The sequence below is a fragment of the Comamonas terrae genome (genome assembly GCF_001544075.1).
Classification (GTDB): domain Bacteria; phylum Pseudomonadota; class Gammaproteobacteria; order Burkholderiales; family Burkholderiaceae_C; genus Comamonas; species Comamonas terrae.
On the sequence record NZ_BCNT01000017.1, the window covers coordinates 1 to 93,003 of the forward strand.

Annotated in this window: 109 protein-coding genes and 5 tRNA genes; 58 read left to right on the forward strand and 56 right to left on the reverse strand. The window is 64.1% G+C overall.

All coding sequences use genetic code 11. The annotated features are described in order from the left end of the window. Positions 1-106: 106 nt before the first annotated feature. Positions 107-182: transfer RNA gene (locus Cte04_RS18065), tRNA-Asn, on the forward strand. A gap of 61 nt (positions 183-243) precedes the next feature. On the opposite strand, the gene Cte04_RS18070 is transcribed toward Cte04_RS18065, so the two are convergent. Beyond that, entirely contained in the window at positions 244-564 is a 321-nt protein-coding gene (locus Cte04_RS18070; protein WP_066481819.1) for a hypothetical protein, read from the reverse strand. A 208-nt stretch (positions 565-772) separates the two neighbouring features. Between Cte04_RS18070 and aat the strand changes: the two genes are divergently transcribed. The 3 genes from aat (at position 773) to Cte04_RS18085 (ending at position 3,289) form a co-directional block, all read left to right on the forward strand. Further along, positions 773-1,507: a leucyl/phenylalanyl-tRNA--protein transferase gene (gene aat, locus Cte04_RS18075; protein WP_066482292.1), complete on the forward strand. Its 735-nt coding sequence runs from the start codon at positions 773-775 to the stop codon at positions 1,505-1,507. Between the two features lie 57 nt (positions 1,508-1,564). Continuing rightward, the gene (locus Cte04_RS18080) at positions 1,565-2,305 is read left to right on the forward strand and encodes an arginyltransferase (RefSeq protein WP_066481824.1); all 741 of its coding nucleotides are present in this window, start codon (positions 1,565-1,567) and stop codon (positions 2,303-2,305) included. Between the two features lie 150 nt (positions 2,306-2,455). Next, entirely contained in the window at positions 2,456-3,289 is an 834-nt protein-coding gene (locus Cte04_RS18085; RefSeq protein WP_066481834.1) for an IclR family transcriptional regulator, read from the forward strand. Positions 3,290-3,475: 186 nt separating this feature from the next. On the opposite strand, the gene Cte04_RS18090 is transcribed toward Cte04_RS18085, so the two are convergent. The 7 genes from Cte04_RS18090 to Cte04_RS18120 form a co-directional block, all read right to left on the reverse strand. Then, positions 3,476-4,651 carry a serine hydrolase gene (locus tag Cte04_RS18090; protein WP_066481845.1) on the reverse strand — a complete coding sequence of 392 codons (1,176 nt, stop codon included), beginning with the start codon at positions 4,649-4,651 and terminating at the stop codon, positions 3,476-3,478. A 112-nt stretch (positions 4,652-4,763) separates the two neighbouring features. Further along, the gene (locus Cte04_RS18095; RefSeq protein ID WP_066481849.1) at positions 4,764-6,302 is read right to left on the reverse strand and encodes a 2-isopropylmalate synthase; all 1,539 of its coding nucleotides are present in this window, start codon (positions 6,300-6,302) and stop codon (positions 4,764-4,766) included. A gap of 96 nt (positions 6,303-6,398) precedes the next feature. After that, a complete protein-coding gene (gene leuA, locus Cte04_RS18100; RefSeq protein WP_066481850.1) occupies positions 6,399-8,069 on the reverse strand; it encodes a 2-isopropylmalate synthase in 1,671 nt (556 codons plus the stop codon). A 241-nt stretch (positions 8,070-8,310) separates the two neighbouring features. Beyond that, positions 8,311-9,180: a CDP-diacylglycerol--serine O-phosphatidyltransferase gene (gene pssA / locus Cte04_RS18105; protein ID WP_066481851.1), complete on the reverse strand. Its 870-nt coding sequence runs from the start codon at positions 9,178-9,180 to the stop codon at positions 8,311-8,313. A 208-nt stretch (positions 9,181-9,388) separates the two neighbouring features. After that, positions 9,389-10,405 carry a ketol-acid reductoisomerase gene (gene ilvC / locus Cte04_RS18110; RefSeq protein WP_066481852.1) on the reverse strand — a complete coding sequence of 339 codons (1,017 nt, stop codon included), beginning with the start codon at positions 10,403-10,405 and terminating at the stop codon, positions 9,389-9,391. A gap of 58 nt (positions 10,406-10,463) precedes the next feature. After that, positions 10,464-10,955 (reverse strand): acetolactate synthase small subunit, encoded by a 492-nt coding sequence (gene ilvN, locus Cte04_RS18115; RefSeq protein ID WP_066481855.1) that lies wholly within the window; start codon positions 10,953-10,955, stop codon positions 10,464-10,466. Positions 10,956-11,124: 169 nt separating this feature from the next. Continuing rightward, positions 11,125-12,912, reverse strand: a complete 1,788-nt coding sequence (locus Cte04_RS18120; RefSeq protein ID WP_066482296.1) for an acetolactate synthase 3 catalytic subunit — start codon at positions 12,910-12,912, stop codon at positions 11,125-11,127. 274 nt (positions 12,913-13,186) lie between these two features. Here Cte04_RS18120 and Cte04_RS18125 point away from each other — a divergent pair, with 274 nt between their 5' ends. From Cte04_RS18125 to Cte04_RS18150, 6 genes are all read left to right on the forward strand, one after another. Further along, positions 13,187-13,753 (forward strand): RNA polymerase sigma factor, encoded by a 567-nt coding sequence (locus Cte04_RS18125; protein WP_066481875.1) that lies wholly within the window; start codon positions 13,187-13,189, stop codon positions 13,751-13,753. Beyond that, positions 13,750-14,223, forward strand: a complete 474-nt coding sequence (locus Cte04_RS18130; RefSeq protein ID WP_066481878.1) for a DUF3619 family protein — start codon at positions 13,750-13,752, stop codon at positions 14,221-14,223. The genes Cte04_RS18125 and Cte04_RS18130 overlap by 4 nt, the downstream gene beginning before the upstream one ends. Before the next feature lie 40 nt (positions 14,224-14,263). Beyond that, the gene (locus Cte04_RS18135) at positions 14,264-15,103 is read left to right on the forward strand and encodes a DUF3106 domain-containing protein (RefSeq protein ID WP_066481880.1); all 840 of its coding nucleotides are present in this window, start codon (positions 14,264-14,266) and stop codon (positions 15,101-15,103) included. 63 nt (positions 15,104-15,166) lie between these two features. Further along, entirely contained in the window at positions 15,167-15,661 is a 495-nt protein-coding gene (locus Cte04_RS18140; protein WP_245633436.1) for an RDD family protein, read from the forward strand. 32 nt (positions 15,662-15,693) lie between these two features. After that, positions 15,694-16,092: a diacylglycerol kinase gene (locus Cte04_RS18145; protein WP_066481891.1), complete on the forward strand. Its 399-nt coding sequence runs from the start codon at positions 15,694-15,696 to the stop codon at positions 16,090-16,092. Next, positions 16,089-16,682, forward strand: coding sequence for an LOG family protein (locus tag Cte04_RS18150; RefSeq protein WP_066481896.1), 594 nt, complete (start codon positions 16,089-16,091; stop codon positions 16,680-16,682). Before Cte04_RS18145 ends, Cte04_RS18150 begins: the two co-directional genes overlap by 4 nt. Before the next feature lie 77 nt (positions 16,683-16,759). Here Cte04_RS18150 and Cte04_RS18155 read toward each other — a convergent pair whose 3' ends face one another. Both Cte04_RS18155 and Cte04_RS18160 read right to left on the reverse strand, forming a co-directional pair. Beyond that, complete coding sequence (locus Cte04_RS18155) at positions 16,760-17,098, reverse strand: P-II family nitrogen regulator (protein ID WP_066481915.1); 339 nt, start codon at positions 17,096-17,098, stop codon at positions 16,760-16,762. Between the two features lie 49 nt (positions 17,099-17,147). Next, the gene (locus Cte04_RS18160; protein WP_066481922.1) at positions 17,148-18,794 is read right to left on the reverse strand and encodes an NAD+ synthase; all 1,647 of its coding nucleotides are present in this window, start codon (positions 18,792-18,794) and stop codon (positions 17,148-17,150) included. Between the two features lie 96 nt (positions 18,795-18,890). On the opposite strand from Cte04_RS18160, the gene Cte04_RS18165 reads away from it, so the two are divergent. Next, on the forward strand, positions 18,891-20,300 hold the full coding sequence (locus tag Cte04_RS18165; protein WP_066481925.1) for a GNAT family N-acetyltransferase: 1,410 nt from the start codon (positions 18,891-18,893) through the stop codon (positions 20,298-20,300). Here the strand turns inward: Cte04_RS18165 and Cte04_RS18170 are convergent. Continuing rightward, entirely contained in the window at positions 20,297-20,758 is a 462-nt protein-coding gene (locus tag Cte04_RS18170) for a Signal transduction histidine kinase (protein WP_066481928.1), read from the reverse strand. The two genes, Cte04_RS18165 and Cte04_RS18170, sit on opposite strands and share 4 nt — an antisense overlap. Positions 20,759-20,959: 201 nt before the next feature. Continuing rightward, positions 20,960-22,954 (reverse strand): acetate--CoA ligase, encoded by a 1,995-nt coding sequence (gene acs / locus Cte04_RS18175; RefSeq protein ID WP_066481931.1) that lies wholly within the window; start codon positions 22,952-22,954, stop codon positions 20,960-20,962. 382 nt (positions 22,955-23,336) lie between these two features. Here acs and Cte04_RS18180 point away from each other — a divergent pair, with 382 nt between their 5' ends. From Cte04_RS18180 to Cte04_RS18220, 9 genes are all read left to right on the forward strand, one after another. Further along, a complete protein-coding gene (locus Cte04_RS18180; RefSeq protein WP_066481933.1) occupies positions 23,337-23,948 on the forward strand; it encodes a YqhA family protein in 612 nt (203 codons plus the stop codon). Positions 23,949-24,673: 725 nt separating this feature from the next. Then, positions 24,674-25,948, forward strand: a complete 1,275-nt coding sequence (gene proV / locus Cte04_RS18185; protein WP_066481936.1) for a glycine betaine/L-proline ABC transporter ATP-binding protein ProV — start codon at positions 24,674-24,676, stop codon at positions 25,946-25,948. A 15-nt stretch (positions 25,949-25,963) separates the two neighbouring features. After that, positions 25,964-27,250 carry a glycine betaine/L-proline ABC transporter permease ProW gene (gene proW / locus Cte04_RS18190; RefSeq protein ID WP_066481945.1) on the forward strand — a complete coding sequence of 429 codons (1,287 nt, stop codon included), beginning with the start codon at positions 25,964-25,966 and terminating at the stop codon, positions 27,248-27,250. 50 nt (positions 27,251-27,300) lie between these two features. Next, the gene (proX, locus tag Cte04_RS18195) at positions 27,301-28,368 is read left to right on the forward strand and encodes a glycine betaine/L-proline ABC transporter substrate-binding protein ProX (RefSeq protein ID WP_083526734.1); all 1,068 of its coding nucleotides are present in this window, start codon (positions 27,301-27,303) and stop codon (positions 28,366-28,368) included. A 152-nt stretch (positions 28,369-28,520) separates the two neighbouring features. Further along, positions 28,521-29,597 (forward strand): glycine betaine/L-proline ABC transporter substrate-binding protein ProX, encoded by a 1,077-nt coding sequence (proX, locus tag Cte04_RS18200; protein ID WP_083526735.1) that lies wholly within the window; start codon positions 28,521-28,523, stop codon positions 29,595-29,597. A gap of 221 nt (positions 29,598-29,818) precedes the next feature. After that, positions 29,819-30,778 carry a glycine betaine/L-proline ABC transporter substrate-binding protein ProX gene (gene proX, locus Cte04_RS18205; protein ID WP_066482309.1) on the forward strand — a complete coding sequence of 320 codons (960 nt, stop codon included), beginning with the start codon at positions 29,819-29,821 and terminating at the stop codon, positions 30,776-30,778. Between the two features lie 254 nt (positions 30,779-31,032). Continuing rightward, on the forward strand, positions 31,033-31,725 hold the full coding sequence (locus Cte04_RS18210) for a DUF3334 family protein (protein ID WP_066481955.1): 693 nt from the start codon (positions 31,033-31,035) through the stop codon (positions 31,723-31,725). A 174-nt stretch (positions 31,726-31,899) separates the two neighbouring features. After that, on the forward strand, positions 31,900-32,385 hold the full coding sequence (locus Cte04_RS18215; protein ID WP_066481958.1) for a MarR family winged helix-turn-helix transcriptional regulator: 486 nt from the start codon (positions 31,900-31,902) through the stop codon (positions 32,383-32,385). A gap of 55 nt (positions 32,386-32,440) precedes the next feature. Then, positions 32,441-33,625, forward strand: a complete 1,185-nt coding sequence (locus Cte04_RS18220) for a multidrug effflux MFS transporter (protein WP_066481960.1) — start codon at positions 32,441-32,443, stop codon at positions 33,623-33,625. Here the strand turns inward: Cte04_RS18220 and Cte04_RS18225 are convergent. The 3 genes from Cte04_RS18225 to fumC all read right to left on the reverse strand — a co-directional run bounded on the left by Cte04_RS18225 (position 33,548) and on the right by fumC (position 37,425). After that, on the reverse strand, positions 33,548-35,302 hold the full coding sequence (locus Cte04_RS18225; RefSeq protein ID WP_083526737.1) for a SulP family inorganic anion transporter: 1,755 nt from the start codon (positions 35,300-35,302) through the stop codon (positions 33,548-33,550). The two genes, Cte04_RS18220 and Cte04_RS18225, sit on opposite strands and share 78 nt — an antisense overlap. 1 nt (position 35,303) lies before the next feature. Beyond that, positions 35,304-35,948: a ParB-like protein gene (locus Cte04_RS18230; RefSeq protein ID WP_083526738.1), complete on the reverse strand. Its 645-nt coding sequence runs from the start codon at positions 35,946-35,948 to the stop codon at positions 35,304-35,306. Positions 35,949-36,033: 85 nt separating this feature from the next. Beyond that, positions 36,034-37,425, reverse strand: a complete 1,392-nt coding sequence (gene fumC, locus Cte04_RS18235; protein ID WP_066481968.1) for a class II fumarate hydratase — start codon at positions 37,423-37,425, stop codon at positions 36,034-36,036. A gap of 366 nt (positions 37,426-37,791) precedes the next feature. Here fumC and Cte04_RS18240 point away from each other — a divergent pair, with 366 nt between their 5' ends. The 15 genes from Cte04_RS18240 (at position 37,792) to murI (ending at position 49,123) form a co-directional block, all read left to right on the forward strand. Beyond that, positions 37,792-39,345, forward strand: coding sequence for a fumarate hydratase (locus Cte04_RS18240; RefSeq protein ID WP_066481969.1), 1,554 nt, complete (start codon positions 37,792-37,794; stop codon positions 39,343-39,345). A 186-nt stretch (positions 39,346-39,531) separates the two neighbouring features. Further along, positions 39,532-40,032: an HNH endonuclease gene (locus Cte04_RS18245; protein WP_083526740.1), complete on the forward strand. Its 501-nt coding sequence runs from the start codon at positions 39,532-39,534 to the stop codon at positions 40,030-40,032. A 406-nt stretch (positions 40,033-40,438) separates the two neighbouring features. Then, the gene (locus Cte04_RS18250; RefSeq protein WP_066482313.1) at positions 40,439-40,837 is read left to right on the forward strand and encodes a GFA family protein; all 399 of its coding nucleotides are present in this window, start codon (positions 40,439-40,441) and stop codon (positions 40,835-40,837) included. Positions 40,838-40,957: 120 nt separating this feature from the next. Then, positions 40,958-41,332, forward strand: a complete 375-nt coding sequence (locus Cte04_RS18255) for a VOC family protein (RefSeq protein WP_066481970.1) — start codon at positions 40,958-40,960, stop codon at positions 41,330-41,332. A 32-nt stretch (positions 41,333-41,364) separates the two neighbouring features. Then, positions 41,365-42,222 (forward strand): class I SAM-dependent methyltransferase, encoded by an 858-nt coding sequence (locus Cte04_RS18260; protein WP_066481979.1) that lies wholly within the window; start codon positions 41,365-41,367, stop codon positions 42,220-42,222. A 23-nt stretch (positions 42,223-42,245) separates the two neighbouring features. Further along, entirely contained in the window at positions 42,246-42,539 is a 294-nt protein-coding gene (locus tag Cte04_RS18265; protein ID WP_157082126.1) for a hypothetical protein, read from the forward strand. Between the two features lie 11 nt (positions 42,540-42,550). After that, positions 42,551-43,102: an SMI1/KNR4 family protein gene (locus tag Cte04_RS18270; RefSeq protein ID WP_066481984.1), complete on the forward strand. Its 552-nt coding sequence runs from the start codon at positions 42,551-42,553 to the stop codon at positions 43,100-43,102. Between the two features lie 42 nt (positions 43,103-43,144). Then, a complete protein-coding gene (locus Cte04_RS18275) occupies positions 43,145-43,546 on the forward strand; it encodes a YybH family protein (protein ID WP_066481997.1) in 402 nt (133 codons plus the stop codon). 4 nt (positions 43,547-43,550) lie between these two features. Then, positions 43,551-44,189, forward strand: a complete 639-nt coding sequence (locus Cte04_RS18280; protein ID WP_066482007.1) for a DUF938 domain-containing protein — start codon at positions 43,551-43,553, stop codon at positions 44,187-44,189. A gap of 11 nt (positions 44,190-44,200) precedes the next feature. Then, positions 44,201-45,685 (forward strand): cardiolipin synthase, encoded by a 1,485-nt coding sequence (gene cls / locus Cte04_RS18285; protein ID WP_066482017.1) that lies wholly within the window; start codon positions 44,201-44,203, stop codon positions 45,683-45,685. Positions 45,686-45,743: 58 nt separating this feature from the next. Then, positions 45,744-46,343 (forward strand): SMI1/KNR4 family protein, encoded by a 600-nt coding sequence (locus Cte04_RS18290; RefSeq protein WP_066482020.1) that lies wholly within the window; start codon positions 45,744-45,746, stop codon positions 46,341-46,343. Between the two features lie 57 nt (positions 46,344-46,400). After that, positions 46,401-46,865 carry a DMP19 family protein gene (locus Cte04_RS18295; protein WP_066482024.1) on the forward strand — a complete coding sequence of 155 codons (465 nt, stop codon included), beginning with the start codon at positions 46,401-46,403 and terminating at the stop codon, positions 46,863-46,865. After that, on the forward strand, positions 46,862-47,482 hold the full coding sequence (locus tag Cte04_RS18300) for a hypothetical protein (RefSeq protein ID WP_066482026.1): 621 nt from the start codon (positions 46,862-46,864) through the stop codon (positions 47,480-47,482). Before Cte04_RS18295 ends, Cte04_RS18300 begins: the two co-directional genes overlap by 4 nt. A 132-nt stretch (positions 47,483-47,614) precedes the next feature. Further along, positions 47,615-48,136 carry a hypothetical protein gene (locus Cte04_RS18305; RefSeq protein WP_245633431.1) on the forward strand — a complete coding sequence of 174 codons (522 nt, stop codon included), beginning with the start codon at positions 47,615-47,617 and terminating at the stop codon, positions 48,134-48,136. A 114-nt stretch (positions 48,137-48,250) separates the two neighbouring features. Further along, positions 48,251-49,123: a glutamate racemase gene (gene murI, locus Cte04_RS18310; RefSeq protein WP_066482029.1), complete on the forward strand. Its 873-nt coding sequence runs from the start codon at positions 48,251-48,253 to the stop codon at positions 49,121-49,123. Positions 49,124-49,146: 23 nt separating this feature from the next. On the opposite strand, the gene Cte04_RS18315 is transcribed toward murI, so the two are convergent. Continuing rightward, positions 49,147-49,779, reverse strand: a complete 633-nt coding sequence (locus tag Cte04_RS18315) for a M48 metallopeptidase family protein (protein ID WP_066482036.1) — start codon at positions 49,777-49,779, stop codon at positions 49,147-49,149. Between the two features lie 170 nt (positions 49,780-49,949). Next, positions 49,950-50,576 (reverse strand): DUF6806 family protein, encoded by a 627-nt coding sequence (locus Cte04_RS18320; protein ID WP_066482040.1) that lies wholly within the window; start codon positions 50,574-50,576, stop codon positions 49,950-49,952. Positions 50,577-51,096: 520 nt separating this feature from the next. Here Cte04_RS18320 and Cte04_RS18325 point away from each other — a divergent pair. Further along, on the forward strand, positions 51,097-51,528 hold the full coding sequence (locus Cte04_RS18325) for a LexA family protein (RefSeq protein ID WP_066482044.1): 432 nt from the start codon (positions 51,097-51,099) through the stop codon (positions 51,526-51,528). Positions 51,529-51,535: 7 nt separating this feature from the next. After that, the gene (locus Cte04_RS18330; RefSeq protein ID WP_066482052.1) at positions 51,536-52,834 is read left to right on the forward strand and encodes a Y-family DNA polymerase; all 1,299 of its coding nucleotides are present in this window, start codon (positions 51,536-51,538) and stop codon (positions 52,832-52,834) included. A gap of 784 nt (positions 52,835-53,618) precedes the next feature. On the opposite strand, the gene Cte04_RS18335 is transcribed toward Cte04_RS18330, so the two are convergent. From Cte04_RS18335 to Cte04_RS18495, 33 genes are all read right to left on the reverse strand, one after another. Beyond that, entirely contained in the window at positions 53,619-53,855 is a 237-nt protein-coding gene (locus Cte04_RS18335) for a hypothetical protein (RefSeq protein WP_066482062.1), read from the reverse strand. Beyond that, positions 53,852-54,166: a hypothetical protein gene (locus tag Cte04_RS18340; RefSeq protein ID WP_066482064.1), complete on the reverse strand. Its 315-nt coding sequence runs from the start codon at positions 54,164-54,166 to the stop codon at positions 53,852-53,854. Before Cte04_RS18340 ends, Cte04_RS18335 begins: the two co-directional genes overlap by 4 nt. 106 nt (positions 54,167-54,272) lie before the next feature. After that, positions 54,273-54,557, reverse strand: a complete 285-nt coding sequence (locus Cte04_RS18345; RefSeq protein WP_066482066.1) for a hypothetical protein — start codon at positions 54,555-54,557, stop codon at positions 54,273-54,275. Positions 54,558-54,591: 34 nt separating this feature from the next. Further along, complete coding sequence (locus Cte04_RS18350; RefSeq protein ID WP_066482068.1) at positions 54,592-54,771, reverse strand: hypothetical protein; 180 nt, start codon at positions 54,769-54,771, stop codon at positions 54,592-54,594. Between the two features lie 119 nt (positions 54,772-54,890). Continuing rightward, the gene (locus tag Cte04_RS18355) at positions 54,891-55,409 is read right to left on the reverse strand and encodes a hypothetical protein (RefSeq protein WP_157082128.1); all 519 of its coding nucleotides are present in this window, start codon (positions 55,407-55,409) and stop codon (positions 54,891-54,893) included. Continuing rightward, the gene (locus Cte04_RS18360; protein WP_066482071.1) at positions 55,406-55,876 is read right to left on the reverse strand and encodes a lysozyme; all 471 of its coding nucleotides are present in this window, start codon (positions 55,874-55,876) and stop codon (positions 55,406-55,408) included. Before Cte04_RS18360 ends, Cte04_RS18355 begins: the two co-directional genes overlap by 4 nt. Next, on the reverse strand, positions 55,873-56,169 hold the full coding sequence (locus tag Cte04_RS18365; protein ID WP_066482320.1) for a hypothetical protein: 297 nt from the start codon (positions 56,167-56,169) through the stop codon (positions 55,873-55,875). Before Cte04_RS18365 ends, Cte04_RS18360 begins: the two co-directional genes overlap by 4 nt. Positions 56,170-56,224: 55 nt before the next feature. Further along, positions 56,225-56,524: a hypothetical protein gene (locus Cte04_RS18370; protein WP_066482073.1), complete on the reverse strand. Its 300-nt coding sequence runs from the start codon at positions 56,522-56,524 to the stop codon at positions 56,225-56,227. Continuing rightward, positions 56,521-56,886, reverse strand: coding sequence for a hypothetical protein (locus tag Cte04_RS18375; RefSeq protein ID WP_066482075.1), 366 nt, complete (start codon positions 56,884-56,886; stop codon positions 56,521-56,523). Before Cte04_RS18375 ends, Cte04_RS18370 begins: the two co-directional genes overlap by 4 nt. Positions 56,887-56,891: 5 nt before the next feature. After that, entirely contained in the window at positions 56,892-58,457 is a 1,566-nt protein-coding gene (locus Cte04_RS18380; protein WP_066482084.1) for a pyocin knob domain-containing protein, read from the reverse strand. 14 nt (positions 58,458-58,471) lie between these two features. Continuing rightward, the gene (locus Cte04_RS18385) at positions 58,472-59,239 is read right to left on the reverse strand and encodes a hypothetical protein (RefSeq protein WP_157082130.1); all 768 of its coding nucleotides are present in this window, start codon (positions 59,237-59,239) and stop codon (positions 58,472-58,474) included. Further along, positions 59,211-59,486: a hypothetical protein gene (locus Cte04_RS18390; protein WP_157082132.1), complete on the reverse strand. Its 276-nt coding sequence runs from the start codon at positions 59,484-59,486 to the stop codon at positions 59,211-59,213. The genes Cte04_RS18385 and Cte04_RS18390 overlap by 29 nt, the downstream gene beginning before the upstream one ends. Beyond that, a complete protein-coding gene (locus Cte04_RS18395) occupies positions 59,486-63,913 on the reverse strand; it encodes a phage tail tip fiber protein (protein ID WP_066482087.1) in 4,428 nt (1,475 codons plus the stop codon). Before Cte04_RS18395 ends, Cte04_RS18390 begins: the two co-directional genes overlap by 1 nt. Next, on the reverse strand, positions 63,904-64,308 hold the full coding sequence (locus Cte04_RS18400; protein WP_066482088.1) for a hypothetical protein: 405 nt from the start codon (positions 64,306-64,308) through the stop codon (positions 63,904-63,906). The genes Cte04_RS18395 and Cte04_RS18400 overlap by 10 nt, the downstream gene beginning before the upstream one ends. Beyond that, positions 64,308-64,769: a DUF1833 family protein gene (locus Cte04_RS18405; RefSeq protein ID WP_066482094.1), complete on the reverse strand. Its 462-nt coding sequence runs from the start codon at positions 64,767-64,769 to the stop codon at positions 64,308-64,310. The genes Cte04_RS18400 and Cte04_RS18405 overlap by 1 nt, the downstream gene beginning before the upstream one ends. Next, positions 64,766-65,122, reverse strand: a complete 357-nt coding sequence (locus Cte04_RS18410) for a hypothetical protein (RefSeq protein WP_066482096.1) — start codon at positions 65,120-65,122, stop codon at positions 64,766-64,768. The genes Cte04_RS18405 and Cte04_RS18410 overlap by 4 nt, the downstream gene beginning before the upstream one ends. Before the next feature lie 4 nt (positions 65,123-65,126). Next, complete coding sequence (locus tag Cte04_RS18415) at positions 65,127-67,892, reverse strand: phage tail tape measure protein (RefSeq protein ID WP_066482099.1); 2,766 nt, start codon at positions 67,890-67,892, stop codon at positions 65,127-65,129. Between the two features lie 6 nt (positions 67,893-67,898). Beyond that, positions 67,899-68,126 (reverse strand): hypothetical protein, encoded by a 228-nt coding sequence (locus Cte04_RS21780; RefSeq protein WP_245633432.1) that lies wholly within the window; start codon positions 68,124-68,126, stop codon positions 67,899-67,901. Positions 68,127-68,335: 209 nt separating this feature from the next. Next, positions 68,336-68,686 (reverse strand): hypothetical protein, encoded by a 351-nt coding sequence (locus tag Cte04_RS18425; protein ID WP_066482102.1) that lies wholly within the window; start codon positions 68,684-68,686, stop codon positions 68,336-68,338. 10 nt (positions 68,687-68,696) lie between these two features. Further along, positions 68,697-69,356, reverse strand: coding sequence for a phage tail tube protein (locus Cte04_RS18430; RefSeq protein ID WP_066482113.1), 660 nt, complete (start codon positions 69,354-69,356; stop codon positions 68,697-68,699). A gap of 11 nt (positions 69,357-69,367) precedes the next feature. Further along, a complete protein-coding gene (locus Cte04_RS18435; RefSeq protein ID WP_157082134.1) occupies positions 69,368-69,817 on the reverse strand; it encodes a hypothetical protein in 450 nt (149 codons plus the stop codon). A gap of 2 nt (positions 69,818-69,819) precedes the next feature. After that, positions 69,820-70,140, reverse strand: coding sequence for a hypothetical protein (locus Cte04_RS18440; RefSeq protein ID WP_066482116.1), 321 nt, complete (start codon positions 70,138-70,140; stop codon positions 69,820-69,822). Between the two features lie 3 nt (positions 70,141-70,143). Beyond that, the gene (locus Cte04_RS18445; RefSeq protein WP_066482134.1) at positions 70,144-70,503 is read right to left on the reverse strand and encodes a DUF2190 family protein; all 360 of its coding nucleotides are present in this window, start codon (positions 70,501-70,503) and stop codon (positions 70,144-70,146) included. 33 nt (positions 70,504-70,536) lie between these two features. Then, complete coding sequence (locus tag Cte04_RS18450) at positions 70,537-72,606, reverse strand: prohead protease/major capsid protein fusion protein (RefSeq protein ID WP_066482142.1); 2,070 nt, start codon at positions 72,604-72,606, stop codon at positions 70,537-70,539. Positions 72,607-72,660: 54 nt separating this feature from the next. After that, complete coding sequence (locus Cte04_RS18455) at positions 72,661-74,160, reverse strand: phage portal protein (protein ID WP_066482146.1); 1,500 nt, start codon at positions 74,158-74,160, stop codon at positions 72,661-72,663. A 2-nt stretch (positions 74,161-74,162) separates the two neighbouring features. Then, positions 74,163-74,393: a phage head-tail joining protein gene (locus tag Cte04_RS18460; RefSeq protein ID WP_066482148.1), complete on the reverse strand. Its 231-nt coding sequence runs from the start codon at positions 74,391-74,393 to the stop codon at positions 74,163-74,165. A gap of 53 nt (positions 74,394-74,446) precedes the next feature. Beyond that, positions 74,447-74,791 carry a Mor transcription activator family protein gene (locus Cte04_RS18465; RefSeq protein ID WP_066482150.1) on the reverse strand — a complete coding sequence of 115 codons (345 nt, stop codon included), beginning with the start codon at positions 74,789-74,791 and terminating at the stop codon, positions 74,447-74,449. A 5-nt stretch (positions 74,792-74,796) separates the two neighbouring features. Then, a complete protein-coding gene (locus Cte04_RS18470; RefSeq protein ID WP_066482159.1) occupies positions 74,797-76,998 on the reverse strand; it encodes a phage terminase large subunit family protein in 2,202 nt (733 codons plus the stop codon). Next, positions 76,983-77,564 carry a hypothetical protein gene (locus Cte04_RS18475; RefSeq protein ID WP_066482164.1) on the reverse strand — a complete coding sequence of 194 codons (582 nt, stop codon included), beginning with the start codon at positions 77,562-77,564 and terminating at the stop codon, positions 76,983-76,985. Before Cte04_RS18475 ends, Cte04_RS18470 begins: the two co-directional genes overlap by 16 nt. A gap of 118 nt (positions 77,565-77,682) precedes the next feature. Continuing rightward, positions 77,683-78,735 (reverse strand): YdaU family protein, encoded by a 1,053-nt coding sequence (locus Cte04_RS18480; protein ID WP_066482167.1) that lies wholly within the window; start codon positions 78,733-78,735, stop codon positions 77,683-77,685. 15 nt (positions 78,736-78,750) lie between these two features. Further along, on the reverse strand, positions 78,751-79,104 hold the full coding sequence (locus tag Cte04_RS18485; protein WP_066482171.1) for a hypothetical protein: 354 nt from the start codon (positions 79,102-79,104) through the stop codon (positions 78,751-78,753). Between the two features lie 59 nt (positions 79,105-79,163). Continuing rightward, positions 79,164-80,000: a hypothetical protein gene (locus tag Cte04_RS18490; protein WP_066482181.1), complete on the reverse strand. Its 837-nt coding sequence runs from the start codon at positions 79,998-80,000 to the stop codon at positions 79,164-79,166. Then, positions 79,990-80,520, reverse strand: a complete 531-nt coding sequence (locus Cte04_RS18495) for a phage regulatory CII family protein (RefSeq protein ID WP_083526742.1) — start codon at positions 80,518-80,520, stop codon at positions 79,990-79,992. Before Cte04_RS18495 ends, Cte04_RS18490 begins: the two co-directional genes overlap by 11 nt. A 134-nt stretch (positions 80,521-80,654) precedes the next feature. On the opposite strand from Cte04_RS18495, the gene Cte04_RS18500 reads away from it, so the two are divergent. Continuing rightward, complete coding sequence (locus Cte04_RS18500; protein ID WP_066482188.1) at positions 80,655-80,987, forward strand: hypothetical protein; 333 nt, start codon at positions 80,655-80,657, stop codon at positions 80,985-80,987. Positions 80,988-81,118: 131 nt separating this feature from the next. Here the strand turns inward: Cte04_RS18500 and Cte04_RS18505 are convergent, their stop codons facing one another. Next, a complete protein-coding gene (locus Cte04_RS18505) occupies positions 81,119-81,391 on the reverse strand; it encodes a transcriptional regulator (protein ID WP_245633438.1) in 273 nt (90 codons plus the stop codon). A gap of 75 nt (positions 81,392-81,466) precedes the next feature. Between Cte04_RS18505 and Cte04_RS18510 the strand changes: the two genes are divergently transcribed. The 20 genes from Cte04_RS18510 (at position 81,467) to Cte04_RS18595 (ending at position 91,377) form a co-directional block, all read left to right on the forward strand. Then, positions 81,467-82,165 (forward strand): S24 family peptidase, encoded by a 699-nt coding sequence (locus Cte04_RS18510; RefSeq protein WP_245633433.1) that lies wholly within the window; start codon positions 81,467-81,469, stop codon positions 82,163-82,165. A gap of 479 nt (positions 82,166-82,644) precedes the next feature. Beyond that, positions 82,645-83,091 (forward strand): superinfection immunity protein, encoded by a 447-nt coding sequence (locus Cte04_RS22060; protein ID WP_066482200.1) that lies wholly within the window; start codon positions 82,645-82,647, stop codon positions 83,089-83,091. Between the two features lie 30 nt (positions 83,092-83,121). Next, the gene (locus tag Cte04_RS18520; RefSeq protein WP_066482207.1) at positions 83,122-83,331 is read left to right on the forward strand and encodes a hypothetical protein; all 210 of its coding nucleotides are present in this window, start codon (positions 83,122-83,124) and stop codon (positions 83,329-83,331) included. An 80-nt stretch (positions 83,332-83,411) separates the two neighbouring features. Further along, positions 83,412-83,675, forward strand: coding sequence for a hypothetical protein (locus Cte04_RS18525; RefSeq protein ID WP_066482211.1), 264 nt, complete (start codon positions 83,412-83,414; stop codon positions 83,673-83,675). Positions 83,676-83,993: 318 nt separating this feature from the next. Beyond that, positions 83,994-84,686, forward strand: a complete 693-nt coding sequence (locus Cte04_RS18530; protein ID WP_157082136.1) for a hypothetical protein — start codon at positions 83,994-83,996, stop codon at positions 84,684-84,686. A 74-nt stretch (positions 84,687-84,760) separates the two neighbouring features. Continuing rightward, the gene (locus Cte04_RS18535; protein WP_066482222.1) at positions 84,761-84,967 is read left to right on the forward strand and encodes a hypothetical protein; all 207 of its coding nucleotides are present in this window, start codon (positions 84,761-84,763) and stop codon (positions 84,965-84,967) included. A gap of 8 nt (positions 84,968-84,975) precedes the next feature. After that, positions 84,976-85,110, forward strand: a complete 135-nt coding sequence (locus Cte04_RS22180) for a hypothetical protein (protein ID WP_281178788.1) — start codon at positions 84,976-84,978, stop codon at positions 85,108-85,110. Positions 85,111-85,254: 144 nt separating this feature from the next. Continuing rightward, positions 85,255-85,515, forward strand: a complete 261-nt coding sequence (locus Cte04_RS18540) for a hypothetical protein (RefSeq protein ID WP_157082138.1) — start codon at positions 85,255-85,257, stop codon at positions 85,513-85,515. Then, positions 85,508-85,720, forward strand: coding sequence for a hypothetical protein (locus tag Cte04_RS18545; RefSeq protein WP_066482231.1), 213 nt, complete (start codon positions 85,508-85,510; stop codon positions 85,718-85,720). Before Cte04_RS18540 ends, Cte04_RS18545 begins: the two co-directional genes overlap by 8 nt. Further along, a complete protein-coding gene (locus Cte04_RS18550) occupies positions 85,717-85,953 on the forward strand; it encodes a hypothetical protein (protein ID WP_083526745.1) in 237 nt (78 codons plus the stop codon). Before Cte04_RS18545 ends, Cte04_RS18550 begins: the two co-directional genes overlap by 4 nt. A gap of 29 nt (positions 85,954-85,982) precedes the next feature. Next, a complete protein-coding gene (locus Cte04_RS22065) occupies positions 85,983-86,591 on the forward strand; it encodes an Lcl C-terminal domain-containing protein (RefSeq protein ID WP_066482240.1) in 609 nt (202 codons plus the stop codon). Beyond that, positions 86,588-87,601 (forward strand): RNA-directed DNA polymerase, encoded by a 1,014-nt coding sequence (locus Cte04_RS18555; protein ID WP_245633434.1) that lies wholly within the window; start codon positions 86,588-86,590, stop codon positions 87,599-87,601. Before Cte04_RS22065 ends, Cte04_RS18555 begins: the two co-directional genes overlap by 4 nt. Next, positions 87,598-88,020, forward strand: a complete 423-nt coding sequence (locus Cte04_RS18560; RefSeq protein ID WP_066482243.1) for a helix-turn-helix domain-containing protein — start codon at positions 87,598-87,600, stop codon at positions 88,018-88,020. Before Cte04_RS18555 ends, Cte04_RS18560 begins: the two co-directional genes overlap by 4 nt. Before the next feature lie 53 nt (positions 88,021-88,073). Next, positions 88,074-88,925 carry a DNA adenine methylase gene (locus Cte04_RS18565; RefSeq protein WP_066482252.1) on the forward strand — a complete coding sequence of 284 codons (852 nt, stop codon included), beginning with the start codon at positions 88,074-88,076 and terminating at the stop codon, positions 88,923-88,925. Positions 88,926-88,950: 25 nt separating this feature from the next. Next, positions 88,951-89,817 (forward strand): hypothetical protein, encoded by an 867-nt coding sequence (locus Cte04_RS18570; protein ID WP_157082143.1) that lies wholly within the window; start codon positions 88,951-88,953, stop codon positions 89,815-89,817. Then, positions 89,810-90,019 carry a hypothetical protein gene (locus Cte04_RS18575; protein WP_157082145.1) on the forward strand — a complete coding sequence of 70 codons (210 nt, stop codon included), beginning with the start codon at positions 89,810-89,812 and terminating at the stop codon, positions 90,017-90,019. Before Cte04_RS18570 ends, Cte04_RS18575 begins: the two co-directional genes overlap by 8 nt. Further along, complete coding sequence (locus Cte04_RS18580) at positions 90,012-90,371, forward strand: hypothetical protein (RefSeq protein ID WP_157082147.1); 360 nt, start codon at positions 90,012-90,014, stop codon at positions 90,369-90,371. Before Cte04_RS18575 ends, Cte04_RS18580 begins: the two co-directional genes overlap by 8 nt. Beyond that, positions 90,368-90,844 (forward strand): hypothetical protein, encoded by a 477-nt coding sequence (locus Cte04_RS18585; protein WP_157082149.1) that lies wholly within the window; start codon positions 90,368-90,370, stop codon positions 90,842-90,844. Before Cte04_RS18580 ends, Cte04_RS18585 begins: the two co-directional genes overlap by 4 nt. After that, entirely contained in the window at positions 90,841-91,119 is a 279-nt protein-coding gene (locus Cte04_RS18590; protein ID WP_245633435.1) for a hypothetical protein, read from the forward strand. The genes Cte04_RS18585 and Cte04_RS18590 overlap by 4 nt, the downstream gene beginning before the upstream one ends. A gap of 6 nt (positions 91,120-91,125) precedes the next feature. Then, complete coding sequence (locus tag Cte04_RS18595; RefSeq protein ID WP_066482285.1) at positions 91,126-91,377, forward strand: helix-turn-helix transcriptional regulator; 252 nt, start codon at positions 91,126-91,128, stop codon at positions 91,375-91,377. Here the strand turns inward: Cte04_RS18595 and Cte04_RS18600 are convergent. The 5 genes from Cte04_RS18600 to Cte04_RS18620 all read right to left on the reverse strand — a co-directional run bounded on the left by Cte04_RS18600 (position 91,349) and on the right by Cte04_RS18620 (position 92,968). After that, positions 91,349-92,383 (reverse strand): tyrosine-type recombinase/integrase, encoded by a 1,035-nt coding sequence (locus tag Cte04_RS18600; protein ID WP_066482288.1) that lies wholly within the window; start codon positions 92,381-92,383, stop codon positions 91,349-91,351. The genes Cte04_RS18595 and Cte04_RS18600 overlap by 29 nt on opposite strands. Before the next feature lie 145 nt (positions 92,384-92,528). Further along, positions 92,529-92,620 (reverse strand) — tRNA-Leu (locus tag Cte04_RS18605). Positions 92,621-92,719: 99 nt separating this feature from the next. Continuing rightward, a tRNA-Gly gene (locus Cte04_RS18610) sits at positions 92,720-92,795 on the reverse strand. 8 nt (positions 92,796-92,803) lie between these two features. Continuing rightward, a tRNA-Cys gene (locus tag Cte04_RS18615) sits at positions 92,804-92,877 on the reverse strand. 15 nt (positions 92,878-92,892) lie between these two features. Next, positions 92,893-92,968: transfer RNA gene (locus tag Cte04_RS18620), tRNA-Gly, on the reverse strand. Positions 92,969-93,003 lie beyond the last annotated feature (35 nt).

Consider the following 93,003-nt stretch of genomic DNA (forward strand, 5'->3'; position numbering starts at 1 on the left):
CGGTAGAGCGCCGGACTGTTAATCCGTAGGTCCCTGGTTCGAGCCCAGGTTGAGGAGCCAAGATTCATCGCCCTGCAATCGTTCAGGGCACCGTCAGCCGACACATTCCTCAATAGCTCAGTCGGTAGAGCGCCGGACTGTTAATCCGTAGGTCCCTGGTTCGAGCCCAGGTTGAGGAGCCAAACTGAAAAGCCTGTATGTCCGCATACAGGCTTTTTCTTTTTTCACTGGGGTATAGGCGCTTCAGGCCGCCCGCACGACCCCCACGGTGGCAGTAGGCTGAACGGGCGCACCTTCCATCGCTACCGGCTTGGAGGAGGCATAGCTGTAGACCTGATGCCGGTGCGGCACCTCGGGCACACGCTGCTCGCCGCGCTCCCAGGCGCGCAGCTCCTCCTCGAGCCGCGCCGCGCGCTCTGCATACATCTCGGCCGAAGACTGGTAATACTCAGCCGCTATCGAGTGCTCCAGCATCGCCATGCGGGCCTCCTGCAGATAGGCACGCGTACGGCGGATATAGCGCGGCTCGGCAAGGCTTCCACCAAAAATCCTGCTGAAAAACATCGCTCATCCTCCTTGCCTGGCAGCGGAAGCATGGATTTGCTATCCCTTTCTCCAAGCCATGGTTTCAGCCTAATACAAAAACCGCCGTTCCATCTGTCCCCGGTGGCGACTTCAGTTCGTAGGAGCCAGCCCTACCAGGTCGGCCGAGCTGCCGCAAACCGCTGCAGCTGTGCAAGACTTGCGGCTGTTCGCATCGCTCCTGAACCGCATGTCCCATCCTCTGCCCTGGCTGCACCCCGAAGAAGAATTCCCCCCGGTCCACACCACCTGGGGAGAAAACGACCCCATTCCCGGCCTGCTGGCGGCCGGCGGCGCACTGGACGCCCGGCATTTGCGCGCCGCCTACCAGCAGGGCATATTTCCGTGGTTCAGCGAAGGGCAGCCCGTGCTCTGGTGGTCGCCCGATCCGCGGATGGTGCTGCAGACCTCGCAGTTTCGCCTGCACCGCAGCCTGCGCAAGACGCTGCAGCGCTTCACGGCGCAGGCGCATTGCGAAATCCGCATGGACAGCGCCTTCACCACCGTCATGCAGCACTGCGCCCGGACACCGCGCGCCGGGCAGAGCGGCACCTGGATCGTCGACGATATCGTGAAAGCCTACACCGAGCTGCACGAACAAGGCGCCGCCCACAGCGTGGAGACCTGGGTGGACGGCAAGCTGGTGGGTGGGCTGTACTGCGTCGCGCTCGGGCATGCGGTCTTTGGCGAATCCATGTTCGCCCATGCCAGCGATGCCTCCAAGATCGCACTGGCCGCCCTGGTGGCGTTCTGTCGGGCACATGGCGTACCGCAGATAGACTGCCAGCAGGCAACCTCGCATCTGGCCTTCATGGGAGCCCGGGAGATTCCGCGCACGCAATTCCTGCGCACGGTGGCCGAGCAGCGCCTGCATCCCGATATGCAGTGGAACTTCTCCCCCCTATACTGGAACCAATTGCTTTGAGGCACAGCCGGCCGCCCAAGCAGCGGCCCGCCCAGCCGCCGGCTGCAGCAAACTTCCATGACGCACCCGAACGATTTGCCACTGCATGCGCTGCAGTTCTATGCCACCGCCGCCTATCCCTGCAGCTATCTGCCGGGGCGCATGGCACGGTCGCAGGTCGCCACGCCCAGCCACCTGATACAGAACGCCGCCTATTCGGAACTGGTAGGGCTGGGCTTTCGCCGCAGCGGCATGTTCACCTACCGCCCCTACTGCGATGGCTGCCGCGCCTGCATTCCGCTGCGCATCCTGGCGCAGGAGTTCAAGCCCAACCGCAACCAGCGCCGTGCCGCGGCCCGACATGGCCATCTGCAGACTTCCATACAGCGCCTGCATTACGCGGACGAGCATTACCAGCTCTACCTGCGCTACCAGCAGCACCGCCACAGCGGCGGGGGCATGGACCACGACAGCGTGGACCAGTACACCCAGTTCCTGCTGCAAAGCCGCGTCAATTCGCGATTGGTCGAATTCCGCGAGCCTGCCGGCGGCAGTGGCCCGGGTACGCTGAAGATGGTGTCCATACTGGATGTGCTGGAAGACGGCCTGTCCGCCGTCTACACCTTCTACGAGCCCGAGGACCATGCCAGCTACGGCACTTTCAATGTGCTGTGGCAGATCGATCAGGCCCGCGCCATGAACCTGCCCTACGTCTACCTGGGCTACTGGATCGACGAAAGCCCCAAGATGAGCTACAAGGCCAAATTCCTGCCGCACGAGATCCGCCAGCAGGAACAGTGGAAACGCGTGGACCGCTGAAGCATCGGGCGCTGATGGCGGCTTTTTTGCCGCAAACCCCTGGAAACTGCGGCAAAAACTCCGTATTGGGCACCGATTCGACCGCAATGGCATGGTCCCGCCCACGATGCACCGCTAGAATGACCAGATCCCGAAACGCATCTCCACCGTATGAAAAAAGACGATATTGCGGCCTCCGCCAAGCCTAGCGTCCAGGTCCTGGAGCGCATGTTCACGTTGATCGACGTGTTGGCCTCGCGCGAGGAAGCGGTGTCTCTCAAGGAGATCAGCGAGCGCACCGGCCTGCACCCTTCAACCACCCACCGCATTCTCAACGACCTGGCCCTGGGCCGCTTCGTCGACCGCCCCGAATCGGGCAGCTATCGGCTGGGCATGCGTTTCCTGGAGCTGGGCAATCTGGTCAAGGCTCGGCTGAACGTGCGTGAAGCCGCCATCACGCCGATGCGCCAGCTGTACCGGCAGATCCAGCAACCCGTCAGCCTTTCGGTGCGCCAGGGCGACGAGATCGTCTACGTGGAGCGTGCCTACAGCGAGCGTTCGGGCATGCAGGTGGTGCGCGCCATCGGCGGCCATGCCCCCCTGCACCTCACATCCAACGGCAAGCTGTTTCTGGCGGCCGACGACGGACAGCAGGTGCGCGCCTATGCCACGCGCACCGGCCTTCCCGGCAAGACCCATTTCAGCATCACCCAGCTCGCGGACCTCGAGCATGAACTCGACAAGGTACGCCAGCACGGCATTGCGCGCGACAACGAAGAACTGGAGCTCGGCGTGCGCTGCATGGCCGCAGGCATTTACGACGACCAGAACAAGCTGATCGCCGGCCTGTCCATCTCGGCCCCGGCGGACCGGCTCGATGAGAGCTGGGTTGCGCGCCTGCAGGCCACGGCCCAGGAAATTTCGGCAGCGCTGGGCTTCAGCGGCAGCCGCCCCGCCGTGCCGCCGGCCCATCCCTATGCACGCAATCCCGGCACCCACAACTGAGGAACAAAAAAGAAGCGGTTCAGGCCGCTTCTTTTTTGTGAGCTGTCAGCGCTTGCCATCTGTGGAATCCATATAGATAATGATCTGCAGCCTATATCCAGCCAGCGCAGAGCACTATTGATTGCATAGCGATACAAAAAAGAAGGCGCTACCTCGGTAGCGCCTTCTTGGCCATGGCAGCCAGAATCAGCCGCGGATACGGTGAGAAACGCCGCTGCTGGCTGTCGGGCCCATGCCTTCCACCCAGTGGCGCACGCGTTCGGCATCGGCGATCCGGCTGAACTTGCCGGCGGAATCCAGGAACACCATGATCAGCTTGCGGCCCGCGACCTGGGCCTGCATGACCAGGCAACGGCCGGCTTCGGAGATATAGCCGGTCTTTTGCAGGCCGATATCCCAATGGTCGCTCTTGACCAGGCGGTTGGTGTTGTTGAACTGCAGCGTGCGGCGACCCACGGCCACCTCATAGCCCGGCGAGGTCGTGTATTCACGCATCAACGGATCGCTGTGCGCCACATTCACCAGCAGCGCCAGATCGCGTGCGCTGGACTGGTTGCTGCTCGACAGCCCCGTGGGTTCCACATAGCGCGTGTCGCGCATGCCCAGCTGCTGGGCCTTGGCATTCATCAGCTGGACGAAATGCGCCAGGCCGCCGGGATAGGTGCGGCCCAGCGCATGGGCCGCACGGTTTTCGCTGGACATCAACGCCAGATGCAGCATCTCGGCGCGCGACAGGGTGGTGCCCACCGCCAGGCGCGAGCGGCTGAACTTCTCGGTGTCCACGTCGTCCTGCGTGATGGTGATCATCTCGTCCATCGGCAGGCGCGCCTGGGAAATCAGCAGGCCGGTCATCAGCTTGGTCAGCGAGGCGATGGGCAGCACGGCCTGATCGTTCTTGCTGAGCAGCACTTCGTGCGTATCCTGGTCCATCACGAAGGCCACGCTGCTTTCCAGATCCAGCGGATCCGTGACCGAGTGCAGGCCCGCCATCTGGCCGTAGGACAGACGTTCGGCAATCACCGGCGCAGCCAGGGAGCGTGCCGGCACGGATACCTTGGTTGCCGCAATACGGCCGCCGCGGTGCACCGCCTTTGCCGCCGCCAGCCTTTCGGGCTTGCCGCGCACGGTGGCCGCCACCCTGGTCTTGCCCGCAGGCTTGGCCGCAACCACCTTGGCCGAAGCCTTGGCAGCCGGCTTTGCCGCCGCTTTATGGGCAGGCGCCGCAGCCGCCACGGGCTTTTTGGCCGCCTTCTTGGAGGCAGGAGCGGCATGCGCCACGGGAACCGCCAAAGCGCAGCCAAGCAGCGCCAAAGACACCGCATGAGAGACCAGACCGGGGCGGGATAAGCGAAGCAGCGGCATGCGATACTCCAGGCAGCAAAATGTGAGGAATTACTTCAGGCAAAAAAGTTGTTTAATGACAAACACTTAAACAACTTTTTAGATAATCTGAGTGAGATTATAAATCCTGTCCTCAACCTTGTGCAGCCACAATCTCGCTATTGCCTTGCAATTTGTTCAAGGCGCTGAGATAGGCCTTGGCCGAAGCGACCACGATATCCGGGTCCGCCCCCACGCCGTTGACCACCCGGCCGTTGCGCTGCAGGCGCACCGTCACCTCGCCCTGGCTTTCGGTGGAACCGCTGATGGCATTGACCGAATACAGCAGCATTTCGGCGCCGCTCCGGACTTCCGATTCGATGGCCTTGAACGAGGCATCGACCGGGCCGTTGCCGTCGGAGCTGGCCTTGACTTCCTTGCCATCGCTGCTGAAGACCACGGTCGCGTGTGGGCGCTCACCCGTCTCGCTCTGCTGCGCCAGCGAGATGAAGTGGAAGGTATCCACCTGATCGAGCGCGCCCTGGGCATTCACGAGCGCCAGGATGTCTTCGTCGAAGATCTCGCTCTTGCGGTCGGCCAGCTCCTTGAAGTTGGCGAAGGCGGCGTTGATGGCGGCCTCGCTGTCCAGCTCCACGCCCAGCTCCTGCAGACGCTGCTTGAAGGCATTGCGGCCCGAAAGCTTGCCCAGCACGATCTTGTTGGCAGTCCAGCCCACATCTTCGGCGCGCATGATCTCGTAGGTGTCGCGCGCCTTGAGCACGCCATCCTGGTGAATGCCCGAGGCATGGGCAAACGCATTCGCGCCGACCACGGCCTTGTTGGGCTGTACCACGAAGCCCGTGGTCTGGCTGACCATGCGGCTGGCCGCCACGATGTGCTGCGGGTCGATGTTCAGATCCAGGCCGAAATAGTCCTTGCGGGTCTTGACCGCCATGACGATTTCTTCAAGTGAGCAATTACCCGCGCGCTCGCCCAGACCGTTGATCGTGCACTCCACCTGGCGTGCGCCGCCGATCTTCACGCCGGCCAGGGAATTGGCCACGGCCATGCCCAGATCGTTGTGGCAATGCACGGACCAGATGGCCTTGTCGCTGTTGGGCACGCGCTCGCGCAGGTCCTTGATGAAGTTGCCGTACAGCTCGGGAATCGCGTAGCCCACGGTATCGGGCACATTGATGGTGGTGGCGCCTTCGTTGATCACCGCCTCGATCACGCGGCACAGGAAGTCGGGCTCGCTGCGGTAGCCGTCCTCGGCGCTGAACTCGATGTCGTCGATCAGATTGCGCCCGAAGCGCACGGCCAGCCTGGCCTGCTCCAGCACCTGCTCCGGGCTCATGCGCAGCTTCTTTTCCATGTGCAGCGGGCTGGTGGCGATGAAGGTGTGGATGCGCGCGCGGCTGGCACCCTTCAAGGCCTCAGCCGAACGCGCAATGTCGCGGTCGTTGGCGCGCGACAGCGAGCAGATGGTGGAGTCCTTGATGGCGCGCGCAATCGCCTGGATGGACTCGAAATCGCCATTGGAAGCTGCGGCAAAGCCGGCCTCGATCACATCGACCTTCAGGCGCTCGAGCTGGCGCGCGATGCGCAGCTTTTCATCGCGCGTCATGGAGGCGCCGGGGGACTGCTCCCCGTCGCGCAAGGTGGTGTCGAAAATGATGAGCTGGTCGGACATGGTGGGTCTCTCTTCTTGTTGATGACGGCGCCCGCGAAAGATCGAGGCTGCCGAAAAAAAGCCGGTGTGCTTGTGGCACACCGGCTGGCTCCTGGTTCAGGCGGCTACCGCCTCCTCAGCGGCCGGAACGCGCTGCAATCCCGAGATGATGGCGCGAAGCGAGGCCGACACGATATTGGCATCCACCCCAACGCCGTAGACCCCCTGGGAGTCGTCGACGCGCAGTTCCACATAGGCAACGGCCTTGGCATTGGCGCCTTCGCCGATGGCATGCTCGGCATAGTCGAGCACGCGCACGGAACGTCCGACCTTTTCCGACAGCGCCTGCACGAAGGCGTCGATGGGCCCCGTGCCTTCGCCCTGCAGCGAATGCTTTTCGCCATCCACCACCACCTCTGCCGACATGCTGACCACGCCCTCGTCTTCCTGCAGGCGGTACTGGGGCGCCTTGACCGACTGCAGGCCGTATTCACGCTGGAACAGCTGCCACAGGTCGGCAGCGGCCAGTTCCTTGCCGCTGGCATCCATCTCGCGCTGGACCACCTGGCTGAACTCGATCTGCAGGCGGCGCGGCAATTGCAGACCGTATTCGCTCTCGAGCAGATAGGCAATGCCCCCCTTGCCCGACTGGCTGTTGACGCGGATCACGGCCTCGTAGCTGCGGCCCAGATCCTTGGGATCGATGGGCAGATAGGGCATATCCCAGATGTCGCCTTCCTTGTGGGCGGCGAAGGCCTTCTTGATGGCATCCTGATGGGAGCCGGAGAAGGAGGTGTAGACCAGATCACCCACGTAAGGGTGACGGGGGTGCACGGGCAACTGGTTGCAGTGCTCAACCGTTGCGCGGATATCGTCGATGTTGGAAAAATCCAGGCCAGGATGCACGCCCTGGATATACATGTTGAGGGCCACGTTCACCACATCGAGGTTGCCGGTGCGCTCGCCATTGCCGAACAGGCAGCCTTCGAGGCGGTCGGCACCGGCCATCAGGGCCAGCTCGGCAGCAGCCGTGCCCGTGCCGCGATCGTTGTGGGGATGCACCGAGATCACCACGCTGTCGCGGCGCTCGATGTTGCAGTGCGTCCACTCCACCATGTCGGCGAAGATGTTGGGCGTGGAATGCTCCACCGTGGTGGGCAGGTTGATGATGCACTTGTTCTCGGGCGTGGGCTGCCACACGGCGGTCACGGCGTCGATCACGCGCTTGGAGAATTCCAGCTCGGTGTCCGAATACATTTCGGGCGAGTACTGGAAGGTCCACTTCGTCTGCGGATAGCTGGCGGCGATGTCCTTGAACATCTGGGCATTCGTGGTGGCCAGATCCACGATCTCGTCCTCGCTCATGTTGAGCACCACGCGGCGCATCACGGGAGCCGTGGCGTTGTAGAGATGGACGATGGCGCGGGGCACGCCTTCCAGCGCCTCGAAGGTACGGCGGATCAGGTGCTCGCGGGCCTGGGTCAGCACCTGGATCGTCACGTCATCGGGAATGCGCTTTTCCTCGATGAGCTTGCGCATGAAGTCGAACTCGGTCTGCGACGCCGAAGGGAAACCCACCTCGATTTCCTTGAAGCCGATCTTCACGAGCTGCTCGAACATGCGCATCTTGCGCTCGATGTCCATGGGCTCGATCAGGGCCTGGTTTCCGTCACGCAGGTCCACGCTGCACCAGACCGGGGGCTTCGTGATCACGGCATCGGGCCAGGTGCGGTCCGTGAGGCGTACGGGAGCGAACGGGCGGTATTTGGTCGAGGGGTTTTGCAACATGGTGAGTCTCTTTCGTTGAAATCTGGGGTTGTCGAGCCCATTTCCAGCGACGCCCAAAAGCAAAACGGCCCGTCGCTGATGCTACGGGCCGCCAAGTAGGGTGTTTGTACGAGGGTATGTTTGTACGCGCGCGCTACTTTCTCTGCCCGTTGGACATTAGTAGTAGAGCTAGCGACAGGTTTTGCATGCGAACGACTCTAACACAAGTCTTGTCGGTGTCGCCAGATTTTTTTCTGCGCCCTCAATCGTCGTGCAGGCCGCGCTCGTCGGGCTCGTCCGTGGAGGTGGCCACGATGCTCACCTGTTCGCCCTTGGCACGGCGCCACGCGTAGATGATGTAGCCCGAGATCGAGTAGCCGACGAACACCAGGAACAGCATGGTGGCGGGCTCGACGCTGACCACGGCCATCAGCAGCGCCACGACCACCAGGCTCACGAACGGCATGCTCTTGGCGCCGCCGATGTCCTTGAAGCTGTAGTAGGGGATGTTGGTCACCATGGTCAGGCCCGCGAACAGCGTGATGGCGAACATGATCCAGGACAGGTCCTCGCGGTCGGTCGGATAGCCTCCGAACCATGAGATGACCTCGCCGAAGATGGGCACGTCGCGGTGCGAGACCATGAGCGCGCTGGTCAGCCAGATGAAGCCGGCCACCAGGGCGGCGGCGGCAGGCGACGGCATGCCCTGGAAATAGCGCTTGTCCACCACGCCGGTGTTCACATTGAAGCGCGCCAGGCGCAGCGCCGCGCAGGCACAGTACACAAAGGCCGCGATCCAGCCCCAGCGCCCCAGGGGGCGCAACGCCCATTCGTAGGCGATCAGCGCGGGCGCAGCACCGAAGGACACCATGTCCGACAGCGAATCCATCTGTTCGCCGAAGGCGCTTTGCGTATGCGTCATGCGGGCCACGCGCCCGTCGAGGCTGTCGAGCACCATGGCGCAGAACACGCCCACGGCCGCCAGTTCGAACTTGCCGTTCATGGCCATGACGATGGCATAGAAACCGCCAAAAAGCGCTGCCAGGGTGAACAGATTGGGCAGCACATAAATGCCTTTGCGCAGCTTGCGCGGCATGCCGCCCATTTCCCCGGGCTCATTGCTGTTTTGCATTCAACAGACCTCCATTGCTTGCATGACCGGCGCATGCAGCTATTAAAACCATAGTATTTTAAGCAGGCCCGCAAGGACGCCGCCATTGGCACCAGTGTACCCGGGCGCATCGGGCCCATCGGCAGCATGAAAAAAGGCCGCCCATCGGGCGGCCTCTGGCAAGAGAGCAAGGCGGCCGGTAAACGCATCGGCCGCCTGGCAGCTCTGTTTAGTTGCGGCTCTGGTCCACCAGCTTGTTCTTGGCGATCCAGGGCATCATGGCGCGCAGCTGGCCGCCCACCTGCTCGATGGCGTGCTCGGCGTTCTGGCGGCGGCGGGCCGTCATGCTCGGGTAGTTGGTCTTGCCTTCCTGGATGAACATCTTGGCGTATTCGCCGTTCTGGATGCGCTTGAGGGCATTGCGCATGGCCTTGCGCGATTCCTCGTTGATGACCTCGGGGCCCGTCACGTACTCGCCATACTCGGCATTGTTCGAGATGGAGTAGTTCATGTTGGCGATGCCGCCTTCGTACATCAGGTCCACGATGAGCTTGAGCTCGTGCAGGCATTCGAAGTAGGCCATTTCGGGGGCGTAACCGGCTTCGGTCAGGGTTTCGAAGCCCATCTTCACCAGTTCCACGGCGCCGCCGCACAGCACGGCCTGTTCGCCGAACAGGTCGGTCTCGGTCTCTTCCTTGAAGTTGGTCTCGATGATGCCGCCCTTGCCGCCGCCGTTGGCCATGGCATAGGACAGGGCCACGTCACGGGCCTTGCCGGACTTGTCCTGGTACACGGCGATCAGCGAAGGCACGCCGCCGCCCTTGAGGTACTCGGAGCGCACGGTGTGGCCGGGGCCCTTGGGCGCGACCATGATCACGTCCAGATCGGCGCGGGGCACGACCTGGTTGTAGTGCACGTTGAAGCCATGGGCAAAGGCCAGGGTGGCACCCTGCTTGATGTGGGGCTCGACGTTGTTCTTGTACACCTCGGGGATGTTCTCGTCGGGCAGCAGGATCATGACCACGTCGGCGGCCTTCACGGCATCGTCGACTTCCATCACGGTCAGGCCGGCCTTGCCGACCTTGTCCCAGGAGGAGCCGCCCTTGCGCAGGCCGACCACGACCTTCACGCCGCTGTCGTTCAGGTTCTGGGCGTGAGCGTGGCCCTGGCTGCCGTAGCCGATGATGGCAACGGTCTTGCCCTTGATCAGGCTCAGGTCACAGTCCTTGTCGTAAAAAACTTTCATGTTGGCTCCAGGTCTCTTGTGTCTAGGGGGTTAAAAAAGTACGAAATATCAAACGGTATCAGACGCGCAGAATGCGTTCCCCGCGGCCGATGCCCGAGGCACCGGTGCGCACGGTCTCCAGGATCGCAGTGCGGTCCAGGGCCTGGAGGAAGGCGTCGTTCTTGGACTGGTCGCCGGTCAGTTCGACCGTATAGCTCTTTTCCGTCACGTCGATGATGCGGCCGCGGAAGATGTCCGCCATGCGCTTCATCTCCTCGCGCTCCTTGCCCACGGCACGCACCTTCACCATCATGAGCTCGCGCTCGGTGTAGGAGCCTTCCGTCAGGTCCACCACTTTAACCACTTCAATCAGGCGATTCAGGTGTTTTGTGATTTGCTCGATGACATCGTCAGAACCCGTGGTCTGGATGGTCATGCGCGACAGCGATGCATCCTCGGTGGGCGCCACGGTCAGCGATTCGATGTTGTAGCCGCGGGCGGAAAACAGGCCCACGACGCGAGACAGTGCTCCAGGCTCGTTCTCGAGCAGCACGGCGATGATGTGTTTCATTGGGAGATTCCTCTTTTCGCTGCCCTCCCCTGGTGCCGGTAAGCACCAGGCTTGGCAGACAATAGATTCGTCAGATTAGACGCTACGATGAATGTAGCTGCTTTCGCTGGCTGGTTCTGGGTTTGAGGCCGATTTCATATCCAAAGAAAATGAAGCCGGCCCCGGCGGATCACAGATCGTCCGCGCCCAGCAGCATTTCCGTGATGCCGCGGCCCGCCTGCACCATGGGGAACACGTTCTCGGTCGGGTCGGTCCGGAAGTCCAGGAACACCGTCTTGCTCTCTTCGCGGACAATGCGGCGCGCTTCGCGCAGCGCGCCCTCCACGTCGGCAGGCTTTTCGATCAGCATGCCGCGGTGGCCATAGGCCTCGGCCAGCTTCACGAAGTCGGGCAGCGAGTCCATGTAGCTACTGGAATAGCGGCCCGAATACTCGATCTCCTGCCACTGGCGCACCATGCCCAGATAGCGGTTGTTGAGCGCGCAGACCACCACCGGCGTGTTGTACTGGCGGCAGGTGGCCAGTTCCTGGATGTTCATCTGGATCGAGCCTTCGCCCGTGATGCAGAAGACTTCCGATTCAGGCTTGGCCAGCTTGATGCCCATGGCATAGGGCAGGCCCACGCCCATGGTGCCCAGGCCGCCGGAGTTGATCCAGCGGCGCGGCTCGTCGAAGCGGTAGTACTGCGCAGCCCACATCTGGTGCTGGCCCACGTCGGATGTGATGTAGGCATCGGCATCCTTGGTCATGTTCCAGAGCGTGTCCACCACGTACTGGGGCTTGATCACCTCGGTATTGGCCTTGTCGTAGCTCAGGCAGTCGCGGCTGCGCCAGCCTTCGATGGTCTCCCACCACTGCGCCAGGGCGCCGCCATCGGGCTTCTGGGCGGATTCGCGCAGCATGGCGATCAGCTCCCCCAGCACGTCCTTGACGTCGCCCACGATGGGCACGTCCACCTTGACGCGCTTGGAGATCGAGGACGGATCGATGTCCACATGGATGATCTTGCGCTCCACCGACATGAAATGCTTGGGATTGCCGATCACGCGGTCGTCGAAGCGCGCGCCCACGGCCAGCAGCACGTCGCAGTTCTGCATGGCGTTGTTGGCTTCGATCGTGCCGTGCATGCCCAGCATGCCCAGGAACTTGCGGTCGCTGGCCGGATAGGCGCCCAGGCCCATCAATGTATGGGTGACCGGATAGCCCAGCATGTCCACCAGGGTGCGCAGCTCGTTGCAGGCATTGCCCAGCAGCACGCCGCCACCGGTGTAGATATAGGGGCGCTTGGCGTTGAGCAGCAGCTGCAGCGCCTTGCGGATCTGGCCCGCATGGCCCTTCTTGACCGGGTTGTACGAGCGCATCTCCACTTTTTCGGGATAACCCGTGTAGAGCGCCTTCTTGAAGGACACATCCTTGGGGACGTCCACCACCACGGGACCCGGACGGCCGGTACGGGCAATGTGGAAGGCCTTCTTGATGGTCTCGGCCAGATCGCGCACATCCTTGACCAGGAAGTTGTGCTTGACGATGGGCCGGGTGATGCCGACGGTGTCGCATTCCTGGAAAGCGTCGGTACCGATGTAATTGGTCGATGTCTGGCCCGCGATCACCACCATGGGAATGGAGTCGGTATAGGCGGTTGCGATGCCGGTCACGGCATTGGTCAGTCCGGGGCCGGAAGTCACCAGCGCCACGCCCACCTCGCCCGTGGCGCGCGCAAAGCCGTCGGCCGCATGCACTGCCGCCTGCTCATGGCGGACCAGCACGTGCTGGATGGAATCCTGCTTGTAGAGCGCGTCGTAAATGTACAGAACCGCGCCGCCAGGGTAGCCCCACAGGTGCTTGACACCTTCGGCCTGCAGCGATTTGATGAGGATTTCGGAGCCCATCAGTTCCTGGGCGCCCGTCTGGGAGGATGCTGCGGCCGCGGAGACCATCTCAGCCTTGGAGATTTCCATGATCAACCTTTGTGAATTTCTCTAACGAAAAACCTTGGGTGCCTCTAGCCTGAAGCCCTTGTGAGGCCGGTGCGAGACTTAAGGCCACATGCCATGGGCGAAATGTTGAACGCCGGACCGTGACCCGTTTGCTTCTTTGAGTTGCTCGACGATTATCGCACTGCAACAAGACCTTTCATTGCAGTACGTTATAAATCATTTGCCGATGCCATAATTGCCCACTTTGCAAGTCCAGCTCCGCCCGTTCTCCTCTTCTGCATAGGGCCCGTCTCTCTTGGCCACCGAACAAGAACTTTCCGATTTCCTCAAAGGCGTAGAAAAGCGCGCATTCAAGCGCAGCGTATTCCACGTCCGCGACGAAGAGGCGGCACTGGACATCGTGCAGGACAGCATGCTCAAGCTGGCCCAGCACTACGGGGACAAGCCTGCGGACGAACTGCCCATGCTTTTCCAGCGCATTCTCTCGAACAGCACGCTGGACTGGTTCCGGCGGCAAAAGACCCAGAAAGCCGTTTTCACCCACATCAGCGACCTGGAGGCCTCGGACGAGGACGGCGAATTCGACTGGCTGGAAACCTACGCCAGCAACAGCAACCAGGAGACCGCGCACAGCGCCGAAGACCTGACAGAACGCAAGCAGGTATTGCAAAGCATAGAAAAAGAGATCCAGGAGCTTCCGGCACGTCAACGGGAGGCATTTCTCATGCGTTACTGGGAAGAGATGGATGTTGCTGAAACCGCTGCTGCCATGGGGTGTTCCGAAGGCAGTGTAAAAACACATTGTTTCCGGGCAATCCAGACACTGAGTAAGGCACTCAAGGCCAAAGGAATCGAATTATGAAATCCGCGCCCTCTTTGCAATGCGAAATGGCCGCTGACCGTATCGCCCGTCAGATCACTGCCCGGTTGAGTGAGGGCGAAGCCTTGCTGCCCTACGAAGTCACCGAACGGTTGCGGGCCGCGCGCGAGCGCGCCATCTCCGAGCGCCGCCGCGAGGTGCGCGTTCTCCATGCCAGGACTCAGGCTGCCTCCTCCGCTTCCATCCAGGGCGGCACCATGGTGCTGGGCGGCCCCGGCGACAGCGGCGACGAAGGCGGCAACTGGCTGCGCGCCCTGATTTCGGCGATTCCGGTCTTTGCCCTGGTTGCCGGCCTGGTCATCTACAACGTCAAGTCGGATGAAACCGTTCTGCACGAAGTGACCGAAGTGGATACGGCCCTGCTGACTGACGACCTGCCGCCGGCAGCCTATGCCGACCCCGGATTCATCCAGTACCTGAAGACCTCGGCAACCGCCACCGAACAGCACTGACCCTCTTCCCTGCAAGCCCCGCGCGCCACCGACCGCCTGAATGCCCACTGAAAAGCGCTCCCTGATCCGCCCCGACAATGCCGCCGCCGTCCTGGCGGCGGCATTGTTGATGACACTGGCCTGGACGGGCTGGTCCGTGGTGCAGCAGGTCAGGCTGGCCCCCAGCACGGTGCCGCCCGCCACCGTCGCATCGTCCAAGACCATGCATGGCGATCCGGCCACCAGGCAACGGGCCACCTCGCTGGCCACGGGCCCGCGCTGGGGCGAGCTCAATGCCACGCAGCGCCGGGTGCTGGAGCCGCTGGAAGAGCGCTGGCCCATGATCGGCGCGGTGCAAAAGCGCCGCTGGATGGCCCTGGCCGAAGGCTATGACAAGCTCAGCGAGAAGGAGCAGGAAAAACTGCGCAGCCGCATGCAGGCCTGGTCCAGCCTCAGCGCCCAGCAGCGCAGCCAGGCGCGGCTCAATTTCGCGCTGACCAACAAGATCGCGACCGACAAGCAGGCCCAGTGGGAGGCCTACCAGGCACTCAGCGACGAGGAAAAGCGCCTGCTCGCGGCCCGCGCGGCACCCAAGGTGACTTCGGCGGCCCCAGCCCTCAAGCCGCCACCGGCCAAGCGGCTGGCCCGCATTCCGGCCGCCACGGCGGCGCCCAGCACCGTGCCCAACCCGCCCAAGATTCCGCCGGCGACCATCCACCACCCGCCGCCTCCCGTACCGGCCACGCCGGCCATGGTGGAAACGCATCCGGTTCGGCCGTCCGGCGCCGTTGTGGAGACGGCGCCCGTGGACATTCCGAGCGCCACGCCCATGGCGCTGCCGCCACTGGACAGTGGCAGCAGCCGCCTGCATCCTTCGGGAGACGGCAGCGGCACCCCCTAAAATGCAGGGATGAGCTCCAACGCATCCGTCGGCAATCCCGGCCTTCCTTCCTCTGCCAGCCCGATGGCAGCGGTGCCCGGCCTGCGTCGCCGCATGGCCTGCTGGCTCTACGAAGGCATGCTGCTGTTCGGCGTGGTCTTCATTGCGGGATATCTGTTCAGCACGCTGTCCCAGACCCGCAATGCGCTGGACAACCGCCATGTGCTGCAGGCCTTCATGTTCGTGGTGCTCGGCATTTACTTCGTCTGGTTCTGGAGCAAGGGCCAGACCCTGGCCATGAAGACCTGGCATATCCGTGTCGTCGACCGCCAGGGCCGGCCGCTCACGCAGCCGCGCGCCCTGCTGCGCTATCTGCTGAGCTGGATGTGGTTTCTGCCGCCGCTGGTCGTGCTGGCTCCGCTGGGGCTGCCCGTGCTCGAAGCCATGGTGCTGCTGGCGGGCTGGATCCTGGTCTGGGCCCTGCTCAGCCGCTTCCATCCGCGCCGGCAGTTCTGGCATGACGCCTGGGCCGGCACCCAACTCATCCATCAGCCACCCGCGCCCAAGCGCGTTCGCTGAGTCGTTTTTTACCCAGGGCCTGCAGCCTCCCCATGACTCTTCCTCTTCCGGACCCCGTGAACCCGCAAAAGTCCCGCAAGGGCCTGTCGCGCGTCTTCCATGCCGGCGCCTATTCGATTGCCGGGCTGCGCGCCGCATGGTTCGAAAAGGCGTTCCAGCAGGAAGCCATTTGCGCGCTGTTCATGCTGCCGGCGGCCTTCTGGGTCGGCCGCAGCTGGGAGCAGACCGCGCTGCTGTGCGCCACGGTCATGCTGGTGCTGATCGTCGAGCTGCTCAACACGGGCATCGAGGCCGCCATCGACCGCATCGGCCCCGAATGGCACGAGCTGTCCAAGAAGGCCAAGGACATGGGCAGCGCCGCCGTCCTGCTGTCCCTGCTGCTGTGTGGCGGCGTCTGGGCCGCAGCCCTCTACCATCGTTTCATCGCATGACAAATCCTGCTTTTTCCGTCTGTGTCTATTGCGGCTCGCGTCCGGGCACCAATCCCCGGTTCACCGAAGCGGCCAAGTCCGTGGGCCAATGGATAGGCCAGCATGGCGGCCAGCTCGTCTATGGCGGTGGCCGCAGCGGCCTGATGGGCGTGGTGGCCGAGGCCACGCGCCTGGCCGGCGGCCGCGTGGTCGGCATCATTCCCCAGGCGCTGGTGGACAAGGAGCTGGCCAACCAGGCCTGCGACGAGCTGCATATCGTGCAGAACATGCACGAGCGCAAGGCCATGATGGCCGAGCGCAGCGACACCTTCGTCGCCCTGCCCGGCGGCATCGGCACGTTCGAAGAACTGTTCGAAGTCTGGACCTGGCGCCAGCTGGGCTACCACGACAAGCCCATCGGCCTCATCAATGTGGACGGCTACTACGACACCATGCTGCAGTTCCTGCAGTCCTGCGTGGGCAACGGCCTCATGAGCGAGTGGCAGATGGGCCTGATCGAAAGCGGCGCCGAGATCGACGCCCTGCTGCAGCAACTGGTGCAGTCCTCGGGCACCCGGCTCGAGACGCCTTCGCTGCGTTCGGTGATCTGAGCCTTGCGGCCCTGCGGGCAGCCGGATCAAAAAAGCCAGACACGGGGTCTGGCTTTTTTGTGGCTGCGCGGCATGGCTCAGATGGCCGTGTCGTCGAGTTCGCCGGTGCGGATACGCACCACGCGCTCGACCGGGGTGACGAAGATCTTGCCGTCGCCGATCTTGCCGGTGCGCGCCACGTTGACGATGGCGTCCACGCAGCGGTCCACGTCTTCCGTGCGGACCACGACCTCGACCTTCACCTTGGGCAGAAAGTCCACCACATATTCGGCGCCGCGGTACAGCTCGGTGTGGCCCTTCTGGCGTCCGAAGCCCTTGACCTCCGTCACCGTCAGACCGTTCACCCCGCACTCGGCCAGAGCTTCTCGCACTTCCTCGAGCTTGAACGGCTTGATAACGGCAGTAATCATCTTCATGGGGCAGACTCCTTGACAAATTGAATTCGAAAGCACGGGCGCATCGTCGTCAGGCGCGGAACTTGTTGGTGATGGGATAACGCCAGTCCTTGCCGAAGCTGCGCACCGTCACGCGCGGGCCGACCGGGGCCTGGCGGCGCTTGTACTCGTTGATCTGGATCAGGCGCGTGACGCGCTCCACGTCGGCCGCGGCAAAACCGCGGTCCACGATGGCGCTGATGCTTTCGTCATTTTCCATATAAAGAGAAACAATGGCGTCCAGCACCTCATAAGGGGGCAGGCTATCCTGGTCTTTCTGGTCCGGTCGCAGCTCGGCGCTGGGCGGGCGCGTGATGATGCGCTCGGGGATCGGGTCCAGGCCCGTGCCGAACGGGTCGTTGGCATTGCGCCAGCGTGCCAGCGCGAAAACCTCGGTCTTGAGCACGTCCTTGATCACCGCAAAGCCGCCCGCCATGTCGCCGTACAGCGTGCAGTACCCGGTGGACATCTCGCTCTTGTTGCCCGTGGTCAGCACCACGGAGCCGAACTTGTTGCTCATGGCCATGAGCAGCGTGCCGCGGATGCGGGCCTGCAGATTCTCTTCTGTCGTGTCCTCGGCCCGGCCTGCAAAAGTGCCGGCCAGCGCAGCCTTGAAGGCCTCGAACTGCGGGCCGATGGCGATTTCCTCGTGCTGCACGCCCACGCGCTCGGACATCTCGCGTGCATCCAGCCAGCTGATGTCGGCCGTGTAGGGCGAGGGCATCATCACCGTGCGTACCTTGTCCGCACCCAGCGCATCCACGGCAATCGACAGCACCAGCGCAGAATCCATGCCGCCCGACAGGCCGATCAGCGCGCCCGGAAAGCGGTTCTTGCCCACATAGTCGCGCACGGCCAGCACCAGGGCCGACCATAGCGCATGGTGGTGCCCCGGCAGCGGCTGCACCTCGCCCATCAGGCGCACGCGGCCTTCGGCCAGGTGGGCCACGATGGTCGGCAGGGCTTCCTCGAAGGCCGGCGCGCGTGCGGCGATCTGGCCGCTAGACTCCACGGCAAACGAGCAGCCGTCGAACACGACTTCGTCCTGGCCGCCCACCAGATGGGCATAGACCAGGGGCACGCCGCACTCGCGGGCACGCTCGGCCAGCACCTGTTCGCGCTCGGCCTGCTTGCCGCTGTGAAACGGCGAGGCATTGATCACCGCCAGCAGCTGGGCGCCGGCGGCCACCGCCGCCCGGGCGGGCGCGGGATGCCAGGCATCCTCGCAGATCAGCAGGCCCACCTGGATGCCGGCCACATCCACCACGCAGGGCTCGGAGCCCGCGGCAAAGTAGCGCTGCTCGTCGAACACGCCGTAGTTGGGCAGCAGCTGCTTGGCGTAGCGGGCCCTGACGCTGCCATCCTGCAGCACGCTGGCCACGTTGTAGAGCGCGCCGCTGGCTTCGTCGCGCTGCGGATGGCCGAGCACGATGGCCAGGCCCGGCCACCGGGCGCTCGCCTCGGTCAGTGCCGTCACCTGCTGCTCGCAGGCCGCGATGAAGGCCGGGCGCAGGTACAGGTCCTCTGCCGCATAGCCGCACAGCGACAATTCCGGGGTGAGCAGCAGGCGTGCGCCGCTGGCATGGGCGTGCTCGGCGGCAGCAATGATTTTCTGGGCATTGCCCGACAGATCGCCCACAACGAAATTGCGTTGGGCGCAGCAGATGGAAAGCGTCATGGAAAGCAAGCAAGGCAGTATGGCCTTGGCCCCAAGAGCGTGTTGACGTTCTCCCTGCGGCCTGCAGCATGCTCTGGCCGCCACGACAATCAGGACATGGCCGAAAACACGATTATCACTCGCATGTTCGATAGCGTGCAGCAGCTGCCCGCCGAGACCTGGAACGATCTGCTGTCACGGCAAAGCGAGCCCACGCCTTTCATGCGCCATGAATACCTGGCCGCGCTGGAAAGCAGCGGCAGCGCCACCGGGCGCACCGGCTGGATCGGCCGCGTCGCCACGCTGTGGCAGGCTTCAGGCAAAGAAGAGGTCCTGCTCGCGGCCTGCGTACTCTATGCCAAGGCCCACTCCTATGGCGAATATGTGTTCGACTGGGCCTGGGCCCGCGCTTACGAGCAGCACGGCCTGCCCTATTACCCCAAGGGCGTGCTGGCCGTTCCGTTCACGCCCGTGCCCGGCCCGCGCCTTCTGGTGCGCGCACCGCAATGGCGGCTGCCGCTGGTTCAGGCCGTGCGCGCCTTTGCCGAGCAAGCGCAGCTGTCGTCGCTGCACCTGCTGTTCGGCCAGGGCGCGGATCTGCAGGCCTGCGAGCAGGACGGCTGGATGACGCGCAGCACGGTGCAGTTCCACTGGAGGAACGAGGCCCCACGCCTCGGTACTGGCGTGTCTTCCCTGGCCACCGAAGATGCACGTTTCGCCTTGGGGCGGCCCGGCGGCGAAGACTCCGCCCCCACGCTCGGCGCTGGCGCGTCCTCGCTGCCCCCCGAGGGGGCGCGTTTCGCCTTGGGGCGGCCCGGCGGCGAAACCAGGCCTTTCAAGGATTTCGACGACTTTCTGGCCTCGCTGAACCAGGAAAAACGCAAGAAGATCCGCCAGGAACGGCGCAAGGTCGCCGAAGCCGGCGTGCGCTTTGAGGTGCGGCAAGGCCGCCAGATCACGGCCGAGGACTGGGCCTTCTTCTACCGTTGCTACGAGCGCACCTATCTGGAGCACGGCAACCCGCCCTATCTGACGCCCGGCTTTTTCGAAGCCATGGCACAGCACATGCCAGACCACTGGGTTCTGTTCATCGCGGAACGCCAGGGACGGCGCATCGCTAGCAGCTTGATAGCTGTCATTGCACCACCATCTTCAATTTCAGAATGTAATCATTCAGAAAACAAGGAGGGATTGGCGCATGAAGCTCCCGTATCCATAGCGCACGGTGCGATTGCCTATGGCCGCTACTGGGGAGCCCTGGAGCGTGTGGACTGCCTGCATTTCGAGGCCTGCTACTACCAGCCCATCGCATGGTGCATCGCGCACGGCTTTGCGCGCTTCGAAGGCGGCGCCCAGGGCGAGCACAAGATGGCGCGCGCCCTGCTGCCGGTGGTCACGCCCAGCGCGCACTGGATTGCGCATCCGGCCTTTGCCGAGGCCATCGGCCGCTTTCTCGACCGCGAGGGCGAAGGCATGGCGGGCTATGTCGAAGAACTGCAAGCGCACAGCCCGCTGCGCAAGGCTTAGCTGCGCGAGGCCAGCTGCCGTACCTGCTGCTCCAGCTGGCCCACGTAGGCCGCCGTGCTGTTGTCGGATTCCTGGGCGCGGCTGGCGAGGTGGGCCTCCAGCGCATCGATGCGGGCCAGCAGGTCCTGCCGGTTCTGCGCATGCAGGGTCTCCAGCACGCCGCGCAGCTCGGTGAAGCGCGAAGCCTCGGCCTTGTCGGCCAGGTCGCGCTGCGCCTGCATCTCCTTGGCATGGCGACGGGCCTCCATCAGCACCGAGCCCTGCATCCACAGCACATAGGCCAGGAAGAACACGGCCATCAGGCAGGTCAGCGCCAGCATGAGCACGCCCAGGGGCGCCTGGATCTCGGCCACGCCCAGCGAGACGGTGGACGGCGTGGCCAGCGTGTTCCAGTTCAGCGCCGCCAGCAATGCGATCAGGGCCACGATGATGAGCAGGGAGAAAGTGCGCAGATTCATAGTTGTTCCTCGAAGCCGGCCATTGTCGGCCTGCGCCCTGTTGTACCCGAAGTTGCGCAGGCGCTGCGTCAGCCCGGTTCAGCAATGAACGCGGCCCGGCATCGCCCGCCGGTCGCGCAGCCGCGCCTGCGGAGCAAGAAAAAAGCCGCTGCAGGCAGCGGCTTCAGGAAAGCGCGTGGCGTCTGCCGCGCAGGGGACGCGTCAGTGCGTGTCGGCCAGCTGCTCCAGGATGGCCGGGTTTTCCAGCGTGCTGGTGTCCTGGGTGATGGCCTCGCCCTTGGCCAGCGAGCGCAGCAGGCGGCGCATGATCTTGCCGCTGCGGGTCTTGGGCAGGTTCTCGCCGAAACGGATGTCCTTGGGCTTGGCGATGGGACCGATTTCCTTGGCCACCCAGTCGCGCAGCTCCTTGGCGATCTGCTTGGCCTCCTCGCCGTGCGGGCGGCCGCGCTTGAGCACCACGAAGGCGCAGATGGCCTCGCCGGTCAGGTCGTCGGGGCGCCCTACCACTGCGGCCTCGGCCACGAGGTCGGTCTTGGCCACCAGGGCCGATTCGATCTCCATGGTGCCCATGCGGTGGCCCGAGACGTTGAGCACGTCGTCGATGCGGCCCGTGATGCGGAAGTAGCCGCGGTCGGCACTGCGCACGGCACCGTCGCCAGCCAGGTAGTAGCCCTTGAGCTCCTCGGGGAAGTAGCTCTTCTTGAAGCGCTCGGGGTCGCCCCAGATGGTGCGGATCATGCTGGGCCAGGGCTTCTTGACCACCAGGATGCCGCCCGCGCCGTCGGGCATGTCGTTGCCCGCCTCGTCGACGATGGCCGCGGCGATGCCCGGCAGCGGCAGCGTGCACGAGCCCGGCACCAGCGGCGTGGCCCCCGGCAGCGGCGTGATCATGTGCCCGCCGTTCTCGGTCTGCCAGAAGGTGTCCACGATGGGGCAGCGTTCGCCGCCCACATGTTTGTGGTACCACATCCAGGCCTCGGGATTGATGGGCTCGCCCACGCTGCCCAGCAGGCGCAGGCTGGACAGGTTCCAGTTCTTCGGATGCACCTTTTCGTCGGAATCGGCCGCCTTGATCAGCGAGCGGATGGCCGTGGGCGCGGTATAGAAGATGGTGCAGCCATGGCGCTCGATCATCTGCCAGAAGCGGCCGGCGTTGGGATAGGTGGGCACGCCTTCGAACACGATCTGCGTGGCGCCGGCGGCCAGGGGGCCATAGGCCACATAGGTATGGCCGGTGATCCAGCCGATGTCGGCCGTGCACCAGAACACGTCGCTGTCCTTCAGGTCGAAGGTCCAGTTCACGGTCTGGCGCGCCCACAGCATGTAGCCGCCCGTGGCGTGCTGCACGCCCTTGGGCTTGCCCGTGGAGCCGCTGGTGTAGAGGATGAACAGCGGGTGCTCGGCCTCGACGGCCACCGGCGCGCACTCCGTGCTCTGGCCCTGCAGCACCTCGCCGAAGGTCTTGTCGCGGCCGGCCACCATGGCGCAGGCCGTGGGGGTGCGCTCGTACACGAACACATGGCGCACGCCTTCGCAGCCGCCCAGCGCCAGGGCCTCGTCCACGATGGCCTTGAGCGGCAGCTCCTTGCCGCCGCGCATCTGGTAGTTGGCCGTGACCACCACCGAGGCGCCCACGTCGACGATGCGCTCCTGCACGGCCTTGGCCGAGAAGCCCCCGAAGACCACGCTGTGCGTGGCGCCGATGCGCGCGCAGGCCTGCATGGCGACCACGCCCTCGATGGTCATGGGCATGTAGATCAGCACGCGGTCGCCCTTTTGCACGCCATGGGCCTTGAGCGCATTCGCGAACTGCGAGACGCGTTCCAGCAGCTCGCGGTACGTGACCTTGGTGACCTGGCCGTCATCGGCTTCGAAGATGATGGCGGTCTTGTGCTCCACGGGCGTGCCGATATGGCGGTCCAGGCAGTTGGCGCTGGCATTGAGCTCGCCGTCTGCAAACCAGCGGAAGAACGGAGCGTTGCTGTCGTCCAGCACCTGGGTGAAGGGCTTGGTCCAGACCACGTTCTCGCGTGCCAGGCGGGCCCAGTAGCCTTGGTAGTCCTTTTCGGCCTCGGTACACAGCGCCTGGTACTGATCCATGCCGGATACGGCAGCCTTGGCGCTGAAGCCGGCGGGCGGCGGGAAAACACGGTTTTCCACCAGAACCGATTCGATGGGGGATGTCGCGGTGCTCATCTTTGTCGTCTCCTAAAGCGAAGCAATGAAATTATTGTGGGCATACTGTCAAGGGTCGGTCTTACACCCCACTGACTGAAATCACATTCGGCATTGTCGCCCTGATGCGGGGCAGCGGCGTCCGTGGGCGGCCTTCGTGCCAGCAGGTGCTAGCAGGTGGCCAACCCGGCCTGCAGCCACCGTCCCGGCCGCGGTCCGGCGCCCTTAAAATCGCGCGCCGGCCGCGATGCCACCGGGCTTTCCTGCCCGGCAAGGCACGCGCGGCATGGCGCCAGCCCGCTATATCCGACACTACAGCCGCAGGCCTGGCACCTTGTTTCCTGCACGCCCGGGCAGCCGCCCTGCACCGGCGCGCACTTCCCCATTCCCGGAAATACCGCCCATGAGCCAACTGCCTTCCGACCATCCGTCCTCCGCCGGACTGCCTTCCGGCGCCCTGCGCCCCCTGCCCACGCTGATCTTCGCCAGCCGCTGGCTGCAGCTGCCGCTGTATCTGGGCCTGATCGCCGCCCAGGCCGTCTATGTCTGGCATTTCCTCGTCGAGCTGTGGCATCTGGTCGAGGCCGTCTTCGGCAACCAGGAAGCGCTGCAGGCCCTGGTCACCAATATCGGCTACAAGAGCGACGTGCCGCTGCACGCACTCAACGAGACCGTGATCATGCTGGTGGTCCTAGCGCTGATCGACGTGGTCATGATCTCCAACCTGCTGATCATGGTCATCGTCGGCGGCTACGAGACCTTTGTGAGCCGCCTGGGCCTGGAAAGCCATCCGGACCAGCCCGAATGGCTCAGCCATGTGAACGCCTCGGTGCTCAAGGTCAAGCTGGCACTGTCCATCATCGGCATCAGCTCCATCCATCTGCTCAAATCCTTCATCAACGCCGGCAGCTACGAGGTGCAGGTGCTGATGTGGCAGACCATCATCCATGTGGTGTTCCTGCTCAGCGCGCTGGCCATCGCGCTGACCGACCGGCTCACCAGCCACCATCATTGAACCCGGGGCGCCGCAGCAGGCGGCTCGCGCCAAGCCCAGGCCCCGCAATGCGGGGCTTTTTTCATGGTCCGGCGGGTGTTGGCGCGCAAAGCCTTTCCCTTTCCTGACGATGACTGCACAATGCAGGAAGATGCCATCCAAAGCCTTTCAAATCAGGCGTCTGAAGCTATCGTTTTTGCAATAAAGGCCGGCTCAGGCCGGTGTTTCACGGTGGATGAAGGGCCGTTTTGGAACATTTTTTGCCATTCATTCTTTGACAAAAAAGAATGGAATGCATATATTAAATAGTCGTTTACAACCTGCCGAGCAGGTAATCTGCGTGTGTCCGGACGCGCAGATCCACTTTCCCGGCGGATCGTTGTGTCAATTTCTTCATTGGCGCAGCCCCGTCAACCGGGCCGAAACATGGCCCTGATGTGAGGGGGTCTCCCCGGCCGACCGTGCCGGGGATGGCCTGTCCGAGAAGCCTTTGTGCAGCCCGCTTGCAGCGCGCCCGTCCGGTGCGACTGCCCGCTGCCGTCTTCTCGTCTGTTCCAGCCCTTGCGCACACACCGCTTGTGCCATCCGGGCTGTCGAGCCGGCGTTCATACGCTATTGCAATGCCCCCCGCCTTGCGCGGTCCGGGCTGCGGCATCAGGGCTTTCATTTTGGCTTGTGCGCCGGCACACGGCTCGTCCGTGCGCCGGACTGTGTTCCATCCCGAATAAACAAAGGAGAACGCCACAGTGGCCAAGCAAATCGTTATCGACCATGTCTTCAAGGTCTTCGGCGACGATCCGAAAACCGCGCTCGACCTGGTCCAGCAAGGCGTGAGCAAGCAGGACATTCTTGCCCGCACCGGGCAGTCCATCGGCGTGTTCGACGCCAACTTCACCATCGAAGCCGGCGAGATCTTCGTCGTCATGGGCCTGTCGGGCTCGGGCAAGTCCACGCTGGTGCGCATGCTCAACCGCCTGATCGACCCCACCAGCGGCCGCATCCTCGTGGACGGCCAGGACATCAACCGGCTCTCCGACAAGGACCTGCGCGCGCTGCGCCGCAAGGACATCTCCATGGTGTTCCAGTCCTTTGCGCTGATGCCGCACCTGACGGTGCTGGACAACACGGCCTTCGGCCTGGAGCTGGCCGGCGTGGACCGCGCCACGCGCCAGAAGCAGGCGCAGGAAGCTCTGGAGCAGGTGGGCCTGGGCGCCTGGGGCGCGAGCTATCCAGACGAACTGTCGGGCGGCATGCAGCAGCGCGTGGGCCTGGCCCGCGCGCTGGCGTCCGATCCTTCCATCCTGCTGATGGACGAAGCCTTTTCGGCGCTGGACCCCATCATCCGCACCGAGATGCAAAGCGAGCTGCTGCGCCTGCAGCAGATCAAGCGCCGCACCATCGTCTTCATCTCGCACGACCTGGACGAGGCCATGCGCATCGGCGACCACATCGCCATCATGAAGGACGGCCAGGTGGTGCAGGTGGGCACGCCCGACGAGATCCTGCGCAGCCCGGCCAACGACTATGTGCGCCACTTCGTCCGCGGCGTGGACACGGCGGCCGTGTTCAAGGCCGCCGACATCGCGCGCCAGGCGCTGACGGTGATCTCCGAGCACAGCGACCGCGGCTGCCGCGCCGCCCTGCGCCTGCTCGAGGACTCGGACCGCGACCATGCCTATGTGCTCAATGCGCGCAAGCGCTTCCTGGGCGTGGTGTCCTCCCAGTCGCTGCGCGATGCGCTGCGCGGACACCAGGGCCCGCTGGGCCTGCAGCATGCCTTCATTCCCGATGTGCAGTCCATTGCCAGCGACACGCCCGTGGCCGACCTGTTCGGCGCCGTGGCCTCGCCGCCCTGCCCGCTGCCCGTGGTGGATGCGGACGGCAAGTACCTGGGCGTGATCAGCCGCACCACCATGCTCAAGTTCCTGGACCGCGACACGCCGCCCGTGCCGCCGCCGCAAAAGGAAATTCCACCGGTCAAGCTCGATGCGCACTACCAGCCGCAAGCCGCCGCACAGTAAGAAGGAGGGACAGATTTGAACGAGAACACGCAGAACACCCCGGTCGCCGACAACACGCCTCCCGTGACCGACGATCCCTGGGCCGCAGCCTCCGTGCCCGCAGATACGGGCAACGCGCCTGACGCCGCGGCCACTGGCGCCGCCGATGCCGATCCCTGGGCGGCATCCTCCGCCAGCCCCGACGCCGGCACCGATGCCTGGAGCGGCGGCGACGCCGCCGGCGGGGCCGCCAACACCGACTGGCTCAACGCGCCGGCGTCCGCAGGCACGCCCGGCGACGACGGCGGCCTGGCCCATCTGTGGCACCAGATCACCACCGACGGCCTGCCCGTGCAGGGCTGGATCAACGACGGCCTGTCCTGGGTGGTCGACCACTTCCGGCCCTTCTTCCAGAGCGTGCGCGCGCCCATCGACGCCACGCTGACCGGCGTCACCGATGTGCTGCTGGCCGTGCCGTGGCCCGTGCTCACGCTCATCATCGCCCTGCTGGCCTGGCAGTTCGCCAGCCGCACGCTGGCCGTGGGCACGGTGCTGTCGCTGCTGGTCGTGGCGCTGCTGGGCATCTGGCCCGACGCCATGGTCACGCTGGCCCTGGTGCTGACCTCGCTGCTGTTCTGCGTGATCATCGGACTGCCCGCGGGCATTTTCCTGGCCTCGAGCGACCGCGCCCAGCGCTGGACGCGCCCCTTCCTCGACGCCATGCAGACCACGCCGGCCTTCGTCTATCTGGTGCCCGTGGTCATGCTGTTCGGCATCGGCAACGTGCCGGGCGTGATCGTGACCATCGTGTTCGCGCTGCCGCCGCTGATCCGCCTGACCAACCTGGGCATCCGCCAGGTGCGCCCCGATCTGATCGAGGCCAGCCGTGCCTATGGCGCCTCGCCTGCCCAGCTGCTGTGGAAGGTGCAGTTGCCGCTGGCCATGCCGTCCATCATGGCCGGCATCAACCAGGCGCTGATGCTGTCGCTGTCCATGGTGGTGATCGCCTCCATGATCGCCGTGGGCGGCCTGGGCCAGATGGTGCTGCGCGGCATCGGCCGCCTGGACATGGGCCTGGCCACCGTCGGCGGCCTGGGCATCGTGCTGCTGGCCATCGTGCTCGACCGCATCACCCAGGCCATGGGTGAGCCCCGGCGCGGCGGCGCCCATTGGTGGCATGGCGGCCCCGTGGGTCTGGTGATCCGCCTGCTGCGCGGCACGCCCAAGGCCGCCGCGCCACGCAGCGAGCCTGCGCCGGCAGCCACCGCCGCTGCCACGCAGCAAGCGCCCAAGCCCCTGGGCCCTGCGGCCTCGCAGGCGTGAAACCCGCCCCGACATCCGACACAGACAACCCGATACGAGAAGGAGCAAGCATGAAGCAAGACAAGCAAGCCACCCGGAACCTGCGCCACAGCCTGGGCCGCTGGTTCTTCACCAGCGCCACCGCCGCCACCATGGCCGTGGCCATGGTGGGCACCAGCGCCTTTGCGGCCGATGCGGCCGGCGATCTGCCGGGCAAGGGCGTGGCGGTACAGCCGCTCAAGAGCTCGATCGCCGAGGAGAGCTTCCAGACCCTGCTGGTCATGAAGGCCCTGGAAAAGCTCGGCTACGACGTCAAGCCCATGAAGGAAGTCGAATACCCGACGGCCCACATCGCCATCGCCAACGGCGACGCGACCTTCATGGCCAACCACTGGAATCCGCTGCACGCCGACTACTACAAGAACGCCGGCGGCGATGCCAAGCTTTACCGCAAGGGCATCTACTCGGCCAATGCGGCCCAGGGCTACCTGATCGACAAGAAGACCGCCGACGCGCACAAGATCACCAATCTGGGCCAGCTCAAGAACCCCGAGATCGCCAAGCTGTTCGACACCGACGGCGACGGCAAGGCCGACCTGACGGGCTGCACGCCCGGCTGGGGCTGCGAGGCCATGATCGAGCACCAGCTCACGGCCTACAAGCTGCGCGACACCGTCACGCACAAGCAGGGCACCTACTCGGCGCTGATGGCCGACACCATCACGCGCTACAAGGCCGGCAAGCCCATCCTCTACTACACCTGGACCCCGTACTGGGTGAGCAATGTGCTCAAGCCCGGCAAGGACGTGGTGTGGCTGGAAGTGCCGTTCTCCTCGCTGCCCGGCGAACAGGCCGGCACCGACACCAAGCTGCCCAACGGCAAGAACTACGGCTTCATCGCCAACAACCAGCAGATCGTGGCCAACAAGGCCTGGGCCGAGAAGAACCCCGCGGCCGCCAGGCTGTTTGAAATCATCCGGCTGCCCGTGGGCGACATCAACGCCCAGAACTACATGATGAGCCAGGGCCAGAACAAGATGTCGGACGTGGAACGCCACACCGATGCCTGGATCAAGGCCCACCAGAAAACCTTCGACGGCTGGATCGAACAGGCCAAGGCAGCAGCCCGCAAGTCCTGATCCCCGCAGCTCACGGCGCTTTCGGATGCATGTCCGGGCGCCGTTTTTCATTGCCGGGCGCACCAGGCCCCCATGCCGAAGGAACGCCTTTGCCGGAGTGCCGCCCGCTTTCCCCGGACCACTGCATCGACACACAAGGAGAAAACCCAAGGATGACAAAGACCGCGCACACCATGACTTCCCATCGCCCCGCCATGGCGGGCAGCCGCCGGCGCGAACTGCTGGCAGGCGGCGCGGCCGCCGCCATGCTGGGCCTGGCCGGCCTGCCGGCGCGGGCGGCCGAGGAGCTGCCCGGCCAGGGCGTCACGGTCAAGCCGCTCAAGAGCGCGCTGGTGGAGGAAAACTTCCAGACCTTGCTGGTGATGAAGGCCATGGAACGCCTGGGCTACACGGTCAGGCCGTGGGAGGAACTGGACTACCCGCTGATCCATGTGGCCGTGGCCAGCGGCGATGCCACCTTCATGGCCAACCACTGGAATCCCCATCATTCGGAGTTCTACAAGCAGGCAGGCGGCGACGCCAAGCTCTCGCGCAAGGGGGTGTACGCGGCGGGCGCGGCCCAGGGCTACATCATCGACAGGAGAACGGCCGAAAAGCATGGCATCACCCGCCTGGACCAGCTCAAGGACCCGGCGCTGGCCCGGCTCTTCGACGTCGACGGGCGCGGCAAGGCCAGCCTCATCGGTCCCAATGCGGGCTGGGGCGGCGAGGCCGTGGTCTACCACCAGATCGAGGCTTTCGGGCTCAAGGACACGGTGCACTACACCCAGGGAAACTACCCGGCGCTGATCTCGGACACGCTGGCCCGCTTCAAGGCCGGCAAGCCCGTGCTCTATTACGCCTGGACGCCCTACTGGCTCAGCAACGTGCTGCGCCCGGGCCAGGAAGTGGTCTGGCTGCAGGTGCCGTTCTCCTCCATGCCCGGCGTGCAGTCGGAGCTGGACACCCGGCTGCCCAACGGCCGCAACTACGGCTTTCCGCTCAACAACGAGCACATCGTGGCCAACAGGGCCTGGGTCGCGCAGCATCCCGCGGCCGGCAAGCTGTTCGAGACCATGCAGATTCCCATCGGCGACATCAGCCTGCAAAACCGCCTGGTGCATGACGGCGAGAACAAGCCCGCCGACATCAACCGCCATGCGGACAACTGGATCAAGGCCCATCAGAAGACCTTCGACGGCTGGATCGCCCAGGCCCGGGCCGCCCACCGCTCGGCCCGCCAGGCCTGATGCCCCGGCACGGCGCCTGCCCGGTGGCGGGCGCCGCTTCCGTTTTCACGCACCCGCTTTTTCCGTCCCGCCGATTCCGGGGTAGGCACCCATTGCAAAGGAGACACGCCATGCAGCCCGCAAAGTTTGCCATCCATGTTCGTCCACACCACCAGGCCGTGAAGGCACTCGGCAGCCTGCTGATCGCGGCCGGCGCGGCAGCCGCGCTGTACGCCCCGGGCATGGCCCGGGCCGAGGCCGCAAAGCCGGCCCTGCCCGGCAAGGGCATCACGGTGCAGCCCGTCAAGGGAACCGTGGACGAGGAGATTTTCCAGACCGAGCTGGTCTCGCGCGCGCTGGAAAAGCTGGGCTACAAGGTCCTGCCCGTCAAGAGCCTGGAAAACGGCACCCAGCACGTGGCCGTCGCCCAGGGCGACGCCACCTTCACCGCCACGCACTGGATGCCGCTGCACCGTTCCTTCTACGAGAGCAACGGCGGCGACAAGGCCTTCTACCGCGCGGGCGTCTATTCGCGCAACGCCGTGCAGGGCTATCTGATCGACAAGGCCACGGCCGACAAATACAGGATCACCAGCATCATGCAGCTCAAGGACCCCCAGCTGGCCGCGCTGTTCGATACCAACGGCGACGGCAAGGCGGACCTGACGGGCTGCAACCCCGGCTGGGGCTGCGAGCTGGCCATCAACAAGCATCTCAAGGCCCTGGGGCTGGAGGCCTCCATCACCCACAGCCAGGGCAATTACCAGGCACTGATTGCCGACACCATCACCCGCTTCAAGAACGGCAAGCCCATCCTCTACTACGTATGGACGCCGTTCTGGGTGAACACCGTGCTGCGCCCCGGCAAGGAAGTCAGCTGGCTAGAAGTGCCCAACATCCCGGGCGCGACCGGCGACGACGACACCCGGCTGCCCAATGGCAAGAATTACGGCTTCCAGCTCAACCAGCAGTACATCCTGGCCAACAAGGCCTGGGCCGCCCAGAACCCCGCGGCCGCCCGGCTGTTTGCCGTGATGCAGCTGCCCATCGAGGACATCAACGCCCAGAACATGCGCATGCGCCAGGGCGAGAGCAGCCCGGCCGACGTGAGCCGCCATGTGGACAGCTGGATCAAGGCCCACCAGCAGACCTTTGACGGCTGGATCGACGAAGCCCGGGCCGCGGCAACCGCTCCCAAATAAGAAGCGTTCAGCGCACTTCATGCATTGGTTTCAGGCCTCATTTTCCATGGAAACAATGCAGTACAAGCGCCAGCAGCTTCATTATTCATAGCACCCGGCCGCGCCTCCCGGCCCTGGGTGCTTTTTCGTGCCCGGGCAAGCGCCGGCCGCCCGGCTTCTGGGGCTGAAGAATCGGCCGGTTTGGCCGATAGAGGTAACAAAAAGTCTCGAAAATGCAATCCATGCCCATAATCGGGCAGATCCAAAGTCCGAACATGAGCCCACACAACGCCCCCATCATCCACCGCACGGAAGACGTGCTCGTCAGCCTGTGCAACTCCGTCTCGCGCGTGCTGCAGGTCGCCACCCAGTGCCCCATCCAGTACTCGGGCATGGTGCAGCGCATCACCAAGACCAGCCTCAAGCCCGACATCGGCTGCTTCGTGCTGATCGACGGCAGCTTCTCGGGCCTGATCATCATCAACTTCTCGGCCGATGCCGCCATGGAGCTGTACCGCAGCTACCTGCTGTCCATGGGCATGGCCGAGAGCGACCTGGCCAGCTCCTACACCTCGGACGAGGTCAGCAACGTCATGGGCGAACTCATGAACCAGGTGGTGGGCGACTTCACCAGCAAGGTGCAGCGCGAGATGCAGACCCATATCACGCAGAGCCAGCCCAAGATGATCCGCCTGAACAAGCAGGTCAACCTCAGCGTGGACGCCAACCTCGACGCCCCCGAGGCCCGCCGGGTGACCTTCTATACCGGCAACAACAACATCTTCTACCTGGAAATGGCCGTGGATCACACGGAGTTCATCAAGATCGTGGACTTCGAGCCCCAGGAAAAGCCCGATCCCGACGCGCTCATGGCCCAGGCCCAGCATGCTCCCGCCGCCGCGCCGGCGGCCGCCGTGGCCACACAGGCCGACGAAACCGACGACCTGCTCAAGTCCCTGGGCCTCTGAGCCCGCGCCTCTGAGCCCGGGCCCTTGCGCCCGCTCCCGGCCAAGCGACCTGCGGGTCGCTTTTTCTTTGCCTGTCCCCTTTTATGCGCCTGCCGGCATGACCCCATGGCCGACCGCGATATGCCGATTGCCAAATAATTTGAATACCAACTATTTGCATACCTTCGATTTTCCATGACCGCACCCACGCCTACGCCGGCCGCCACGCCGCTGGAGGAGCGCCAGCGCCAGCTCATGTTCGCCATGGCAAAGGTCAACAAGCAATGGCGCCGCACGCTGGACCGGCTGCTTGCCCCCATGGGTCTGACCCAGGCACTGTGGCTGCCGTTGCTGCACCTGGAACACGGCCACGGCCCGATGCGGCAAAAGGATCTGGCGCATTCGCTGGGCCTGGACAGCTCCTCCGTGGTGCGCCTGATCGACGGCCTGGCGGTCCAGGGCTGGGTGGAGCGCATTGACGACAGTGACCGCCGCGTCAAGCGCATCCAGCTGACCACCGCAGGCCAGGCCCAGGTGCGGGCCGTCAAGCAGGTGGTGGCCGCGGCGCGCTCCGAGGCGATGCGGGATATCGCCCCCGAAAGCGTGGACGCGGCGCTGGCGCTGCTGCAGACCCTGCTCGCGGCCATGGACGGCATGCAGCCCGAACCGCCCGGGCCGTGACGGCCCCAAGGTCCCGCTTCAGACATCCCCCGTTCGCGCCCCTCACCATCGCCCCATGCAAGACACCGCATCTCCTGTTCGCAAGGCTCCGCTCTGGCTGCTGGCCTGCATCACCATCGTCGGCACCCTGGCCATGCACATGTTCATTCCGGCGCTGCCCGATGCGGCGCGCGGCTTCGGCGTGGGCCCGGGCCAGATGCAGCAGACCATCACCGTCTACATCCTGGGCATGGCGCTGGGCCAGCTGATCTACGGCCCGCTGTCGGACAGCCTGGGCCGGCGCCCCATGCTGCTCGCGGGCCTGGCCCTCTACACGCTGGCCAGCACGGCGGCCTTTGTCGCGCCATCGGCGCCGTGGCTGATCGGCGCGCGCCTGTTCCAGGCGCTGGGCGGCTGCGCCGGCCTGGCCCTGGGCCGCGCGATCGCACGCGACACGGCTACGCCCGAAACGGCGGTCGGCACGCTGGCCCTGCTCAACCTCATCATGATGGCCGGCCCCGGCGTGGCGCCGACCATAGGCTCGCTGGTGGATGCGGCCTGGGGCTGGCGCGCCATCTTCGCGCTGCTGGCCATACTGGGCCTGCTCACGGCCGTGAGCGTGTGGCGCATGCTGCCCGAGACCGGCCGCCCCACGGGCCAGCTGCACTGGCGCACCGTGCTTGGCGACTACCGCCGGCTGCTGGGCACGCCGCAATTCCTGGGCTTTGCCATCGGCGGCGGCTGCGCCACCACGTCAATCTATGCTTTCCTCGCGGCCGCCCCCTTCATCTTCATCGAGCAGCTGCATGCGACCAAGCCGCAGGTCGGCCTCTACCTGGGCATTCTGATGGCCGGCATGGCCGTGGGCAATGCGCTGGCGCGCCAGCTCATCAAGCGCTGGCCGCTGGAAAAGCTGATGCTGGGCGGCAATCTGCTGAGCATCGCCTGTGCGGCCCTGCTACTGGCGCTGGCGCTGCTGGGCCAGTTGGGCGTTGCCGGCGTCGTGGGCCTCATGGTGCTGTTCAGCCTGGGCTCCGGCATGACCAGCCCCGCCGCACTGAGCAAGGCCCTGGGCGTGCACGCCGATCTGACCGGCTCCGCCGCCGGCGTCTACGGCTGCACGCAGATGGTGGTGGGCGGCCTGTGCACGCTGGGCGCCAGCCTGGGCGGCAACCCGGCCCTGTCAGCCTTTGCCGTGCTCTTCATCGCAGGCAGCATCGGCCAGATGGGTTTTCGCGCCGCCCTGCGCCTGGGCCGATGAGGCGCCGGATGCCGGCGCCTGCGCCCGCAGCCATGGCCTGACCGCATCGTCCACGCTCCAGGCCGCGTAGGCACTGGTTTGCAGCCCTGGCGGCTGCACGCGCGCCAGCAGTTCGCGCACGGCATCCTTGGTGCGCGCCAGCACCAGCGGCAGCCCCTGCCGCTGCATCTGCGCGGCAAACTCGGCCAGCGCCTCCAGGCTGGTGCCGTCGAGGTCGGGCGACTCCTCCAGGCTCAGCACCACGGCGCGCAGGCCTGCGCCGTCCTTTTCGTCCTTTTCATTCTTTTGTCCGCTCATCGCATCCACGCGCTCGCGGATGGCGGCAAAGATCGCATCGGCATTGCCGAAGAACAGCGGCGCCTCGGGCCGGGCGATCAGCAGGCCCGGCACCGCCACCGCCTCGGGATGGCGCGCGGTGTCCACATAGTCGCGCGACTGCGCCAGCTGCCCCAGCCAGCTCACGCGCGGCTCGGCAAAGCGCTTGAGCAGCATGGCGATGCTGACCGCGATGGCCAGCAGCAATCCGTCGAGCACGCCCAGCAGGATCACCGCCACGAAGGCCGCCAGCACGACGAAGCGGTCGCGCTTCCAGTCGAAGTACGGCCGCACCACCGCAGGGTTGAGCGTATGGGCCACGGCATGGATGACGATGGCCGCCAGCAGCGGCTCGGGAATGCGCTCCATCCACGGCAGCAGCTGCCACACCAGCAGGCCCACCACGGCGCAGGCGATTAGGCCCGCGGCCTTGCTGCGCGCGCCCGCCACCTCGTTGGCCGAGCTGGCCGAATACCCGGCCCCCACCGGCATGCCCTGGAACAGCGCCGACAGCGCATTGGCCGCGCCCAGCGCCAGCAGGTCGCGGTTGGGCGAGACCGCATCGCCATGGCGCAGCGCCAGGCTGCGGATGGAGCTGTACGACTCGGCATACAGGATCAGCGCCAGCGCCATGGCCAGCTGGCCCGCGCGCAGCCAGTCGGCCAGTGCCAGATCCGGCACTTCGGGCCGGCTGCCGCCCAGGGCCAGCGAGCCCACGGCCTTGATGCCCCATAGCCCGCAATAGCCCAGCGCATCGAGCGCAATGCCGGCCGCGATCACCAGCAATGCCCCCGGCACCGCCTTCCACCGCCCGAGCAGGCGCAGCACCAGCAGCGCCGCCAGCATCATCGCTAGGCCCTGCGGATTCCACTGCCGCCACTGGCCCAGCAGATCCCAGGCATAGCGCAGGAAATCGCTGTGCTGCGGATGCACGCCCACCGCCACCGGCAGCTGCTTGACCACGATGGTCAGCGCCAGCCCCAGCGCAAAGCCGCGCAGCACGGGCTTGGCGATGAACTGCGAGACCGCGCCCAGCCGCGCCAGCCCGGCCAGCGCGAAGATCACCCCGGCCATCAGCACCATGGCCACGCCCATCAGGTGGCGCTGCGCCTCGCTCACATGCAGCACCGAGGCCATGGCGGCCGCCAGCACCGCGGCCGCCGACGAAGTGGACGAGACGATGGCAAAGCGGCTGCTGCCCAGCAGCCCGTAGGCCAGCAGGCCGGCGAACAGCGCCATCACGCCGGCCTGCGGCGGCAGGCCGGCAATGCCCGCATAGGCCACGGCCTCGGGCAGCAGCAGACCGGCGATCGACAGCCCGGCCACCCAGTCCGCCCCGGCCGGCAAAGCAGGCGCGCGCATCTCAGGCCCCGGGAGCCACGGGAGCCTCCACGCCGGACCAGCCGGGCAGAAAGCGCGCCCTGGGGCTGCGCGCCAGGGCCACGGCGGACACGACCGCAGATTCGGGCAGGCCCTGGCCGCCCGCGCTGCGCAGCGCCGCCTTGTCGAAATGCGGCCGGAAGAAATCGGCCCACAGGAATTCGGCAAACGGCGCCGCATCCTTGGCGTAGCCGCCGGCCTTGCGCACCTCGCCGGCCAGGCTGCGGTAGGGATCGTCCTTGAGCTGCGACAGGCGCCTGGGGATGGACGCGAACTCGTGGCGCCGGCCTTTTTCGTCGTACGGATGCGCCCAGTGGTGGAACTCCATCAGCCGCCAGAACATGTCGGGCTCCACGTCGCTGAAGTCGGCCAGCTGCATTACCCAGACATTCGCCACCTGCTCCTGCGTCAGTGCCTGGCCCAGGTGGTGGTGGTCGACGATGAAAAAGCGCCCGCGCGGCCCGCGCACCGCGGGGAACCAGTGGCTTTGCAGCAGCTTGTCGCGCGCCTTGGGCTTGAGCTGCGCCCATTGCGCGCGCTTGACGGCCACCTCGGCCGCGCCCACCGTCATCTGCGTGGGCCGCAGATCGGCCAGGGCGGCCTGCTCCATATGCTGCTGTGCGGGCATGCGCATCTCCAGGAAACCAGCGATGCGCCATTGTGGGCCTGCCCGCCGCCGCCCGCAGCAGGCCTTGCGCGAATGCGCCTCTCGCCTACAGATTGCCCACCATGTGCTCGGGCACCACCCACTGGTCGAACTGCTCGGCCGTGACGTGGCCGCTGGCAATGGCCGCCTCGCGCAGGCTGGAGCCCTCCTTGTGCGCCTTCTTGGCGATGAAGGCGGCCTTGTCGTAGCCGATGTGGGTGTTGAGCGCCGTCACCAGCATCAGCGAGCGGCCGACCAGCTCCTCAATGCGCGCGCGGTTGGGCTCGATGCCCACGGCGCAGTGGTCGTTGAAGCTGACCATGCCGTCGGCCAGCAGGCGCACGCTCTGCAAAAAGTTGTGCGCCACCAGCGGGCGGAACACGTTCAGCTCGAAGTTGCCCGAAGCGCCGCCGAAGTTGATGGCCACGTCGTTGCCGAAGACCTGGGCGCACAGCATGGTCATGGCCTCGCACTGCGTGGGATTGACCTTGCCGGGCATGATGGACGAGCCGGGCTCGTTCTCGGGGATGGAGAGCTCGCCCAGGCCGCTGCGCGGGCCCGAGGCCAGCCAGCGCACGTCGTTGGCGATCTTCATCAGGCTGGCCGCCAGCGTCTTGAGCGCACCGTGCGCGGCCACCAGCGCGTCGCACGAGGCCAGCGATTCGAACTTGTTCGGCGAGGTGACGAAGGGGTAGCCGGTGATGGCCGCCAGCTCCCGGGCCACGCCTTCGGCATAGCCCTTGGGCGCATTCAGCCCCGTGCCCACGGCCGTGCCGCCCAGCGCCAGCTCGTACAGGTGGGGCAGCGCATGGCGCACATGCCGCTCGCCATGCGCCAGCTGCGCCACCCAGCCCGAGATTTCCTGGCCCAGCGTCAGCGGCGTGGCATCCTGCAGATGGGTGCGGCCGATCTTGACGATGTCGGCAAAGGCGCCGCTCTTGGCCTGCAGCGTCTTGCGCAGCTTGGCGATCGCCGGCAGCAGCCGGCTCTCGATGGCGGTGACGGCCGCCACGTGCATGGCCGTGGGATAGACGTCGTTGCTGGACTGGCTCTTGTTCACGTCGTCGTTGGGATGCACCAGGCGCGCTTCGCCGCGCTCGCCGCCCAGCAGCTCGCTGGCACGGTTGGCCAGCACCTCGTTGACATTCATGTTGGTCTGCGTGCCCGACCCCGTCTGCCACACCACCAGGGGGAATTCATCGGGGTGCCTGCCGGCGATGACTTCGTCCGCGGCCGCGACGATGGCGCGGGCCTTCTTCTCCTCCAGCAGGCCCAGGTGGTGGTTCACGGTGGCCGAGGCCTTCTTCACCTGCGCCAGCGCATGGATGATCTCGCGCGGCTGCCGCTCGCCGCTGATGTCGAAGTTCTGCAGCGAGCGCTGCGTCTGCGCGCCCCAGAGCTGGCGGGCGGGCACGTCGATGAAGCCGAACGTGTCTTTTTCCTGGCGGGTTGCTGTCATGGGAATTCACTCCTTGCAATACAACGCGGTGCAGCTGGCTGGAACAAGGGTCTGGCTGCCGTGGGCCGCAAACAAAAGGCGGCCGGCCCCTGGAGCGCATGGACGCCCGGGCCGGCACACCCGGAAACCGGACCATGCTAGCGCAGTGCGGCAATCTGCCTGCCGGCATGGGAAAGGGCCGGGCGCCATCCCCTGGGATGAGCGGAGAGCGCGCACCGCCTGCGCAGGCGCCATGCCGCAATCCGCGGCAACCCAGGTCATATATAAGACTAGTCGGTTTTAGCCTGCATGAACCGGCGCTTGAGCCGATAATGAACAGGTTTACCGCGCCCCCAGCGCAAAGTTTGCAACCCGAGAAGCTTCACGATGACCACCTCCATCCGCCAGCAGGACCTGATCGATTCGATCGCAGGCGCCCTCCAGTACATCAGCTACTACCACACGCCCGACTTCATCCAGCATCTGGCCCGCGCCTACGAGCGCGAGCAGAGCCCGGCGGCCAAGGATGCGATGGCCCAGATCCTGACCAACTCCAAGATGAGCGCCACCGGCCAGCGCCCCATCTGCCAGGACACCGGCATCGTCAACGTGTTCCTCAAGGTGGGCATGGACGTCAGGTGGGAAGGTTTCACCATGGGCCTGGAAGACGCCATCAACGAAGGCGTGCGCCGCGGCTACAACCACCCCGACAACACGCTGCGCGCCTCCGTCGTGGCGGACCCCCAGTTCGCCCGCAAGAACACCAAGGACAACACGCCTGCCGTCATCAACGTGCAGATCGTGCCCGGCGACAAGCTGGACGTGACCGTGGCGGCCAAGGGCGGCGGCTCGGAAAACAAGTCCAAGATGATCATGATGAATCCCAGCGACAACCTGGTCGACTGGGTGCTCAAGACCGTTCCCACCATGGGCGCAGGCTGGTGCCCCCCGGGCATGCTGGGCATCGGCATCGGCGGCACCGCCGAGAAGGCCGTGCTGCTGGCCAAGGAAAGCCTGATGGAAGACCTCAACATGTACGAGCTGCAGCAGAAGGCCGCCCGCGGCGAGAAGCTGGACCAGGTCGAGGAACTGCGCCTGGAACTGTACGAGAAGGTCAATGCCCTGGGCATCGGCGCGCAGGGCCTGGGCGGCCTGACCACGGTGCTGGACGTCAAGATCAACATGTACCCCACGCACGCGGCCTCCAAGCCCGTGGCCATGATCCCCAACTGCGCCGCCACGCGCCATGCCCATTTCGTGATGGACGGCTCCGGCCCCGTGTACCTGGAAGCGCCCTCGCTGGACCTGTGGCCCAGGATCGACTGGGCGCCCGACTACAACAAGTCCAAGAAGGTCGACCTCAACACCCTGACCAAGGAAGAAGTGGCCAGCTGGAAGCCCGGCGACACGCTGCTGCTCAACGGCAAGATGCTCACCGGCCGCGACGCCGCGCACAAGCGCATCCAGGACATGCTGGCCAAGGGCGAGAAGCTGCCCGTGGACTTCACCAACCGCGTGATCTACTACGTGGGCCCCGTGGACCCCGTGCGCGACGAGGTCGTCGGCCCCGCCGGCCCGACCACCGCCACCCGCATGGACAAGTTCACCGACATGATGCTGTCGCAGACGGGCCTGATCGCCATGATCGGCAAGTCCGAGCGCGGCCCGGTCGCCATCGAGGCCATCAAGAACCACAAGAGCGCCTACCTGATGGCCGTGGGCGGCGCCGCCTACCTGGTCTCCAAGGCCATCAAGGCGGCCAAGGTCGTGGGCTTCGAGGACCTGGGCATGGAAGCCATCTACGAGTTCGACGTGGTCGACATGCCCGTGACCGTGGCCGTGGATGCCGGCGGCACCAGCGCCCACATCACCGGCCCCGCGATCTGGAAGGACAAGATCGCGACCGGCGAATTCAAGGGCATCGAAGTGGCATCGGCCTGAAGCCTTCGCTGACTGGCAGGAGAAACCGCCTTCGGGCGGTTTTTCTTTGGCGGCGGCACAAGGCTCCAGCTGTTTTTTTACAACCTGATCCAATAGCTGAGATGCTCTATCTCACAAAAATAGGGTTAAAAATTCATTCGTGCTGGACCTGTTCATGTTCGACTTAATTTGATTCGGAGGCTCTCTATGGATATCACCATAGAAGAAATTGTGGCGTACTGGACCAACCGTAGATCAGAGGTCGGAATGGCAGTCGACTGGACCGAAGCTCATCTCCTTTGCTGGCGTTGCGCTCACAAGCGCAATCTTCAACGCTGCCACATAGTGCCTCGCTCGTTGGGCGGCTCGGATCAACCAGAGAATTTAGTGCTTCTTTGCAAGCAGTGCCATACAGAGGCTCCGAATGTCGCCGACTCGGAGTTCATGTGGACATGGCTGAAAGCTCATGCAGTGCCTTACTACGGATCTTATTGGCAGCTCCGTGGTCTTCAAGAGTATGAATTTGTCTTCGGCACAAAACCGTTCAAGGATTTGGACTCCTTACCCGATTTTGAGGATCAGCTGAAAGCGATGGCCAAGGAGCTTTCAGGAACGACGAGCACGCACTGGGGACAAGGAAAACTAAATCCTTCGACGGTTGCATGGCTCATTCACCAAGTTGAGCAGCGCCTTGCAAAAGCGAAATAGCTTTCAAATAGAAAAATGACAAGGAACACAAGTCCGTCAAGAGTACTGGCCTCAGCTTTCGTCACGAAAATCTGAACACTTAACTAGGGCAGTCCACCGATAAACCGGACGAGGCGCATTTTCTGCACCTGAACCTGCATGGCCACCTGTAGTTCCTGACCTATGCAGACCCGCAGCATCCGTTGCTGGCGGCCCATTCATACCTGCTGGTGGTCAGTAAGACCCGCTTTCAGTGGCTCAAGCTCCTGCGGTTCCTTGCCACCACGCGAAGTCCGCAGCCCCGTGAAACCATGCCAAGGAAGGCATTCCCATCGGCGCCGACAGACATTGGCGACCTCAAGGCCTTCAGGCGTTAGGATTTTCGGATCTGCACGCAGTGCAGCCTACCCGTTTCGAGGAGATGAGCATGAAAGGCAAATGCCTGTGCGGCGCCATCGAAGTCACGGCCCCCGACCACCACGAAGCCGGCCTGTGCCACTGCACCATGTGCCGGCGCTGGACGGGCGGGCCCATGTTCGCGGTCCATTGCGGCGCCGACGTGCAGTTCAACGGCGCGGCGCCGGCCGTCTATCGTTCGTCCGACTGGGCCGAACGGGGCTTTTGCCCGCAGTGCGGCACGCATCTGTTCTATCACCTGCTGCCGGCCAACGAATATGTGCTGTCGGCCGGGCTCTTCCAGGACCAGCCGTTCGAGCTGCGCAACGAGATCTTCATCGACGAAAAGCCCTCGTACTACGCATTCAGCAACGAGACCCGCAAGATGACAGGGCAGCAGGTCTTCGAACAGTACGCTCCCGGCGACTGAAAGCATCTACAAACCATTTCTGCCTTCAGCCCTTTACCGCACTGCGATGGCAGCTCCTCTTTTCATAGTCCGTTTCCACGAAGCCGGATAATGGCCGGTCTTGCACCTCGGGAGCTTTCCGTGATCGATCTTCAGGCCGGCGATCTGCGCACCTTTGTCCCTTCCCGGGACTTTGCGCTTTCCCAGGCGTTCTACACGGCGCTGGGCTGCGAGCTGGAATGGTCGGACGAGGGCCTGGCCCTGTTCCGGCTGGGGGCTTCGCGCTTTTACCTGCAGGCCCATTACGTGAAGGATTGGGCCGAGAACACCATGCTGCATATCGGCGTGCAGGACGCCGCCCGGTGCCATGCGGACATTAAACGGCTGCTCGCGTCGGATCGCTTTGCGCCGGCGCGTGTCGCGGCGCCCAGGCGCGAACCCTATGGCGCGCTGGTCTCCTATGTCTGGGACCCCGCGGGCGTGCTGCTGCACCTGGCCCAATGGGATCGCCCCTGAACCCACAAGCCTTTTTTGCGAGGAGGACGCACATGGCTGGCACATCGCCACCGCAACCCGACAACACGGCCGTGCGCACCGCGCTGTGGCGCGCCTTGCATGTGCTGGCGGATGCGCCGCCCCATGTGTTCGACGACCGCCTGGGCCTGGCCCTGGCCGCCCCCGGGCCCGGCTGGACCGCGCGCGGCGACATGGGCGAGTTCACGCGGCCGTTTCGCGCCTCCATTCTTGCGCGGGCCCGCTTTGTCGAGGACCTGCTGGCCGAGCAGGCTGCCGCCGGCATCGCGCAGTATGTGATCCTGGGCGCCGGCCTGGACACCTTTGCGCAGCGCAAGCCGCAGCTGGCTGCGCGGCTGCAGGTGTTCGAGATCGACCAGCCGCAGCCCCAGCAATGGAAACGCCAGCGCCTGCTTGATCTGGGCCTGGGCATTCCGGACTTCCTGCACCTCGTGCCCGTGAATTTCGAGGCCGGAGAGGACTGGCTCGCGCAGCTGGTGGCAGCCGGCTTCGATGCGCAAAAGCCCGCCGTGGTGGCCTCCGCGGGCGTGAGCATGTACCTGAGCCGCGAGGCCATCATGGCCACGCTGCGCCAAGTGGCAGCGCTGGCGCCGGGCTCCACGCTGGTCATGAGCTTCACGCTGCCCGTGGAATGCGCGGATCCCGCGATACGCGCCGGCATGGAAAAAGCCATGGAAGGCGCGCGCGCCAGCGGCACGCCGTTCCTGAGCCTGCTCACTCCCGCCGAAATGCTGGCCATGGCGCGCGAAGCGGGATTTCGGCAGGTCGCGCACATCCCCGCCACCGAGCTGGCCCGGCGCTATTTCGCCGACCGCACCGACGGACTGCGGCCGCCCGCCCACTCGGAAGAGCTGCTGGTGGCGGGCATCTGACCGGCAGTTCCTTTGCAACCACCATGACGACCTATCAATGCCCCTTGTGCGCCACGGCCCTGCAGCCGTCCGACCGCTATCCGCGCCATGTGTGCCCGGACTGCGCTCAGCGCGCGCAGTCGCCGGACGGCAGGCGCCTGGAATTCTTCAATCTCGGCCTGTCGGGCGGCTATGGCGCACGCTATGCGGACACGGGCCAGCCCTACGACAGCCATGACTGTTTCATCGACGGCCGGCTCTGCCACGCCGGCGAGGCCCGCTTCGGCGGCATCGTCATCGAGCTGGCCGACGACGCGCGGGCCTCACCCGCCCGCTAGGAGGCCTGGCCATGGATTTTTCCCGCTATCTGTCCAGGCTGGCACCGCTTTATACGCAAGGCGGCGAGCCGCTGCAGCTGCGTGGCGGCGCGCCGGAGCAGGAGCTGCGCGCCGCGGAGCGCAAACTCGGCTTTGCGCTGGACCCGCAGCTGCGCCGGGCCTGGCAGCAGGCCGATGGCGGCCGGCGCTGGCAGGCCGTGTTTGCGCGGCCCGGCTTTTATACCGGCTATGAGTTCCTGCCGCTGTCCGAGGCGCTGCGGCAAAGGCGCGCCATGGCCGAGCGCGCGCCCCGGTACGGGGGTTATGTCCAGCCGCACGAACGCGACGCGAGAATCCGGCCCGGCTGGTACCAGGAAGGCTGGCTGCCGTTTGCCTCGTTTGGCGGAGCCAGCCTGCTGCTCATCCTCGACCATGCGCCCGCGGCGCAGGGCCGCCGCGGCCAGGTCATCGCCTTCACGCACGATCCCGATACCATCGACCATGTCAGCGAGGATTTTGCGGGCCTGCTGCAGGCCTCGCTGCAGCAGATCGAAGCCGACCCCGAAGAGTTCATCATGGAATGAGCGGCCCGCGGGCCGCCGCCTTGCCCCCCAGAAGGAGTGCCCATGCGCAACGACGAGCAGCAGATACGTGAACTGCCGGCCACCTGGATCCGCGCCAGCAAGGCCGGCGACACCGCCACGGTGCTGAGCCTGATGACGGACGATGCGCTGTTTCTCGTGCCCGGCCAGGCGCCGTTCGGCAGGCAGATGTTTGCCGCGGCCGCCGAGGGGCAGCAGCAGGCCCGCATGGAAATCGACGGCGACAGCGAGGTGCTGGAAATCCAGGTCGCGGGCGACTGGGCCTATATGCTGACGCGGCTGACCGTCACGGTGCGCCAGGGCCCTGCGGCGCCCGTGGTGCGCAGCGGACACACGATGACGGTGCTGGCCAGGCGCGGGGGCCGCTGGCTGCTGCACCGCGACGCAAACCTGCTGGTGACCGTGCCCCCGCAGACTGCCGCCTGAACCGATGACAGAGTCCTCCGCCCTGCCCCCATCCCTGCCCTTCTCGCAAGCCTGCGAGAACAACCGCGCCCCCATCCTGGCCGTGCTGCAGGCGGCTTTTGCCGATTGCCGCCATGTGCTGGAGATCGGCTCGGGCACGGGCCAGCACAGCGTCTATTTCGCGCCGCGCCTGCCGCACCTGGTCTGGCAGACCAGCGATCTGCCCGGCAACCATGCGGGCATCGCGGCCTGGCATGCGGCCCGGCCCTCGCCCAATCTGCGGCTGCCGCTGCGCTTTGACCTGCAGGCCGATGCCTGGCCGCACACCGCGGACGGCCCATTCGATGCGGTGTTCTCCAGCAATACGGCCCATATCGTGGCCTGGCCGCTGGTGGTGCGCATGTTCGCGCAGATCGGCATGCACCTGCCGGCCGGCGGCCGGTTCGCGCTCTATGGGCCGTTCAACTACGGCGGTCGCTACACCAGCGAGAGCAACCGCGCCTTCGACCAATGGCTGCGCGAGCGCGATGCACACAGCGGCATACGCCACCACGAGGACATCGTGGCACTGGCCCAGCAGCACGGCCTGGCGCCGGAGCACGACCATGCCATGCCCGCCAACAACCGGCTGCTGGTGTTCGTGCGGCGCGGCGCAGATTCCTGATCCCCGACGACATGACCTGGCTGCTGCTGCTGTTGCATGTGCTGCTGATTGCGGCATTCACGCTGCGCATTCTGCTGCGCGACGATTTGCGCCCCGATGTGCGCATGGGCTGGCTCACCGTCATGGTGCTGCTGCCCTATGCGGGCTGCGCGCTGTACTACCTGTTCGGCGAAGCCGCGCTCGGGCGCCTGGGCAGCGACCGGCAGCACAAGCGCTATCCCGGCGTGAGGGCCTTTGTGCAGCAGTATGTGGCGCTGCCCGAGGTGGCCGCGCAGCTGATGGCGCCGCACCCGGCCGCACCCGTGCGGCAGCCGGGCGGCGTCCCGGCGGTCGATGCGCAGTGGCAGGCCGCGTTCCGCTATGCCTCGTCGGTCAACGGCTTTCGCGTCACCACGGGCAACAGCGCCCGGCTGATGGCCGACGGCGCCCAGGCCCGCGCGCAGATGCTGGCCGACATGGACGCGGCCCGGCACGAGATCCACCTGCTCTACTACATCTGGCTGACCGACGGCACCGGCACCGGCATCGCGCAGGCGCTGATGCGCGCCGCGCGCCGCGGGGTGGCCTGCCGCGTCATGGTCGACGGGCTGGGCTCGCGTGCGCTGACCCGCTCGCCGCTGTGGCGGCAAATGGCCGAGGCCGGCGTGGAGCTGGCCGTGGCCCTGCCCGTGGACCATCCGCTCAAGGTGGTGCTGACCAGCCGCATCGACCTGCGCAACCACCGCAAGATCACCGTGATCGACGGCACCATCGCCTACTGCGGCAGCCAGAACTGCGCCGATGAGGCCTTTGCCGTCAAGGCCCGGTACGCGCCCTGGGTGGACATCATGCTGCGCCTGCAGGGGCCCGTGGTCTCGCAGATGCAGCTGATCTTCGCCAGCGACTGGCTGCAGGCAACCGGCAAGACCTTCGCGCCCCGGATGCCGGTGGCACCCGCCCAGACGCCCGGCTTCACGGCCCTGGCGATTGCCGAAGGCCCGGCCGAACGACGCCGGTCCACGCCGCAGCTGGTGTCCACCCTGCTCGCCAGCGCACGCCGCGAGCTGGTGATTTCCACGCCGTATTTCATTCCCGACGCCACGGTGCTCGAAGCCCTGTGCGCGGCCGCCTGGCGCGGCGTGGAAACCACGCTGATCCTGCCGGCGCGCAACGACTCCTGGATCGTGGGCGCGGCCAGCCGCAGCAACTACCGGCGCCTGCTGGCTGCGGGCGTGCGCATCCTCGAATACCGCCCCGGCCTGCTGCATGCCAAGACGCTGTGCGTGGACGGCGAAGTCACGCTGCTGGGCTCGACCAATCTGGACCTGCGCAGCTTCGATCTGAATTTCGAGAACAATGTGCTGCTGCAGGATACGGCCCTGACGGCCGCCATCCGTGCGCGCCAGCAGGCCTATGCGCAGCAGTCCGACACCATCACCGCCGAACAGGTGCGCGCCTGGAGCTGGACCACGCGCATCTGGCACAACCTGCTGGCCACGCTCAGCCCCGTGCTGTGAAGCCGCCTGCTCCACTGCCCGCCGCGCTGCAGGCACATCCGTACCCCGACACTTTCCCATGCCCAGCTTCGAACAACTGAAAGAACTCCTGCACCCCTGGGGCCCGCTGCGCGCGCAGCCGGCCAGCGACTGGCGCGGCACGACCGCGCTGCCGCCCGCCGTGGCCGATTTCTATGCCCGTGTCGGCCCCTGGGGCGAGACCTACCACGCATCGGTGGGCCCTGTGGGCTGCACGCTGGCCGTCCATGGCAATCCGGTCTGCATTCCACCGCTGTACCGCCTGATGGACTACCAGGCCGGATATGCCTGGGTGTCCCACCCGGGCCAGCCCATCGCCGGCTGGCCGGCCCACTGGCTGGTGATCGCCGAGCAAGGGGGCGATCCCTTCATCTTCGATACGCAGACGCAACAGGTCCTGTTTGCCTTCCACGGCGCCGGCAGCTGGAAACCCGTGGTGTTCGCGCCCGATCTCCCCACGGCGGTGGGCGCGCTTGCCACCGTGGCCAATGCCTTCAGCGCCCTGAGCGACGAGGAGGCCGACCCGGACGGGGGCCTGGCCGGGCAGGGCCGGCAGAAAATCACCGACGCCCTGGCCGGTTTTCTGGGCAGCCAGGAGCGCGCACTGCAGATGCTGGCTGCCTGGGAGTATTTCGAATGACCCGCGGTCCCGGCACCGTCCGTTCTGCCCTCTGCGCAATCTCCGAGGCTTCTTCGCATGTCTGATACCCCATCGCCCCCCTCCACCTGGGAAATCCTGGAGCGGCGCTGGCGGGCGGGCTTTCACCAGCTCACCGAGGAAGAGCAGCAAACCATCGCCCTGTGGTGGCTGGAGGCCGAAACCATGAACGGCACGCTGGACCAGTTTTTCTGGAACAGCGCGGGCGACCTGGCCCTGGTGGCCCGCGCCGGCCTGGTGCGACTGCAGCAGCACACCACCCTGCAGGCGCTGGACAGCGCGCTGGCCCACTTCGGCCCCGGCTATCCCACGGACCGCAACCGGCGCATCGACATGCTCGAAGCCATAGAGGCCGAGCATGGCGAGGACGTGTTCGAGGCGCCGTCGCGCATCATCCAGGACCTGCCCGAGGACTTCGTGGCCGCGGCCCTGGAGCAGTTGGCGCCGCGCTATGCCAGGGAGCAGGAGACGGCACAGCCGCCCGCAGCGAAAGGTGACGCATGAGCCCGCTCGACGACATCCACGCCAACCGCACCGGAAAGCCGAAGATGTCGCGCCGGCAGAAATGGCTGGCCTGCGCCTTCCTGCTCGCGATGCTGGGCGCCGTGGTGCCCGTCATGGTCAACCGCAGCTTCGTGCCCTCGGCCAGCTGGCAGGCCCGGGCCCTGTACCTGAGCATCGCGCTGCTGGCGATTTCGGGCGTGCTGCTGCGCAACTGGCACCGGCGCGGCCTGTGGCAGCCCGGTCCTCCCTGGCCGGCCTACGGCCCCGTCAGGCGCGGCATGATGCTGCTGCTGTGCCTGGGCTTCATGCTGTTCATTTTCTGGCTCAACCTTGCCGCCACCCTGCCCATGGCCTACACGGCCGTGCTGGGGAAACGCGAGGTGCGCGAGGCCATGGTCGAGGCCAAGCGCGGCTCGGGCCGGCGCAGCTGCGCCCACCAGCTCAAGGTGCAGGGCGTGAACTACCTGTTCTTCGAGTTCTGCATCGACGCCGACGACTACGACGCCCTGCCTTCCGGCCCCCTGCCCGCCAGGCTGCTGGTCCGGCAAAGCTATTTCGGCGAACTCATCGGCTCGCTGCACCTTTCCGTGCCCGCCCCGCCTGGAGCCGCTGGATAAAACCATAGCTGTTTTCGCTTGCCACCAGCCAAATGCAGATATAAAACATATTGAGCCCTTTGCTGCTCAAGCGAAGGCAGCTATCTTTTCAAAGCCATATTTTTCCGGATGCGACCGATATTCACTCTTTTCATGCTGGTGGCCGGCCTGGGCCTGGCCGCCAGCATGGTGCTGCACCTGGCTGCGCTGTTCGGCCTGGCGCCGCTGCTGCTGTCTCCCCTGGGCAGCGATGCACAAGCCCTGCACATGGCGCTGATCATGGGCATCTTCGTGGTCTGGCTGCCCGCGGTGCTGCTGGGCCATCGCCTGAACACCACCGGCAACACCCGCCCCTCCATCCAGCAGATGCTGGCGGGCTGCCCTACCTGGATGCAGTACGGCTTCTTTGCCATCTTCGGCTATGCCGTCCTCAACTTCTTCATCAGCCTGTCCGGCCGCAGCCCCGGCGATGACGGCCTGGTGCAGGAGCTGCGCCTCGTCACCGGGCATGCCATGCTGTTCTACGGCATCGCCTTCGGCTCCTTCTACTCGGTGCTGAACCGGCCCGGCCTGCTGGCGCCCCGCTACTGCCCCGCAGGCCACAAGGTGGGCCATGAGGATCATTTCTGCGCCGTCTGCGGCCTGCCCGCGCCGCGGGACGGGCAGCAGCCCTAGGCTGGCCGCCTGCAGCGGCCCGCGGGGGGAATCTGCAGCGCCGGGCCCCGGCGGCGGCCAAAGCGGCGCATACTTGCGCCCACCGTCCCTAAAAACACATTGCTTTCCGGCGCCATGTCCTCACCCAGCTCCCCCATCGGCATCTTCGACAGCGGCATCGGCGGCCTCAGCGTGCTGCAGGCCCTGCTGCATGAGCTGCCCCACGAACAGTTCGTCTACCTGGCCGACAGCGGCAACGCCCCCTACGGCGACGCCCGCGGAGACGCCTTCGTGCAGGAGCGCACCATGGCCATCACCCGGTATCTGCGCGAGCGGCATGGCATCAAGATCCTGGTGATTGCCTGCAACACCGCCACCGCCGCCGCCGTGGAAATGCTGCGCGCCCGCATGCCGGACCTGCCCGTGATCGGCGTGGAGCCGGCCATCAAGCCGGCTTCATTCTCCAGCCAGACCCACCATGTGGGCGTGCTCGCCACGCGCGGCACCGTCACCAGCCCGCGCGTGGCCAAGCTCGTGGCCGAGCACAGCCAGCGCGCCCATTTCCATCTGCAGCCCTGCGACGGCCTGGCCCGCGCCATCGAGCGCAGCACCGAAGAACCCGTGCCCGAAAACCCAGAAGCTACCGAAATCAGAGCGCTTTGCGCAAAGTACACGAGCGCTTTAGGCGATTTCGGCCAGAAGACCGGACAAATGGACACGCTGGTGCTGGGCTGTACCCACTACATCTTCGTCAAGGACCATCTGCGCGCCCTGCTGGGCCCGGACATCCAGTTCCTGGACACCGGCGCCCCCGTGGCACGCCAGACGCGGCGCATTCTGGAGCAGCAGTCCATGCTGGCGGACATCCAGGCGCCGGCAGCACCGGTCCGTATGCTCACCACGGGCAGCCTCTCGGCCCTGCAGGCCGCGGCGCAGCGCTGGCTGGGCATGCCGGCCGACTGCTGCGCCGGCGTCGACGTACCGCAGCAGGCGCTGGCCGCCGCCTGAAGCCATGGGCCGCGGGGCCGGCTTCAGGCCCGGCCTTCGGCCCCCGCGCCCCACAGGGGCGCGCCGCCCGTGTCCAGATAGCTCAGGTACAGGCGCACCTCGAACTCCAGCTGATGGTATTGCGGCTCCATGTAGGTGCACAGCTGGTAGAAAGCCTTGTCGTGATCGAGTTCACGGAGATGCGCGAGCTCGTGCACGCAGATCATGTGCAGGAATGCCTCCGGCGCATGCTTGAACATGGAAGCCACATGGATCTCGTGGCGGGCATTCAGGCGCCCGCCATGGGCGATCGCACGCCGCGTGTGCAGGCCCAGCGCATTGCGCACCACGTGGATCTTGCTATCGTAGGCCACCTTGTGCAGCAGGCCCGCATTGCGCAGATGCTCGTTCCTGAGCGCATCCACATAGTCGTACAGGCTTTTGTCGGTGCGCCGGTTGTGCGCTTCGGGATGCCTGTCCAGCAGCCACTTCCCGGCCTTGCCCGCCTCCAGCCAGTCGCGCACCTGCTGCTGCAGCGCCGGTGCATAGCCCGACAGATACGGCAGAGCCAGCGGCGCATTGCCGCCCGGCGTCCCCCCATCGTCCCGCAAAGCCGCCTTGCGGCGCCCGGGCTGGCTGATCGCCCCCGAATATTTGGGTGTGGCAATAGGTTTCATGGCGCTATACCGGGCGCCGCATCTGCGCACAACTTGCGCGCGGCAACCCACAAAAGCCCGGCCCTCCTGGCTCGGCACGGCATGGCATGCGGCAATACAGGCGGCAAGAGGGCCTTGAACATTCCGGTCAGGCAGCCGATCCGGCGCCTGACGGGAAGGAAACGAGCACTTCAGTGCAGATGGCGCGGACGGCGGTTGCCGCCGTGCCCCGAACCCGAACCGCCGGTGCCGCGCGGCGGCTTTCCCAGCTCCAGGGAACTCACCAGGGCCTCGAAGCGCTGGGAGAACAGCTTGTCGATCTCCTGCACCACCCCGCCCAGTTCGGCGCTGTCAAAGTGGCGTTCCATCATGTTGATCACGTCCTGCACCAGCAGGTCGCGCTGCACCTGCATGATGGCGGCCGGATTGGGGCCGACGAACAGCATGACGAAGTCGTCGCGGCTCTCGGCATCCGCAGGCGCATCCTCCTCGTCGAACTCGGTGTCGTAGAACGTCACCTCGATGGCTGCGCCCTGTTCGGCCAGATCGTTGAGGCCCATGCACATATCGTCCAGCGCCTGGCGGAAATCATCGTCGCCGCGCACGGTCCAGCACATCTGCAGCAGGTGCTCGGGCGCATCGAACTGGATGCCCGGCTCCTCCTCGTAGTAGCTCGGAGAACCATCGACCAGCGAGCGCGCGCCCGCATAAGCCCACAGGGGACGCAATGCGTCCTGCAGCTGCTCATACGTAGCATCGGCACGAAGCAGAACCTGGCCGTGGACATGAATTTCGAAAGCAGCGTTGTAACTCGACATCTTTTCTTCTCTAGAGCCCTGATCGGACCCGCAGGTTCCACTGGGACTCCATATTGCAGGCATCTCGGGGTTTTTCCAAGCACGCAAACAGCACTCGACGCTTGGCCCAGCCCCTGAGCATTGAGCGGCGATTCTCGCATGTTCGCCAGGGCGACATCCGGGCATTGTGATTTTCTTGCGTTGTCAAAGCCGCAAGCCGGCCATGACACATGGCACAAGACAGGTTCGCGCAGGAACGTGATTTCAGGTGGCGGCATGGAGAGGCCGCAGCCGTGCCTGCCCCCGGTTCAAAAGCTGCATGCGCCTGCAGCGTCCGTCATTGGTGCCCCGAGCCGGGGTCGTTAACCACGCATCTAAGCCATTTTCCTGAAAAATTGGGGGCTAATTGCTGGGCAGAGTTTCACCCACCTGTGCGTGACGTTGACTGGAGCGGTATAGCCGCCTTTCGTTAGCAAGCACTAACAATCGGGTGAAATACAATACTGTATAAATACACAGTCATTCACCCCGGAGCACCTTCATGTCGCACACGATCAACCAGCCCTTTGCGGCTGCTCTGACGCCTCTCCACATCCCCGTGGCGGGATGCACTGTGCCTGCCGGCTTCCCCAGCCCTGCAGAAGACTTTTCCGGCGAGCGGCTCGATATCTCCAAGCTGCTCGTTGCCCATCCGCAAGCCACGTTTTTCATGTACGTGGCGGGCCCCTCCATGCGCGAGTACGGCATTGACGACCGCGACCTGATTGCCGTGGACCGCGCGATCCGGCCCCGCCATGGCCATATCGTGGTGGCCGTCATCGAGGGCGATTTCACCGTAAAAAAACTCTACAGCGCACACGGCGTGGTCAAGCTGTGCGCAGGCAACCCCACGTATCCCGACATCGTCCCGCGCGGCAATCAGGAGTTGCAGATCTGGGGCGTCGTGACAGCGTGCATCAAGCGCTACGTATAAGGCCGGCATGTTCGCGCTCATCGACGGCAACAACTTCTACGTGTCTTGCGAGCGCGTTTTTCGGCCGTCCCTGCAGGGCCGCCCGGTCGTCGTATTGAGCAACAACGACGGCTGCGCAATCTCGCGGTCCGATGAGGCCAAGGCAATGGGTATCAAGATGGGCCAGCCCTTTTTTCAACTGCGCGATCACGTAGCGCACCACGGCCTGGTCTGCCTGTCGGCAAATTTTGAACTCTACGGCGACATGAGCGACCGCATGATGTCCCTCGCCGCCGGCCTGGGCCCGGCGCAGGAGATCTACAGCATCGACGAGTCCTTTATCGGCGACCTCGCCGGCGTGCCGGACCTCACGCGCCGCGCCTGGGCCATTCGTGCCCGCATCCTCACGTGGACCGGCATCCCGACCTGCGTGGGCCTGGCGCCCACAAAGACCCTGGCCAAGCTCTGCAACCACGTTGCCAAGGACAGCGAGCGCAAACCCGGCAGCTACCCCGCCGAGCTGCAGCGCGTGTGCAACTGGGCCGAGCTGAGCGCCGCGCAGCGCACCGACATCCTGGCCCGCACACCTGCGGGCGACATCTGGGGAGTCGGCCGGCGCCTGTCTGCCCAGCTGGCCGAGCGCGGCATCCTCACGGCACTGGACCTTGCCCGCATGCCCGCTCACGCAGCAAGGGACGGCTGGAGCGTGGTGCTTGAGCGCACTGTGCGCGAGCTGCAAGGGGTCAGCTGCATTCCGTTGGAACTGGCTCCGCCGCCCAAGCAACAGATTGCCTGCACGCGCAGCTTTGGCCATGCCATCACGACCTTGCCGCCACTCATCGAAGCCGTGAGCGAGTTCGCCACCCGCGCGGGCGAGAAATTGCGCTTTGGCAATCTGCGCGCCGGCGCCCTGCTCGTGTTTGCGCACACCTCCCCCTTCCGCCCTGGGCCACGCTTTTACAAGACGGCGACCGTGCGCCTGCAGCCGCCCACCTCAGACACCAAGGCCTTGGTGACTGCGGCCGTACAGGGCCTGCGCAAGATCTACGAGCCCGGCTATCAGCTCGCCAAGGCCGGCGTGATGCTGCTGGACCTGTGCCCGGCCAGCACCCTCCAGGGCGACTTGCTTATCGAGACGCCCACGCGCGATCAGAGCAAGCTGATGGAGGCGATGGACCGCGTCAATGCCCGGTACGGCAAAGGCGTTCTGCACGTGGCCAGCACCGGGCGGCCGGATCTGGACGAGTCGGGCTGGCGGATGCGGCAGGAGCGGCGCACGCCGAGGTATACGACCAAGCTCGATGAGATACCGATAGCGAGGGCATGATGAGACGCACAGACGCACGCGATGCGATCCTTGACCACTGGATTCGCTGGCAAGAGGATTTGGCCAAGTCCGATATGCACCCACACCCAGGTACAGCCATGCATCTGTTCTACGAGTATCTGCAGTCCAGGCACCCGGCCTGCCTGGACTTTGCCAGTCATTCGCCGTATCTTGAAATGAGGCAGTGGCTGGCCGAAGACTGCCAACCATAGATGGACAGGCAGCGAGACACATCATCCACCGCATCAGTGGGGCAGTGTCCTATACCCAGCACTAGCAATCACGGCGCTTCGCATCTTGCATCCATTGATTGGCTCGTGTCCCCCAGTCTTTTGGTTTCGGGGCTCTGGCAGCTGCGAGCAAGGCAGCCTTGGTGTTGGGGTGGGCCGATACGCCGCGCTTTGCCTGGGCCATTTTTGCCCGGCTCTCCGGTGTCGCAGCTTGTTCGCGGCCGCGTGCAGCAGCTGCTTCCGGCACGCCAGTGCGTTCCTGCAGTAATTTGCGGGTGCCGTCTGTGACACGACCCACACCAAGTGCCTGGCGCCACTGCCAGACCTTGGTTGCTCCAACGCCCCAGTAGTGACAAATAGCTTCCACGCTCTCTACCTCGATAGCCCGCACAAGATCGCCGCACAGGATCAGCGATGCCCTGCCATTCTTTTTTCGGCGGGGCCACGGGATCGGCGCAGAGGTCCAGCCGCCAACCTCTACGGCGCCATCAATTTCGTCATCAAGCCAGTCTCCACGGTTGCAGTCTGGAGGTGCGTATGGGCCAGCGATTAGCTCAGGCGTCGGCATTGCTTGCCGCGGCCAGGGCCGCCTCGGCTTTGCGCTGATCCAGCATCGACGCCGCCCCAGCACGAAGCATGACCAGATTGCCGGTTTGCTTGTTGCGAGCAAGGGCGCCGATTTCGTCGCCGCGCTGGACGGTGCCCAGCATCTCCCAGCCCGGCAACACCGCGTGCTGATAGAGGCGCCAGGGGCCACCTGGCGTGATGGTTAGGCGGGCGCGGTTGCTCATTCTTCGAAGTTGATGATGGTGGAGCGGTGGGATTCGTCGGCGATCTCTGCGACGGTGTAGCCTTCGCTGGCGTCATCGCAGCCCAGATCTTCCAGGGTCACATCCTCGCTGTACTCGATTTCTTCGATCACAGGCACCAGCCCCAAGTCTGCTGCTGCGCGGATGCGGTGTGCACCTTCCAGGGCTGCCCAGTGACCATGGCACTCCATCCAGACTGCCTTGATTGTGGGGGCGCCCAGGGTTGCCATTTGGGACTTGACGTCTGCCAGGTGGTCAGCGTCGTAATGTGCGTGCATCAGTGCGATGTTCATTTTTCTTCCTTGCCCCTCATTGCCGGGAGGCGCCGGTGGCAGTGATCTGCTGCCATGGGTGTTAATGTAGCTCCGTTGGAGCTATCCTGTCAACACCGTTTCGGAATTATTTTTGTCCATGCCCAGCCAGCGCGGTGCCATCGACCTCCGCGCCGATTTCGGCCATCTTGTCGGCAATCGCCTGCAGCTGCTCGGGCGGCAGCACCAGCCTGGCAGCCATGAAAAACAGAATGTGCATACCCAGGTCGCGCGGCGTGGCGCCGCCCGTGTATTTGCGCCACTGCTGGCCGCCGGAGACGCTGGCCAGCTCTGCCATCTGCTCGCCGGAATACCCCAGCTGGGCTTTGAGCCGGTTGAGGTCTTCGGGCGTCGGGGGTACGTACTTAATCATAGATATGCAAAAGGCCCCGAAGGGCCTTTGTTTGTTATGCCAGCAGGAGCTTTGCGATTGCGGCGCCGGCGCCCAGGGCGGTGGCCATAGCGATGGCCGGATACCAAGCGCGCTCGCGGATCATCTTGGCTGCCTCGGCGTTGAGCTTGACGGTCTCAGCCATCAGCTTCGAGATTTCGGCTTCGGTCTTGAGTACGTTCACTGTCTTTTCCATTTGGGTCTTCCTTTCGGGTTGTCGGGCTGCGAGAAATTCGCTACCACTGAGACGAATAATAGCACCATTGGAGCTAATGTCAAGACTTTTTCGCATGGCCGCCGCGTCAGGGGAAAACCCTAGCGCAGCTCCTCGATAAGCGCCCTGTCCGCCACCACCTGGCCGCGCAGCAACTCTACCTGGGCGTCTCGTCGCTCGACCAGGCTGCCAAGCTCTCCAACCAGGCCCGCGCCCTCCGCCGCAAGGGCTGCGAGTCGCTCGTGTCGATTTGCGAGATCTCGGCTGGCAGCGGCGTCACCTGCAGCTTGTGCGGCACGGGTGGCGGCGGCGCGGAGGTCGTGCTGCAGGCCTGCAATGCGAGCAGCATCAGCAGCGCGGCCGACCTCCAGGGCCAGGAGTTTTTGCGTGTAGTCATGGGTGTTTTCCTGCTGCGCGGCACCGTGTCCGGACACGGCATCCGCTTTCTTTTCTGTAGCGCGCTGGGATTGCTCCGCCTGCGCTTGATCCTTTTTTGATTGCGAAGTCTGCACCTTGCTGGCCGCGGCGGATGCGCGCCAGCCCTGAGCCGTCCAACCGGCCGCAAAGGCCAGCACCAGGGCCAGGGCAGCGAGGGCCGTCCTGAGGCTGGCCGGACTCATGCCAGCCCCGCTTCGCAAAGTTGCCGCTCAGCCGCACGGCGCTTAACCAACCCGGGCAGCTGCTTGCCGCTGGCATACACCCAGCGGCTCAGCTCGGCACAGGCGCCATCGATGTCGCCTGCATTGGCCTTGCGCACCAGCGTGCTGCCGCAAAAAGCAGCGTCCCCCACGTTGAAGGCAAAGCTCAGAAATGCCGCACGCTGGCCATCCGTGAGGGGCACACGCACGCATGACAAAGCATCGGCGTGCTTCGCCAGATCCTTGTAGAGCATCTCCTCGCACTGCTGCCGCGTGAAGGTTTGCCCATCGCGAAGCTCGGGCCCGATATGCCCGGTGCAGGCCGTGATGATGCCCACGGGGTCGCGGTATGTGCGCAGCACCGTGCCCTCATACTTTTGCACCAGCGGTATTGCCAGCGCCACAGCGGCGCCGCCGATGGCGGCAACAAGCCTCTCTTTCCAGCTCATCGTGCACCCCCTGCCTTTACAGCCGTCCAGAAGCCCATCAGGGCACCGCCCAGCATTGCGATATATGCCAAGGGCCTGGAGACCTTCCCCACCCAATTGAGGACTTTGAATGCCCCCTTCATTGCAGCGAAGAACTCCAGCAGATCCGCGAGCTGCTGCTTCAGCTCCTGCAGTTCCTGTGTTGCGGCCTTCAGGTCGCGCTCGATTGCAGCCATGCGCTCACTCCCCTTGTCTAACCGTTCATTGACTTGCTGCCGGGTCATTGCCGGCAGTTCGTTGCCGTAATCGTCCATTCCCATTCCTCGCATAAAAAACCTCCCTGGGGTGGTTTCGTTGTTGTGGTGCAGATCACGCTGGCTGCATCGCAGCCACGATTTCGGCCTTACGCTCGGGCGTGATCAGCCCCTTTTCAACCAAGAGCGCAAGGCCCTGCTCGGTTTCCGGGTCTTCGTACGTGAGATACGCAGCGCCCAGCAGCCGGTCGTAGAGCAGCTTGACCACGGGGTCGGTCATCGTTGCCGTGACGACAGCGAGCTGCTCGGCCGGGCTGAACAGGTCCAGCTTCTGGTTGCCGACAAAGCGCGGCCAAACTTTTCCGGCCGCGGCCTTGTCCTCAGCAGTCTGTATTTGCGTCCAGTCGATGTTCACGAGCTGACCTCCTTCATGTTTTCGGGCTCTATCGGGGCTTCATAGACCGGCAGCGGCGGTGCTTCGATGCGCCCCAGGGGCAAGGCCACAGGGCCGTCTGCGAGCACGGTGATGGGCTGCGGGAAGCGGGCCGCTTCATCTGCATCAGCAGGAATGGGCAGCAGCAGCGGGACGTGGAGCACGCCGCCCACGCGCTCCACGTCGCCGGCGATCCATTCGCAATCAATCGCCGAACGCGGCAGCGTGGCGCCATCGGGCAGCCGGGCCAGGTTGTAGGCCGTGCCGTTGATGGTGAGCACGTCGCCGGCGACGGATACCTGCAGCGTGTCGTCGCGGCGCTGTGGCGACAGTTCCAATTTCATGCGTGTCATTTCCACCTCCCAATTGCCAAGAGCTGCATATCGCCCTTTGTTTCATCGCCGGAAACAAAATTTCCAGTATTCAGGCAGCTCACGGCTGCACTGCTGCTCGCAACGGAATACGCCTGCACTTCAAACAGTTTGCTTGTACCCAAAACCGCACTATTTTTCTGAAGCACGTTTCCAGTGACAAACGGCGTATCGATAAATGCAGAGGGGTAAGTCCAATTCACGCCAAGGTTTGATGCATTGAAAAAATTCAATGCCGCGCTGTGCCGGCAAATAAGCAAACCGCCGACAAACTTTGTATAAGTGCCGTTGGCATTGGAGCCATATTCGACTACGCCGCCCTGCGTCACGGAGTCCACGGGGGCCACGACAGATCGGCCGTCATACACGGGCACCCACGGAGCCCAGTTCCCGGCGTAACGATAGCGGTGCCACTTGCGCCCGGACGCATCGAATGCCGTTTGGAATGTGTACTGGCCCGGGGAGATGTCCTCGACGCGAATCCAGCCGTAGTAGCCGCCCACGCCCGCTGCATATCCGGGGCCGCTTTTGGAACCGTTGCTGTAGTACAGACCCGTGCGCAGATTCGCGGTATTGAGGTCCACATCGCCCAGGAGGGGCACTGCATTGCCACCCAGCCCGAATGCACCAACGGTCATAACTCGACCGGCAGTATCGTCTGATACAGCAGTTTGCACATCACGGCGCGCGGCCGTGCCCATCGAGAATGATTTCCATGTGCCGACTGCAATATCTTCATATACACCGGACAGGAAGTATGGAACTCCATCTTGATGACCCACGGACATGAATGCCCAGGTGTCTGAAGTTTTAGAAAAGAACCCTGCAGCATATGTCTGCGCCACGCCGGCAGTATTGCTTCGGTAATATCCGGACCCGAAATTCCACATCTTCGAAATGAAATCTGACCAGTTGGCAGAGTCAATCAATTGGGAAATCGGAGTTGTCTCCTTCCATGCGGTCCATGCATTGCTGGAAAAGGCCGAGCTGACAAAGCGCCGGCCGCCGGACTCGAAAGAGCGCGTAATACCCCATCCAGCGGTGTAATCCGTCCACTGCGCATCACAGCGAAAAATGCCAAAGTTCAGTGCCCCCAGACCGATCTCGCTGCCCGCGGCCAAACCGATGATCGTCCCCTTGCCGACGAACGCACTCGGCGGCGAGGAGGCTGGCAGCACAGTGCCGTTGCGCATGTCGTTGGAGGCCCCGAAGCCGTTGAAGCCCCCCGTATGGTTGGCGCGATCGAACGCTTTGGGCAACTCGGTCTCATAGCTGGACAGCAGCAGATTCACCCTCTGCGTCAGCACCTTCGTCATGCTGGCGTTGGGGATGATCTGGTACGCCGCACCGGCGGCGGTGGCACCCAGATAGTTGCCAGTCAAGGTCAGCTGTTTGTTGTTGATGACCTCGGCAATCTCATAGACCCGCCCGTCGGGCGCATCCAGGCCTTCGCCGGCCAGCACAAGACCAAGCCAGGACGTACCGACGCCAGTGACGATGTTGCTGCCGGCCGTAACATTGATAGCTCCCGTTCTGTACCACATGGCTATCCCCTCTCTCAGAGGCCCGCAATGTCAATCAGGGTGATCTGCGTCACCCCGTCGTTGAGGATGTATGTGTCATCGAGGATCGGGCCGGATCTTGTGCGGACATAGCCCACACGCATGTTGTCGCCCTCGAACTGCACGCCCTCCACATAGAGTGGCAGCGGCACGGGTACGCCGGAATATTGATAGCGGGCCTTGGGCGATGCAATGCACGCCGCAACGTTCGCTGGCACAGCCTGGACGACATCGGGGGCGGGGGTCGATGTCTCGGGATCGGCCGGTGTTGTCACAATGCCCTTGACACGCATCTCCGCAGCGTTGCTGTTGTAGGCCAGCCGGCCTGTGGCGTCATAAACGCTGATGCCGGGGCCCACATCCAGGGCCGCAGTTCCGGCATCGAACACAAACCAGTCCACGTTCGCCGCAACCTCGCTGCGCAGCGTCCATTGGGTCGTTCCACCTCGGGCAAAGGACATGCTTTCTACGACCACCTTGCCGCCCACGGGGCGGATGCAAAGCACAGGGGCTATGGAGTTGCCGCTGCTGACAGTGATACCGCCGCTGCCGACGGCCGAGCGGCCACGATTGACCAACAGGTAGTTGGAGTAACCCTGATCTATTTGCAGGACACCCAAGTCATTAATCACCGAAAAACCCGCTGGCATAAAGCCCTCCTTGTATTGATTGACGGAAGCCGGCGGTTTATCGGCGGGCAGTGTTTCACCTTCCCCGCCGCCGCATGCGACCGCGCTAATAGACGCCAATAACCAGATAGCCATCAGTCGGATACTGGGTCTGGTATTTCGACCAGTTGAGCGTTGCTCCAGAGAAACTGAACCGGACACTTTGAACCCCCTGTGTAGGAATAAAAATTGCAAAAGGCGTACCGCTCAGCAATTGCTCGTTTGTGTACGAGCCGCTGGCCGAGCCACCCACGTAAATCGTTTCGATGACACGAGAAAGCCGCATGGAGCTATCGACCTTGATAGCCCCGTTGGGATGAAAGACCTGAAAACCGCTGGGCATTACCAAATCCCCATCCGCACGCGCAGTACGTTGTTGGAATCAAAGACCTGAATCAGGGAATTCGTGATTACCATCCGCGCGCCGGAAGACGCGCTCTGGATGGACAAAGTCCCGCCGAACGTGGCATTGCCGCCCGCTATCGTCAGCCCCGGCGCATACAGTTCGCCCGCCTGTGTGAGCTGCAGGTACTTGCCGGTGTTGTAGTTGCCCAGCAGCAGGCCGTTGGGCCCCAGGTGAAAGCCCGTGCCGCTGCCCGCCGGCCAGCCGTAGCCCGTATAGGCTCCAGCGTTGAGGCCGTTGGCGTTGATCGTGATGCCGCCGATGGTGCCGGCGGTGCTGTAGATCGTGCCGCGCACGATGACGCCCGAGAATTCAGCCACGCCATCCGGGCGCAACGTCCAACCACTGGAGCCCGCCACGTAGTTGGCCGACTTCAGGCTGCCGCCGATGACGCCGTTGCCTGCCGTGAGCTGGCTCGCACTGATGGCAGTGGCCTGAATGGTGTCGGCCACCAGGGTGCCGAAGCGGCCCCACAGCACGGTGACGTTGTTGATGTAGGCGGCATCCATATAGACACCCGCCGGCACGACCACGCCGTTGATCGTGGTCGGCACGGCCTGCACGTAGAACGGCATCACATCGCTCACGCCGGCGCCCTCGGGTGCTGCGACGTAGAACTTGTTGGCCAGAATGCCGAAGTCGAGCGTCGGCCCGGCATCGCCGTTGCTGGTGCCGGACAGCGCGAAGCCGCCAGCCACCGTCTTTCCGCCCGATGAGAGCTGCATGCGCACCGTATAGAGCGCGCCGAGATGGCCGGTCTGATCCGCACGCACGCTCATCTCCTGCTGCAGCAGCGCACTGGTGGTGCCCCACTGTGCTTGCAGGTCAAGTACGCGCTGGGCCTGGGCCGTCACATCATTGGCCAGCACCGAGGCCTCTTCGCGGATCTGTGCCCGCGATCTGGCCGACTGCACCATGTTGTCCAGCAGAGCTTGGGTGTACGCCTCGTCGTCCTTGGACAAGCGCAGCGCCTCATTGATGGGCTGCAGCACATCCTGAGCCAGCTGACCTTGGGTGATCTGCCCCTTGATGGCAGTCAGCAGCCCCGAGACATCGGCACCCGTGGTGGCCATCACCGGGCCCGCAGCGGCGCTGAGCACACCGTCCACGCTCTCGTGCCGCGCCCAGATGAACCAGCTGGTAGCCGGCTCGCTGGAGAACGACACGGGGCCGGCAAAAGCCTCGGCCACCTGCCGCGCATCGGCCAGGGCCGGCGTGGCGGGCGGCACGACCTTGGCGGCATAGATGCGCGTGCGGCCGTGGCCGTGCCCCTGGGTGTAGACCGGGGCGTCGTAGCTCACCATCACCGTGGCCAATGCGGCCATTGCGGCCAGGCCCGTGGGCGCCGGCGGCGGCGTCAGATCGGGCTGCTCGAGGTTGTCGAAGACCTTGTCCAGCACGGCCACATAGCGGACGATGCCGTTGGCCAGCTGGCCGGCCGTGTCGATGGCGCGCAGGCCGAAGGTCCACTGCCCGGCATCCGGCTTCGTGGTTTCAAACTGGGCCGCATACACGTCATCGGCCTGGCCCAGGGGCTGCATGCCGTCCCACATGGCCACGTTGAGCGGCACATCGCCGGGCACGTAGCGGATCTGCACACCAGCCAGCGCCGTGGGCTTGTCGCCAGACCACATCCACGCAAAGCGGCGCAGGCCGCCCTCCACCTGCTGCACCACGAATGTGCCCGGGTTACGCGGGGGCAGCTGCGTCATCGTGGTGATGTACAGCAGCTGGGTCGCCTGGCCGGCCTGGCCGCCGGCGTTGAACGGCCGCACCTCGATCAGCCATTCACCTGCCCCGTCGATCCGAAACGTGCTGCGGCTGCCCACGGCGTTGCCGTCGACCAAGCGCAGCTCGGACCCATCACGACCTGCCCAGACCTGGGCGTGGTCGTAGTCGCCCTCCACGTCCCACAGGCACGACAGCTCATACCATTCCGTGTCGCCCTGCAGGTTGATCTTCTCGGACACACGCAGGTTCTTGGCCATGGGCCGGCCCAGCTGCGGAATGCTGCTCTGGTTGGGCGCGGGCACATAGTTGCCGTTGAGCACGTAGTCCCAAAATTCCGGGCCCTCGGGCACGGCCGTCACGCGGGCACCCTTGAGGTCCGACTCGGGATCGATACCTGTCACGCGCACGCGATAGCCTGGCGTGCTCTTGAAGTCATAGCACCAAAGCGTGTCATGCGCCGGGTTGTCGATTCCTTCCCCGGGAAACTCGAGATCCGCCGGCCAGGCGCCCACCAGGGTGAGCACGTCGGACTCGGCCGCCAGCGGCTGCACGGGCCACACACGGTAGTCGCGCCCGCCCGGCACGCGCAGGCCGATATAGGGCGTGGCCAGCGGCGGCACGGGCTCGTCCAGCGTCAGCCGCACCTGGCCGCCCACGCGCTCAGCGGCGATCAGCCGACCACCGAAGCCCCACTGCGTCAGATCGTGGCTGACGGACAGCACGGACAGGCGGCGATAGTCGAGGTGCTCGATATCGGCCGTGTAATGGATGGTCTTGTACTGGTACAGGCTCTGCGCCAGGTGGTAGCGCGCCATCACGGCGGCATGCGCCTCGCTCGTGATGCCCTCGCCGGTGATGCGCGCGGGGTTGAGCATGGTCGTGACGCCCGGGGCCTCCACGCGCAGCGTGGTCATCTCCCACGTGTCACGGCTGAGCCACTGGTACTCGATGCCATCGGCCGCATTGCTGAGCGCGTAGTCGACGGCAAAGCCACCCTTGAGCATGTTGGCCATGTTGACCACGGCGCTATTGGGCTGGCCGTTGGTCACAAACGAGGCCGTGGGCCGGCTGCCGTCGGTCCAGGTGAATTGACCCATGCCGGCCAGGGCCACCTCATCGCAGAATGCGCCCAGCGACATATTGCTGGTGATCCACTTGTCGTAGGTGTAGCCGTGCGCCGTGCAGTGGAGCATGAAGGCCTTGAGGCCCTCGATGTCGATCTGCTCGTCGCTCAGCCCGAAGCCAAACTGCAGGATGCGGCGCCCCTGCTTGTCCTGCACCCAAATGCCGCGCAGCGTCTGCAGCAAGATGGCGCCGGGGTTGGACAGGCCATTGGCCCGCGTGGTGGCCGTGGCCCACTCGGTGCCGGTCCAGATGGGCATAGGCTTGGCGCGATAGGTGGCGCGCACGGTGTCCAGGGCGCCGTTGAGCTGGCCGGAGGCACGGATCTTGATGCCGATGCGACCCCACTGGCTGTAGTCGGCGGTGTCGGCCTGCACGCTCTTGAGCGATACCCAAGCGAATTTGCAGGCATCGGCCGAGCCGCCGTCATTCCAGCGGGGCACGCCCAGCTTGGCGCGCACCTCATACTGGCCCGGGGCCACGTCGAAGGAGAACGTGCGGCGCAGCGCATCGCTGCTGGCGTTGACCAGCGTGGTGGCCAGCAGCGGCAGCCACGCCGACGAACCCACGAGGCGATGCTCGATGGTCAGGTCCACGCTGTTGGGGCCTATGTTGCCTTTGCCGTCCACGTCGTACAGCTGGCCCTCGATGTCCAGCTGCAGCGCGCCGGCGCCCGCCGAGCCCGTGCGCGTGATCCAGTCGCCGCCGTTGACGAATTCGCCGCCGGGGATGGAATCCACATTGCTGTACAGCGGAACATCCTGGCTGGGCATGCCCTGGAAGCCGTTGAAATACAGCGCCACATCGCTGTAGCTGCCGATGGGCGTGTCGCCGATAGCCAGGTCGAACGCCTCATGCACGTTGATGCCGCCCAGCAGGATGGTGCTCAGGTACTGGTACTCGCCCTCGTACCAGCCGTAGGGCTTGCTGGCCAGGTCGGGCGTGACGCGCATCTCTCCCCACAGCACGGGGAAAGACTCATAGGGCCGCGGCGCGTTGCGCTGATCGCTCAGGCTCCAGATCTGCTTTTGCGCCAGGGCCTGCGGCGCCGTGACTTTGGGCCCCAGCACCTTGTTGATGAGCATGGAGCCGGCGACAAACACGCCGGTCTGGATCGCGGAAATCCAAGTGCCTGCGGCAGCGGACACATACGTGCCGCCGGCGGCGCCGTACAGCGACGACGCGATGCCCCCGGAAAAGTACGTGAGCGCGGCAATGGCCACCAGCTGCAGGGCCGAGCGCCGCGGCAGGGCCCGGCAGGCGATCATCTGGCCGTGCTTGGGATAGGTGCGCGCCCACATGGCCTGCGGCACTACGGCGCCGCCGATCATCACGGTCCAGCCGCCGGACTCGATGCCGGGCACATGGCGCGCCAGGAAGGCGGCCAGGGTCTCGCCAGGGCGCAGATCGGCCGGCACATTGCGCTGGCCTTCCAGCGTCAGCGCGTTGGGCGTGACGACCAGGCGCCCCGCGGCGTCATAGATGGCGTCGATTTCTGCGCGTGTCACTTCCATTGGTAATAGCCCTCGATTGCCAGTCCCAGCCCCGGAAGGTCCTGCACCCGGTGCAGCACCGAGCCGCCCAGCTTGTGGGAGGTGTGCAGCACGTGAGGCGCGTAATTGGTAAACACAAAGGTGCCGATATGCCCGGCCACGGTGGCGCCGGTTTCGCGCATCAGCACGGCATCGCCGTCCTGCGGCAGCTCGGTGCGCGTGCCCAGCTCGGTGCAGTACGCGGCAATGGCCGCGGCCTGGGCATCTGCCTGCAGAGGCCGGGCGCGCTTGCCGGCCAGCACCACGTCGCGCCCGAACAGCTCGCGCTGCACGAGCAGGGCCAGGTCGGCGCAGTCCATGTGCCGCGGGCAGTAGGGGATGCCGACGAAACGATCAAGCTGCGTTGCGTCCAGCATCAGAAAATCCCCGGTAGCGTGTGCGGATTGGCGATCTGCAGGCAGGCCGCGCGGCGCATGAGCTCGTCCACGCTGCACGTGGCCTGGGCACTGGCGCCGCTGATGCTCACGCTGGTCATCGGCAGCCAGTACACGTGCTCGTGCACATCCGGCGTATCTCGGGCCACGACGATCAGCTTGGCCATGGTCGTGGTGCCCGGCTGCCGGCGCTCCAGCTCGTCGCTCACGCCGCGGCCCACGTTGTCCATCGTCAAGCGCATGCGCGGCGCCTGGCCCGTTGTGTCGTCGGGCAAGGTGAAGCCGAAGGGCAGCCCGATATAGCTGATGCCCTGGCTTACGAAGTCCTGCACGTCGTTGCAGATGCGCATGGGCTCGGAAAAGCTGGGGTTGGCAACCTCCAGCAGCTCGATATGGCCGACGTCGTTGGTAACGCGCTGGTTGCGCGTGCGGAAGTCGGTCATCGCAGGTACTCCAGCACGGCGCTGCGCTTGCTCATGCCAAAGCCCCCGGACATCGGCTGAATCTGACCCAGCGCGCCATCCTTGAAGCGCACGGAGCGCAGCATATTGGTGCGCGGGTCCAGCCAGTCGAAGAAGCCGATACGCTTGATCTCGCCAAAGTACCAGTCTTCAAAATTGTTGGCATCGGATGCCGACTCGAAGACGAGATTGACAGAGATCGTCTTGGCAACACGCGACTGGCCTATGCGCAATTTGCTCAGACCGCGCTCCATCTCGCTCTTGGTGACTCCCGACTCCTGATCTTCGGCATAGCCGTCCAGCAGCACGAGCACATACGAAGGCAGCGATGCCATGCTCTCACCCCCCCCATCCAAAACGCTGCTTTGCACCCTGGTAGGCCGCACCCGAGCCCGAGGTAAAGCTCTCGCCAACCACCTCGAGGATGAAGCGCTTGAGTACAGACCCATCAGGCATGGTGCTGGCCTCCTCCCGCTGGCGAATTTGAGCGCCGGCGTAGTTGTGGACCTCAAACTGCACATTCACCTGGCCACCAGTTCCACCCCCGGTCGCTCGCACGCCGAGGTTTCCATCCGGCCCGCGAGTCAAGGGCATGATTGCCTCCGGCCCCGCCTCGCCACCCACACCGAGATTCGGAATGCCGCCCTTGGCAAAGGCGAAGAAAGTGGGCTGGTCGATAACCTGATTGCGGTACTGACTCAAACCCTGGCTGGCGTAAACCCCTCCCTTGGCATTCAATGCCATGGACCCGAAACCAATGCCGGTATTTGCAATGCCGCCCACTCCTGCCGAGCCGGCGTTCGTTTTCCCAAATAGCCCCATCAGGCTGCCAAAAACACCCGAAAGCGCCGCCCGGGCCTGCACCCTGACAATGTCGGCAATGATGGAATTGGCCAGGCTCTTGAAGTCCGCCTTGCCTGTCATGGCAAAGGAGACCAAGGCATCCTCCATGCCGGAAAATGCTCGTGTAAAAGCATCAGCCGTCTGCGCTGCCACGTTGCGCGAGGAGTCCAGAAAGTTCTCGGTGGCACGCATGGCGCCGTTGATCCAGTTGGCCTGGGCCTCGCCAATGCGGTTGTAGGTGTCGCCGTAGATGCGCACCTCTTCTTCCTGCTGCTTGCGCAGGTAGGCCATCTTGGCCTGGTAATACTGCTCGTTCTCCGGGGTCCAGACGGCGGCCATGCCTTTCTGGTCGTCAAGCTGGCGCATCTGCGCGGCGTAGTTCTCACGCACGCTCAGCAGGCCCTGCTCGTAGCCGCGGCGGCGATCGCCCATGCCCTCGGCCGCCACTTCCAGATCAGCCCGGCGCTGCAGCTGGGTCACATAGGCTTCGTAGGCCGTACCCAACTGGCGAATCGATTCCGCATGCAGCCGCGCCGCCTGCGCCGCCTGCTGGTCCACGGATGCAAGCTCGTTCTGAGTCTGGATCTGGCGCACCGCCAGCTTGCCGCGCAGGTCAACGATCTGCTTTTGCACGTTGAGCGCATCCGCACCCTTGGTCTTTTCCTCTTCCAGGCGGTCTATCTGCTGGCGTGTACCTGACTCGTCGATGCTTGCATTCTTCTCGATCAGCGCCCGTTTTTGCCTGTAGTAATCCTCCAGCGAGATGAGCCCGGCGCTGCGCGATAGCTCAAGCTGCTGTTGCTGCTGGCTGACCATGGCCTGCTCCTGGCGCATGGCGTTCTGCAGTTCGCTGAGGTCCAGGCGGCGGTCCGCACGCTGCACGGCGCCCGCACCGGCCCCCTTGTCCTCGTATTTTTTGCGCAGTGCGGCTTCCCCGGCCTTGATAGCGGCCGGCTGCAATAGTTTTTCAAGGGCCTGGCGCTCTTTGGGATCGGTCGTAATGGCCAGGCTGGCGCGCAGCTTGTCGATGTTCTGGCGGTACTTCTCGATGGCATCCGAGGCCTGCTCGGCCTTGGTTTTGCCCATGTCGTTGACCTGCTGCACGGCACTGAGTGCTGCGATACCTGCATTCTGGATGGCTTGATTGGCAGCAGCCTGGGTCGCATTGCCATTCTTGGTGGCCAGCGCCTTTTCCAGATTAGATATCTGAGCCTCCAGCTTGGCATTGCCAGCCTGCCATGCTGCATCATTGCCCACCGTAGGCGCCTGCGCTTTACGAGCCGCCAGCTGATTGCGCAGGCGTGCCAGCACATCATCTTCCGTCTCCGGGCGGCCAACATTGAGCATGGCATTCCAGGCACTGGATGCCGCACTCTTGATACCCTCCCAGGCGCGCTGGATATACCCCAGGTTCTGCGTGAGGTCGCGCGTGCGGCCGGCCATGGAGTCGGCCCAGGCCTGCTGCGCCCTGGCGGCGGCTTCTGCGCTGCGGCCCTCTTCATCAGCAGCCTTGACCTGGGCCAACGTGGCGGCCGTGAGGTAGCCATATTGCTCATTGAGGCGGATGGACGCCTGCACAGGATCTTTGCCCAACGCCGCCATGTTTTCCACGGTCTTGGCGATGGGTATGCCCGCGCGCTTTTCCAGATCCATGGCTACAGCAGCGAATTTCTCCAGCTGCTGCTCCCCAACCTTGCCCGTTTCCACCAACTTGGCCAGCACATCCGCCGAACTGCTTTGGCTGTACCCTTGGCCCGCCAAGGCCTTGGCCATCTCAGCCAGCTTGCCAGCCGTAACCCCCGCCTGATTGCCACTCATGACAATCGCTTTATTGAAGTTATCCTGCTCCTGGCTGCCCTGGTAATAGGCAACCCCAAGGGCCACCACCGAGCCCGCAAGCAGAGTCAGCGGATTGATGAGACCCAGGACATAGCCCGACAAGGCACGCGCCGCCGGCACAATGCCGCCAAACATATCCTTGAGCTGGCCACCTTGCTGCAGCAGCACAGTGAGAGGCTGCTGGCCGGACTGGAGAGACACGACAATGTCCGTGAACTGCGCAGGCACACCGCGCAAAGCGGCAGCCGTCTGGGCCGCTGACACCTGCATGCTGCCCAAATGCTGCGTGGCAGCCCTAGCGCCTGCCTGGCTGGCCGGCCCCAGGGCATTGAGCCCGCTGCCCACCGCCTTCAGATCTGTCTGCGCCTTGCCTGCGCCAAACAGGTCCAGATAGATGCCAATGCGTTGCTGGCCGTCGCTCATGCCACCTCACCCCGCTTGCTTGCTGCGCAGCTTTTCGCGCTCGCGTTCGCGGGCACGTTCTTGCTCATCCTCCTGCCAGTGCTCTGCATAGACAGTGAGAGCTTCCAGCTCGCACTCCTGCAGCAGCTGGAATAGCGATTCGCGCTCGTCCACCACAACACCCGCCAGCTCCATGTAGGCCAGCACGTCTGAGACGCGCAGCCCTGTACGCCACCCGCCGTCAGATGCCCACATGGTTTGCACATTGAGCCAATGCCGCCATGGCTGCACATTGCAGCTCCACAGGGCAAAGCGCTGCGGCACGGCTCGCTCAGGCGCGGCTTGCGCGCTTGGCGGCACCAGCCGCGCGAGCTTTGCCAGCGGATGGCTGGCATCGTCTTGCGCTGCTGCAGGCTGCTTGCTTCTGGCATGGGCTTTGGCTTCACGGCGTTGCTGCTCAAGGCTCAGGCGGACGAGCGCTCGGAGTTTTTTGCCTGCACCCCTGCATGCATGCAGTACGCGACCCAGATCATGTTTGTCATGCCGGGAATGCGCAGGAACCGCTTGAGCGATTCGCCGCTGAACGGGACCTGATCGCCTTCACGATTGAGGACGCCATTCCAGCCACGCGCTTCTCGCACCACCAGGGAAAACGTGTCGATCTGGAGATTTTTCAACTCCCGATCGAACTCCTCTTGCGGCATGCGATGCATGTCGACATCGAAGCTGAAATCGACACGCTGGCCATCCTTGTTGATGAGCTGCCCTTCCACGGGCACGCGCACCACATCATCAATCTCAATCTGCACGCTCATGGTCGACTCCTCAGGACTCGAGGGCAGTGGGCATGCCCTGGCATTCGATATCCACGGGTGTTTGCACCACGCCCTGGGCCTGGCCAGTCGGCACACCTGTGGCCGCAGGCGCCCCAACCGCAAGAATCTTGGGACCCGTGCCGAAGCTGAACTGGATCACTCGCGTGGTCTTGCTGCGGTGCGCCTTGACGCATTCCTTGAAACCCGGATCACCCATGTCAAACAGGTTGGTGAAGCCGAACGTGACAGGGTTTTGCACGGTGGAGCGGCGGCGGCGCAGCATGCCGTGGACCGTGGTGATATCCGCCTTTTCAAAGTCGCCACCCGAAGCATTGACTTCCTGGACCGAGCGGAAATCCGCACCCAGCGTCACCACCACGGCAGAGCCGCCAGTGAAGTTGCCATAGTCGGATGTGTCCTCGCCTTCGAGGATGAACGACTTGGCCGCGCCGTCGAAATTCTTCACCCGGAAAGCCCGGTCATTGAGAGCCACCATGCCGTTCACATCGGTCAGGCGAACGATGGCTCCATCCTTGAGGTCGGCTGGCGCCTGCCCCTCGAAAACCACCAGCGCCTCGACAGCCTTGGAAATGCTCTTGATGGCAAAGATTTCAGATACAGCGGTTTGCACGCTGATACCCACATTGGTCCAGAAAATCGGTTCAGCCATGGCTGGTCCTTTCAGGTTTTGACGCGCACACCGCCGCCAAAGGGGCCGGCATGACGCAGTTGGTAGGAAATCGAGATGCAGACAGAGGACTCGCCGTCGTAGTCGTCATCCCACTCGATCTGTGCCAGCTCCATGCCGGCTACGGGAGTTCCTCGGGTGAATTCAGGCTTCAGCGCTTCAATGACGGAGCCCATGAGGGCATCGGCCTGCGCATCGACATCGGAGCAGGAACGCACCAAGCAATCCACCTGCAGATGCGAACCCCACAGGGACGGAACCCCTTGACCGGCGCCCGTACTCGCCCGTGCCAGTGGTACGCGAATCACCACGCACTTCTTGACGGACTGCGGCAACCCCCTTGCTCGACGCATGAAGACCTGCACTCCCGGATCGATGCGCGAAGACAGCAGCGCGGACAGATCAGCCGCAGCGCGCCAGAAAATGGTTGTTTCTGCCGCCATTGCTATGCCTCGACCACATCGAACTTGGCCCAGCCACTGGAGTCGGGAAGGACCGGAGATGCAATGCAGTACGCAATTCCATTGATCGACAGACCCTCCACCCCTTCTTCAATGCCATGGCATAGCAGAACCGAAAGCGACACAGTGCAACGCTCAGCAGAGATTGGCGCTCCAGGCATCCATTCCTTGCCGTCCACCCTGGTGAAGATCACCCCAAACGGCTCACCCCCCTGCCAGGTGGCGACGGCATTGGACAGATGGCGCGTGACGGCGCCACGCACTCGCGCGGAACGCTCAGCGCCGGGATTCATCACGCCATCCATGGCTTAAGCCGCAACCGAACCCAGCACACCGGGCAAGAGCACCATGGCGGAAGTCGCCCCAGCAGCAGCAGCCTCCCAGGCCACGGCCGCGCCGCTGACATCGCCAGCCGCCGGAGCACCGGAACTGGCAAACGCGCCAGCAGAAACGTCCCAGTAGACGGGCTGCCCCTGGACGAAAGCTGCCCCGCCTGCTTTGGGCAGCTCGAACACGCCGCAGCGCGTGGCGTTGAAGGGCTCGCCAGCGGCTGCCGGACCGTTGGCAACGGCCAGAATGGCGCCGATGACCACGACCTGGCCGGCAGCCACAGCGGCAGCGGCTGCAGGAACCTCGATGACGGCGCCGGGCTGAACGAAATTGCGCATAGATTTCTCCTAGTTGCTCGGAATGTGGAGGGCTTACTTGCCGGCGGCCTTGACGAGGCCGCGGTGCTCCACGGCTTTGGCGGCGAAGTCCAGCGAGGCGCGCAGCTTCACGCCATCCACGTCCTCGCTGGCAAAGGTTTCGGTGCGCAGGCCTTCGTAGCCATCGACCCAGGCATACTCGACGGTGTCGATCTGCTGGTAACGGCCGGAAAGGAACCAGTTGGTTGCAGCGCCATCGGCAGAATCCAGCAGCGGCTCGACGATGGGCTCCAGCGCCGTGCGGCCGCCCGAGCGGAACTCGTTCACATCACCCGGCTTGGCGGGGGTGTAGTTCGAGCTGGTGAGCTGATAGGCCAGGGTTTCGAGGTCCGTCGGCACCAGCAGGAATGCCGGCACGATGTTGAGGCTCTCGTCTTCCCTGCCTTTTTGTTTGCGCATGAGTGCACGCGCAGCACTGAGCGCTTCGAGCGACAGGGCGGAAGATGCGCCGCTCAGCAGGTTGCCATGGTCCGCATGGAACAACGACTTGTTATCGGACATGCGAGGATTGCCGGTGATCTGCTCATACACCAGCCGGTTCTCGAGGCGCCTTGCTGCCTCGGCGAACTTGGTTCCAACACGCGTCAGCGAATCCAGATCGTCATTGACGATCATCTGGCGGGTGATGGCCAGCGAACGACCGAAGCTGAAGGCGCGGTAGCCGCTCGCGTCTTCAGACAGGCTGCCATAGGTGTATTCGCCATGCTCATTGAGCTTCTTCAGCTCGACATCGGCTCCCACACCGATGGCCTGGCGGATGCGGAAGTCCGGCAGGTTGGACGCACGCCGCGCCCAGAGGGCATAGGTGGAGGGCGCCTGCTCATAGGCGGCGCGCAGGGTGCGCTGACCCACACCGCCAAGCAGCGCGGGAAAATCGCCCGTCCCCATGTAACCAGAACGGACACGCAGAGCCGCATCTACGATCTGGGCACGGCTCAGGCCGCTGGTTGCAACACCCAGACCCTGCGCGACTTCACGGGCCATTTCCACGAGTGTCATGGCACGGTACTGGCGGCCGTTGTCATCCAGCGCGACACCCGGATTGATGCGATTGACCAGAGCATTTTCGATGCCGCGAATGCGCGTATCGTGCTCATCCGTCACGGTGCGAATGCTGGTCGTGGGGCCCGATGCGCTGCCAGCAGAGCGCCGGTCCAGCGCATCCAGCACTGCGGCGCGCGCCTCATCCATGGTGGCCTGGCGCACCAGCAGATCGGACTGCAGATCGCCCAGGCCATGACGCTGGCACAGAGCCACGATGTCCGCAGCCCGCTGCCCGTCAAAGGACACCTGCGGCGTGTCGACTGCAGGCGCTTGGCGGGTGGTCGGCGCCTCGGTTTGTGCAGTGGTGGTTGTCGAGGCGTTGTTGCCGCCTTCACCGGCATTGTTGGCTTGGGGCATGCGTTGTTGCTCCTGGGTAGTAGGTTGGGCGGCTGCCCGTTGGATAAATTCGCAAGGCATGCCGCCCTCGGGGGCGCCACGCTGCGAGGCTTGAGAACCGGGATGGCTGCGCGTACCAGCACCGGCATCGGCTGGCACTGTCACGAATGAGATTTCCTGGGGGGTCCAGCGCGCTGCGCGGTAGAGATCGACGTTGACGCCGTCGGTGCGGTCCTGCGCACGAGTGATCTCGTAACGCTCGACGCTGTAGCCAAAGCTGATGGCACGGATCACGCCCGCACGGATATCGGCCACCACACCCGCCAGCTCGGGGCGCTGACTCAGCCGGATGACGGCTCGGCCTTCGCCGTTCTCGATCCAGCCGCGCTCGGCAATGCCCAGGATGGCCGAGACGCCGCCATAGGTGCGATGACCATCCAGCACCTGTACGGTGCCCGCATCGAAACGGGTCATGTCCACCGCCTCGGGCGTCACATCAAGGGCCTCGTCATAGGGGCGGTCGTTCCACCAGTCATAGCGACGGACCGTGGCGCCTTGAGTCCAGACAATCTCGACCGTGTTGTCCGCTTCGCTGAATGTGCTGGGCACCAGCGTTGCGGCGCGGGTTTGCACCGGCAGATCGTGGACCTGGGATGCTGTGGATTGAGCGTTGGCTTGTGGCATGGCGCTCAGTTTTCCGGGAATGCTGTCTCAATTCCCGGAAAACTGAGACGATCTTTACGAGGGCTCTTTGCCTCCCAGCTGAGCCGCCAGCTCGAGCGCATCCTTGGCACCCCACAGGGACGCAAGCAGAGGCAGCATGCCGCTCTTGTTCAGGCGCTGCAGGTCGCTCTCCAGCTCCGTATAGACCAGCTCGGGGTCGTAGCCACGGCGGCGGATGGTCTCGCTGATGCTCTGCAGACCGCCTTTGATCGCGTTCAGGTCGCTGACCACATCTTGCACGGGATTGGGACTGGCCCATTTCGGCGTGCTCCAGTCGGGCATTTCCACATTCGCCGGCACCGGCGCCACCAGCTCGCAGGCGGAGAGCCACCAAGCCGCAATGGGCTGGCACATCCTTGGGACAACGACAGTCCACTGATCCGACTCGACCTCGGCCCGGAACTGATTCATGCGCACCCGAGAGCTGCTGAAATTGACTTCGGTCATGTCCCCCGTCATCAGCTCGTAAGGGCAGCCATACCCGGCAGCAACCTCTTTCCAGCCGAGCTTCATGTAGCCCTCGAACCCTGGCACGGGCTTGGGCTCTATGAAGGTCGGGTTCGTCATGCCCGGCGGCAGCCCCACGATGGCGCCACCCGCCAGGTCGCCGAGATCCATCAGGCCCGGCTGGGCATCACCAAGTTCATCGGGCAGCTTGGGCACCTGCGCTGTGCCGTCCATCTCGGCCAGGACACCCATGCGCGATTCCAGCTGCTTGCGCTGCAGCTCGGAATCGGAATATGTGTGCAAGTCTCGCACCTTGGCAATGATCGGAGCCAGCCGGGTGATTCCGTCCTGCTGGCCCGGCCGCTCAGGGTTGAAGTAATGGATGACCTCGTCCGCCGGCACGCGGTTGCTGCTGCCGCTGCGGCCCACGGTCCAGTTGCCGGTGTCACCCGGATGGCGGTCGAACAGGTAGTAAGCCACACGCCGGCCACGGCGATCGAACTCGATGCCGCTGATGATCTCATTGCCACCGGAGAGCACGCCGGAGCGGGCGACGTCCAGATAGTCGATCTCCAGCACCTGCAGGCGCAACGGGACCACTGCACCCATCTTCTGGATGTGCTTTCGGATCAGGACAGCACCATCGATGTCCCGGGTGCGCTCTATCTTGGCCTCGAGGCCATAGAAGTCCAGCAGGCCGTCATAGTCGGCATGGGGCACCCAATCCTTCCAGCGCTTGGCCAGCCCCTGGTCCCCCCACACAGGCACGATACCCTGCCCAACCCGGCAGGCCAGGACAGCCGCTACTGCGCGCGTGATGTTGGGGACGTTCTGCACCAGGGAGCGAGCACGCACCCGCAGCTCGCGCGCATCTGCCTGATGGTCGGCACCCGCGCTGGCTCCAGCCCGCTTGACACGCCAACCGTCCGCACGACTTGCCCCCTCATACGCCCGCCCCAGCAGCTCACGGGCGACTTGACGACGCAGGCCGCGCATAGGGTCGAAATAGCCGACGAGACGATCAAACGCATTCGGCGCCATCCTGCGCTGGGTTTGCTTTTCCTCCATGCTTAACCTCCGCGCAGCGTGGTGTTGCGAAAGCGAGCCACGACGGCCACGGGCCGACGCGGAGAAATGGCCGCTGCAATCTGTGTCTCCAGATCGCGCCGCGCTTTCAGCATTTCGTCATAGTCCCGATAGGTGACGGATGCACCGTCTTCGGTCGTGATGGATCGCTCGCCACTGTGGATGGCGGCATTGAGGCGCGCGAGGCGCAGCTGAAGTTCTTGGGGCGTGCTCATATGCCGCACGCTACCGGGGCTGCTGTCTCATGTCCCGGAAAACTGAGACGGTTTCAGCCGGCCTGTTTGAGATGCCGATAGACGGTTGCACGGCTGATGCCGAGGGTCCGCGCGACGGTCGTAGCGTTGCGTCCATTCCAAAGCCTGAGCACAGCCTTGCGCTCTTCTGCCTTGCCCACCGATGAGCGCGCCGGGATATAGACCTCCTGCCCGGCAAACTCTTTGCGCAGCGCCGCCTGCACACGCTCGAGGCTTTCATTGCTATGGCGGATCTCGGGGAGCAGCTCGACCAGATAGTCGAACATACGGTCTACAAGGTCCGGCACGCAATCAGCGTCCGGTGCTCGCCGCTCTACAGCTTCAATGATTCCAGTCATGGCTTGATCGTTGTTATTCATAGATATCACCAAGAGCGAGAAAAGCCGACACGGCGAACAGGCGAGGCACGGCGCACCGGAGCAGGACGCACAGGCGGCGCCTGATGAACCACAGGCACGTGCGGCGATGGAGGCCGGGGCTCATCGGCTCCATCGACAGGCTCCTGCACACTCGCCACCTCCTCGGCGTCGGGCTCGGGGCCGGCATCTTCAGCCACTGCTGGCACCGCTGCCAGCAACGCCGATGCATCCGCGGGAGCTTCTGGCGGCTGGACAATGGGCATATCCGGCGGGCTGAACAGGTCACGCGAGGGCTGCACCATCTGCTCCACCTGCGCCCAGCGCGCATCGGTGTATTTGTGCAGGCCCAGCGTCATGGCCGCATGGATGGAATAGTTGCGGCAATCGAGGTCCTCATTGCGAGGCCTGCGCTTGATCCACTTGTAGGCCTCCTTTGTTGTCGACTTGGACAACACACGGTGCTCGGCCGTCAATTGCTCGTAGAACTCCCGCGGCAAATCCTCGCTGAAGTGGATGTAGCCCGGGCCAGGATTGGCAATGGCCAGCTGTCCCAGCAGCAGGTCCTTGGCGTTGTCCACGCCCACCAGCCATAGCTTGACACCATGCTTGACCTTCTCGCCGCGCCAGTCCACATCCTTCAGGCTGGCCGGGCCCAGGATGGGCCGGTTGTCATTGGTATCCCCCTTGATGGCCCGCAGATTGGGCAGCATGTGCTGGTGCTTGCGCACATAGTTGTAGACGGCTTGGGTCTGGTCCGATGAGTCAATGCTGATGGCACTGGTACCCAGAGTGCCACCATGCCATGCCTGCTTGTAGCGCCGCATGAGGTAGGCTGTCACAGGCGCCCAATCCGCCTCCACCGCAGGATTACCCTCGATGATGTGGCGATCCACGATCCAGCTTTCCAGGCCCCGGGCATAGGCCCACACATTGATCTGCCACCAGGTGCGCTGCACGTCGACCCCCGTTGTCAGCACGAGGCCGCCCACCGGAACTGTGCCCAGGCTGTATTTCTCTGCCCGCGCCTGCAGAACGTGGTCGTCGGCACCTTCGCCTCGCAGCTCCCAGGCCTCGCCCAATGTCTCATTGGTGAAGGTGGTCATGGGACCGGCATCACCCTCCTCCAATGCCCGGCATGCTTTCTCGAACTCATCGACAATGTCGGACCACGCACGCTGCGGGCTGTAGGCCGCCCAGACATGGACACCGAGACTGCGCGGGGGCCGGCATGGCTCACCCCTTGCATCTCGCCACACGCAGTCTGCACCGTAGCGCTTGCCGGAACGACGGCAGACCCAGGCCCCCACCAGGGGCCAGCCACCAGGGAGATAGTCAGCCTGCGATATCGATTCCAGGCAGTGCGGGCATACATGCCGCACCGTCTCAGGCTTGCCGGCCTCCCACTTGAAGCCATGGCGCACATCCTTGCCACCCCAGCGAAGAGGATGCTCCAACTTGCAGTGCGGGCATTCGATGAGGTAGTCGACCTCGTCCTCGGAATCCTCGCAGGCCCGGCTGACATGGCACAGGCCTTTGATGCCGGGCGTGCTGCCTCCCACAAACTTGGGAAAAGCAGCACCTTCCAGGCGCCCCTTTGCCAGGGAACCTGGCGAGCCCGAATTCTTGTCCTTGGTGCCGCCTACGGTCTGGTCAAACGCCGTCCATTCATCGAGGATGGCCACGGCCACGGTAATGCGGCGGTAGGCCCGCGCCGCCTTCCCACCTAGCAGGTGCAGTACCGAGTCGCGGAAAGGCTTGTATTTGATCGTCTCCTCGACACGGCTGCCATGCTTGCGCGCAGCAAGGACCGAGGGAACGCCATTCACCGGATCAAGCAAGGGCTCGATTTCCGTCTTGACGAAGCTGTCGCGGTCATCGTCGGTGGGCTGCCACAGGGCCTGCTTGCGCCGACGGTGGGCGATGTTGTAGCAGATGAATGCGGTAATCATCTTCGAGTAGCCGACCCGCTTGCTTTTCTTCACGGCCAGATCCGTGATGCGGTCATCGCTCATGAAGTCCAGCACGCCGACCTGAAAGGGCCACGCCACCCAGCCGCCCTTCTGGTGGCTTGATTCTCCAGCCAGCTTGAAATGCTCTGCAGCCCACTGGCTCAGGGTCTGCGGCTCATCTGCCCGCAGGCTGGACAGGCCGAGTGCCACCGAATCCTTGATTGCCTTGATTGCCTCGATACTCAGTCGCGCGCCCATGCCCTCTCCTCTTCGTCTTCACTGCTGATATCAGATATACCCGTATCGTCCTCGGCCTCATCGTCCTGTGACATCTGGTCGACAGCATCGGCAACCAGGCGGGATGCCGCCTTGATCCATTCGTTGCGAGCATTGGCCAGCACGCTCAGCACCACTGTGCGCACCTCTTCAGGGAGATCCGGGCAAGACTTGCGCAGCTGGCCATCCACCTGGTCCATGCGATCAACCACCGCCGAGGACGCGAGGCCGAGCACGTCGGCCAGCAAGCCGACCGGGGCATATTCGCCCCGAGCCACCTTGTTCTTCAGCTCCTGGGCTTCGCGCTGTGCCCGCGCCAGGCCAGCACGCTCCTGCACGAGGTCCAGGCCGTTGATGCCGCCCGAAGAACGGCCTGCGGCCTGATCGCGCAGACGCTCGCAGTAGCCGAGCAGCCATTCATGGGCCGTATCGCCTCGGGTGATGACGCCCTCGCTGATGAGCTGGCTCACGCGGGCCTCGCTCACGCCGATGAGTTCCGCAAATTCTGCTTGCGAAATAGGAGCATCAAAGTAAGGAAGGACCTTCACTTAACCCCCTTAGCAGCACCGCGCAACAGTCCGAACGGGCGGCTCGAATTACCCGCTTCGGAGGTGGCCGGAAAGGACCCGCCCGAAATCGATTGCACGTTTTTTAGGCGGATGATCGTCATGCAACCACCCCCGACGACCGGGCGGCCAGGGCCTGGCGCACCTGCTCCTCGTAGACCGAGAACTGCCGAGGTGCGCCCGTGGCCGTGCGCCCATCGACCCAGGCGTCGTAGTCCGGCAGGCCCAGCTTGGCAGCCATGGCCTCGACACCACCGCGCGTTGCATCCCAGCCGGCAGGGCCGGCACCTGCGGCAGGCTGGCAGACCACGTCCATCCAGCGCTGCTCCCTCAGCCAGCGCAGCATCGACGGGCAACGCTTGCCATCGTCTGCTGCCAGCAAGCCCTGCTGCCGCTCAGCCGCCGCCAGCAGATCCTCGCCCGTCACCTTGCCCCCAGCGACCAGCTCGCCGATCAGCTCTGCCACCTCGGCCAGCCGTGTGCGGCGCTGCTCCGGGAAGAACACCCCCATTGCAGTAGCGAGAGCTAAACCACCGCTCGCCCCCCCCGAGGGGGGTTGGGGGGTATTAGGGTTATGGTTAAGGTTATGGTTACCCGTGACATGCCCGTGACACGTCACGGGGGGCTGCGTGACATTGCCCGTGACAGACTCGCCACCCTGTGCAGTGTCACCGTGCCGGGTCACGTGAGCACCATCGTCCGTAACCGTGACGCCATGCTGCCGGCACAGAGCCAACAGGATGTCCATCGTGGTCGTCGCCTTGGGCGTGACGCCCAGCGTGCGCAGTGCAGAAAAGATAGCAGAACGCCTAGCACGGCTGCGCTGCTGGCGGGCGGCCTCGTTGCTCTTGACCTCCGAGCGCTCGGCTGCCTGGGCCCGGTAGGCAGCAATCACGGCATCGCAATCGCTGTTGCTGTAGCTACCGTCCTCCTGCAACTCGAAGAACTCGGACAGCACAAACTGCATTGCTGCAATCTCTTCTTCTGACTGGCACAGCAACCTGCGCGCCAGCCTACTGATATCAGAGCCATCAAGCGGCTGCTCGGTGTCAAAGTACATGTCACGCATGTCACGGTAGATGGCACGCTCCAGCCGTGACAAGTGCCGTGTCTTGGTGTTGAAGTCACCGATATGGTGCGGATACTGGTACATCAGGCAATCTCGATATCAGGCAATGCTCTGCTGCTGCGCCTTGCAGCGCACGGGCACCACATCACGCTGTCGCGGCGACTCGCTGCACTTGCGGGCCACGCCCGGCTCGAAGCGCCCCGCCGCCAGCAACGCATTGACCGTGCTGGCCACCGAGCACAGCTCAAGCCACTCGCCCGTGTGCTGGTTGTGGTAGTTGCGCAGCTCGCGCCGGCTCATGTCCCGCACGCCATGCTGGTGCGCATGGCGCATCGACTCGTACAAACGCTCGCTCAGCCGGCGGCGCGTCTCGTTGCTCAGGGCCGCAAAGGCCTCGGCGCTGGTATCGCGCCCCGTCACGGGTGTAACGCTGGAAGGGCTGGATTGATCCATGGTCAAACCTCCTGATATCTGAGCGCCCGCAAACACGCCTGCGCTCGAATTGATTGCTGTCATACGCCTGCCGCCTCACGAATGCGAAAGCGCAGCCTCCTGGGCAGCTGCTCACCCAGCTGGGCGCGGGCAGCCACCTTGTCCATATCGAAGCGGGGCGCGTAGCTGCCCGCCTTCACAAACATCACCACCGGGCGGATATCAGCGCCGGACTTGCCAACCACCGCCCAGATGCCCGGGGCCAGGTTGGACGCACGCGAATCGCTCTCCCCCTTGGCCGTCCACCGGGCACCGCCGCGCAGCTTCCCGTAGGCCACGATGTAGCGCCGCCCCATCGTCGGCCCCACCAGACTGCGCTTGGCACCCCCATTGCGCTGCAGAGCGCGCTTGCGGGCATCGCTCATGTTGGCCCGATAGCCCTGCTCGCCGAACGCCTGGAAATAGCTCAGCAGCTGCACCAGGAACGAGCCGCGCAAATTGCCGTGCCCGTCCTCGCTGCCAGGGAATGGAGTCTCAGGAATCGCCGTCTGATAGCCCGCAGGCAAGATGCCCACGCGCCGCAGCGCCACCTCGCTGCGCTTGTCCCGGCGGCGCCCGCCAAAGGCCTGCGCGTTCAGAATCCGCTGGGGGTCAATCCCCTTGCCTCCCCGGTACGCCGGCTCGATCACGGCATGCATCCGGCTCGCCGTGGCCGGCTTAACCAGCGGGCTATTGACCACGTAGGCCGTAGGCCGGTCGAACACAGACCGCATCTCGTCCTGCATCGCCGGGCGCACGCTCTGAAATGCCACATCGTTCACGGCCTTGATCTGCGCGGCCTGCAGCTTGCCGGCCGCCAGGCTGTCAATATGGCGCTGCACAGACTCCAACCCCGCCGTCTTGATATCAAGCCGCATCGCGCACCTCCGGCACCATCTGCGCAGCCACAGCAATCACGTGGCCGATCAGCGCGATCAGATCGAAACCCTGCTCCTGCATGCGGCGCAACGCATTGCGGCTCAAACCGCCGCCACTGCCAAACGCATCGGCCGCCGCCGCCGTGAAATCGCCCACGCCATGCTGAAAGCGCATGAACGCCTCCATCGGCTCCCCGCCCGACTGGTCAGGCACAGCAGGCACGCACTGGAAATCCAGCGCCGCCGCCATGGCATGCAGCACAAAGGGCAAACCTGATATCTGCTGGATGGCCAGCGACTCATCCGCCGTCAGCTTGTGCGTGGTGTTGTTAGGGTTCAGCTTGTGCTGCAGCGTGTTGGCAGACACACCCATGCGCACCGCCAGGGCAGGCACACCGCCGGGAAAGCGCTCGGCCACCAGCCGCGCCGCATCCTGAATGCACATACCGCGGGCAATGTCGGCATCACCCTGCATATCGCCATAGCCAGCGCGCGCCCCAATTGCGAAAGTAGAGCCCATAGCAGACACCTCAAACAAACGCAGCCATGAGCACTACACCCACAGCCGCAAGCAACAACAAAGCAAAGGCGCCCGCCCTCTTGGCTACCATGGCAGCCACCACAGCAAAGCCATCGCACACCAAGAGAGCAAGCATGACCCCTGAAGAAACACCGACCACCACGCCGCAAACCCCAGCCACCCTCGAGGAACGTGTCAACGCCATCGAGACCATGCTGGGGCACCTGATATTTCTGATGGAGGTGGAGCCCGACTTCACGGCGCAGACCCTTCTGGACTGGATTGCTGTGTGCCGGGAGCGGGAACGGGCCAACGGCATTGCAGATGCACGGGCCCAGGTGGTGTTCTCGCAGCTCTGCGAGCGGCTTCAACTGGTGGAATCCGACCAGGGGGAATCAGATCCAGCAGCAAAGCAAGCCGCTCACGATGCTCTGGCGGCACTGCGCCGAAAGCCTCCTCAAGACTGAGCAGCCAGTCCCGCTCGGCATGGACCAGCAGCATGGCGCGGTAGATGCAGCGCGGCGTCAGGCCGAACTGCGTGGCCAAGCCCACTGCATTGCGGCCATTCCAGGCGCGGGCGATGGAAATGGTGAGTTCTTCAGCCATGGAATGCCTCCGCATGCGCGTCATCGGTGACCTGTGTAGCAAGCTCAGGCCAGTAAAGCTGCCAGTCTTTTGGCCGGCACTCCTTGCGCCCAACGACGCCACCGCTTTCGCGCTCTATTGCCGGGCAAAAACGCACAGGTATTGGCCGCGCACCCTTCATCCAATCCGAAAGGTCTGACGCATGAGCACCTATCCGTCGAGCAAAGGCAGATTTACCACCACGCTCCAGCTGATTGAGGTATTCCGATAGCTTCATTCCTGGCATTTTAGCCAAGGGCTAATGGTAGTCAATAGCCCGCTGCTCGTTGCCCTTGTTAGCCATTCGCTAAATACTCAAACCATGCAATCTGTAGACGTTACTCGGCGTGAAAACCTTGGGCTGCTCATCAAGGAAGCAGGCAGCCAAGCTGCGCTATCCGAGATCATTGGCAAAGCACCCGCGCAGATCAGCCAATGGCTGAATGCATCCGCCAACTCCCGAACTGGCAAGCCAAGAGTGATGAGCAATGCAATCGCCAGAGAGATCGAAACAAAGACAGGTAAGCCCATTGGCTGGATGGATCAGCCATCACCTAGCGCAGCACTTTCAACCCGCGGCGGATCCAATGTTGAATTTGAGATGCCACAAGGGGTGCGCCGTGTACCCCTCATCTCTTGGGTTCAGGCCGGGGCCTGGAAGGAAATAGTGAACACCTTTGCTCCTGGCGATGCAGACGACTGGCTCATCACCAGCGATAAAGTGTCAAACCAGTCTTTCGTTCTGCGGATTCGAGGCAATTCCATGGAGCCAGATTTCAAGGAAGGCGACACCGTCGTCATCGACCCGAATATCAAGCCTCGCCCCGGCTCGTTCGTGGCTGCGAAGAATGGCCGCGAAGAAGCAACATTCAAAAAATACCGCCCGCGCTCCATCGATCTTTTGGGGAATGAGGTCTTTGAACTTGTACCCCTCAACGAGGACTACCCCACCATGCGATCCGATGAGATGCCCATCGAAATCATCGGAACGATGGTCGAACACCGCAGATACTTCAAATAGTTTGATAGCACCAAACACAACACAGGCCTTCATTGAAGGCCATTTTTTTCGCCCAGGTGTAATCTCACACACTTTGAAGTTAGCCCATGGCTATTGACACATTTATTAGCCCTTGGCTAAAGTACGCCCAGCGCAATAACTTGCGCCGGGCCCACCGCATCAACGGAGGAGCATGCCCCGATCTCTAAAAAGTAGCTTGCCCACGTTGTTCACCTCACCTATGCGAGGCGTCCCCGGGCCAAATAGCACCAGCGGGCACGGCCGCTGCTCTGCGCGGCATCCCTGCCGTATCCAGCCGCCAAAGTGCGTACACGGTCAACAGGGTGAGGCGAAGACGGCCAAGAACAGCAACGGTCATGCCAGTTGGAATCCTGGCAGCCCACACGGGCAAACCACAGCGCCTATCTCCATGGGCGCTGCGGCCTGCCCATACTCCGTTATCCTTGCCGTTACATACGTAACAGCTTGGAGAGAGAGACATGGTTTTTGTGCGCATTGCTTTGCTGGCCTTTCTGACGTTCTACTCGTTCAGCATGGGCCAGATACCGCCCGCGGGGCTCAATGGCTTCGGCAAGCTGGTCGCCGGCTTGTTTTTTGTATTTGCACCAGCGCTTTACCTGCTGCCCACCTATGAGGCCTGGAAACGCCAGCAACCCAATATGACCCCCACGGTGCTGGTCAATATCTTCCTGGGCTGGACGCTGATCGGCTGGGTGGCAGCCATGGTGATGGCATACAAGAGCACCGAGCCCCAGAAGGTCGAGCTTGTGTACAACGAGCCAGCACCCACCTACACCCCCGCACCGGCGCAGCCTGCCAGCAAGCCCAGCATTGCAGACGAGCTGTCCAAGCTGGCTGACTTGAAGCAGCAGGGCCTGCTGACAGAGGAAGAATTCAACCAGCAAAAGGCAAGGTTGCTTGCCTAACGATCTGCCAAACGGCCCCAAGGTACGTCTATGTCAAAAGCCAATCCCCTGCCACACATTACGAGCCTTGAGGAAATCTGGGCCCGCCACGGCTACCGGCTGGAGCGGGTGCAGCAACCCATGGGCGCACCACGGCGCAATGTCTATGCCCCGGATGGCCAGATCGTGCTAGCCGATACAGACTCCGATGAGGAGACGGAATACCTGCAGCAGCATGGAATGCTGCCCAGCAGCGACTAAGCAGCAAAGATAACCCTCCACCCCCAGCCCGCACGGCACGCGCCCTGCGGGCTTTTTTTCGCCTAATGAAAGGGAAACCCATGTGCCAATGCCGCCAAGACATCGAACAGAAGCTCACGGAACATTACGCAGCCAAGCTACCCCACTCCCGCGAAGTGGATGCAAAGCTCACTGGCTATGCCATAACGCTCGGCACTGGCCTGGGCATCAAGCCCTATATGGCTGCCGAGATCCGCCACACCGTCACGATCAAAAAAACCGGCGCTGATAAGCGCAAGACCGAGAAAGTGAACATGTATTTCAGCCACTGCCCGTTCTGCGGCGAAAAGCTGGAAAAGAGCTGACGGAGATTCGGAAATGTGACCTAAAGGCGAGCATGCAGCTTGCATGTGCCCACCCCCGCAGGGCTTTAGCGGGGCCATCTGGCGTGACCACTGCGCAGGCGCAGCGTTCGGGAATGGGCCCGGCCGCTGTGAAATATGGAAGCACCGGGCGCACCGCGCCTGGTGGGCAACGTGGTCACACCAGATGGTTTTCGCCGGGCCTGGGATTTCCGCCATCCCTCCAAGTACCTTCCCCAGGCACGCCCGCCAGGGCACCGGCATTTTTCACCCAGGCCCGCCAGCTGCTGCTCGCGGGCTTCTTTTCTTCAGGAACCCCATATGCCCACCGTTCTCGACCTCATGCGGCGCCTGCATTGCTCACCGGACACCCCATCCGCGCGCCAGTTTCTCTGCGCTAACTTTCGCGCTCAAGGCTTTGTGATTGCCTCGGATGGCGGGGCGATGATTGCCATCCCCGAGGAGACCGCACCGACGTGCGACATTGCCCTGCCATCGAACAAGCACAGCTTTATCGAATCGCAGCGCACCCAGTTTGTGGCCACGCCTAACGACCGCTGGCATCCCTTCGATGTGCTTCTGTCCCATCCAAAGCTGCAGAGCCTGGAAAGCTGCAAGCTATGCAAGGGCAAAGGCTGGCTCGTCATTCGCAAATGCAAAAAATGCAAGGGCCAAGGGGAACTCAAACGCGGCAAGCGCTTTCACCCGTGCTCGAAATGCGAAGAGACAGGCACCGTCTACTGCCCAACCAGCTGCACGGATGATGCACATGCGTGCGACATCTGCCAGGGCGACGGCCAGAAGCCCAAAAAGGTCTACCACGGCAGGTACTGCAACATCCCGCTGCCAGGAATCGACTACTGCCATGGCATCGACGGGAAGTATGTGCGCCTGTTTGCCCAGCTGCCCAATGCACGCTGGAGCGCACCACAGCGCCTGAGCGAAACCGATTGCGGCGCCATCCTCGTGCGCTTCGATAGCGGCTGGGGCGCCATCATGCCGCTGCGGGGCTGACCCGCCACACCTCACCCACCACCCGCCCGGCAGCAGCCCGGCGGGTTTTTCTTTGCCCACCACCGGAGCCACCCATGCACGCCTCTCGCACCGTCATGCCCAGCATCCGCTGCACCGACCCGGCTTTCCAGTACCGCAATGCGGTCAGCACCAATCTGGCCGACACCTTTGCCCAGGCCCGCGACCGCATCGCAGCGCAGCAGGCTCAGACAAAGAAGCCCACCCGGTCCCGCCGCCAGCAGCCGCCGGCGCTTGCCAATCTGAGCCTGCCGCTGCTGTGAGGACCGCCATGCATACCTTCATCCTGAGCTGTGCTGGCGTCTCCATCCAGCACACCGCCCGCAGCGCTGCCGAAGCCTTCGCGCATGCATTCGCCCTCCTGGGCCACCTCGGCCACGGAATCACCTGCAGATGCATCCGCTAGACACCGTGCTGCAGCAGCTGCAGCAATGCGATCGACAGCGCAGCCATGTTCTGCGCGCTATGGAAAGCAAAGCTGCAAGCGCATACGCGCTGCCGCTTTCCGCCGACACCTATTTCTCCACCCAGCATGCAAAGGAGCAACGCCATGCACACCAATTCCTCTATCGTGGTTTACGGCCCGCAGGGCTGCGGCAAGGCCACCAACACCAACCGTCTGCTGCAGCACTTCGGCCTCGACAAGGTCTATGACGCCGACTGCGCACCGCTCACCAGCGCCCAGCAGCTGCCCCGCCACGGCACGCTGATCCTGGCCACCGAGGCCCCGCCCCGCTGCCCCGTGCGCTGCATGAGCTACGACCAGGCCATGCGCCAGATCAAGCAGGCCGGCGCAGCCACCCATGGCTGACATGCTGCGCAGCACCTGGGCCGGCGGCTCGGTGCTGATCCCCAAGGAACAGGTGGAGGCAGAGGCACGGCAGGCCTACGCCGAGGGCCGCAGCGCAAACGAGGCCTGCCCCTACCCGTACCGCACCGACGCCGCCCTGCACTGGCTGGCGACCTACAACCTCTGCCTGCCGCTGCGCAGCAAGACTGATCTGACACAGCAATGACGACCTCACATATACCCAAGGGCAGCATGTGCACCTCCTGCAGCCGCGGGTCCAGCGCCTGCGCAGACCTGCGCTTTCACAGCATGCAGCCCATCCAGCGCTATCAGGACGGCACCACAGCCGTCAAGTGCGTCAACCACCAGGCCGCCGACGCAACCACACCGCCCATGTGCCTGAGCTGCGGAGCACGCAACCACCCACTACCTGACGGCAGCCTGCCCTGCGGCCATTGACCCATCACCACCACCCGAAGGAGCTACCCATGCACATCGCGCACGCCGACAACATCCACATCCACCTGCCGCCCAGCTTTGCCCTGGGCACGACACTGGAGACAGCTCTCGAATCCAGCGCCCTCACACCGGAGTCCATGGCCACTTCCTCCGCCGGCAGCAGCTTGCTGGCCATCCACACAGTGGGACACGGCGAATACTGGACCGGCCAGGGCGGCCACTACATCTGCACATTGCCCGCGCTGCACGGCCTACCCGCCCGCCACCTGATCGCGGCCGCCGAAGAAAACGAATGCACCTGGGGCAAAGGCGGCGAGGACGTGCCCGGCGCAACCAGCCAGTACGACGGCAAGGCCAACACCGCCGCGCTCCTGGCGCACGGCGGCCACCCCGCAGCCGAATGGGCCGCAGCCTACGAGGCCAACGGCCACAAGGACTTCTACCTGCCCAGCCGCTTCGAGTGGCTCATGTGCTATCTGGCTGCGCCCCAGCTGTTCAAAAAGGAAGGCTGGTACTGGAGCAGCTCGCAATACTCGCGCCACTTCGCCTGGTGCCAGGACTTAGAGCTCGGCAGCAGCGACAGCATCGGCAAGGGCTACGAGCTCCGCGCTCGCCCCGTCCGCACGATTCAACTTTGACCCTTCACCCCTTCACTACTTCCGGCGCTCAGCGCCGGTCTTTTTTTCTCTACAGGAGCTTTCATGCGCACTATCAATCTCCCACCCGCCCCAAGCCGCGCGAGGTCTGGGCCGCAGACTTCCGCGATCGCATCGTGCACCACCTGCTCTACAACCGCATTGCACCTCGGTTCCATGCCGCCTTCACGGCAGATTCCTGCGCCTGCATTCCCGGCCGCGGCACGGTGTACGGCGCCAAGCGCTTGGAGCAGCAGGCCCGCAGCGTAACGCGCAACTGGAGCCGGCCCGCCCATTACCTCAAGTGCGATTGCGCCAACTTTTTTGTCTCCATCGACAAACTGGTCCTGCGCGAGCGCATTGCCCGCAAGGTGCACGAGCCCTGGTGGATGGAGCTGGCCGACACCATCCTGTTCCACGACCCGCGCGAGAACGTCGAGGTGCGCGGCAGCGAGAAGGATCTGCGCAAGGTGCCGCCGCACAAAAGCCTGTTCAACGCGCCGCCGGATACCGGCCTGCCCATCGGCAATCTGTCCAGCCAGTTCTTTGCCAACGTGCTGCTGGACGGGCTTGACCAGTACATCAAGCACCGCCTGCGTGCACCGCATTACGTGCGCTATGTGGACGACTTCGTGCTGCTGCACCCTTCGGCCAATTGGCTCACCAGTGCGCTGCGCAACATCGAGGAGTGGTTGCCGCAGAACCTGCAGCCGCACCTCAACCCGCGCAAGACCATCATCCAGCCCGCCGCGCGCGGCATCGACTTCGTGGGTCAGGTCATCAGCCCCTGGCGACGCACCACCCGCCGTCGCACGCTGCGCTCCGCCCTACAGCGGCTGGAGCACATGCCCGCCGCCGAAGTCTTTGCCGCCGGCAACAGCTACCTCGGCCTGACCCGCCAGGCAAGCGCAAGCCACCACGAACAAGCCCTGCTGTGCCGCGCGCTACTCAAGCGCGGCCATGCCATCGAAGGTCTGCACCTTTCCAAAGCATTCAGGAGCCACCATCCATGAAATTTCAGCCCATCCACCGCTCCCGCATCGTTGCAGCCCTGCAGGAATACGGACCCATGACCACCCAGGAGCTCGCAGATCAGCTGGACCTTCCCAAGAAAATCGTTGCTTCATGCATCGCCAACACCCGCTATCTGCACCCTGGAAAAATCCTGCGCGTCGTGCGCCGCCTGCCCGTTACGGGCCAGTGGGGCCGCGATGTGGCGGTCTATGCTGCCGAGCCCGGCCCGGATGCAGACTGCAAAGTGAACCCCGCGAAACGCCGCAAGCAGGTGCAGACCCGGTACCGGGAAAAGCACAAGGCCCTCATCAGTGCCCGCAGCCTCAAAAAGATTCCGTCGCCCATCAACCCGTTCATGGGCTTGGTAGCGCGCGAGAACAGATCCGCATTAGCCAGATATAGCCGCATCACAGGCTAAAGCAACCACCACCAAACCACAGCCCGCCACGCGCGGGCTTTTCATTTCCGTCCATGAGCACCATCACACGCCCTGCCCTGAGATACCACGGCGGGAAATTCCGGCTGGCCCCTTGGGTAATGCAGTTCTTTCCCAAGCACCACCGCTATGTCGAGCCCTTCGGCGGGGCCGCCGGCGTCCTCTTGCGCAAGGAACGCAGCTACGCCGAGGTCTACAACGACCTCGACAGCGACATCGCCAACTTCTTCCGCGTGCTGCGCGACGAAGGCTTGCGTTCCCGCCTGATCGAGGCCTGCCAGCTCACACCCTACGCACGCAATGAGTGGCAACTGGCCTACGAACCCACCGATGAACCCGTGGAGCGCGCCAGGCGCACCGCCGTGCGCGCGGCGATGGGCTTCGGCTCGGCCGGGGCGACAAAGGAGTCGGGCGGCTTCCGCATCGACACTGCACGGGCCTTCTCGACGGCGATGCACAACTGGGCCACCTACCCCGCCTGCCTTGGCGCAATCGGCGCGCGCTTCGAGGCCGTGCTGATCGAGAACCGGCCCGCCATTGACGTGATGCGCCAGCACGATGCGCCGGACACGCTGCATTTCGTGGACCCCCCATACCTTCCAGAGACCCGCCAGCTTGGAGGTAATCGGTACTACAGGCACGAACTCAACAAAGAGCAGCACGCCGAACTCTTGGAGGCTCTGCGCGGCCTGCAGGGCTTCGTGGTGCTCTCGGGCTATCCCAGTCCGCTCTACCTCGACAGTCTGGCCGACTGGACCATGCACACCACGCAGGCGCGCATCGCTGCCCATCGCGGCACCGGGATGCGAACCGAGGCGGTTTGGCTGAACCCCGCCTGCAGCCGCGCCCTGCACAGCGCGCCCGGCAGCCTTTTCACCGACCACTGAACCATGAACCACCAGGGAGAACAACATGCAAGACAAGAGCAGCCTTAATCCGCGCTACACCATCGGCGCAGCAAAACTCCCGACGATATCGTCCAATTTCACCCGCGTGACCACCCTTGAGTTGCAAGGCCTGGACGTCAAGGAAGTGATGGAGTTGGTGAGCGACTGGTGCATGAAAGAGCATTTTTCCGGCCAAGCTCAGCTTGACGCCCAGGGCTCGGAGGCAACGCCAGTAGATGAAGATCGCGCAAAACGATGCTGGATCGAAGAGCGCGAAGCATGGCAGGCCATCAAGGCCAAGCTGCACACCCTACTGGCCGGCGTATCTGCGCCTGCAGCGGGAGACACGGCAGCGCTTGAGCAGATTGCCGACATTTTCTCTATCGGCTCCGACGCTCGCAAAAATCGCAATGTGGTCGTGGAGAACGTCCGCAACGCATTCCGCCGCGCACGGTGCCTGGACCTCATTGAGGCGCGCTATTTCACCGTGCAGCGCCCGCCAGTTGATTGGGATGATGAGGACGAAGGCGGCGAAGAATGCCCGCTCAATTGGGGTCAAGAACCTGAGCAGTATGCGGCGCAGTTTGGCGAGGCGATCAAGCGCATCGCACCCCAGGCGCCTGCAGCGGATGCGCTGGATGACGAAGAGGTGCTGTCGATGTCCATGGCGATCCTCATGCAGCGCGACGCAGAAGCACGGGATGCCGCGCGGTATCGGGGAATGCGCAACAAGCTGTACGGAGAAAACATCTCCATTGGCGAGGCCACGCTGATTTTCAAGGTGACGGGCAATTGCCCGGACATCAGCGAATTTGACGCGGGCATAGACGCCGCCATCGCAGCCCAGGCAGCAGCCCAGGCAGCAGCCAAGGAAGGAGCGCAGCATGGCTAAACGACTCGCGGGCAAACGCTGGTTTGAGGCCATAGGCCGTCGCGCGCGATCCCAAGGCAAGGCCATGTGGCTTGGTCAAAACAGAGAGCAATGGCCGCTTTGGGCGAAGCATGCCTACATGGCTGGTTACATCGACCAATGGGACAGCGGCCTCAAGACAGCACAGCGCGCAGCAGCGCAGAAGGGACTGAGCAATGGCTAAAGAATACCCTTTGGACATTGACGCGATCTACGGCGAAGACGATATGTGGATCATGTCAAAAGGGCACCACCCATTTGAAGATTTTTCGGCAGAAGCCAGGCGCCGGGGATACGGCAGAGAATCTGACGAAGACGAATACTACGAGTTCGAGACACCGAAGCACGCCCTGATGCGAAGCGTCCCGAACAGCGAAGGCGGCACTCGTTTCTGGCCAGTAGACGCTCCGGGCCCAGGCGTGTTTCCAGTCACGATTGCTCTGTGCTATTGGATCAGACCCAACCGAGCAGCGCGCGCAGCAAAGATCGCCCAGCAGCTGCGCGGCCAGAGCCAGGACGGAGCGCAACAGTCATGAGTCATACCCCCCCCTCTCTTAGCCAACCCGAATCTGAGCCCAAAGAACTGCCACGTGCCAAGCAGCTTACTGAGCTGATAGGCCATACCGTGAAGTTGGTATTCGAGGACACCGACCTCAAGGGACAACCCTGGTGGGCAGACGCAGTCATCGTCACAGAGTCGGGCTGCTTCATCGCACTCAAAGCTGATGAGGATGATGTGTTGCCAATCAACCCCTACAAGCCTCAAAAGCTGGACGCTTTTGTCACAGCTCGGGCGATGGCACGACATGGTTTTCTCGGCCCGGATGCCGAGGCAGCTCAAAAGCGAGCCGAGGAGCTGGAGCGGATCCGCGAACTCAGGGAATCTGCACAGAAATCAAGAGCTACAGCCGTCGACAACATCCGCTGGGCCGAGCAAGCCGAAGCCAAGGCTGCAGAGCTTGAGGAGGAATTATCGAAGCGCACTCAAGACAAGGGAGCGCAGCCGTGACTAATTCGCGCGTCTTCGTCCCTCATGACGAGTGCTGGATGGCAAGCGGCGCCTGCTTTGAAGAAGGCCGTTGCTTAGGCAGCTGCCAACCCAAACTGCCCGCCGCAAAGGCCAACAGCGAACTGGCCACCGCCATCAGGCTGCTGAAAGAACTCCGCAACTACACACTCCTCTTTCGCAGCATGACGCACTACGTCGACGGATCGAGCATCGACCTCGCAGTCAAAGAAGCTGCAGATCTCATAGCAAGACATAAAAGCAAAATATTGGAGTAAATCGAAATGACCAGTACCGTCCAGCAAGACAAGCTAGATCAGATGCTCAGGAGCATGCAGGTGATGGCCAGTGCCTTGCAAACGCTCTGCACTCAGTCCGGAGCCCGCCTGACTCGGCAACAGTTCGCAGACCGCCTGGGCGTCCACCGCAATACCTTGGCAGCCCGGCTGGCTCACGACAGCACAATGCCCCGCCCCGGAAAGGATGGGAAATGGCTGCTGTCGGAGATCATCGAATGGGAGATGCGCCAGCATTAAGCCGGGCCGCAATATCAGATCCCTTCGGGTTGTAATAAGTCAGGGCCCGCGTCGTGTTCTCCCAGCCAAACACCTTGCACAGATCCAGCACATGCAGCACCTGCGCCATGCGGGTGGCTGCTGTGTGGCGCGAATCGTGGAAGGTAAATCCATCCAGCCCCGCCCGTGCGCGATATTTGCGAAACATGGCATCCAAGGTCTGGGGCTTGAGGCCAAACACCAGTGTCTCGTCCCAACCGCGGCATGCCTCAAGATTCCTGCGCGCCGCCCTCGTCAGCGGCACCTGCCGCGCTTTACCCGTCTTCGTGCGCCCTGCATGCAACGTGCAGTAATCCTCGCGCACATCCCCCCACTCAAGTCCCGTCAATTCCCCCGCCCGCATCCCGGTCTGCAGCGCAGCGATAAAGCAATGCGCCACGGCCTGCGATACCGATCTAATCGGCTTGCGTCGAGACCAGCCTAGCATCCGCAGCATCCGGCGGATTTCCGGCCCTGAGATGATGCGCTCCCGATGATCCGGCTCGGCCGGCTTGGTCACATCCCGCATCGGATTCGATTCCAGCCAGTTCCACTCCTTACGCGCGGTCTCCAGCATGTGGCCGATTAGCACCATGTCTCGCAGCACGCTGGAACGAGAGACGACCTTGAGGCGCGCATCCCGCCATGCAATCAAGTCCTGGCTGTCCAGCTGCGCGAGCAGTCGGCGGCCTGGCCAAGCCTCATGCTTCTGGATAGCATCCAGCCGCACCCATTCCTTGGCCCATCCGCGCTTCGTGGGCGAGACCTCGTCGCGGTAGCGCTTCACGGCATCGTTGACAGTTCGGGTTTCGCCCAGCATCCTCGCACCGGCCTTACCACCCACGGCTTGCGCCCTGAGTTCAGCAGTCCGCTGCGCAGCCCACTCAACGGCCTCTCGCTTCGTTGGGAATGTGCCTGCATCGCGCTTTCCACGCACCTCGATCTGGATGCGCCACGTGCCGGCTGCTGTCTTCTGGGGGGTTGCCATAAATTGGGGGGATCAGCTGGGGGAATTTGCTGGGCCGCCCTGTGCAAAATAGTGCGGCAGGCGCACTGTAGCACGGCATATGGGTGCTGCAAGCTATTGATTTAGATTGCTTTGTGCAATTGCTGCACATGCTTGCATAGATAGTTGGTGCCCCGAGCCGGGGTCGAACCGGCACGCCCCTTTTACGGAAGCGGCGGATTTTAAGTCCGCAGTGTCTACCAATTTCACCATCGGGGCCCATCCCTGGCAGTCAGGCAAAAAACCCGACCCGGGAGTATTGCACCGGCCATGCGGACAATGCAACAAAAAAGGGAAGCAGAGCTTCCCTTTTTTAACTGGAGCGGGAAAACGGTCTCGAACCGTCGACCTCAACCTTGGCAAGGTTGCGCTCTACCAACTGAGCTATTCCCGCAAAAAATCTGGAGGCGCGAACCAGAGTCGAACTGGTCTAACCGGATTTGCAATCCGGGGCATAACCGCTTTGCTATCGCGCCAAGATCACCAAAACCTGGAGCGGGAAAACGGTCTCGAACCGTCGACCTCAACCTTGGCAAGGTTGCGCTCTACCAACTGAGCTATTCCCGCGTTTTCAAGCGACTACTGCCACCTGAATTGAACCT

Excerpts from the sequence above, each read along its gene's own strand:
- proX (WP_066482309.1), top strand. The coding sequence starts at position 29,819 with ATGGCCCGGGCCGAGGCCGCAAAGCCGGCCCTGCCCGGCAAGGGCATC.
- Cte04_RS18280 (WP_066482007.1), top strand. The coding sequence starts at position 43,551 with ATGACAGAGTCCTCCGCCCTGCCCCCATCCCTGCCCTTCTCGCAAGCC.
- Cte04_RS18600 (WP_066482288.1), bottom strand. The coding sequence starts at position 92,383 with ATGGCAACCCCCCAGAAGACAGCAGCCGGCACGTGGCGCATCCAGATC.
- Cte04_RS18320 (WP_066482040.1), bottom strand. The coding sequence starts at position 50,576 with ATGTCGAGTTACAACGCTGCTTTCGAAATTCATGTCCACGGCCAGGTT.
- Cte04_RS18380 (WP_066482084.1), bottom strand. The coding sequence starts at position 58,457 with ATGTGGTACAGAACGGGAGCTATCAATGTTACGGCCGGCAGCAACATC.
- Cte04_RS18400 (WP_066482088.1), bottom strand. The coding sequence starts at position 64,308 with ATGCTGGACGCAACGCAGCTTGATCGTTTCGTCGGCATCCCCTACTGC.
- Cte04_RS18525 (WP_066482211.1), top strand. The coding sequence starts at position 83,412 with ATGTGCCAATGCCGCCAAGACATCGAACAGAAGCTCACGGAACATTAC.
- pssA (WP_066481851.1), bottom strand. The coding sequence starts at position 9,180 with ATGCAAAACAGCAATGAGCCCGGGGAAATGGGCGGCATGCCGCGCAAG.
- Cte04_RS18390 (WP_157082132.1), bottom strand. The coding sequence starts at position 59,486 with ATGCCCAGCGGTTTTCAGGTCTTTCATCCCAACGGGGCTATCAAGGTC.
- Cte04_RS18215 (WP_066481958.1), top strand. The coding sequence starts at position 31,900 with ATGACCGCACCCACGCCTACGCCGGCCGCCACGCCGCTGGAGGAGCGC.
- Cte04_RS18275 (WP_066481997.1), top strand. The coding sequence starts at position 43,145 with ATGCGCAACGACGAGCAGCAGATACGTGAACTGCCGGCCACCTGGATC.
- Cte04_RS18180 (WP_066481933.1), top strand. The coding sequence starts at position 23,337 with ATGAGCCAACTGCCTTCCGACCATCCGTCCTCCGCCGGACTGCCTTCC.
- Cte04_RS18240 (WP_066481969.1), top strand. The coding sequence starts at position 37,792 with ATGACCACCTCCATCCGCCAGCAGGACCTGATCGATTCGATCGCAGGC.
- Cte04_RS18130 (WP_066481878.1), top strand. The coding sequence starts at position 13,750 with ATGAAATCCGCGCCCTCTTTGCAATGCGAAATGGCCGCTGACCGTATC.
- Cte04_RS18480 (WP_066482167.1), bottom strand. The coding sequence starts at position 78,735 with ATGTACCAGTATCCGCACCATATCGGTGACTTCAACACCAAGACACGG.
- Cte04_RS18330 (WP_066482052.1), top strand. The coding sequence starts at position 51,536 with ATGTTCGCGCTCATCGACGGCAACAACTTCTACGTGTCTTGCGAGCGC.
- Cte04_RS18535 (WP_066482222.1), top strand. The coding sequence starts at position 84,761 with ATGCACGCCTCTCGCACCGTCATGCCCAGCATCCGCTGCACCGACCCG.
- Cte04_RS18085 (WP_066481834.1), top strand. The coding sequence starts at position 2,456 with ATGAAAAAAGACGATATTGCGGCCTCCGCCAAGCCTAGCGTCCAGGTC.
- Cte04_RS18315 (WP_066482036.1), bottom strand. The coding sequence starts at position 49,779 with ATGAAACCTATTGCCACACCCAAATATTCGGGGGCGATCAGCCAGCCC.
- Cte04_RS18470 (WP_066482159.1), bottom strand. The coding sequence starts at position 76,998 with ATGGGCGCGCGACTGAGTATCGAGGCAATCAAGGCAATCAAGGATTCG.
- Cte04_RS18570 (WP_157082143.1), top strand. The coding sequence starts at position 88,951 with ATGCAAGACAAGAGCAGCCTTAATCCGCGCTACACCATCGGCGCAGCA.
- Cte04_RS21780 (WP_245633432.1), bottom strand. The coding sequence starts at position 68,126 with ATGTGGGCATCTGACGGCGGGTGGCGTACAGGGCTGCGCGTCTCAGAC.
- Cte04_RS18450 (WP_066482142.1), bottom strand. The coding sequence starts at position 72,606 with ATGCCACAAGCCAACGCTCAATCCACAGCATCCCAGGTCCACGATCTG.
- Cte04_RS18120 (WP_066482296.1), bottom strand. The coding sequence starts at position 12,912 with ATGGAAATCTCCAAGGCTGAGATGGTCTCCGCGGCCGCAGCATCCTCC.
- Cte04_RS18580 (WP_157082147.1), top strand. The coding sequence starts at position 90,012 with ATGGCTAAAGAATACCCTTTGGACATTGACGCGATCTACGGCGAAGAC.
- leuA (WP_066481850.1), bottom strand. The coding sequence starts at position 8,069 with ATGTTGCAAAACCCCTCGACCAAATACCGCCCGTTCGCTCCCGTACGC.
- Cte04_RS18405 (WP_066482094.1), bottom strand. The coding sequence starts at position 64,769 with ATGACCGACTTCCGCACGCGCAACCAGCGCGTTACCAACGACGTCGGC.
- Cte04_RS18415 (WP_066482099.1), bottom strand. The coding sequence starts at position 67,892 with ATGAGCGACGGCCAGCAACGCATTGGCATCTATCTGGACCTGTTTGGC.
- Cte04_RS18490 (WP_066482181.1), bottom strand. The coding sequence starts at position 80,000 with ATGCGGCTTGATATCAAGACGGCGGGGTTGGAGTCTGTGCAGCGCCAT.
- Cte04_RS18160 (WP_066481922.1), bottom strand. The coding sequence starts at position 18,794 with ATGACGCTTTCCATCTGCTGCGCCCAACGCAATTTCGTTGTGGGCGAT.
- Cte04_RS18385 (WP_157082130.1), bottom strand. The coding sequence starts at position 59,239 with ATGGCTATCTGGTTATTGGCGTCTATTAGCGCGGTCGCATGCGGCGGC.
- proX (WP_083526735.1), top strand. The coding sequence starts at position 28,521 with ATGACAAAGACCGCGCACACCATGACTTCCCATCGCCCCGCCATGGCG.
- Cte04_RS18520 (WP_066482207.1), top strand. The coding sequence starts at position 83,122 with ATGTCAAAAGCCAATCCCCTGCCACACATTACGAGCCTTGAGGAAATC.
- Cte04_RS18335 (WP_066482062.1), bottom strand. The coding sequence starts at position 53,855 with ATGAGCAACCGCGCCCGCCTAACCATCACGCCAGGTGGCCCCTGGCGC.
- Cte04_RS18440 (WP_066482116.1), bottom strand. The coding sequence starts at position 70,140 with ATGGATGGCGTGATGAATCCCGGCGCTGAGCGTTCCGCGCGAGTGCGT.
- ilvN (WP_066481855.1), bottom strand. The coding sequence starts at position 10,955 with ATGAAACACATCATCGCCGTGCTGCTCGAGAACGAGCCTGGAGCACTG.
- Cte04_RS18505 (WP_245633438.1), bottom strand. The coding sequence starts at position 81,391 with ATGCCAGGAATGAAGCTATCGGAATACCTCAATCAGCTGGAGCGTGGT.
- Cte04_RS18540 (WP_157082138.1), top strand. The coding sequence starts at position 85,255 with ATGCACACCAATTCCTCTATCGTGGTTTACGGCCCGCAGGGCTGCGGC.
- Cte04_RS18445 (WP_066482134.1), bottom strand. The coding sequence starts at position 70,503 with ATGCGCAATTTCGTTCAGCCCGGCGCCGTCATCGAGGTTCCTGCAGCC.
- Cte04_RS18500 (WP_066482188.1), top strand. The coding sequence starts at position 80,655 with ATGACCCCTGAAGAAACACCGACCACCACGCCGCAAACCCCAGCCACC.
- Cte04_RS18260 (WP_066481979.1), top strand. The coding sequence starts at position 41,365 with ATGGCTGGCACATCGCCACCGCAACCCGACAACACGGCCGTGCGCACC.
- Cte04_RS22060 (WP_066482200.1), top strand. The coding sequence starts at position 82,645 with ATGGTTTTTGTGCGCATTGCTTTGCTGGCCTTTCTGACGTTCTACTCG.
- Cte04_RS18485 (WP_066482171.1), bottom strand. The coding sequence starts at position 79,104 with ATGGATCAATCCAGCCCTTCCAGCGTTACACCCGTGACGGGGCGCGAT.
- Cte04_RS18435 (WP_157082134.1), bottom strand. The coding sequence starts at position 69,817 with ATGGCGGCAGAAACAACCATTTTCTGGCGCGCTGCGGCTGATCTGTCC.
- Cte04_RS18510 (WP_245633433.1), top strand. The coding sequence starts at position 81,467 with ATGCAATCTGTAGACGTTACTCGGCGTGAAAACCTTGGGCTGCTCATC.
- Cte04_RS18220 (WP_066481960.1), top strand. The coding sequence starts at position 32,441 with ATGCAAGACACCGCATCTCCTGTTCGCAAGGCTCCGCTCTGGCTGCTG.
- Cte04_RS18455 (WP_066482146.1), bottom strand. The coding sequence starts at position 74,160 with ATGGAGGAAAAGCAAACCCAGCGCAGGATGGCGCCGAATGCGTTTGAT.
- Cte04_RS18465 (WP_066482150.1), bottom strand. The coding sequence starts at position 74,791 with ATGAATAACAACGATCAAGCCATGACTGGAATCATTGAAGCTGTAGAG.
- Cte04_RS18080 (WP_066481824.1), top strand. The coding sequence starts at position 1,565 with ATGACGCACCCGAACGATTTGCCACTGCATGCGCTGCAGTTCTATGCC.
- Cte04_RS18460 (WP_066482148.1), bottom strand. The coding sequence starts at position 74,393 with ATGAGCACGCCCCAAGAACTTCAGCTGCGCCTCGCGCGCCTCAATGCC.
- Cte04_RS18360 (WP_066482071.1), bottom strand. The coding sequence starts at position 55,876 with ATGAGCTGGAAAGAGAGGCTTGTTGCCGCCATCGGCGGCGCCGCTGTG.
- murI (WP_066482029.1), top strand. The coding sequence starts at position 48,251 with ATGTCCTCACCCAGCTCCCCCATCGGCATCTTCGACAGCGGCATCGGC.
- Cte04_RS18095 (WP_066481849.1), bottom strand. The coding sequence starts at position 6,302 with ATGTCCGACCAGCTCATCATTTTCGACACCACCTTGCGCGACGGGGAG.
- Cte04_RS18300 (WP_066482026.1), top strand. The coding sequence starts at position 46,862 with ATGAGCCCGCTCGACGACATCCACGCCAACCGCACCGGAAAGCCGAAG.
- Cte04_RS18210 (WP_066481955.1), top strand. The coding sequence starts at position 31,033 with ATGAGCCCACACAACGCCCCCATCATCCACCGCACGGAAGACGTGCTC.
- Cte04_RS18230 (WP_083526738.1), bottom strand. The coding sequence starts at position 35,948 with ATGCCCGCACAGCAGCATATGGAGCAGGCCGCCCTGGCCGATCTGCGG.
- Cte04_RS18395 (WP_066482087.1), bottom strand. The coding sequence starts at position 63,913 with ATGGAAGTGACACGCGCAGAAATCGACGCCATCTATGACGCCGCGGGG.
- Cte04_RS18530 (WP_157082136.1), top strand. The coding sequence starts at position 83,994 with ATGCCCACCGTTCTCGACCTCATGCGGCGCCTGCATTGCTCACCGGAC.
- Cte04_RS18135 (WP_066481880.1), top strand. The coding sequence starts at position 14,264 with ATGCCCACTGAAAAGCGCTCCCTGATCCGCCCCGACAATGCCGCCGCC.
- Cte04_RS18355 (WP_157082128.1), bottom strand. The coding sequence starts at position 55,409 with ATGAGTCCGGCCAGCCTCAGGACGGCCCTCGCTGCCCTGGCCCTGGTG.
- Cte04_RS18410 (WP_066482096.1), bottom strand. The coding sequence starts at position 65,122 with ATGGCATCGCTGCCTTCGTATGTGCTCGTGCTGCTGGACGGCTATGCC.
- Cte04_RS18325 (WP_066482044.1), top strand. The coding sequence starts at position 51,097 with ATGTCGCACACGATCAACCAGCCCTTTGCGGCTGCTCTGACGCCTCTC.
- Cte04_RS18545 (WP_066482231.1), top strand. The coding sequence starts at position 85,508 with ATGGCTGACATGCTGCGCAGCACCTGGGCCGGCGGCTCGGTGCTGATC.
- ilvC (WP_066481852.1), bottom strand. The coding sequence starts at position 10,405 with ATGAAAGTTTTTTACGACAAGGACTGTGACCTGAGCCTGATCAAGGGC.
- Cte04_RS18595 (WP_066482285.1), top strand. The coding sequence starts at position 91,126 with ATGACCAGTACCGTCCAGCAAGACAAGCTAGATCAGATGCTCAGGAGC.
- Cte04_RS18375 (WP_066482075.1), bottom strand. The coding sequence starts at position 56,886 with ATGAAATTGGAACTGTCGCCACAGCGCCGCGACGACACGCTGCAGGTA.
- Cte04_RS18155 (WP_066481915.1), bottom strand. The coding sequence starts at position 17,098 with ATGAAGATGATTACTGCCGTTATCAAGCCGTTCAAGCTCGAGGAAGTG.
- Cte04_RS18245 (WP_083526740.1), top strand. The coding sequence starts at position 39,532 with ATGGATATCACCATAGAAGAAATTGTGGCGTACTGGACCAACCGTAGA.
- Cte04_RS18165 (WP_066481925.1), top strand. The coding sequence starts at position 18,891 with ATGGCCGAAAACACGATTATCACTCGCATGTTCGATAGCGTGCAGCAG.
- Cte04_RS18350 (WP_066482068.1), bottom strand. The coding sequence starts at position 54,771 with ATGGAAAAGACAGTGAACGTACTCAAGACCGAAGCCGAAATCTCGAAG.
- Cte04_RS18495 (WP_083526742.1), bottom strand. The coding sequence starts at position 80,520 with ATGGGCTCTACTTTCGCAATTGGGGCGCGCGCTGGCTATGGCGATATG.
- Cte04_RS18365 (WP_066482320.1), bottom strand. The coding sequence starts at position 56,169 with ATGGACGATTACGGCAACGAACTGCCGGCAATGACCCGGCAGCAAGTC.
- Cte04_RS18430 (WP_066482113.1), bottom strand. The coding sequence starts at position 69,356 with ATGGCTGAACCGATTTTCTGGACCAATGTGGGTATCAGCGTGCAAACC.
- Cte04_RS18225 (WP_083526737.1), bottom strand. The coding sequence starts at position 35,302 with ATGCGCGCGCCTGCTTTGCCGGCCGGGGCGGACTGGGTGGCCGGGCTG.
- Cte04_RS18560 (WP_066482243.1), top strand. The coding sequence starts at position 87,598 with ATGAAATTTCAGCCCATCCACCGCTCCCGCATCGTTGCAGCCCTGCAG.
- Cte04_RS18290 (WP_066482020.1), top strand. The coding sequence starts at position 45,744 with ATGCCCAGCTTCGAACAACTGAAAGAACTCCTGCACCCCTGGGGCCCG.
- Cte04_RS18265 (WP_157082126.1), top strand. The coding sequence starts at position 42,246 with ATGACGACCTATCAATGCCCCTTGTGCGCCACGGCCCTGCAGCCGTCC.
- Cte04_RS18090 (WP_066481845.1), bottom strand. The coding sequence starts at position 4,651 with ATGCCGCTGCTTCGCTTATCCCGCCCCGGTCTGGTCTCTCATGCGGTG.
- Cte04_RS18250 (WP_066482313.1), top strand. The coding sequence starts at position 40,439 with ATGAAAGGCAAATGCCTGTGCGGCGCCATCGAAGTCACGGCCCCCGAC.
- Cte04_RS18340 (WP_066482064.1), bottom strand. The coding sequence starts at position 54,166 with ATGAACATCGCACTGATGCACGCACATTACGACGCTGACCACCTGGCA.
- Cte04_RS18585 (WP_157082149.1), top strand. The coding sequence starts at position 90,368 with ATGAGTCATACCCCCCCCTCTCTTAGCCAACCCGAATCTGAGCCCAAA.
- Cte04_RS18575 (WP_157082145.1), top strand. The coding sequence starts at position 89,810 with ATGGCTAAACGACTCGCGGGCAAACGCTGGTTTGAGGCCATAGGCCGT.
- cls (WP_066482017.1), top strand. The coding sequence starts at position 44,201 with ATGACCTGGCTGCTGCTGCTGTTGCATGTGCTGCTGATTGCGGCATTC.
- Cte04_RS22065 (WP_066482240.1), top strand. The coding sequence starts at position 85,983 with ATGCACATCGCGCACGCCGACAACATCCACATCCACCTGCCGCCCAGC.
- Cte04_RS18565 (WP_066482252.1), top strand. The coding sequence starts at position 88,074 with ATGAGCACCATCACACGCCCTGCCCTGAGATACCACGGCGGGAAATTC.
- acs (WP_066481931.1), bottom strand. The coding sequence starts at position 22,954 with ATGAGCACCGCGACATCCCCCATCGAATCGGTTCTGGTGGAAAACCGT.
- Cte04_RS22180 (WP_281178788.1), top strand. The coding sequence starts at position 84,976 with ATGCATACCTTCATCCTGAGCTGTGCTGGCGTCTCCATCCAGCACACC.
- Cte04_RS18345 (WP_066482066.1), bottom strand. The coding sequence starts at position 54,557 with ATGATTAAGTACGTACCCCCGACGCCCGAAGACCTCAACCGGCTCAAA.
- Cte04_RS18140 (WP_245633436.1), top strand. The coding sequence starts at position 15,167 with ATGGCAGCGGTGCCCGGCCTGCGTCGCCGCATGGCCTGCTGGCTCTAC.
- Cte04_RS18425 (WP_066482102.1), bottom strand. The coding sequence starts at position 68,686 with ATGAGCGTGCAGATTGAGATTGATGATGTGGTGCGCGTGCCCGTGGAA.
- Cte04_RS18550 (WP_083526745.1), top strand. The coding sequence starts at position 85,717 with ATGACGACCTCACATATACCCAAGGGCAGCATGTGCACCTCCTGCAGC.
- Cte04_RS18145 (WP_066481891.1), top strand. The coding sequence starts at position 15,694 with ATGACTCTTCCTCTTCCGGACCCCGTGAACCCGCAAAAGTCCCGCAAG.
- fumC (WP_066481968.1), bottom strand. The coding sequence starts at position 37,425 with ATGACAGCAACCCGCCAGGAAAAAGACACGTTCGGCTTCATCGACGTG.
- Cte04_RS18295 (WP_066482024.1), top strand. The coding sequence starts at position 46,401 with ATGTCTGATACCCCATCGCCCCCCTCCACCTGGGAAATCCTGGAGCGG.
- proX (WP_083526734.1), top strand. The coding sequence starts at position 27,301 with ATGAAGCAAGACAAGCAAGCCACCCGGAACCTGCGCCACAGCCTGGGC.
- aat (WP_066482292.1), top strand. The coding sequence starts at position 773 with ATGTCCCATCCTCTGCCCTGGCTGCACCCCGAAGAAGAATTCCCCCCG.
- Cte04_RS18170 (WP_066481928.1), bottom strand. The coding sequence starts at position 20,758 with ATGAATCTGCGCACTTTCTCCCTGCTCATCATCGTGGCCCTGATCGCA.
- Cte04_RS18070 (WP_066481819.1), bottom strand. The coding sequence starts at position 564 with ATGTTTTTCAGCAGGATTTTTGGTGGAAGCCTTGCCGAGCCGCGCTAT.
- Cte04_RS18305 (WP_245633431.1), top strand. The coding sequence starts at position 47,615 with ATGCTGGTGGCCGGCCTGGGCCTGGCCGCCAGCATGGTGCTGCACCTG.
- Cte04_RS18270 (WP_066481984.1), top strand. The coding sequence starts at position 42,551 with ATGGATTTTTCCCGCTATCTGTCCAGGCTGGCACCGCTTTATACGCAA.
- Cte04_RS18150 (WP_066481896.1), top strand. The coding sequence starts at position 16,089 with ATGACAAATCCTGCTTTTTCCGTCTGTGTCTATTGCGGCTCGCGTCCG.